102 protein-coding genes (2 of these 102 cut by a window edge) are annotated in these 113,596 nt (G+C 69.1%); 52 read left to right on the top strand and 50 right to left on the bottom strand.

Annotated elements, in window-relative coordinates; translation table 11 throughout:
• From H7F49_RS01530 to H7F49_RS01495, 8 genes are all read right to left on the bottom strand, one after another.
• Positions 1 to 228, bottom strand: the start of a protein-coding gene (locus H7F49_RS01530; protein WP_185681782.1) for an aldehyde dehydrogenase family protein. It extends 1,242 nt beyond the left edge of the window; only the first 228 of its 1,470 coding nucleotides appear in the window; the start codon lies at positions 226 to 228; its stop codon lies off the left edge, out of view.
• 19 nt (positions 229 to 247) lie between these two features.
• Positions 248 to 985 (bottom strand): SDR family oxidoreductase, encoded by a 738-nt coding sequence (locus H7F49_RS01525; protein WP_185681781.1) that lies wholly within the window; start codon positions 983 to 985, stop codon positions 248 to 250.
• Between the two features lie 129 nt (positions 986 to 1,114).
• The gene (locus tag H7F49_RS01520) at positions 1,115 to 1,897 is read right to left on the bottom strand and encodes a hypothetical protein (RefSeq protein ID WP_185681780.1); all 783 of its coding nucleotides are present in this window, start codon (positions 1,895 to 1,897) and stop codon (positions 1,115 to 1,117) included.
• 23 nt (positions 1,898 to 1,920) lie between these two features.
• Positions 1,921 to 2,682, bottom strand: a complete 762-nt coding sequence (locus tag H7F49_RS01515) for an SDR family NAD(P)-dependent oxidoreductase (protein ID WP_185681779.1) — start codon at positions 2,680 to 2,682, stop codon at positions 1,921 to 1,923.
• A gap of 10 nt (positions 2,683 to 2,692) precedes the next feature.
• On the bottom strand, positions 2,693 to 3,091 hold the full coding sequence (locus tag H7F49_RS01510; protein WP_185681778.1) for a nuclear transport factor 2 family protein: 399 nt from the start codon (positions 3,089 to 3,091) through the stop codon (positions 2,693 to 2,695).
• Positions 3,088 to 4,803, bottom strand: coding sequence for a class I adenylate-forming enzyme family protein (locus H7F49_RS01505; RefSeq protein ID WP_185681777.1), 1,716 nt, complete (start codon positions 4,801 to 4,803; stop codon positions 3,088 to 3,090). Before H7F49_RS01505 ends, H7F49_RS01510 begins: the two co-directional genes overlap by 4 nt.
• A 19-nt stretch (positions 4,804 to 4,822) precedes the next feature.
• Positions 4,823 to 5,806, bottom strand: a complete 984-nt coding sequence (gene acuI, locus H7F49_RS01500; RefSeq protein ID WP_185681776.1) for an acrylyl-CoA reductase (NADPH) — start codon at positions 5,804 to 5,806, stop codon at positions 4,823 to 4,825.
• 24 nt (positions 5,807 to 5,830) lie between these two features.
• Entirely contained in the window at positions 5,831 to 6,505 is a 675-nt protein-coding gene (locus H7F49_RS01495; RefSeq protein WP_185681775.1) for a TetR/AcrR family transcriptional regulator, read from the bottom strand.
• Between the two features lie 300 nt (positions 6,506 to 6,805).
• Between H7F49_RS01495 and H7F49_RS01490 the strand changes: the two genes are divergently transcribed.
• The 5 genes from H7F49_RS01490 to H7F49_RS01470 are packed head-to-tail and all read left to right on the top strand — an operon-like array spanning position 6,806 to position 10,774.
• Complete coding sequence (locus tag H7F49_RS01490; protein WP_185681774.1) at positions 6,806 to 7,996, top strand: aromatic ring-hydroxylating oxygenase subunit alpha; 1,191 nt, start codon at positions 6,806 to 6,808, stop codon at positions 7,994 to 7,996.
• Entirely contained in the window at positions 7,993 to 8,331 is a 339-nt protein-coding gene (locus H7F49_RS01485; RefSeq protein ID WP_185681773.1) for a hypothetical protein, read from the top strand. Before H7F49_RS01490 ends, H7F49_RS01485 begins: the two co-directional genes overlap by 4 nt.
• A gap of 19 nt (positions 8,332 to 8,350) precedes the next feature.
• Positions 8,351 to 8,653: a DUF1330 domain-containing protein gene (locus tag H7F49_RS01480; protein WP_185681772.1), complete on the top strand. Its 303-nt coding sequence runs from the start codon at positions 8,351 to 8,353 to the stop codon at positions 8,651 to 8,653.
• Between the two features lie 19 nt (positions 8,654 to 8,672).
• Positions 8,673 to 9,284, top strand: coding sequence for a MarR family winged helix-turn-helix transcriptional regulator (locus H7F49_RS01475; protein ID WP_185681771.1), 612 nt, complete (start codon positions 8,673 to 8,675; stop codon positions 9,282 to 9,284).
• Positions 9,285 to 9,337: 53 nt separating this feature from the next.
• On the top strand, positions 9,338 to 10,774 hold the full coding sequence (locus H7F49_RS01470; RefSeq protein WP_185681770.1) for an aldehyde dehydrogenase family protein: 1,437 nt from the start codon (positions 9,338 to 9,340) through the stop codon (positions 10,772 to 10,774).
• A gap of 5 nt (positions 10,775 to 10,779) precedes the next feature.
• Here H7F49_RS01470 and H7F49_RS19740 read toward each other — a convergent pair whose 3' ends face one another.
• Genes H7F49_RS19740 through H7F49_RS01450 form a run of 5 tightly spaced genes read right to left on the bottom strand, consistent with a single transcriptional unit; the run spans position 10,780 to position 13,663 of the window.
• Positions 10,780 to 11,190, bottom strand: a complete 411-nt coding sequence (locus H7F49_RS19740; protein ID WP_268958920.1) for an SDR family NAD(P)-dependent oxidoreductase — start codon at positions 11,188 to 11,190, stop codon at positions 10,780 to 10,782.
• Positions 11,187 to 11,552: an SDR family NAD(P)-dependent oxidoreductase gene (locus H7F49_RS19735; protein WP_328806437.1), complete on the bottom strand. Its 366-nt coding sequence runs from the start codon at positions 11,550 to 11,552 to the stop codon at positions 11,187 to 11,189. The genes H7F49_RS19740 and H7F49_RS19735 overlap by 4 nt, the downstream gene beginning before the upstream one ends.
• Positions 11,549 to 12,376: a sugar phosphate isomerase/epimerase family protein gene (locus H7F49_RS01460; RefSeq protein WP_185681769.1), complete on the bottom strand. Its 828-nt coding sequence runs from the start codon at positions 12,374 to 12,376 to the stop codon at positions 11,549 to 11,551. The genes H7F49_RS19735 and H7F49_RS01460 overlap by 4 nt, the downstream gene beginning before the upstream one ends.
• Before the next feature lie 25 nt (positions 12,377 to 12,401).
• Positions 12,402 to 13,199 (bottom strand): SDR family NAD(P)-dependent oxidoreductase, encoded by a 798-nt coding sequence (locus H7F49_RS01455; protein WP_185681768.1) that lies wholly within the window; start codon positions 13,197 to 13,199, stop codon positions 12,402 to 12,404.
• Entirely contained in the window at positions 13,196 to 13,663 is a 468-nt protein-coding gene (locus H7F49_RS01450) for a VOC family protein (protein ID WP_185681767.1), read from the bottom strand. Before H7F49_RS01450 ends, H7F49_RS01455 begins: the two co-directional genes overlap by 4 nt.
• 147 nt (positions 13,664 to 13,810) lie before the next feature.
• On the opposite strand from H7F49_RS01450, the gene H7F49_RS01445 reads away from it, so the two are divergent.
• From H7F49_RS01445 to H7F49_RS01435, 3 genes are read left to right on the top strand one after another with little or no spacing between them, the layout of a single operon-like run.
• Positions 13,811 to 14,635, top strand: a complete 825-nt coding sequence (locus tag H7F49_RS01445) for an SDR family NAD(P)-dependent oxidoreductase (RefSeq protein WP_185681766.1) — start codon at positions 13,811 to 13,813, stop codon at positions 14,633 to 14,635.
• Positions 14,636 to 14,646: 11 nt separating this feature from the next.
• On the top strand, positions 14,647 to 15,654 hold the full coding sequence (locus H7F49_RS01440) for a zinc-dependent alcohol dehydrogenase (RefSeq protein ID WP_185681765.1): 1,008 nt from the start codon (positions 14,647 to 14,649) through the stop codon (positions 15,652 to 15,654).
• Between the two features lie 2 nt (positions 15,655 to 15,656).
• The gene (locus tag H7F49_RS01435) at positions 15,657 to 16,916 is read left to right on the top strand and encodes an MBL fold metallo-hydrolase (RefSeq protein ID WP_185681764.1); all 1,260 of its coding nucleotides are present in this window, start codon (positions 15,657 to 15,659) and stop codon (positions 16,914 to 16,916) included.
• On the opposite strand, the gene H7F49_RS01430 is transcribed toward H7F49_RS01435, so the two are convergent.
• Positions 16,917 to 17,549 (bottom strand): TetR/AcrR family transcriptional regulator, encoded by a 633-nt coding sequence (locus tag H7F49_RS01430; RefSeq protein ID WP_185681763.1) that lies wholly within the window; start codon positions 17,547 to 17,549, stop codon positions 16,917 to 16,919.
• A 107-nt stretch (positions 17,550 to 17,656) separates the two neighbouring features.
• Between H7F49_RS01430 and H7F49_RS01425 the strand changes: the two genes are divergently transcribed.
• From H7F49_RS01425 to H7F49_RS01415, 3 genes are all read left to right on the top strand, one after another.
• Positions 17,657 to 17,983 (top strand): 2Fe-2S iron-sulfur cluster-binding protein, encoded by a 327-nt coding sequence (locus H7F49_RS01425; RefSeq protein WP_185681762.1) that lies wholly within the window; start codon positions 17,657 to 17,659, stop codon positions 17,981 to 17,983.
• Positions 17,984 to 17,997: 14 nt separating this feature from the next.
• Complete coding sequence (locus H7F49_RS01420) at positions 17,998 to 19,245, top strand: cytochrome P450 (RefSeq protein ID WP_185681761.1); 1,248 nt, start codon at positions 17,998 to 18,000, stop codon at positions 19,243 to 19,245.
• A 63-nt stretch (positions 19,246 to 19,308) separates the two neighbouring features.
• Entirely contained in the window at positions 19,309 to 20,454 is a 1,146-nt protein-coding gene (locus tag H7F49_RS01415; protein ID WP_185681760.1) for a sulfotransferase family protein, read from the top strand.
• Positions 20,455 to 20,478: 24 nt separating this feature from the next.
• Here H7F49_RS01415 and H7F49_RS01410 read toward each other — a convergent pair whose 3' ends face one another.
• The 4 genes from H7F49_RS01410 to H7F49_RS01395 all read right to left on the bottom strand — a co-directional run bounded on the left by H7F49_RS01410 (position 20,479) and on the right by H7F49_RS01395 (position 25,264).
• The gene (locus H7F49_RS01410; RefSeq protein WP_185681759.1) at positions 20,479 to 21,585 is read right to left on the bottom strand and encodes an alpha/beta hydrolase; all 1,107 of its coding nucleotides are present in this window, start codon (positions 21,583 to 21,585) and stop codon (positions 20,479 to 20,481) included.
• 118 nt (positions 21,586 to 21,703) lie between these two features.
• The gene (locus tag H7F49_RS01405) at positions 21,704 to 22,504 is read right to left on the bottom strand and encodes a sterol desaturase family protein (RefSeq protein WP_185681758.1); all 801 of its coding nucleotides are present in this window, start codon (positions 22,502 to 22,504) and stop codon (positions 21,704 to 21,706) included.
• 58 nt (positions 22,505 to 22,562) lie between these two features.
• Complete coding sequence (locus tag H7F49_RS01400; RefSeq protein WP_185681757.1) at positions 22,563 to 23,687, bottom strand: FAS1-like dehydratase domain-containing protein; 1,125 nt, start codon at positions 23,685 to 23,687, stop codon at positions 22,563 to 22,565.
• Between the two features lie 17 nt (positions 23,688 to 23,704).
• Positions 23,705 to 25,264, bottom strand: a complete 1,560-nt coding sequence (locus H7F49_RS01395) for an acyl-CoA synthetase (RefSeq protein ID WP_185681756.1) — start codon at positions 25,262 to 25,264, stop codon at positions 23,705 to 23,707.
• A gap of 82 nt (positions 25,265 to 25,346) precedes the next feature.
• On the opposite strand from H7F49_RS01395, the gene H7F49_RS01390 reads away from it, so the two are divergent.
• Complete coding sequence (locus H7F49_RS01390; RefSeq protein ID WP_235981516.1) at positions 25,347 to 26,111, top strand: IclR family transcriptional regulator; 765 nt, start codon at positions 25,347 to 25,349, stop codon at positions 26,109 to 26,111.
• A gap of 12 nt (positions 26,112 to 26,123) precedes the next feature.
• Here H7F49_RS01390 and H7F49_RS01385 read toward each other — a convergent pair whose 3' ends face one another.
• Complete coding sequence (locus H7F49_RS01385) at positions 26,124 to 26,894, bottom strand: thioesterase family protein (RefSeq protein WP_185681754.1); 771 nt, start codon at positions 26,892 to 26,894, stop codon at positions 26,124 to 26,126.
• Positions 26,891 to 27,544 (bottom strand): TetR/AcrR family transcriptional regulator, encoded by a 654-nt coding sequence (locus tag H7F49_RS01380; protein ID WP_185681753.1) that lies wholly within the window; start codon positions 27,542 to 27,544, stop codon positions 26,891 to 26,893. The genes H7F49_RS01385 and H7F49_RS01380 overlap by 4 nt, the downstream gene beginning before the upstream one ends.
• Positions 27,545 to 27,646: 102 nt before the next feature.
• Here H7F49_RS01380 and H7F49_RS01375 point away from each other — a divergent pair, with 102 nt between their 5' ends.
• From H7F49_RS01375 to H7F49_RS01365, 3 genes are all read left to right on the top strand, one after another.
• The gene (locus H7F49_RS01375; RefSeq protein WP_185681752.1) at positions 27,647 to 28,774 is read left to right on the top strand and encodes an acyl-CoA dehydrogenase family protein; all 1,128 of its coding nucleotides are present in this window, start codon (positions 27,647 to 27,649) and stop codon (positions 28,772 to 28,774) included.
• A 91-nt stretch (positions 28,775 to 28,865) separates the two neighbouring features.
• Complete coding sequence (locus H7F49_RS01370) at positions 28,866 to 29,630, top strand: SDR family NAD(P)-dependent oxidoreductase (RefSeq protein WP_185681751.1); 765 nt, start codon at positions 28,866 to 28,868, stop codon at positions 29,628 to 29,630.
• 30 nt (positions 29,631 to 29,660) lie between these two features.
• Positions 29,661 to 30,821, top strand: coding sequence for an acetyl-CoA C-acetyltransferase (locus H7F49_RS01365; RefSeq protein ID WP_185681750.1), 1,161 nt, complete (start codon positions 29,661 to 29,663; stop codon positions 30,819 to 30,821).
• Between the two features lie 376 nt (positions 30,822 to 31,197).
• On the opposite strand, the gene H7F49_RS01360 is transcribed toward H7F49_RS01365, so the two are convergent.
• From H7F49_RS01360 to H7F49_RS01350, 3 genes are all read right to left on the bottom strand, one after another.
• Positions 31,198 to 32,169 (bottom strand): acyl-CoA dehydrogenase family protein, encoded by a 972-nt coding sequence (locus tag H7F49_RS01360; protein WP_185681749.1) that lies wholly within the window; start codon positions 32,167 to 32,169, stop codon positions 31,198 to 31,200.
• 22 nt (positions 32,170 to 32,191) lie between these two features.
• On the bottom strand, positions 32,192 to 33,340 hold the full coding sequence (locus tag H7F49_RS01355) for an acyl-CoA dehydrogenase family protein (RefSeq protein WP_185681748.1): 1,149 nt from the start codon (positions 33,338 to 33,340) through the stop codon (positions 32,192 to 32,194).
• A 93-nt stretch (positions 33,341 to 33,433) separates the two neighbouring features.
• Complete coding sequence (locus H7F49_RS01350; protein WP_185681747.1) at positions 33,434 to 34,336, bottom strand: LysR substrate-binding domain-containing protein; 903 nt, start codon at positions 34,334 to 34,336, stop codon at positions 33,434 to 33,436.
• A 97-nt stretch (positions 34,337 to 34,433) separates the two neighbouring features.
• Between H7F49_RS01350 and H7F49_RS01345 the strand changes: the two genes are divergently transcribed.
• Entirely contained in the window at positions 34,434 to 35,687 is a 1,254-nt protein-coding gene (locus H7F49_RS01345) for a CaiB/BaiF CoA transferase family protein (protein WP_185681746.1), read from the top strand.
• A gap of 121 nt (positions 35,688 to 35,808) precedes the next feature.
• The gene (locus H7F49_RS01340; RefSeq protein ID WP_185681745.1) at positions 35,809 to 36,705 is read left to right on the top strand and encodes an NAD(P)-dependent oxidoreductase; all 897 of its coding nucleotides are present in this window, start codon (positions 35,809 to 35,811) and stop codon (positions 36,703 to 36,705) included.
• Positions 36,706 to 36,748: 43 nt separating this feature from the next.
• Here the strand turns inward: H7F49_RS01340 and H7F49_RS01335 are convergent, their stop codons facing one another.
• Together H7F49_RS01335 and H7F49_RS01330 are read right to left on the bottom strand one after the other, a co-directional pair.
• On the bottom strand, positions 36,749 to 37,615 hold the full coding sequence (locus H7F49_RS01335) for an SDR family NAD(P)-dependent oxidoreductase (protein WP_185681744.1): 867 nt from the start codon (positions 37,613 to 37,615) through the stop codon (positions 36,749 to 36,751).
• A gap of 74 nt (positions 37,616 to 37,689) precedes the next feature.
• Complete coding sequence (locus H7F49_RS01330) at positions 37,690 to 38,622, bottom strand: alpha/beta hydrolase (RefSeq protein ID WP_185681743.1); 933 nt, start codon at positions 38,620 to 38,622, stop codon at positions 37,690 to 37,692.
• A gap of 272 nt (positions 38,623 to 38,894) precedes the next feature.
• On the opposite strand from H7F49_RS01330, the gene H7F49_RS01325 reads away from it, so the two are divergent.
• Positions 38,895 to 39,584 carry a TetR/AcrR family transcriptional regulator gene (locus tag H7F49_RS01325; protein WP_185681742.1) on the top strand — a complete coding sequence of 230 codons (690 nt, stop codon included), beginning with the start codon at positions 38,895 to 38,897 and terminating at the stop codon, positions 39,582 to 39,584.
• Between the two features lie 353 nt (positions 39,585 to 39,937).
• Here the strand turns inward: H7F49_RS01325 and H7F49_RS01320 are convergent, their stop codons facing one another.
• Positions 39,938 to 41,050 (bottom strand): acyl-CoA dehydrogenase family protein, encoded by a 1,113-nt coding sequence (locus H7F49_RS01320; RefSeq protein WP_185681741.1) that lies wholly within the window; start codon positions 41,048 to 41,050, stop codon positions 39,938 to 39,940.
• Between the two features lie 311 nt (positions 41,051 to 41,361).
• Between H7F49_RS01320 and H7F49_RS01315 the strand changes: the two genes are divergently transcribed.
• Entirely contained in the window at positions 41,362 to 42,444 is a 1,083-nt protein-coding gene (locus H7F49_RS01315) for a hypothetical protein (RefSeq protein ID WP_185681740.1), read from the top strand.
• 16 nt (positions 42,445 to 42,460) lie between these two features.
• On the opposite strand, the gene H7F49_RS01310 is transcribed toward H7F49_RS01315, so the two are convergent.
• The gene (locus H7F49_RS01310; RefSeq protein WP_185681739.1) at positions 42,461 to 43,885 is read right to left on the bottom strand and encodes an NAD-dependent epimerase/dehydratase family protein; all 1,425 of its coding nucleotides are present in this window, start codon (positions 43,883 to 43,885) and stop codon (positions 42,461 to 42,463) included.
• 245 nt (positions 43,886 to 44,130) lie between these two features.
• On the opposite strand from H7F49_RS01310, the gene H7F49_RS01305 reads away from it, so the two are divergent.
• The 6 genes from H7F49_RS01305 to H7F49_RS01280 all read left to right on the top strand — a co-directional run bounded on the left by H7F49_RS01305 (position 44,131) and on the right by H7F49_RS01280 (position 51,614).
• The gene (locus H7F49_RS01305; protein ID WP_235981514.1) at positions 44,131 to 46,059 is read left to right on the top strand and encodes a flavin-containing monooxygenase; all 1,929 of its coding nucleotides are present in this window, start codon (positions 44,131 to 44,133) and stop codon (positions 46,057 to 46,059) included.
• A 199-nt stretch (positions 46,060 to 46,258) separates the two neighbouring features.
• Positions 46,259 to 47,473 (top strand): acyl-CoA dehydrogenase family protein, encoded by a 1,215-nt coding sequence (locus H7F49_RS01300; protein WP_407940278.1) that lies wholly within the window; start codon positions 46,259 to 46,261, stop codon positions 47,471 to 47,473.
• Between the two features lie 63 nt (positions 47,474 to 47,536).
• Entirely contained in the window at positions 47,537 to 48,499 is a 963-nt protein-coding gene (locus H7F49_RS01295; protein ID WP_185681738.1) for an aldo/keto reductase, read from the top strand.
• A gap of 19 nt (positions 48,500 to 48,518) precedes the next feature.
• Positions 48,519 to 49,181: a hypothetical protein gene (locus H7F49_RS01290; protein WP_185681737.1), complete on the top strand. Its 663-nt coding sequence runs from the start codon at positions 48,519 to 48,521 to the stop codon at positions 49,179 to 49,181.
• A 98-nt stretch (positions 49,182 to 49,279) separates the two neighbouring features.
• Positions 49,280 to 50,305: a LacI family DNA-binding transcriptional regulator gene (locus tag H7F49_RS01285; RefSeq protein ID WP_185681736.1), complete on the top strand. Its 1,026-nt coding sequence runs from the start codon at positions 49,280 to 49,282 to the stop codon at positions 50,303 to 50,305.
• Between the two features lie 4 nt (positions 50,306 to 50,309).
• On the top strand, positions 50,310 to 51,614 hold the full coding sequence (locus H7F49_RS01280) for an MFS transporter (protein ID WP_185681735.1): 1,305 nt from the start codon (positions 50,310 to 50,312) through the stop codon (positions 51,612 to 51,614).
• A 46-nt stretch (positions 51,615 to 51,660) separates the two neighbouring features.
• Here H7F49_RS01280 and H7F49_RS01275 read toward each other — a convergent pair whose 3' ends face one another.
• The 3 genes from H7F49_RS01275 to H7F49_RS01270 form a co-directional block, all read right to left on the bottom strand.
• Positions 51,661 to 53,211 carry a tryptophan halogenase family protein gene (locus H7F49_RS01275; protein WP_185681734.1) on the bottom strand — a complete coding sequence of 517 codons (1,551 nt, stop codon included), beginning with the start codon at positions 53,209 to 53,211 and terminating at the stop codon, positions 51,661 to 51,663.
• 83 nt (positions 53,212 to 53,294) lie between these two features.
• The gene (locus H7F49_RS19315) at positions 53,295 to 53,990 is read right to left on the bottom strand and encodes a TonB-dependent receptor domain-containing protein (protein WP_235981604.1); all 696 of its coding nucleotides are present in this window, start codon (positions 53,988 to 53,990) and stop codon (positions 53,295 to 53,297) included.
• Positions 53,885 to 56,290, bottom strand: coding sequence for a TonB-dependent receptor (locus tag H7F49_RS01270; RefSeq protein WP_214647587.1), 2,406 nt, complete (start codon positions 56,288 to 56,290; stop codon positions 53,885 to 53,887). The genes H7F49_RS19315 and H7F49_RS01270 overlap by 106 nt, the downstream gene beginning before the upstream one ends.
• Positions 56,291 to 56,521: 231 nt before the next feature.
• Here H7F49_RS01270 and H7F49_RS01265 point away from each other — a divergent pair, with 231 nt between their 5' ends.
• Positions 56,522 to 59,092, top strand: coding sequence for a glycoside hydrolase family 3 protein (locus tag H7F49_RS01265; RefSeq protein ID WP_185681733.1), 2,571 nt, complete (start codon positions 56,522 to 56,524; stop codon positions 59,090 to 59,092).
• A gap of 27 nt (positions 59,093 to 59,119) precedes the next feature.
• Here the strand turns inward: H7F49_RS01265 and H7F49_RS01260 are convergent, their stop codons facing one another.
• Positions 59,120 to 61,537 (bottom strand): penicillin acylase family protein, encoded by a 2,418-nt coding sequence (locus H7F49_RS01260; protein WP_185681732.1) that lies wholly within the window; start codon positions 61,535 to 61,537, stop codon positions 59,120 to 59,122.
• Between the two features lie 252 nt (positions 61,538 to 61,789).
• Positions 61,790 to 62,527, bottom strand: a complete 738-nt coding sequence (locus tag H7F49_RS01255) for a nuclear transport factor 2 family protein (RefSeq protein WP_185681731.1) — start codon at positions 62,525 to 62,527, stop codon at positions 61,790 to 61,792.
• Positions 62,528 to 62,639: 112 nt separating this feature from the next.
• On the opposite strand from H7F49_RS01255, the gene H7F49_RS01250 reads away from it, so the two are divergent.
• The 8 genes from H7F49_RS01250 (at position 62,640) to H7F49_RS01215 (ending at position 73,410) form a co-directional block, all read left to right on the top strand.
• On the top strand, positions 62,640 to 63,011 hold the full coding sequence (locus tag H7F49_RS01250; RefSeq protein ID WP_185681730.1) for a winged helix-turn-helix transcriptional regulator: 372 nt from the start codon (positions 62,640 to 62,642) through the stop codon (positions 63,009 to 63,011).
• Positions 63,012 to 63,156: 145 nt separating this feature from the next.
• Positions 63,157 to 65,676, top strand: coding sequence for a TonB-dependent receptor (locus H7F49_RS01245; RefSeq protein ID WP_185681729.1), 2,520 nt, complete (start codon positions 63,157 to 63,159; stop codon positions 65,674 to 65,676).
• Positions 65,677 to 65,759: 83 nt separating this feature from the next.
• Entirely contained in the window at positions 65,760 to 66,998 is a 1,239-nt protein-coding gene (locus H7F49_RS01240) for a glycerate kinase type-2 family protein (protein ID WP_185681728.1), read from the top strand.
• Positions 66,995 to 68,278, top strand: coding sequence for an MGH1-like glycoside hydrolase domain-containing protein (locus H7F49_RS01235; RefSeq protein ID WP_185681727.1), 1,284 nt, complete (start codon positions 66,995 to 66,997; stop codon positions 68,276 to 68,278). The genes H7F49_RS01240 and H7F49_RS01235 overlap by 4 nt, the downstream gene beginning before the upstream one ends.
• Positions 68,239 to 69,555, top strand: coding sequence for an MFS transporter (locus H7F49_RS01230; RefSeq protein ID WP_185681726.1), 1,317 nt, complete (start codon positions 68,239 to 68,241; stop codon positions 69,553 to 69,555). Before H7F49_RS01235 ends, H7F49_RS01230 begins: the two co-directional genes overlap by 40 nt.
• Positions 69,556 to 69,610: 55 nt before the next feature.
• The gene (locus H7F49_RS01225; RefSeq protein WP_328806433.1) at positions 69,611 to 70,552 is read left to right on the top strand and encodes a 2-hydroxyacid dehydrogenase; all 942 of its coding nucleotides are present in this window, start codon (positions 69,611 to 69,613) and stop codon (positions 70,550 to 70,552) included.
• Positions 70,549 to 71,973, top strand: coding sequence for a 2-oxoadipate dioxygenase/decarboxylase HglS (gene hglS, locus H7F49_RS01220; protein ID WP_328806432.1), 1,425 nt, complete (start codon positions 70,549 to 70,551; stop codon positions 71,971 to 71,973). Before H7F49_RS01225 ends, hglS begins: the two co-directional genes overlap by 4 nt.
• Before the next feature lie 72 nt (positions 71,974 to 72,045).
• Complete coding sequence (locus tag H7F49_RS01215; protein WP_185681725.1) at positions 72,046 to 73,410, top strand: M24 family metallopeptidase; 1,365 nt, start codon at positions 72,046 to 72,048, stop codon at positions 73,408 to 73,410.
• Between the two features lie 17 nt (positions 73,411 to 73,427).
• Here H7F49_RS01215 and H7F49_RS01210 read toward each other — a convergent pair whose 3' ends face one another.
• Positions 73,428 to 74,312, bottom strand: a complete 885-nt coding sequence (locus tag H7F49_RS01210; RefSeq protein WP_185681724.1) for an alpha/beta fold hydrolase — start codon at positions 74,310 to 74,312, stop codon at positions 73,428 to 73,430.
• A gap of 64 nt (positions 74,313 to 74,376) precedes the next feature.
• Positions 74,377 to 75,618 carry an FAD-binding domain-containing protein gene (locus H7F49_RS01205; RefSeq protein ID WP_185681723.1) on the bottom strand — a complete coding sequence of 414 codons (1,242 nt, stop codon included), beginning with the start codon at positions 75,616 to 75,618 and terminating at the stop codon, positions 74,377 to 74,379.
• A gap of 123 nt (positions 75,619 to 75,741) precedes the next feature.
• Here H7F49_RS01205 and H7F49_RS01200 point away from each other — a divergent pair, with 123 nt between their 5' ends.
• Positions 75,742 to 77,115 carry a vWA domain-containing protein gene (locus H7F49_RS01200; RefSeq protein WP_185681722.1) on the top strand — a complete coding sequence of 458 codons (1,374 nt, stop codon included), beginning with the start codon at positions 75,742 to 75,744 and terminating at the stop codon, positions 77,113 to 77,115.
• A gap of 21 nt (positions 77,116 to 77,136) precedes the next feature.
• Here H7F49_RS01200 and H7F49_RS01195 read toward each other — a convergent pair whose 3' ends face one another.
• A complete protein-coding gene (locus H7F49_RS01195; protein ID WP_185681721.1) occupies positions 77,137 to 79,239 on the bottom strand; it encodes a malate synthase G in 2,103 nt (700 codons plus the stop codon).
• A gap of 201 nt (positions 79,240 to 79,440) precedes the next feature.
• Here H7F49_RS01195 and H7F49_RS01190 point away from each other — a divergent pair, with 201 nt between their 5' ends.
• Together H7F49_RS01190 and H7F49_RS01185 are read left to right on the top strand one after the other, a co-directional pair.
• Complete coding sequence (locus tag H7F49_RS01190; RefSeq protein ID WP_185681720.1) at positions 79,441 to 80,628, top strand: thiolase family protein; 1,188 nt, start codon at positions 79,441 to 79,443, stop codon at positions 80,626 to 80,628.
• Between the two features lie 85 nt (positions 80,629 to 80,713).
• A complete protein-coding gene (locus H7F49_RS01185) occupies positions 80,714 to 81,616 on the top strand; it encodes a LysR family transcriptional regulator (RefSeq protein ID WP_185681719.1) in 903 nt (300 codons plus the stop codon).
• A 287-nt stretch (positions 81,617 to 81,903) separates the two neighbouring features.
• Here H7F49_RS01185 and H7F49_RS01180 read toward each other — a convergent pair whose 3' ends face one another.
• Positions 81,904 to 82,047 carry a hypothetical protein gene (locus H7F49_RS01180; RefSeq protein ID WP_185681718.1) on the bottom strand — a complete coding sequence of 48 codons (144 nt, stop codon included), beginning with the start codon at positions 82,045 to 82,047 and terminating at the stop codon, positions 81,904 to 81,906.
• 383 nt (positions 82,048 to 82,430) lie between these two features.
• Between H7F49_RS01180 and H7F49_RS01175 the strand changes: the two genes are divergently transcribed.
• From H7F49_RS01175 to H7F49_RS01125, 11 genes are all read left to right on the top strand, one after another.
• Positions 82,431 to 84,155: a DUF1800 domain-containing protein gene (locus H7F49_RS01175; RefSeq protein WP_185681717.1), complete on the top strand. Its 1,725-nt coding sequence runs from the start codon at positions 82,431 to 82,433 to the stop codon at positions 84,153 to 84,155.
• Between the two features lie 15 nt (positions 84,156 to 84,170).
• Positions 84,171 to 85,568, top strand: a complete 1,398-nt coding sequence (locus H7F49_RS01170; RefSeq protein ID WP_185681716.1) for a DUF1501 domain-containing protein — start codon at positions 84,171 to 84,173, stop codon at positions 85,566 to 85,568.
• Entirely contained in the window at positions 85,568 to 86,224 is a 657-nt protein-coding gene (locus H7F49_RS01165) for a lytic transglycosylase domain-containing protein (RefSeq protein ID WP_235981512.1), read from the top strand. Before H7F49_RS01170 ends, H7F49_RS01165 begins: the two co-directional genes overlap by 1 nt.
• A 41-nt stretch (positions 86,225 to 86,265) precedes the next feature.
• Positions 86,266 to 86,613 carry a TrbC/VirB2 family protein gene (locus H7F49_RS01160; RefSeq protein ID WP_235981602.1) on the top strand — a complete coding sequence of 116 codons (348 nt, stop codon included), beginning with the start codon at positions 86,266 to 86,268 and terminating at the stop codon, positions 86,611 to 86,613.
• A 4-nt stretch (positions 86,614 to 86,617) separates the two neighbouring features.
• Positions 86,618 to 86,893 (top strand): type IV secretion system protein VirB3, encoded by a 276-nt coding sequence (locus tag H7F49_RS01155; RefSeq protein WP_185681715.1) that lies wholly within the window; start codon positions 86,618 to 86,620, stop codon positions 86,891 to 86,893.
• On the top strand, positions 86,890 to 89,295 hold the full coding sequence (locus H7F49_RS01150; RefSeq protein WP_185681714.1) for a VirB4 family type IV secretion/conjugal transfer ATPase: 2,406 nt from the start codon (positions 86,890 to 86,892) through the stop codon (positions 89,293 to 89,295). Before H7F49_RS01155 ends, H7F49_RS01150 begins: the two co-directional genes overlap by 4 nt.
• On the top strand, positions 89,292 to 90,497 hold the full coding sequence (locus H7F49_RS01145) for a type IV secretion system protein (RefSeq protein ID WP_185681713.1): 1,206 nt from the start codon (positions 89,292 to 89,294) through the stop codon (positions 90,495 to 90,497). The genes H7F49_RS01150 and H7F49_RS01145 overlap by 4 nt, the downstream gene beginning before the upstream one ends.
• Complete coding sequence (locus H7F49_RS01140) at positions 90,494 to 91,288, top strand: TrbG/VirB9 family P-type conjugative transfer protein (protein ID WP_185681712.1); 795 nt, start codon at positions 90,494 to 90,496, stop codon at positions 91,286 to 91,288. Before H7F49_RS01145 ends, H7F49_RS01140 begins: the two co-directional genes overlap by 4 nt.
• Positions 91,285 to 92,430: a TrbI/VirB10 family protein gene (locus H7F49_RS01135; protein WP_185681711.1), complete on the top strand. Its 1,146-nt coding sequence runs from the start codon at positions 91,285 to 91,287 to the stop codon at positions 92,428 to 92,430. The genes H7F49_RS01140 and H7F49_RS01135 overlap by 4 nt, the downstream gene beginning before the upstream one ends.
• 19 nt (positions 92,431 to 92,449) lie before the next feature.
• The gene (gene virB11, locus H7F49_RS01130) at positions 92,450 to 93,403 is read left to right on the top strand and encodes a P-type DNA transfer ATPase VirB11 (RefSeq protein WP_328806427.1); all 954 of its coding nucleotides are present in this window, start codon (positions 92,450 to 92,452) and stop codon (positions 93,401 to 93,403) included.
• A 224-nt stretch (positions 93,404 to 93,627) separates the two neighbouring features.
• The gene (locus tag H7F49_RS01125; protein WP_185681710.1) at positions 93,628 to 94,740 is read left to right on the top strand and encodes an acyl-CoA dehydrogenase family protein; all 1,113 of its coding nucleotides are present in this window, start codon (positions 93,628 to 93,630) and stop codon (positions 94,738 to 94,740) included.
• A 73-nt stretch (positions 94,741 to 94,813) separates the two neighbouring features.
• On the opposite strand, the gene H7F49_RS01120 is transcribed toward H7F49_RS01125, so the two are convergent.
• The 3 genes from H7F49_RS01120 to H7F49_RS01110 form a co-directional block, all read right to left on the bottom strand.
• Positions 94,814 to 95,329 carry a flavin reductase family protein gene (locus H7F49_RS01120; protein ID WP_328806425.1) on the bottom strand — a complete coding sequence of 172 codons (516 nt, stop codon included), beginning with the start codon at positions 95,327 to 95,329 and terminating at the stop codon, positions 94,814 to 94,816.
• Positions 95,330 to 95,436: 107 nt separating this feature from the next.
• Positions 95,437 to 95,958, bottom strand: a complete 522-nt coding sequence (locus H7F49_RS01115; protein WP_328806424.1) for an Lrp/AsnC family transcriptional regulator — start codon at positions 95,956 to 95,958, stop codon at positions 95,437 to 95,439.
• Positions 95,959 to 95,974: 16 nt separating this feature from the next.
• Positions 95,975 to 98,110, bottom strand: a complete 2,136-nt coding sequence (locus tag H7F49_RS01110) for an NAD(P)/FAD-dependent oxidoreductase (RefSeq protein WP_185681708.1) — start codon at positions 98,108 to 98,110, stop codon at positions 95,975 to 95,977.
• Between the two features lie 177 nt (positions 98,111 to 98,287).
• Between H7F49_RS01110 and H7F49_RS01105 the strand changes: the two genes are divergently transcribed.
• Genes H7F49_RS01105 through H7F49_RS01090 form a run of 4 tightly spaced genes read left to right on the top strand, consistent with a single transcriptional unit; the run spans position 98,288 to position 101,748 of the window.
• Positions 98,288 to 99,061, top strand: a complete 774-nt coding sequence (locus tag H7F49_RS01105) for an SDR family NAD(P)-dependent oxidoreductase (protein WP_185681707.1) — start codon at positions 98,288 to 98,290, stop codon at positions 99,059 to 99,061.
• 54 nt (positions 99,062 to 99,115) lie between these two features.
• A complete protein-coding gene (locus H7F49_RS01100) occupies positions 99,116 to 100,603 on the top strand; it encodes a flavin-containing monooxygenase (RefSeq protein WP_185681706.1) in 1,488 nt (495 codons plus the stop codon).
• 25 nt (positions 100,604 to 100,628) lie between these two features.
• Positions 100,629 to 101,027, top strand: coding sequence for a VOC family protein (locus H7F49_RS01095; RefSeq protein ID WP_185681705.1), 399 nt, complete (start codon positions 100,629 to 100,631; stop codon positions 101,025 to 101,027).
• A gap of 52 nt (positions 101,028 to 101,079) precedes the next feature.
• Positions 101,080 to 101,748: a TetR/AcrR family transcriptional regulator gene (locus H7F49_RS01090; protein WP_185681704.1), complete on the top strand. Its 669-nt coding sequence runs from the start codon at positions 101,080 to 101,082 to the stop codon at positions 101,746 to 101,748.
• Here the strand turns inward: H7F49_RS01090 and H7F49_RS01085 are convergent.
• The 11 genes from H7F49_RS01085 to H7F49_RS01035 all read right to left on the bottom strand — a co-directional run.
• On the bottom strand, positions 101,745 to 103,226 hold the full coding sequence (locus H7F49_RS01085; protein WP_328806423.1) for an acyl-CoA reductase: 1,482 nt from the start codon (positions 103,224 to 103,226) through the stop codon (positions 101,745 to 101,747). The two genes, H7F49_RS01090 and H7F49_RS01085, sit on opposite strands and share 4 nt — an antisense overlap.
• Entirely contained in the window at positions 103,223 to 104,644 is a 1,422-nt protein-coding gene (locus tag H7F49_RS01080) for a hypothetical protein (RefSeq protein WP_185681703.1), read from the bottom strand. Before H7F49_RS01080 ends, H7F49_RS01085 begins: the two co-directional genes overlap by 4 nt.
• Before the next feature lie 110 nt (positions 104,645 to 104,754).
• A complete protein-coding gene (locus H7F49_RS01075; RefSeq protein ID WP_185681702.1) occupies positions 104,755 to 105,549 on the bottom strand; it encodes an SDR family NAD(P)-dependent oxidoreductase in 795 nt (264 codons plus the stop codon).
• Between the two features lie 24 nt (positions 105,550 to 105,573).
• Positions 105,574 to 107,130 carry a FadD3 family acyl-CoA ligase gene (locus tag H7F49_RS01070; protein ID WP_185681701.1) on the bottom strand — a complete coding sequence of 519 codons (1,557 nt, stop codon included), beginning with the start codon at positions 107,128 to 107,130 and terminating at the stop codon, positions 105,574 to 105,576.
• Between the two features lie 22 nt (positions 107,131 to 107,152).
• On the bottom strand, positions 107,153 to 108,355 hold the full coding sequence (locus tag H7F49_RS01065; RefSeq protein WP_185681700.1) for an acetyl-CoA C-acyltransferase: 1,203 nt from the start codon (positions 108,353 to 108,355) through the stop codon (positions 107,153 to 107,155).
• 14 nt (positions 108,356 to 108,369) lie between these two features.
• On the bottom strand, positions 108,370 to 108,747 hold the full coding sequence (locus H7F49_RS01060) for a steroid Delta-isomerase (protein ID WP_185681699.1): 378 nt from the start codon (positions 108,745 to 108,747) through the stop codon (positions 108,370 to 108,372).
• A gap of 5 nt (positions 108,748 to 108,752) precedes the next feature.
• Positions 108,753 to 110,207 (bottom strand): acyl-CoA carboxylase subunit beta, encoded by a 1,455-nt coding sequence (locus tag H7F49_RS01055; RefSeq protein WP_328806422.1) that lies wholly within the window; start codon positions 110,205 to 110,207, stop codon positions 108,753 to 108,755.
• Positions 110,208 to 110,211: 4 nt separating this feature from the next.
• Positions 110,212 to 110,691, bottom strand: coding sequence for a MaoC family dehydratase (locus tag H7F49_RS01050; RefSeq protein ID WP_185681698.1), 480 nt, complete (start codon positions 110,689 to 110,691; stop codon positions 110,212 to 110,214).
• 4 nt (positions 110,692 to 110,695) lie between these two features.
• Entirely contained in the window at positions 110,696 to 111,481 is a 786-nt protein-coding gene (locus tag H7F49_RS01045; RefSeq protein WP_185681697.1) for an SDR family oxidoreductase, read from the bottom strand.
• A 36-nt stretch (positions 111,482 to 111,517) separates the two neighbouring features.
• On the bottom strand, positions 111,518 to 112,708 hold the full coding sequence (locus tag H7F49_RS01040; RefSeq protein WP_185681696.1) for an acyl-CoA dehydrogenase family protein: 1,191 nt from the start codon (positions 112,706 to 112,708) through the stop codon (positions 111,518 to 111,520).
• On the bottom strand, positions 112,705 to 113,596 hold the 3' portion of the coding sequence (locus tag H7F49_RS01035; RefSeq protein WP_185681695.1) for an acyl-CoA dehydrogenase family protein. 182 nt of this gene lie beyond the right edge of the window; only the last 892 of its 1,074 coding nucleotides appear in the window; the start codon falls outside the window, past its right edge; its stop codon occupies positions 112,705 to 112,707. The genes H7F49_RS01040 and H7F49_RS01035 overlap by 4 nt, the downstream gene beginning before the upstream one ends.

The raw sequence follows: 113,596 nt of genomic DNA, 5'->3' as shown, positions 1-113,596 counted from the left end.
GAGGCGGCTCACCAGCGCCACACGCAGCGCGGTGTTGGTCGCCCAGTCGGTCTGGTCGAAGGCGCGGCGGGCCGCGACGATCGCAGCCTCGACATCGGCAGCCGAGGCATCGGCGGCCTGGCCGACCGCCTCGCCCGTCCACGGACTGATCACCGCGAAGGTCTTGCCACCCTCGGCATCACGGCTCTGGCCGTCGATAAAGAGCTTGGCGTCGGGAAGCAGGGGCATGTCGGTTCCTTGTGGTGAATCAGGGTTTGCGGCCGTTGACCGCAACGAGGTTGAGGTGCGTGTCGGCGGGCATGTCGAGGATCGCGCGGAACACGTCGGTCACCGAATTGTAGTGCGACAAGCCGCGCTCACGCAGGTTGATCCCGACCGAGGCGGCGGCCGCGCCGAAGCGCATCGAGGTTTCGACCGGCCAGGGCGCACCGGTCTTGGTCTCGTCGAACATCTGGCCGGCGCGAACCACGGTGACCCGGACCCCGTCGGGCTCGAACTCGCGCGCCCACATCTCGGACATCAGCTCGACCGCGTGCTTGGTCGAGGCATAGAGCCACATCATCGGGGTCTTGAGCACCGAGCTCTCGCTGGTCACGTTGATCACCAGCCCACCGCCGCGCAGCAGCGGCATGGCTTCGCGCGTGCAGAACACCGTGCCAGAGATGTTGATGCCGACCAGGTCCTGGACCAGCTGATCGGTCGCCTCGGCCAGGGTGAAGGGCCAGTAGATCCCGGCATTGTTGATCAGCACGTCGATCTTGGGATGGCGTTCCGCGACCTGGGCGAAGGCGGCGCGAACCGAATCGGGATCGGCCACGTCGCAGGGCAGCGCCAGTGCGGAGTCACCGATCTCCTCGGCGACGGCCTGGACCTTCGCGAAGGTCCGGCCCAGCAGCACGACCTTGTCCCCGTCGCGCGCGAAGCGCCGGGCCAGGGCCCGACCCAGTCCGTCTCCGGCACCGGTGATGACGATAGTCTTGCCCACGCTCCGCTCCACCCCTGTCTGTTGTCGGGTCGGCATGACCCTAACCGAGCTGCGGGGTGGTTGACAGGCGGGCCGGCTGCCAAATCGCGGGCGCGATGAGCCCGGCCCCCGCCGCCGCGCCCCGTTCGGTCAGGCGCCGGTGACGCGGAAATCGGGCGGATAGACCGAAAGGTCCCCGGCATAGGCCATGCCGCCGTCCCAGAAGTCCGGACCGTTGATCTTGCGGAAGAAGTGCACGGTCCGGGCAAAGGAACCGGCCTTCGAGCGCGGCTCCATCTGGTCACCGCTGGGGCTGACTCCCCGGGCCCGGGCGCTGAAATCCTTGATCGAGAACAGCAGGTCATCGGTCTGGTGGCCGCACATCACCACGTCGCTGCCCGGACAGAACCGGCGCGGCTCGATCTGCACCGCCGACAGCCGCCCGCGGCGCATCGCGACGAAGCCCGGCACCCGGCAGACCTCGGGAATGTGCACCTCGTCATACCAGCGATGGTATTCCTCCTCCATGCCCGCCACGAAATTGGCGAGGATCATGAACATGCTGGAGAAGGGCTTGTCGGGAACGTGGTTCGGGCCCGATTTCCAGTCCGAATAGAGCCGGTAGCTATAGATTCGCTCGGTTTCGGTGGCATCGTCGATCAAGCCCCCGTCGCGCGCCTTGGCCAGCAAGGGGCCGAGGGCCGGCAGATCGATTTCGGGATGGGTCAGTTCGAAATCGTAGACGCTCATGTAGCGCCACGGCTGCGCGATGTCGGGCATCACCTGCTCGGGGGTGACCTCGTAGCGATCGGCGCTGCGAAAGCCGCGCAGCCGGGCCAAATCCTCGCGGTGCGCGCCTTCGAACCAGGCTGCATAGTCGGCCTCGCACCCGGCCGGGACGTTGTGCAGGTGGATCGTGGTGTAAAGGCCCATCGTGTTCTCCGATGCTGCGGGGATCAGATCCGGAAACCGCGCAGCTGGTTGCCGCCGTCGCACAGCAGGATCTGGTTGTTGATGAAGCTGCCTTCGGGCGAGGCTAGGAAAACGGCCAGATTGGCGATGTCCTCGGCCGTGCCCTGCCGCTTGACCATCTGCATGGCCTTCAGCCGCTGCCAGTTCTCCTCAGCCACCCCGTCCTTGGCGGCCGGGGTTTCCATCAGGCCCGGGGCAATGCCCACGCAGCGGATCTCGTCCGCGGCGAACTGGCTGGCCATGGCATGGGTGAACACGTTCAGGCAGGCCTTGGTCACCCCATAGGCCGTGGCCGGCTGGTAGCTGGCCATCGAGCTCTTGTTGATGATCAGCCCTTTGGCGGCCGCCAGAGCGGGACGCAGCGCCTCGGCCAGCAGCATCGGCCCGATCGTGTTGACCGCAAGATAATGCTGCCACCGGGCCTGGCCCAGGCCGAAGAACCCCCGGGCGATATCCCCCAGATGGAGTCCGGCGTTGTTGATCAGCACGTCGATCCGCGGGTGCTGGGCCAGGACCAGCGCGGCAAGCGCCGTGATGTCGTCCTCTGAGGCCATGTCACAGACATGCTGCTCGGCGGTGCCGCCCGCCTGCTCGACCTGGGTGCGGGTTTCGGCCATGCCGGCCGGGTTGATGTCGGCGAGGATGACATGGGCCCCGCGCGAGCCGAAAGCGAGGGCATGGGCGCGGCCGAGACCGGCGGCGCCTCCGGTCACGAGCACGGTGCGGCCGGCGAAGATCGGGGTCACCTAGGCGCTCCTATTCGTAGCGGGTGAAGCCGACGTGGCTGATCCGCCAGCCTTCGGCCGTGCGGCGGAAGCGGTCGCTGTAGCGTCCGACAATCAGCATCGTCTCGCCATCGCGGCGACGCGAATGGACCGCGATGGTCCAGTCGCCCGTCGCCTCGTCGCCGTTCACCTCGATGCGCGGCGATCCGAGCATGTGGATCATCCACTGCGAGCCGCCGCCCACTGCGGTCGCCATGAACTCGGCCAGCTTGGCCGGAGTGTCGAACTGGATGAAGCCATAATCGGCCGTCGCATCGGGAACGAAGCAGGGGAGCAGGGCGGCGATGGCGCCTTGCGGATCGTGCGGGGCGGAGTCTCCGGCCGCGCAATAGCGTGCCTTGAGGTTGGCGATCTCCAGGGCATCGTTCATTGCGGCGGCTCTCCCTTTTCCTGCTCCAGCCGTTCGACCGCACGCTGGCGCAGGTCGGCGGTCTTGATCTTGGCGCTTCCGGTCAGCGCCAGGTCCTCCTCGGCGAAGAACAGCACCCGGCGCGGCACCTTGAAGCTGGCCAGCGTCTCGCGCGCGGCGCTCTGGATCGCGGCCTCGCTGAGCCGGGCGCCGTCATGCGGCACGACGCAGGCCACCACCATCTCGCCCAGCGTGTCGTGCGGCACGCCCACGGTCTGGACCGCCTTGATTCCGGGCAGGGTCTTGAGCACGCCGTCGATCTCGACCGGCGAGACATTGGCACCGCCGGTCTTGATGATGTCGTTGAGTCGACCGTGCCAGAAGAGCCGGCCCTCCGCATCGACATGACCGGAATCGCCGGTGCGGAAGAAGCCCTCGGCATCGAGCGTGTCGGCCAGCGGCACACCGATATAGCCGATCATCAGCGTCGGCCCCTTGACCGCGATCTCGCCGCGCTGGCCCACCGGCACGGTGGCGCCGCTCAACGGATCGACGATCTTGATCGTGTTGCCCGGGCACGGCAGGCCATTGCTGCCGGCGATCTCCGCTTCCGGCGTGTTCGCGGGATAGGCGGCCATCAGCGTGAAGGTTTCGGTGTTGCCGAAGGCGGCGTAGGGTTCGCGCCAGGTGCTGCGCACGGTCGGGTGCCGCGCGATCGGGGACTTGCAGTCCATGTAGATCAGTGAGGACAGGTCGGCCGTGGCCCAGTTGGGTGCCGCGATGAGTTGCTCCCATTGGTGCGGCCAGGCCAGGATCATGGTCGCGCGCTCGCGCTCGACCAGGGTCAGGGCCTCTTCCGCGTTGAAGGTGGATTGCAGCACCAGGCACCCGCCCGAGGTCAGGGCCCCGCCCAGCGCCATCGAGAAATTGCCGGACCAGAAAAAGCCGTTGGCCGACCAGACCCGCACATCGCCTTGCCCGACCTTGTACCACCGGGGCCAGCGCCACAGCTGCAGCGTCACTCCGCGATGGGCCGAGAGGATCCCCTTGGGCCGGGCGGTCGACCCGGACGAGAAGAACAGCACCCCGGGATCGGCCGGCATCACCGTGGCGGCCCGGGCCTCGACCACGGCCGGATCGACCGTGGCACCACGCGCGACAAAGCCCGCCCAGGCTTCCACCGCGCCCCCGTCCACGGCATCGCCAACGGCGGCGACATGGGTCAGGTACGGATAGCGGGTCGAACCGATCGCCCCGGGGCGCCCCCCGGAGATCGCCGGATCGAGCTCGCGCAGCACGGCCGCGAAGTCCTTCTTGAGCACCTGCGCCTCAACCAGCAGCACCGACACGGCCGAGGCCTCGAGCAGGTGATCGAGCTCGGCCGGGGTGGAGAAGGTGCTGAAGGTTGTCGCCACGCCGCCGGCCAGCGCCGTCCCGAAGGTCGCCGAAAGGAACTCGGGGCGGTTGGTCATCAGGATGCCGACCCGCGTGCCCTTGCCCACCCCGCAGGCGATCAGCGCGCGGGCCACGGCCATGGCTTCGCGCCACAGGTCGGCATAGGTCCAGCTGGTCCGGTGCCCCGTGCCCACGCCCCCGTCATGGTAAACCAGGGCCTCAGCGTTGCCGCCCTGTTGGCAGACGGTGCGGAACCATCCGGTCAAGGTCAGCTCGCCGAGCCCTTCCTCCTGGTCGAGCGCCGGGCCGTGAATGATCGAGGCAGCCTCGCTGGTCATGGGCGGAGGTCCATCCGGCTCAGCGGTTGACGTCGACGATCACCCGGCCGCGGACCTTGCCCGCAAGCAGGTCGGCGGCCACGGCGGGGGCTTCGGCCAGCCCGATTTCGGCGCCGATCACCTCGAGCAGAGCCGGATCGAGATCGCGCGCGAGCCGTTCCCAGGCCGCCAGGCGCAGCGGCCGCGGGGCCATCACGCTGTCGACCCCGAGCAGGCGCACGCCGCGCAGGATGAAGGGCATGACGGTGGCGGGGAAATCGGCCCCCTGGGCCAGGCCGCAGGCGGCGACGGCGCCGCCATAGCGGGTCTGGGCGCAGGCATTGGCCAGCGTGTGGCTGCCCACCGCATCGACCACCCCGGCCCAGCGCTCCCTGGCGAGCGGCTTGCCCGGGGCCGAAAGCTCGGCCCGGTCGATCACCGCAGCGGCGCCGAGCTGGCGCAGGTAGTCCTCCTCGGACGCCTTCCCGGTCGATCCGACCACAGTGAAGCCCGCCTGCTTGAGCAGGGCCACCGCCACGCTGCCGACCCCGCCGGTGGCACCCGTCACCAGCACCTCGCCCTGGTCCGGGGTAACCCCGGCCTTGACCAGCGCATCGACGCACAGCGCCGCGGTGTAACCCGCCGTGCCGATCGCCATGGCCTGCCGCTCGGTGAAGGCCGCGGGCAGCGGCACCAGCCAGTCTCCCTTGAGCCGGGCGACCTGGGCGAGCCCGCCCCAGTGGGTTTCCCCCACCCCCCAGCCGTTGAGCACGACCTTGTCACCCGGCTTCCAGTCGGCATGGTCCGAGCTGCGCACCGTGCCCGCCAGGTCGATCCCGGGAACCATCGGGAACTTGCGAACCACCGGCGAGCTGCCGGTGATCGCCAGACCATCCTTGAAGTTGAGGGTCGAGAACGCGACGTCGATGGTGACATCGCCTTCGGGCAACTGGCTCTCGTCCAGCGACTGGACCGACACCGTCTGTCCGGTCTCGGGCTTTTCGATCAGGATGGCGTTGAACATCGGATATCCTTTCTGAAAATGGGGTCAGGTGTCGGACCGGTCGTCGGGCCGGGCCGCGCCGACCACGGCGGGCGGCGCCCGGTCCGGGCGCACGGTGCCGTGCAGCGACAGGCGCAGCATCTCGCGGGCGAAACGGTCGGCCTCGGCGGCGGAGGCGGCCTCCCCGCCGGAATGAGCGCGGGCCCATACCGGCCACAGGATATGTCCGGCCAGGCTGATGATCGAGAAGACCTCCACGTCGATTCCCGGCTGGGCCAGGGCGGTCTGCGCGAAGCGGGCGATCGATCCGGAATATTCGCGCCAGAAGACGTCCTTCGAAGGGTCCTCCGCCGCCAGGATCTGGAGCATCCAGACCCGGCACAGCTCCGGGTTGTCCATGGCGAACCGCGCGAGATTGCGCGTCACCGCCAGCATGTCGACCTCCTCGACCACCCGCTGCGCGGCCGTGGCCGGATCACCCAGGACAGCCCGGTGCAGCTTGTCGGAAACGTAGGACACGGTCTCCTCGATCAGCCGCTCGCGGGTGTCGAAATGCTGGTAGGCCGTGCCGCGGTTGACCCCGGCCAGCAGGGCCACTTCGGACAGGCTGATCCCGGCGGGGCCATCCTTGGCGAGCAGCTTGCACGCGGCCTCCAGGATGACCGTGCGGGTCGCCTCGGGATCGCGCGGGCGTCGGGTCCGGGCCACCGCCTCAGTCATGTTTTCTCCCCGCCCTGTGCTGGCCCCATTGCCTGTTGCCATAACAGGGGCCGGGCCGGGCGAGTCAACGCCGTCCCGCGCCACCCCGGGGTTTCATCGCCCACGCGTCGTTGCCCTCTGCGCCAGGGGCGCCAGACCCGCCGCCGGCCATCGCGGCGGCGATCATCGGGAGACCCCAAGCCGGGACGATTGTCACGCCTCTCCAAGTCGATAGCCTGAACTTGGGCAGAGCGAAGCCGGCCCGCCCGACGGGTCCTGTCTCGCCGGTGCGAGAGCAAGGCACGGCCGAACGAGGTGACCATGGCGACCAAACCGACCTTCACGTCTGTCGACCAGGCCGATCTCGACTTCCTCGGCCGCGAGCCCATTCCGGCGAAGTACTATCATGATGCCGACTGGTACGAGCGCGAACGGCAGGCCATCTTCCTGCGCAGCTGGATCGAGATCGGCCATGTCTGCGAGCTGCCCCAGCCGGGCAGCTTCATCCGGCGCGAGCTGGAGTTCGCCGGCGTCAGCCTGCTGATCGTCCGTGGCCGCGATGGCGAGATCCGGGCCTTCCACAATGTCTGCACCCACCGCGGCACCCAGCTCACCGACCAGGCCGAAGGCCGCACCAGCACCTTTTCCTGCCCCTACCACCGCTGGACTTTCGGACTCGACGGCGCGCTGCTGTCGGCCCCCGACTTCGAGCGGTTCTTCACCACCAAGGCCGATTGCGCCTTGCCGCGGGTGGCACTCGACACCTGCGCCGGGCTGATCTTCGTCAACCTGGGGGCAGATCCGGTGCCCCTGCGCGACTGGCTGGGGGAGCTTGCCGACGAGCTCGAGACCTTGCCGGTGGCGCGGGCGACGCGGTTCAGCGAGTACGTCTACGATATCGCGGCGAACTGGAAGCTGACCTACGACAACTTCCAGGAGAACTACCACCTGCGGTTCATCCATCCGCGGACCGGCGAGGCGACCTTCAGCTCGGAAAATCCCTTCGGCTATCCGGTGCGCTACCAGTTCTTCGGACCGCACCGGACCCAGACGATCTGGACCAACCCGGAGCCACGGATCGCGCCGCTGCAAAGGGTCGCCATGGGCAAGGCGATGATCGCCGCGGCCCGGCGCGGACTGGCCGGAGGGCCGAACGGGCGGGAGTACTTCGCGCTGTTTCCGAACTTCTTCATCCTCGGGACCGTGGCGCCGCACTTCAGCCATGTGGTCTATCCGCTGGGACCCCAGCGCTCGCGCGGGGTGATCCGGATCTATTGGGAAGGCGACGACGCCGATGCCAGCGAGCGCTTCGCGCGCGAATATGTCATGGCCATGGCCCGCGACGTTCACGCCGAGGATCGCGCGGTGATCGAAGCGGGGCAGCGCGGGCTGGCGAGCGGGGCACTGAAGCACATCCATTTCCAGACCCAGGAAGCCCTGTGCCGCCACCTGATCGGCGCGGTCCGCGATGCGGTCGCCGCCCATGAAGCGGCGGCGGGGACGGCGGGATGACCATGATCCTGCCTGAAGACTTCGCCGATCTGGAGCCCTTCGTTGCGGACTGGACGCCGGCGACCAGCGCAGAGCGGGCCGCCCGGCGGAGTGCGGCCTCGGCAACGGCGCTCGCGGCGTTCCACGACGCCATGGCGCCCAGACTGGACGCCGCGCTGGTCTGGCTCGACGCCCGTCCGTTGGCCGATCTCGACCCGGCCGGTCGCAATCTGCTGGGCCTCTGCCTGATGCTCGCCCACGTCGCGCTTGCGGTCGAGACGCAGGGCCAGGACGAACCGCGCCATGCCCTCCAGCGCGAAGTGATGCGCATTACCCGCACCCCCGCCGACCCGTGATCCTAGGAAAGCACCGCCCATGAAGGCCTATGTCATCGTCTACCGCGAAAGCCCCGTGCGCGATCCTGCCGCGATGGAGGTGTACAGCCGCACCAACCGCGAGAATGCCGCGACCTTCATGAACGAGCACGGAATCAAGCCGCTCAGCATCTACGGCCGGGTCGAAGCGCTCGAGGGGCCCGCCCCGGACGGCGTCAACCTGCTGGAGTTCCCGAGCATGGCTGCGGCAAAGGCCTGGTACGAGAGCGAGGCCTACCAGTCGGTGCTGGCGCTGCGGCAGGGCGCCGCCGACTGGCGCATCACCATTGTCGAGGGACTGTAGCGACCCCGGCCGCCGCGCCATGGCCCCTATCGCTTCCCGGCCCGTCCCCCAGCTCGACGCGGGCAAGGCCTTCTTCGGCGACATGGGCTTTGCGGTCGATCACCTGGGGCCGCTCTGGCATCTGCTCAAGGCCGCCCAACTGGTCATGAGCGACCTGGACCGGATCGCCAGCGAACAGGGGCTCAGCTATGCCGATTTCCAGTTGCTCGGCGCCCTGATGATGGCCGCGCCCGATCCGGTCCGCGCCGCCACCCTTGCCGCCGCGCTCAACGTGTCAAACCCGGTGCTGTCGTTGCGCTCGGCCAGGCTCGCCGCGATGGGACTGATCGAGCGCGTCCAGCAGGGATCCGACCGGCGCACCCGGCCGATGCGGCTGACCCCCGAAGGGCGGGCCCGGACCGAGATCGTCGCGCGCGAACTGGAGCGTCGCGGGGCTTTCGTGCGCCATCTGGCGCAGCTCGATGCGGCCGACCGTGCCACGCTCGAACGGGTGCTGCGCGACATCCACGAGCGGATGGACCGAGACTATCTGCCCAGCCCCCGGTCGGCCGGGGATCGTCGCTGCGAAACCTTGACGCAAGACCGGCCGACGAAACGGAATCGGGTCGCCAAGCCTCGGACGATTGACTAGCCCCGGGTTCGACCGAGCCGATCGCACGGGCCGCAACCAAGAAGGACCGAACCTTGCCCCACGTCCCGGACACCTACCCGCTTTACCTGAACAACCGAGCGGTGCAGCCGAATGCGGATCTGGCGGTGACCGACAAGTTCACCGGCGAGGTGGCGTTCCGGGTGGCGCTGGCCACTCCGGACATCATCGAGGCGGCGATCGCGGGAGCGGAGCGGGCGGCACCGGCCATGGCGGCCATGGCGAGCTACGAGCGGCAGGCGGTGCTCGATCACTGCGTCAAGCGCTTCCGTGAGCGCTTCGACGAGCTGGCCTGGGCGCTCTGCATCGAGGCGGGCAAGCCGCTGGCCGATGCCGAGGGCGAGGTGACCCGGCTGATCGACACCTTCCGCATCGCCGCCGAGGAGGCGACGCGCAATTACGGCGAGGTCCAGCCGCTCGACATCTCGCCGCGCGCGAAGGGCTATCTGGGGATGTGGAAGCGCGTGCCGATCGGTCCGTGCAGCTTCATCAGCCCGTTCAACTTCCCGCTCAACCTGGCCGCGCACAAGATCGCCCCGGCCATCGCGGTGGGCTGCCCCTTCGTGATGAAGCCCGCCAGCCTGACCCCGCTCGGCGCGATCATCATCGGCGAGGTGCTGGCCGAGACGAACCTGCCCGAGGGCGCCTTCTCGATCCTTCCCGCCAGCCGTGACGGGGCCGACCTGTTCACCACCGACGAACGGCTCAAGCTGCTGTCGTTCACCGGCTCGCCCGAGGTCGGCTGGGCGCTGAAGGCGAAGGCCGGGAAGAAGAAGGTCGTGCTCGAACTGGGCGGCAATGCCGCCGTGGTGATCGACCGCGACGCCGATCTGGATCATGCGCTCGCGCGGGTGGTGTTCGGTGGCTACTACCAGTCGGGCCAGTCGTGCATCCACGTCCAGCGGGTGATCGTCCACGAGGACATCTACGACACCTTCCGCGACCGGCTGGTCGCCAAGGTCAAGGCGCTCAAGTCCGGCGATCCCAAGAGCCGCGAGACCTTCATCGGCCCGATGATCTCGGTCAAGGAGGCACAGCGGCTGAAGGGCTGGATCGATCAGGCCGTGGCCGGGGGCGCCACCCTGCTGGCGGGCGGGGGCTGCGAAGGCGCCATGCTCGAGGCGACGCTGGTCGAGAATTGCGGGCGCGACACCGACCTCTACCGCGAGGAGGCCTTCGGGCCGGCGGTGATCCTCTCGCGCTTCCGCACCTGGCACGAGGCCATCGCCGAGGTCAACGACAGCAAGTTCGGGCTGCAGGCCGGGCTGTTCACGCGCGACATCCACAAGGTGCTGGACGCCTGGGACCGGCTCGAGGTGGGCGGCATCGTGGTCAACGACGTCTCGTCCTACCGGGTCGACAACATGCCCTATGGCGGGGTCAAGGATTCCGGCCTCGGCCGCGAGGGCGTGCGCTTCGCGATGGAGGACATGACCGAAATCCGCAACCTGGTGATCCGCCGCGACGGCTGACGGGTTCAGCGCATCCGGGCGGCCAGCGCCAGCAGTGCCTGATCGCGGGGCATGGCCAGCAGCCGGTCGAACGTCGCCCGGTAATGCTCGCTGCTGATCAGGGTCGGCCCCTCGGCGATCCGGTCGAGCGCCATGGCGGCCACCGCGGCGGGCGGCATGACATGCGGCATGCGCGCGGCATCCAACCCCATTCGGGCGAGCGCCGGGGTGTCGGTCGCGCCCGGACAGAGCGTCAACACGTCGATCCCATCCTGGCGCAGCTCGGCCCACAGCGCCTCGCCCAGGGCCCTGACCAGAGCCTTGCTGGCCGAATAGGCCGCCGACCACGGGCAGCCGATCAGGGCCTCGACCGAACTGGTCAGGATCATCCCGCCGCGGCCCCGCGCGCGCAGGCGCGGGATGAAGGCCCGGGTCAATTGCAGCGGGCATGGCTGTTGACCATCAGCATAGCGGAAAGCTCGACCGGATCGATCGCGGCGTGATCGCCCTTCAGGCTGAACCCGGCATTGCTCACCACCAGCCCGATATCCTCCTGCGCCGTCGCGGCGGCGATGACATCGGCGGCATCCGGCCGGACCAGATCGACGGCCAGCGGCACGGCGCGGACGCCATGGCGCGCGGCCAGATCCACCGCCACGGCGCCGAGCCGGTCGGCATCGCGCGCGACCAGCACCAGATCGAACCCGCGCGCGGCCAGGTCGGCGGCAAAGGCCTGGCCGATCCCGGACGAGGCGCCCGTCACCAGCGCGACCGGCCCATGGCGCTGCCGATCGGTCACGCGGTCGTCCCCCGTGCCGCCGCCAGCAGTTGACGGGTGGCGGCCACGCACCGGGCCAGGCGCTCACGCGCAGGCTGGCCGGCGAGGGCCGCGGCGCGCTGCGGGATCTCCAGCGCATAGACCCGGTCGGGCGGCAGCACCGCAAGCAGGGCGGCAAGGTCCAGTTCCCCCTCGCCCGGGACCATCCGCTCGAACATGGCCTCTTCTTGATAGGAGGCGAAGCGGGGCGCACGCGGGGCATCGCTGATCTGGACATAGTCGATCAGGTCCGGATCGAGTGCGGCCAGATCGTCCGGCCCCGACCCGGACCGGACAAGATGCATCGTGTCGATCAGCAGGCGGAAGTCGGGCCGGCCGACGTGGTCGACGGCCGCCAGCGCCGTGGCGAGATCGGGCACGGTCAACCCCGGAGCCAGCTCGACCGTGGTGACCATGCCGCGCTGGGCGGCCAGTTCGGCCAGCTGCGCGAACTCGTCGAAGCTGCGGGCCCGGTCGGGGTCCATGCTCACCGTGTTGACCCGGGTCACGCCCAGCTCGCGGAAAAGATCCAGGTCGGCGGCAAAGTCCACCGCGCTGCGCCCGGGCCGGATCGTCAGCCCCTCGCCCAGCGCGATCGACACCCCGGTATCGCGCAGCGCGGCGATCAGATTGCGGCGCAGCCCCGCGTCTTCGCGCAGCGAGTAGGGCGGATGGGCCTCCACCCCGAAATCGAAGCTGGCCAGCCCGGTCGAGACGTGCTGGCAGCCCAGTTCCGCCGCCAGTTCGACAAAGTCCACCGGGGGAAGCCCGAACACGCTGATCATCTCGATGCCGATCGCGGTCATGGGTTCCCCTCCGGTCCGGCGCGACTCATGCCAGCAGATCGCGGGTCTGGGGTTCGAGCGAGCGGGTCATGATCTCCACCGCCTTGCGCCGGGGCATGGCCCGCATGGCCTGGAAGCTGGGGAGATGGTCGGGCGGCACCAGCACCGGACCCTCGCCCAGGTTGGCCAGCGCGAAATCGACCACCTCCTCGGGCTCGGCGGCGGGGACCCCGGTGTTGGCGTGCAGTTCGGTCCGTTCCAGCGCCGGAGTGCGGGTGCGGCCGATCATCAGCGCCGCCACGTCGATGCCGTGCGGGCTGAGTTCGGCCCAGAGCCCTTCGGCGAAGGTCTGGGTGTAGCTCTTGACCGCACTGTAGACCGCCAGGTTCTTGCAACCCGCGATCGCACCGAGCGATCCGACCAGAATGATCGCCCCGCGCCCCCGCGCGACCATGCCCCGGGCATAGTGCTGCGCCAGCAGGGTCTGGCCGAACACGTTGAGGCGGATGTTGGCGAGCGCCGCCTCGGGCGCCTGGTCGATCAGCGACACCGGGCCCCCAGCCGAGCCGGCGTTGTAGACCAGCATGCCCACGTCCAGCCCCTCGGTGGCCCGGGCGATGGTGCCAGCGGCCTCCTCGGTCGACAGGTCGAGCGCCAGCGTGCGCACCTCGACCCCGTGGGCCGCGCGCAGCGCCGCCGCCGTCGCCTCGAGCCGCGTGGCGGTGCGGGCGACGAGGACCAGGTTGATCCCGGCCGCCGCGAGCCGGTCCGCGAAGACCGCCCCGACCCCCTCGGAGCCACCGGGGATGACCGCCCAGGGACCGCAGCGTTCGGCGAGGGTCATGCCGGCAGTCCGCCGATCTGCGCCCAGCGCTCGTCGGTCATCCAGACATACTCCAGATAGTGCCCGAAGGCGGCGCGCGCATCGATGTAGAGGAACTTCAGCGCATCGCCGGGAATGGCCCGCTCGATCACCACCGGCAGATCCTGACGCGCCAGCGCATCGCGGAACGTATCCCAGTCATCCACCCGCATGGCGACGTGGTGATGGCGCATCGGCTCCGCGCCCGCCTCGCCATAGAGCCCGGTCTCGTCGAGGATCGGCTGGATCAGCTCGAACTGCATGTTGCCCTGCCAGACGAAGGCGAGCTTCGTGACCTGGCGCCTGGGGCCGGCGGGGGTGTCGGGGGACTGGTCGGCCTCGAACGGGCCGATCACGCGGACATCGCCGCGCCGGCGGAATTCGGCCACCGCGGCGTCGATGTCGCGGCAGATGTAGCCGTTCTGGAAAATCGTTCCGGTGATCATGTCTGTTCTCCCGGATCGGGAGGCTAACAGCCCGCGCCCGGGCCTGTCGCCCGGCGCCAGGCAATCATCGCCGCCACGATCCACATCGGGCTGGCGCGCGCAGGGCGGCATGGGCCACCATCGACGCAAGAACCAAGGAGGATGACGATGGCGCAGGGACTGTTCGACTGTTCGGGCAAGGTGACGCTGGTGACTGGCGGCAACGGCGGCATTGGCCTGGGCTTCGCCCGCGGCGTGGCCAAGATGGGCGGCGATATCGCGATCTGGGCCCGCAATGCCGAAAAGAACGCCGAGGCCAAGGCCGAGCTCGAAGCCGCTGGCGCCGGCCGGGTGATTGCCTACCAGGTCGATGTCGCGTCGGAGGAGGCCATCGTCGCCGGCTATGCCCGGCTGCTCGAGGACTTCGGGCGGGTCGACTGTGTCTTCGCGAACTCGGGCCGGGCCTCGCGCTCGCGCTCGGTGCTGACGCTGGACGCCAACGAATGGCACGATCTGCTGGCGGTCAACCTGCACGGCGCCTTCTTCACCCTGCGCGAAGGGGCCAAGGCCATGGTCGCCCGGGCCGAGGCGGGCGAGCCGGGCGGCAGCCTGGTCTATTGCGGCAGCCTGTCGATGGTCCACGGGATCGCCGGGATCAACAACTACGCCGCCTCCAAGGGCGGCATGGGCGCAGTGGTCCGCGGCATGGCGGCGGAACTGGGCAAGTTCCAGATCCGCGCCAACACCATCGCCCCGGGCTACATCAAGACCGGCATCGGCGCCGATCAGGGCATGACGGAGGAGATGAAGGCGCGCATGGCCCAGGTCGACGCGCACTTCTCGGCCAAGACCCCGATCCACCGTCCCGGCCGGATCGAGGACTTCGAGGGGATCGGCGCCTATCTCTGCTCAGATGCCTCTTCGTTCCATTCGGGCGACACGATCTTCATCGACGGGGCGAGCCACATCCACGCTCCTTACGCGTTCAACTGAAGGACCAGCCGATGGGCCACCTGCTGACGATCCACGACGTCAACGACGTCCGGCTGGACGATTACATCCGCCCCGAACCCGGCCCGGCCGACGTGCTGGTGCGGATGAAGGCCTGCGGCATCTGCGGCAGCGACCTGTCCTACATCAAGCATGGCGGCATCCCCCGGCCGGGAACCCTGACCGCGCTGGGCCATGAGGGCGCGGGCGAGATCATCCATGTCGGCGCCGAGGTGAGCGGGATCAGCCTGGGCCAGCCGGTGATCATCAACCCGATGAACACCCCCAGCTACATCGGCAGCGGCGGCCCCGAGGGTGCCTTCACCGAAGAGCTGCTGGTGCGCGAGGCGCGGCTGGGGGATTCGATCCTGCCGATCCCGGCCGGCGTGTCCTACGAAGTGGCCGCGATGTGCGAGCCGCTCGCCGTGGCGATGCACGGGGTCAATCGCGCCGGGGCCAAGGCCGGGGACAAGCTGGTGGTGTTCGGCTGCGGCCCGATCGGGCTGGGCATGGTGATGTGGGCGGTCGACCGGGGCTGCGACGTGATCGCGCTCGACCTCGCCGAGGAGCGTCTCGAGCGGGCCCGGGCGCTCGGCGCGCGCACGATCAATCCGGCCCGCGAGGATGTCGAGGCGCGGATCAAGGCGCTGCATGGGACCGAGACCTGCTTCGGGCGGGAAAAGGCCGGGACCGACGCCTATATCGACGCTGCGGGAGCCCCGACGATCCTGGCGCAGGTGGTGGGCCTGGCCAAGCGCCACGCCCGCCACGTCATCACGGCGGCCTACCTCAAGCCGGTCGAACTGCCCGCCGGGCCGATGCTGACCACCGAAATGACCATCACCACCGCAGTCGGCTATCCGGACGAGTTTCCGGACGTGATCGCCGCCATGCCGCGCCTGCAGGACAAGATCGCGGCACTGATCAGCCACCGGCTGCCGTTCGATCGGGTGCTCGACGGGCTCGACATCGCCGCGACCCCGCAATCGGCCAAGGTCATGATCACGTTCGGGGAGGATTGAGCATGGCGTCCGACACTCCAGATCAGGGGAAAAGCCCCGCCCTGGCCGGTCTGGTCCGCGCCGGCGATGTCCAGACGGCGGCGATCGCGATCACGCCCTTCGTGTTCCAGGTGAATGACATATCCAACCTCTACCTGGTCACCACCGCCGACGGCGACGTGATGGTCAACACCGGCTTCATGGACAACACCGAACGCAACATCGCGCTGCTGGCCCCGCACCGCACCGGTCCGCTGCGCAAGATCGTGCTGACCCAGAGCCATGCCGATCATTTCGGCGGCGTCGACGCCTTCCGCGAGGCAGGCACCGAGGTGATCGGCGGGCCCGGCTTCGACGAGGCCTGGGGGGACATGAAGCGGCTCCAGCCGTTCTTCGGCCCGCGCAGCGCCAAGCTGTGGGCCAGCACCCTGCGCCGCGGCGGCACGCCGAAGCTGCCGCCCGAGGTCAAGCCGGACCGGCTGGTCGACCGGGTGCTCGACTTCACGGTCGGCGGCCGCCGGTTCGAGCTGATCCACGCCCCCGAAGGCGAGACGGTCGACAACCTGATCGTCTGGCTGCCCGATGACCGGATCGCCTTCACCGGCAATCTCGTCGGGCCGGTCTGGCTGTCGATGCCGTTCTTCTGCACCCTGCGCGGGGACAAGCCGCGCGCGGTGTGGAACACGCTCAAGGCACTGCGCAAGCTGCGCGACCTCGCGCCCGAGATCGTCATCACCGGCCACGGCGACCCCATCCGCGGCGCCGAGCGCATCGCGGCCGACGTCGACCGGATGATCGGGGCGATCGAATGGGTCCGCGACTTCACGCTCGAAGGGATGAACGCGGGCAAGACCGTGCACGAACTGATGCGCGAGGCGCGCCTGCCCGAGGCGCTGACCATCGGCGAGTTCCACGGCAAGGTGAGCTGGGCGGTCAAGACGATCTGGGACGAATATGCCGGGTGGTTCCACTACGAGGACGGCACGACCGAGCTTTACGGCGTCCCGCGGTCGGCGATCCATGCCGATCTGGTCGCCCTGGCCGGGGCCGATGCCCTGGCGCAACGGGCCGAGGCCCATTGCACCGCCGGGCGGCCGCTCGAAGCCATCCACCTGATCGACATCGTGCTGGGGGTCGAGCCCGGGCACCGCCCGGCGCTGGCGGTCAAGCTGGCGGCGCACCAGCAGCTGCTGGCCCAGGCGACCACCGGCAACCTGTCCGAGACGATGTGGCTGCGCTCCGAAATTGCCGATGCCGAGCGGCGCCTGGCCGAAGCCGAGTGATCACCCGGCGATCGCCCGGCGGCTGAACTCCCAGATTTCGGCCGCGAGCTGTTCGCGCCGCTGCCGGTCGGCCTCCTCGGCCAGGAGCTCGGCATGGACGGTGGTGGAGACCAGGTTGTAGACCAGCACCGCGAGCTGCCGCGCGTCGGCGCGGCGCACCTCGCCCAGGGCCATGCCGTTCGCCAGCTCGCGCGCGATCAGCGCGACCAGCGGTTCGATCGCTCGCTGCAACTGGCGCGGCCGGGTCTCGGCGAGGCGCAGGTGCTCGCGCGAGAGCGCGGCGCTGCGGCGGCTCAGCTCCCAGTGGCCGTCCGCGGCATGGCCGGCCCGGCCCAGCACGATCCCGCAGACGATCCGCTGCAACCGCTCCAGCGGGCTCGACAGCCCCTCGGTTTCGGCGGCGAAGCGCCGGGCGGCCTCGCTCAGGCTCTTCTCGAACACCGCCAGGACCAGCTCGTCCTTCCCCGCGAAGCGATCGTAGAAGGCGCGCCGGGCAAGCCCGGTCCGCGCGAGCACGGCGCGGATCGTCAGGCCCTCCAGCCCGACTTCGTCCAGCAGCTCGTCAGCACACCGGACGATCGCGTCGGCCCGCTCGTCCTGGCCTGCCGGCACGGCAACCGCCTGCCCGTTCACACGTCCTCCCTCGTTCGTCGGGGCTTCCCATGCCACGCTAATGCGGTATACCGCCAGTGTCGAGAACAGTGTTCTCAACCCACAAACCGATGCGGAGAAGATTGGCGATGGGCAAGGTAACCTACGTGGCGGTGGACGGCACGCGGCACACGATCGAACTGGCCGATGGCGAGAACGTGATGCGTGGCGCGCTGTACAACGAGATCGACGGGATCATCGGCGAGTGCGGTGGCGGACTGGCCTGCGCCACCTGCCATTGCTACGTCGACGAGACCTGGGCCGATCGCCTGGGGCAGCCCGCCACGCGCGAGGAGAGTGAGCTGCTCGAGGCCGCCTCGGCGCCGCGCCGGCCGACCAGCCGGCTCTCTTGCCAGATCGTGATGGCCCCGGAGTTCGACGGGCTCGTCGTCCACCTTCCCGAAACCCAGTACTGAGCGGAGCACCCCCGATGGCGATCGACGTCCTCAACCCCACCCCGCCCGACTTCAAGCGTGTCGCCGGGATGGACCAGGTTCCCCCGCACGTCCCGGCCGAGCTGGTGCATTCCGCCGGGATCACCTTCGGCCCCGAGTTCCTGGCCGCGCCCCACGCCTACATGGCGGCGATGCACGAGAAGTTCCCGCCGCTCTATTACGACGTCAGCCCCTTCGGGAATGCCTGGCTGGCGATCAAGCACGAGGATGCGCTGAAGGTCCTGCGCAATGCGGAGGTCTTCTCGAACGAGGGCGCCACCCCGTTCCCGCGCGACCCGGATGACTACTTCTACTTCATCCCGCAGGAAATCGACCCGCCGCAGCACCGCAAGTACCGCAACATCGTCGATCCGATGTTCTCGCCGCAAGGCGTGCTGAAGCTCGAGGCGACCATGCGCGAGCTGGCCAACGAGCTGATCGACGAGATCATCACCAAGGGCGAATGCGAGTTCACCACGGCCTTCGGCCGGCCCTTCCCCGTCACGATCTTCCTGCGGCTGATGGGGCTGCCGGTGGAGATGACCGACACCTTCGTCGATTGGGCCGTGTCCCTGCTGCACAGCAACGACCGGGCGATCATGGCCGAGACGATGACCAAGATCTCAGCCTACCTGAAGTCGGCGATCGAGGAGAAGAAGCGCCAGCCCGACGAGGGCGTGGTCAGCCGGATCGTCCATGCCCAGATCGATGGGCGGCCGATGCATGACAAGGAGATCTTCGGCTTCGTCATCTTCCTGTTCATCGGCGGGCTCGACACGGTGTTCGCCACGCTCAACAACATCTGGCTGTGGCTGGCCAACAACCCCGACCGGCGCCGCGAGATGATCGCCGATCCCGGCAACATCAACGCCCAGGTGGAAGAGCTGCTGCGGGTCCATTCGGTGACGTTCTCGGGCCGGACGATCGTCAAGGACCACGAGATGCGCGGCGTGCAGCTGAAGGCCGGCGACAAGATCACCTGCATCCTGCCGGCCTGCAATTTCGATCCCGATGTCTTCCCGAACCCGACCGTGGTCGATTTCCACCGGCCCAAGCAGATCATCCTCGCCTTCACCGTGGGCGTGCACAGCTGCATGGGTGCGCACCTCGCCCGGCTCGAGACCAAGGTGGCAATCCAGGAATGGCTGAAGCGCATTCCCGATTTCGCGATCAAGCCGGGGGCGGAAATCGTCTATCGTCCGGGCGGCGTGGTCGGTCCGCACCATCTGCCGCTGGTGTGGTGACGCCACGGCGATGATTGGGCCGCGCCGGTTGTCTGGCGCGGCCCCGTTCCATAGCCTGCCGTCATGCTCGACACAGAAACTCTGCTCGCCGCCGCCCGCGAACAAACCGGCCTGTCCGACTTCGGGGATCCCAGCTTCCGCGAAGGGCTCGACGCTCTGGTCGATGCGCTCAACCGCGAAGCCAGGCTGAGCGAGGCCGGGGTCGGCCGCGTGGCCGGCAGCATCGTCACCACGCTGGCGCAACGGTTGCAGGTCGAAGATTACCTGAAGGCGAACCCGGCGCTGCTCGACGCGCCGATCGAACGGCCGACCTTCCTGTTCGGACTGCCGCGGACCGGCACGACCCTGGCGATCAACCTGCTGTCGGCCGATCCCGCGCGGCGCGTGTTCATGCGCTGGGAGGCCTTCAACACCGTGCCCCCCGCCGCCCCCGGCGCATTGCGCAGCGATCCGCGCTGTCTGGCTGAACAGGCCCGGCTCGACGGCAGCAAGCAGTACCTTCCGCACATCGCGGCGATGCACTGGGAGAACGCCGACAGTTCGACCGAGTGCCAGTTCGCGATGTCCCCCAGCTTCTGCGCGCAGCTGTTTGAATCGCAGTACCACGTGCCGAGCTACAGCGACTGGCTCCACAACGCCGACTATGTGCCCGCCTTCCGCTATCACAAGCGGCTGATGCAACTGCTGCAGGGCAACAACCCCGGGCACTGGACGTTCAAGAACCCGTGGCACCCGCTGTTCCTCGAGGGGCTGACCACGGTCTACCCGGACGCGCAACTGATCATGACTCACCGCGATCCGGCCGATGTGGTCGCCTCGGCCTGCAGCCTGATCTTCGCGGTGCGCAAGATGTTCAGCGACGAGGTGGACCCCATTGCCTGCGGCACGGCCCAGCTGCGCACTTTCGACGCGATGATCGCGCGGGTGCGTGCCTTTGAGGACAAGCATGGCCGCGATGCGATCCACCACATCGAATACAAGGCGCTGACCGGCGATCCGATCGGGGAAATGCGCAAGGCCTATGCCCGGTTCGGGACCCCGTTCACCGCCGAGGTCGAGGCCGCGATGCAGGGCGTGCTGGACGACAATCCGCAGGGCAAGCACGGCAAGCACGAGTACCGTCTGGAGGACTATGGCCTGACCCGCGAGCAGGTCTACGATCACTTCGGCGACTACATCGAACGCTACGGCATCGCCATCCGGCGCTGACCCGACGGCTCCCGATCCAGCGGATCAGCCCGGGCCCGTGCCCAGGTTCCGCCGGAAATGGGCCACGATCGCGGCATAGGCGTCGCGCGATTCCGGCAGGTCGGGCTGGTACAGGTAGCAGTGGCCCATCGCCTCGCCGACGATCAGGGTCGATGCCACGCCGGCCCGCAGCAAGGCCGAGTTGGTCACGATCGCCGGGCTCAGGTCCATCGCCCGCGTGCCGGTGATCAGCAGCGTCGGCGGGAACTTCGCCATGACCTCGGGATGCAGCGCCGGGGAGACCACCGGATCGCCGAAGTCCGCGCCGTCGAAGTACCCGCGCGTCAGGTCGGTCGCCGGGGAGCCGTCGGCCGGCGGCGCCGGAAAGGTGCCGTCGACATAGCCGGCGATATAGGCCGAATCGCCCGACTGGAAACGCACCCCGCCCGCGCCGAAGATGCCGATCGCGCCCGCCTGGGGAAGACCCCGCATCGGAAGGGCGGCGGCGGCCTGGGCCGTCAGGTTGCCCCCGGCCGAGCAGCCGTAGATGCCGATGTGGCGTGGCCGGTATTGGCCCGCGAGGGCCCGGTAGACCGAGACCACGTCCTCCAGTCCGGCCGGGTGGCGATGCTCGGGCGCCATGCGGTAATCGATCGAGACCACGCGGTAACCGCCCAGCGCGGCGATCGGGATCGATTCCACCAGGGCGCAGGCGTCCCAGCACAGGCTGAAGGCGCCGCCGTGGAGGTTGATCAGCACGCGCCGCGGATCGACCGGCTTGCCCTTGGGCGTGACCACCTTGGCGCGGACCCCGCCGATCACCGTATCCGTTATGTCGACGGGATAGAGCGCCTGCATGCGCGCAATCCGCGGAGCCATGGCCGCGTTGAGCTGGGCGCGCCGAACGGCGATGTCGGGTTCCTGTGACGTGCCCTGGGCCACCGGCATGCGCGCCCGCATCGCCTGCTGCCGGCGCGCCTCGGGGCTCGACAGGACCGATGGCGGCAGGGTGAAGGGCGGGACGCGGGCGGTGCCGTCGGGTGCGAAGGTGGGGGCGTTCGGCGGTGCATCGGCCGCAGGCTGGGCGCCCAGCGGCGCGCCTGCCGCCGCGACTAGAACCAGACCCGCGAGGGCTTTCCACTGTCCCGGCATAACCTCACCCCCTTGTTCTGGTGGGGTCAGCTTATGGACCGGGCCTGGTCTGGCAAAGAGCCGGCACCATCGCCGGGGCGGTTTCGCGCGGGCCGTCAGCGGCCGGGCAGTCGCCCGGTCAGGACGCCACCGCGCCGCGCGGCGGGGTGGTGGAGGAACGATCGCCGATCGCGGCCATCTCGTCCTCGTACTTGGGCCGCATGGTCCCGCAGAGGCGGTCCCAGATTGTGGTGTAGCCGCCGAAATTGACCCGGAAGTACTTGTGGTGCTGATCGTGGAAGGTCGCGGTGATGAACCACTTCGTCGCCCAACTGCGGTTCCACCAGCGCGGCAGGAACTCGTAGCCCGAATGGACATAGAGCCCCATGAGCACGTTGGTTGGCGTGATCAGCGCCATGGTGTGCTCGTGGACTGGCCAGACAAAGGCCATGGCGGTCAGGAACAGCGGGACGAAGCCGCCGTTGACCAGCGATTCCAGCGGATTGACCGAGAAGGTGGTGAGCAGGTTGGGCGAGGTCGAGAAGTGGTGCAGCTTGTGCACCCAACTGTAGACCGGCTCGTTGTGCATCCAGCGGTGCAGCCAGTAGAACCAGGTGTCGAACAGGAAGAAGTACAGGGCGTACTGGATCGCCACCTGCCACCAGCTCACCGGACCCTTGGCGACGCTGATCCACCCGTGGGCCAGCAGCCAGGACATGGCGCCGCCGATCAGCGCGCCGGAGATCGCGACGTTGAGCACCGCGAACAGGCCCTCGTTGCGGAAGGTCTTCCACTTGAAGCCGCGCGGCTGAATCTTGCGCGCCTTGAAGAAGCCGGTCCACACGCCGGCGATCACGCCCGCGCCCAGGAACAGGGCGAACCACAGACGAATCGCCTGTTCGCCATTGAACAGGAAAAGAACCTGATCCCAGGGATTCATATCGCTTGCCGTGTCCATGCTGGGGCCCTCTCCCGCAGGAGAGGGCCGGTGCTGTCGTTCAGCCCTTGCTGGGCAGTTCCGCGATGGCCGTGCCGAAGGCCGAGACCTCGCCGCGATGGGTCAGCGCCTGCTGCTGGATCTCGACATACTTCTTGCCGTTCTCCTCGAACTTGCGCGTCACGCTGCCGTCGATGAAGATCACATCGCCATCGGGGTTGTGGCGGCGGATCTGGCACTTCGACTTGTGCAGGAAGCCGTCGTCGCCGATCCAGTTGGTGATGTGGTGAGTCAGCCAGGAATTGCGCTCCGGACCGTAGTCATAGGCCCCGGGGGCACCGACCTCGAGCGCGAAGGCCTCGTCCCAGTGGACCCGCTCGGGGCAATCGGGGACGTTGAAGCGGTTCTTGATGCCCAGGCCCGGATGGGCCTGCTGCATCTTCCAGGCCAGCTTGTTGGCGCGGATGTACAGCCCGCCCCAGCCCTGGGCATAGCAGATGAAGCCGGTGACGGTCATCGGCCCCTTCATCATCCGCGGCAGCTCGTCACCAACGTTCACGTCCTCCCAGTAGCGCGGCGTGGCGCCCCGGATTTCCTCGTTGGCGTAAAGCTTGCCCCATTCGGCGAGCTGCTCGTCGGTGAACGGCTCGACCCGGCCGCGCGCTTCGGTGTACTTGGTGCCGCGCTCGCGCGCTTCGTCGCGGTCGGTGCGGAACACCCAGCTGTCGGCCTCGCAGACCAGATCGCCGTGCTGGTTGTAGAAGTCGACATGATAGATCTGCTGGAACGAGCGCCCGGCGAACCTGGTCTGGTGCTCGACCAGATCCTTCAGGTAAGCCTCGGTGCGGATCGTGTCGTTGCGCAGCACCGGCTTGTGCCAGGTCCAGTCGGCACCGGCCCACATCGCGTGCACGCCCGACAGGCCGCCGCAATAGCCCGAGATGATCCGGCTGGTGGTGAACAGGAAGCTCGGCAGGGCCACGATCGAGCCGTACTTGGTCTTGGCGGCGTAGTCGGGATCGGTCCACAGCGGATTGTCGTCGCCGATGCCATGAGCATAGTGGCGGATCGCATCGCGCGTGGCTTCATAGTTCCACGGCTCGACCGTGTTCTCGATCTTGATGCCGATGCGGCTGCGCAGGTCGGCCAGGCCTTCCTCGGTGATCTTGGGGAATTTGGCGCTCATTGGGTTCTCTCCTGAAATCAAGCAGCGGCGGCGGCTGCCGCCTCGCGGTCGCGCAGGACCTTGCGGTTGACCTTGCCGGCCGGGTTCTTGGGCAGCTCGTCGACGAATTCGACGATCCGCGGAAATTCGTGCTGGGCCAGCTTCTCGCGGGTGAAGTCCTGCAGCGCGCGGACCAGCGCGTCGCTGCCCGGTTCGCGCGCGATGACGAAGGCCTTGACCACCTGGCCGCGCTGCTCGTCCGGGACCCCGATCACCGCGCATTCGAGCACGGCGGGATGCTTGAGCATGGTGTTCTCGATCTCGACCGCCGACAGGGTCCAGCCGGCCGAGATGATCACGTCGTCGGCCCGGCCGCAGTGATAGAAATAGCCGTTCTCGTCGATCCGGGCGCGGTCCTTCGTGGTCATCCACGCACCACCGCGCCACAGCATCAGCTCGCCCACCTCGCCCGGCGCGCAGGCCGTGCCGTCCGGACGCTGGACCTCGAGCCGCTGGCCCGGGATCGCCTTGCCGAGCGACCCCGGCTTCACCATGAAATCGTCGGCGCCGGGATAGTTGACCAGCACCACGCCGATCTCGGTGGTGCCGTACATCGAGCAGGCCGGCACCTTGAAATGGGCATCGATCCATTCGAGCGTGGCCGGGTCGATCGGCTCGCCGGTGTAGGACAGCTTGTTGAACCGGAAGGTGAAATCACCCCCACGGCCGGAGTTCTTCATCATCCGGTAGTGCGTGGCCGCGGCCGACATGTTGGTGATGCCGAAGCTGTCGAGCGCCTGCAGCAGCCGCACCGGATCGAAGCGGCCGGCGAAGGTGCCGGTGGTCACCCCCAGCGCCAGCGGAGCGAGCGTGCCGTGCCACAGCCCGTGGCCCCAGGCCGGGGATGACGGGCAGAAGAACTCGTCGCCGGGGCGGATCCCGGTGCCGTAGAGCGCGGCGAACATCAGCGTGACGATCGCGCGGTGGCTGTGCCGGACCGCCTCGGGCAGTTCGCGGGTCGTGCCGCTGGTATACTGGAACACCGCGATATCGTTGGCCTGCGACCGTGCGTCGATGCGGTCGGGGAAGCCTGCCAGCGAGGCGAGGAACGCGTCGTCGGCGACGATCACCCGCGGCCCGTTAAGCGAGCGGGCGAGTTGGGCCTTCTCCGCATTGGTGACCAGGATCGACGGGCGGCAATCGTCCACCCGCAGGCGCAGCGCATCGGGGCCGAACAGGGTGAACAGCGGCACCGAGATGGCCCCGGTCTGCATCGCCCCGAACAGGCAGACATAGAAGGGCAGCGACGGCTCGAGCATGAAGGCGATCCGTTCGCCCGGCTGAATACCCTCGGCGATCAGCCAGTGCGCGAAGCGGGCGGCACCGGCGGCAATCTCGTCAAAGCTCAGGATTTCGTCGCGCCCGTCGGCATGGGCGATCCGCACGGCCGGGCGGCCGGAGCCATCGGCATGCCGGTTGATGCATTCATGGGCGATATTGAGATGCTCGCGATCGCCATCGAACAGGGCCCACAGGGCCTCGGGGCGGGCATGGGCCTGGGCGTCGGCATAGCTGGTGAGTTCGGTCAGCTTTGGCATGACCGCTCCCTGCCACACACGGCTTGACGTTGTAAATATAGAATGTTATTCGCTATATTGAATGATAAGGACGACAGCCCCCTTGCCTCAACCCGCCTCCAAGGCCCCGGCCATCACCCGGGCTGCCGCGATTCTCCGCCACCTGGGGCGCAGTCCCGTGCCCCTGGGGGTCAATGCGATCGCGCGGGATCTGGCGCTGGTGCCTTCCACCTGCCTCTACGTCCTGCGGGCGCTGGTCGATGAGGAGCTCGTCGCCTTCGATCCGGCGACCAAGCGCTATGCGCTGGACGCCGGGATCCTCACCCTCGCCCGCGGCTGGCTGCGCAATGACCGGTTTGCCGATCTGGCCCAGCCGCTGATCGATCGCGTCGCGGCGCGCCACGGGGTCACGGTGCTGGCGGTCCAGATCGTCGGGCTCGAACACATCATTGTGATCGCCAGGGCGCTCGGCGCCGGCGGATTCCAGATCAATGCCGAAGTCGGGAGCCGCTTTCCCGCCCTGCTCAGCGCGACCGGACGCTGCATCGCGGCCTTCGGCAATCACTCTCCGGCGGCCATCGAAGCGCGCTTCGGCGGGTTGCGCTGGGATGATCCGCCCAGCTTCACCGAGTGGTCGCGCGAGGTCGAGGAGACCCGGACGCGGGGCTATGCGATCGATGACGGCCGCTACATCGCGGGAGTCACCGTGGTGGCCGCCCCGGTGTTCCGCACCCCCGCCGGGCCGAGCCACGCCCTGGCCGCGGTCGGACTGAGCCGCTCGGTCCGGGTCAACGGGGTCGATGCCCTGGGCCAGGCCCTCGCCGAGGCGGGCCAGGCCCTGTCCGCGCGGCTGTCGAGCCAGGGCTGACCGGAGCGGCGCTCAGCTCCGCGTGTTGGCAACCGCCGTGGTGCTGGCCAGGCCGATTGGCCCGCTCTGGTCGTAGACCCGGCAGGTTCCGATCGCGCGGCCCGCGGCCTCGTCGTGAAGCAGCGCATCGAGCCCGATCCACTCGCCATCGGGCGGGCGGTAGAGGTGCAGCGTCACATCGGTGTTGATGTAGCCGATCCCGACATCCGCCGCATGGACCCATGGGCTGGCCGTGTCGGCGATCGCCGCGACCCGGCTGAAGGGGGTCAGCGGCTCTCCGGCCACAGTTTCGACCGTGGGACGGATCCAGACCCGGCGCGGCCCGACGGCGCCGAGCGTGCCCGCGATCAGGCGCCATTCGGCCAGCCGCATGTGATGCTCGTCCGGCAGGCTGGTGAGGGCATCGGGCGCGGGCACCTGCCACGGTGGCAGACCCGGCCAGACCTGCCCGGGGGCCGGCGGACGCTCGCGCAGCAGTTGGCAGGTCGCCCGGGCATACTCGTCGCCATGCAGGGTGAGGATGGCCTCGATCAGCCGCAGCCGCCCGCCGTCGCGCACCACCCGGGTCTCGATATGCAGCGGCTCGCGCGGGGGCAGCCGGTGCATGTCGACCGTCAGGCGGGCGGGCCAGAGATCGGCGGCCCCATGGCGACGTTCGATCTCGTGCCCAAGCGCGGCCACGATCGCGCGACCGTCGATCGAATCGCTGCGCCAATAGCCGCGGGTGCGCTGCGCGGGAACGAGGACATCCCCCTTGCGCGAGAACAGGAAGGTGTCGGTCATGATCGCTCCGACGGGCTGTGCGCGGGACCGGGAACCGGCCGCGGATCGAGCCCGCGCAGCAGGACGTCGACCAGCGTCGCGGCGACCGCGTCGGGTGGCATGGCACCGGACGGGTCATGCCAGCGCGCCGGCCAGTTGAGCGCGCCGGCCAGCGCGAAGGCTGTCATCCGGACATCGGTTGCGGCGATGGTTCCATCGGCGATCGCATCGCTCAGAAGCTGTCGCAGCGCGCTGTCGATCTGCCGCTTGAGTGCGCGGAACCGGGGCCGGCTCTCCGCCGAGAGCGCCTCCTCGCCGGTGCGGATCACGCAGCGGCCGAAATCGTCCATGTTGATTTCGGCATAGCGCCGCAGGAACCGGGCCAGCCGGGCGCGTCCCGATCCCTCTTCGGTGCGCGCCTCGGCCGCGGCATCGAGCAGCTGATTGAGCCCGATCGTGACGCATTCGAGCAGGACCTGATCCTTGCTCGCCAGATAGTGGTATATCGTCCGCTTCGAAATGCCGAGGCTGGTCGCGACATCGTCCAGCGAGGTGGCGTGAAAGCCGCGCTCGTTGAACATCCGCACTGCGGCGCGCAGCACGGCATCGCGCTTGGCGGCGCGGTCTGCGGCACGCTGGGCCGGAGAGCGGAACGGTGAGTCTGGCAGCATCGTCGATCCCGGGGCTCGCCCGAACGGGCCAGCCTCCGTTTCTTGACGTGAAACCGTGAAGAGCGCAATACACTCGCGAGTGCACATTTAACTGGTGAGGTCATGATTCTCTCCGGAACGCAGCGGGCCGTCCGCGACGCCGTCCGCGACTATGCCCAGGCCGAGATCAGGCCCCACAGCATGGCCTTCGAGGCAGCCGGCGCCTTTCCCCCCGGCCTGTTCGAGCAGCTCGCCGGACTGGGGCTGATGGGCATGACCGCGCCCGCGGCGGTCGGCGGGGCCGAGACCGACTATGTGTCCTACGCCCTGGCGCTGATCGAGCTGGCCGCTGCGGACGGTGCGCTGTCGACCGTCGTCAGCATCCAGAACAGCCTGATCGTCGGCGGGCTGCTCAAGGACGGGTCCGCCGCGCAGCAGGCCCGGTTTCTGCCTGACCTGGTGGCGGGGCGGATGATCGGGGCCTTTGCGCTGACCGAGCCCGACGCCGGATCGGACGCCTCGGCGATCCGGACCCGGGCCCATCGGGTCGAGGGCGGCTACCGGCTGACCGGGGCCAAGCAGTTCATCACCTCCGGGCGGATCGCCGGGATCACCATCGTCTTTGCCGCGACCGATCCGGCCGCCGGCAAACGCGGCATCTCGGCCTTCATCGTTCCCACCGACAGTCCCGGCTATACGGTCGACAAGGTCGAGCACAAGCTGGGGCAGGCCGCGTCGGACACCTGCGCGATCCGTCTCGACGATGTCTTCGTGCCCGACGACCTGATGCTCGGTCAGGCCGGCGGCGGTTATGGGATCGCGCTGGGCAACCTGGAGGCGGGACGCATCGGCATCGCCGCGCAATGCATCGGCATGGCCGACGCCGCGCTGGGCATCGCGATCGACTATGCGCGCGACCGCAAGAGCTTCGGCAAGCCGATCCTCGAGCATCAGGCGGTGGGCTTCCGCTTGGCCGACCAAGCCGCAAAGCTGGAAGCGGCGCGGCAGCTCGTGCTGCACGCCGCGGCGCTCAAGGATGACGGACAGCCGTGCCTCAAGGAAGCCTCGATGGCCAAGCTGGTCGCTTCGGAAACGGCTGAGAGCGTGGTCTCGGCCGCGCTGCAGACGCTGGGCGGCTACGGCTATCTGGAGGAATACGGCGTGGCCAAGATCTACCGCGACGTCCGGGTCTGCCAGATCTACGAAGGCACCTCGGACATCCAGCGCATGGTGATCGCGCGCGCGCTCTAGGTGCGTCGATCAGGTCGCCCGGCCGCATCGGGCACTACCCCCCAACCGCCCGCACGGGCCAACACAGTCCATCAGAAAGGCAGTCAGCAGCATGGAGATCAACGGTCTTGCCGCCATCGTCACCGGGGGCGCTTCGGGTCTGGGCGGGGCCACCGCCGCGCGACTGGCGCGGGCGGGCGCCCGGGTCACCCTGTTCGACCTCAACGCCCAGGCCGGGGAAGCCCACGCCAAGGCCATCGGGGGGCGCTTCCAGTCGGTCGACGTGACCAATGAAGCGGCGGTGGAACAGGCCATCGCCGAGGCGGAAGCCGCCCATGGCAAGGCCCGCATCCTGGTCAACTGCGCCGGTATTGCCCCGCCCGCCAAGGTGGTCGGGCGCGATGGCACGGCCACTCCGCTCGGCGATTTCGCCAAGGTCGTCCAGATCAACCTGATCGGCACCTACAACGTGCTGTCGAAGTTCGCCGCGCGCATTCACGATGCCGATCCGGTCGGCCCCGAGGAACGCGGCGTGATCGTCAACACCGCCAGCGTGGCCGCCTTCGAGGGCCAGATCGGCCAGGCCGCCTATGCCGCCTCGAAGGGGGGCGTGGCGAGTCTGACCCTGCCGGCGGCGCGCGAGCTGGCCCGCTATGGCATTCGCGTGGTGACCATCGCCCCGGGCCTGTTCCTTACCCCGATGATGGAAGGTCTGCCGCAGGAAGCCCAGGCCTCGCTCGCCACCCAGGTCCCCTTCCCCACGCGGCTCGGGCGGCCGGACGAATATGCCCTGATGGTCGAACAGATCATCGCCAATCCGATGCTCAACGGCGAAGTGATCCGGCTCGACGGGGCGATCCGGATGGCCCCGCGGTAAGCGCAGCGCGAGCGTAAGAGGAGAGCCGAGATGACCCAGGCTTACATTGTCGAGGCGGTGCGGACCGCCGGCGGGCGGCGCAAGGGTGCCCTGGCCGACTGGCATCCGGCCGATCTGGGCGCCGAGGTGCTCAACGCGCTGGTCGATCGCAGCGGGATCGATCCGGCGACGATCGACGACGTGATCCTGGGCTGCGTCACCCAGGCGGGCGAACAGGCCTTCGCCTTCGCCCGCAACGTGGTGCTCGCATCGCGGCTGCCCGACAGCGTGCCCGCGGTGACCATCGACCGGCAGTGCGGATCGTCGCAGCAGGCGATCCACTTCGCCGCGCAGGCGGTGATGTCCGGTGTGCAGGACATCGTCATCGCCGCGGGGGTGGAGAGCATGACCCGGGTGCCGATGTTCTCGAACATGACGCTGCATGAACGGGACGGGATCGGCACCGGGCCGTTCAGTTCGCGCATCCAGGAACGCTATGGCGTCGCCAGCTTCAGCCAGTTCACCGGGGCCGAGATGGTCGCGGCCAAGTACGGCCTGGATCGCGAAGCACTCGACCACTTTGCACTGGAAAGCCATCGCCGCGCCGCGGCCGCGACCGAGGCGGGCCATTTCGCCGCCGAGATCGTGCCGGTCATGACCGCCAACGGGGCCCACACGCGCGACGAGGGCATCCGCTTCGATGCCACGCTGGAATCGATCGCCTCAGTCAAGCTGCTGCAGGAAGGCGGGGTGATCTCCCCGGCCAATGCCAGCCAGATCTGCGACGGCGCCTCGGGCGTGCTGATCGTCAGCGAGCGGGCGCTCAGGGACCTTGGCCTCACCCCGCTGGCCCGCATCGTCAACCTGACCGTGACCGCCGGCGATCCGGTGATCATGCTGGAGGAACCGGTCTTCGCCACGCCGCAGGCGCTGCGCCGGGCGGGTCTGGCGCTGCACGAGATCGACCTGTTCGAGGTCAACGAGGCCTTCGCCTCGGTCCCGCTGGCCTGGCTCAAGGCGCTCGACGCCGACCCCGACCGGCTCAACGTCCATGGCGGCGCGATCGCGCTGGGCCATCCCCTCGGGGCCAGCGGCACCAAGCTGATGGCGACACTGGTCCATGCCCTGCGCACACACGGCAAGCGCTATGGCCTGCAGACGATGTGCGAGGGCGGCGGCATCGCCAATGTGACGATCATCGAGGCGCTGTGACCCCCGGCTGGCTCGCCCCGGGCCAAAGGCTGGCACCGGTTTCCGATTGAACGGCCGGTGAGGGTCGCCGGCGATCGGGCGCTATCGGGCGTGACCTCTGCCAGAGCAGGGCCTGGGCTCAACCGCTCGGCGGGGCGTCTGGTCCGGGGCGGGTAAGGCCGCTGACGCCCGGGTCAGGACGGGAGGGCCCACGCTGGTTCCGCACCCCCCCCGATGAGGCGGAGCGCGGTGTGGGGATATTCCGATCGTGTTGCTCGTGACCCTATTCGTCGAGCCGACCAAGATCCGCTCCTCACCAGCCCCTTGCATCAATCCCGGCCCTGACTGTGCCCACGCCGCAGGAGCCGATCCGACCGCTGGCCCGGCACCCGCGGGTTCAGGCGAACACCCGTGCCCGCACCCAGTCAACCGAGGGCGCCGGGTCCGCCAACCGCGCCCCGCCCAGCACGGCGGTCCAGTATCCCTCCGAGCCATCGGCCAGGCGCCATTCGTGGAGACGGCGCGTCAGCAACTGCAGTGCGAATTCCTCGGAGATGCCGATCGCACCGTGCACCGCGTGAGCCGTGTTGGCGATCCGCGGCGCCAAGGCCGAGGCGGTGGCCTTGGCCACGGCAGCCTGGAGCGGCGAGACCGTCAGCCCCGCCGCACAGCCCAGTTGCGCGGCGATGCGCGCGGCGATCATGTCTTCGGCCATCACCGCGAGTTGCTGTTGCAACGCCTGCTGCTTGCCGATCGGCTTGCCGAACTGCACCCGGTCGTTGGCATAGGCGGTGGTCTGCTCGGTCAACCGTGCCGCGGCGCCCGCGATCAGGGTGGCGCGCAGCACCGCCGCGATCGGGCGCAGCCCATGGTCGGGCCGGGCGACGGACAGGCCTTGCGGCGCGCCATCCCAGGTTATCCGCGCCGCCAGGTCGCGATGAACCCCGGTCACGGCTGGCGTCAGATCGTCCCGGGCGGCGAGCACGAGGGTGGTTCCCGTGTCCAGCAGGACATGCTCCGCCACCAGGCCCAGCGGCACGGTCTGTCCGGCCTGCGCCGAACCGGCGATGGCGATCGGCCCGCGCGGTGCCGCGATTCCCGCAGCCGCGATCAGCGCGCGGGCGACCATGGTCTCGGCAATCGGCAGCGGCACCGCCCGGGCTCCGGCGGCGGCGATCAGCGGTTCGACATCAGCCAGGGCCAGCCCAGACCCTCCGTGGGCCTCGTCCACCAGCGCATCGAGGAAGCCAGACTCGTCCAGATCGCGCCACATGGCAGCCGGCGAGGCGCCGGTTTCGATCGCCTTGATCGCCTCGGGCGTCGCCAGGCGTTCCAACAGACCGTCAAAAGGTGAGAGCAGCTCGTTCATCGCCTTGTCCTCCCTGCCCCAGTCACCGCAGACCCATGCCGCGGGCGATGATCCCGCGCAGGATCTCGCGGGTGCCGCCCCGCAACGAGAAGCTCGGGGCGATGTGCGTGACGTACATCAGCGCGCGGTAGAGGTCCGCGGACACCAGCTCGTCGGGATGGGCCGCCAGATCGTCGGCAATCGCCAACGGCAGGTCCTGCTCGAAGGTGGTGCCCCGGTCCTTGACGATGCTCGCCTCGACCACCGGGCTTTCGCCCAGGGCAAGGCGGGCCGTGCAGGCGATCGACATGGCGCGCAGCGTCGCCAGCTCGGCGGTCAGACGCCCGACCAAGGCATCGGCATCGCGCCGGCCCAGCGCCTGCAGGTGCGCCACCCAGGCGTCCAGCAGCACCACGCTGGAGTAGATCCGTTCCGGCCCCGAGCGCTCGAAGGCCAGCTCGGCGACCACCTGGCTCCAGCCTTCGCCCTCGCTGCCGATCAGCGCGTCCTCGCCCAGCTCGACATTGTCGAAGAACACCTCGGCGAAGTGGGCATCGCCGGTCAGGTCGACGATCGGGCGCACGGTCACTCCTGGCGCCTTCAGGTCGATGATCAGCTGCGACAGTCCGGCATTGCGGTCGGCCGCGGTGCCCGACGTGCGCACCAGGGCGATCATGCAGTCGGAATGCATGGCATTGGTGGTCCAGATCTTCTGCCCGTTGACCCGCCATCTCCCTCCGGCCGTGCGCTCGGCCCGGGTGCGGACACTGGCCAGGTCGGACCCCGAACCCGGCTCGCTCATCCCGATGCAGAACACCAGCTCGCCTCGACAGATGCGGGGGATGTAGGCTTGGCGTTGCGCCTCGGTTCCGAAGTTGAGGATCAGCGGCGCGCTCTGCCGGTCAGCGATCCAGTGGGCCGCCACCGGCGCACCGGCGCTCAGCAGCTCTTCCACCACGATGAACCGCTCGAACGGACCGAGGCCCCCGCCGCCGTACGCGGTCGGCAAGGTCAGGCCGAGCAGGCCCGCCGCACCGAGCGCGCGGCTGAAGGCCGAATCGAAGCCCTGCCACGACCGCGCCCGCCGTTCGAGCGGCAGGGTCGCAACATGACGCGCGATGATCTCGCGGACCGCCTGGCGCAAGCCGCCATGATCCTCGGGCAAGGTCGCGAATGCGAAGGTATCGAACACGGCAGAATCCTGATGTCGGCCTTGGACAAAATGGGGGCGGGTTGGGGTTCGCCCTAAGCAGGGATGCGCTGCCCTGGCCTGGCGTTCAAATATTTAATCGCTGTTTTGTGATATTGTTGAGGTATCGTCGCTGGCCAGGGACATGGCGATGAAGTTGCGCGCCAGCGGTCCCGCGTCCGGCCTGCAGGCAATGCCCATGTCGATCGGGATCGGCTCTTCCAGGGGAACCATCCGGACGCCGTCCGGCGCGGATCGCGAGGTGCGCCCGGGGACCAGCGCGACGCCCAGTCCGGCCTGGACCAGGCCGAGGATGGTCTGCACCTGAACCGCCTCCTGCGCGACCCGCGGCGTGAAACCGGCCCGCTGGCAGGCCAGACGGACCGTCGCGTTGAGCACGCTGACCGGGGTGTGGAGGATGAACGGCGTCTCCGCCAGAGCACCCAGGGGAATCCGGCCACCCCGCGCCACGGGCTCGAAGTGGGGCGGGAGGGCGGCAACCAGCTCGTCACGCTCGATCACCGCGATCTCGACCGGGCTCGCCTCCATCAGCGGCAGACGGACCAGGCCGACATCGACCGACCGGCTGGCGATGGCCCGGACGATCTCGACGCTGTTCATCTCCTGCAGCACCAGTTCCACCAGCGGCAGCGCCTGCCGGAACGGGGAAATGATCCGCGGCAGCAGCGAACCGACCGCCGAACCGATGAAACCGATCACCAGGCGGCCCCGCAGCCCGGCCGCGCCCTGGCGGACCGCCTCGCGCACCTGATCGGCCTGGGCCAGCGCCGCCCGCGCCGCCGGCAAGGCGGCGAGCCCGGCGGCGGTGAGCCGCACGCCGCGCGAATCCCGCTCGAACAGGGGCGCCCCAAGCTCGTCCTCGAGACGGCGGATGGCGACAGTGAGTGGGGGCTGCGACATCCCCAGGCGCTCGGCGGCGCGATGGAAGTTGAGCGTATCGGCGAGAACCGAGAAATAGCGAAGCTGACGGAGATCCATGATACCGATCGTCTATCACAAAACGGACAACTAATATTAGCGGCGCCAGGGGGCAAAGCATAGAACCGGCTTGCAACCGCTGTGAAAGGCTCCTGCAATGACCGAACCTGCCGCTCCCCCGAGCCCGACCGGTCCGCTCGTCGGGCTTCGCGTGCTTGACCTGTCGCGGGTGCTGGCCGGACCCTGGTGCACCCAGGTGCTGGGCGATCTAGGGGCCGAGGTGATCAAGGTGGAGCAGCCCGGACAGGGCGACGACACCCGCCGCTGGGGACCGCCCTTCCTGGACGACGGGTCGCGCGATTCCGCCTATTATCTCTGTGCGAACCGCAACAAGCGGTCGGTCGCGATCAACCTCTCCGCTCCAGAGGGAGCCGCGCTGATCCGGCGGATGGTCTTGAATGCGGACGTGGTGGTCGAGAACTTCCGGGTCGGTGGCCTCGCCCGGTACGGGCTGGACTACCCGTCGCTGCGGGCTCTCAAGCCCGATCTGGTCTATTGCTCGATCACCGGGTTCGGTCAGGACGGCCCCTACAAGGACGTTGGCGGCTATGACTTCCTGATCCAGGGCCTGAGCGGTCTGATGAGCGTCACCGGCCTGCCCGATGGCGTCCCCGGAGGCGGGCCGATGAAGGTGGGCCTGCCGGTCAGCGACCTCTTCACCGGGCTCTATGCCACGATCTCCATCCTGGCCGCGCTGCGCCATCGTGACCAGACCGGCGAAGGCCAGCACATCGATCTGGCCCTGCTCGACACGCAGGTTTCGCTGCTGACCAACCAGGCCTCCAACTGGTTGAACGGGGGCATGGCGCCGCGCCGGCTGGGCAATGCCCATCCCAACACCGTCCCCTACCAGGACTTCCGCTGCGCCGATGGCGAGGTGCTGGTCGCGCTGGGCAACGATCGCCAGTTCCGCACCTTCACCCGCCTGATCGAGCGGCCCGAGCTGGCCGACGATCCGCGCTTCTCGACCAGTGCCGATCGCAGCGTCAACCGAGCGGAGCTGATCCCCGAGATGAACGCGGCGATTGCCCGGTGGAAGGCCGAGGACCTGATCGGTGCGATGGAACAGGCCGGCCTGCCCGGCGGCAAGGTCAACGAGATTCCCGAAGCGCTCGATCATCCCCAGATCCGGGCGCGCGGTCTGGTCCAGGAGATCGCCCGGCGCGACGGGACTCCCGTCAAGTTCCTCGGCTTTCCGGCCAGGCTGTCGGCCACGCCGGCCGATTATCGCCATGCCCCGCCGCGATCGGGTGAAGACACCGCGGCGGTCTTGGAAGATGAGTTGGGACTCACTAAGCATGAGCTCGAGCGGCTGCTCACGGCGGGAATCATCGCGGAGACATTGTCATGACGCGAACAGGGTCATGACGCGCACGGGGTTCGCGGGCCTGAACCCCATCGACGGAGACTGACAGCCAGGGCCTGACCGTCGGACATCGACCCCGGCGCCAGCCGAAAGCGAGGATCATGCCATGACCACCAAGATCGGCTTCATCGGACTGGGCGCGATGGGCCTGCCCCTCGCCCGGAACCTGCAGCGCAAGGGCTTCCCGGTCTGCGCGTATGACATCGCGCCCGACCGTGCCGACGCCATCGTGGCGCTGGGTGGCAGCCGCGCCGGATCAATCGCTGAAGCGGCCGAGCGCGCCGATGTCGTCATCACCTGCCTGCCCGCCACTCCGCATGTCGAGGCGGTCGTCCTCGGACCCGATGGCGCGCTGGCGCACATGGCGGCGGGCGCGCTGCTGCTGGAGATGTCGACGATCGACGCCAGGGGCACCGACAAGGTCGCCGCCGCCTGCGCGGCCCGGGATGTCGCCTTCGTCGACAGCCCGATCGGCCGCCTGGTGCTGCATGCCGAACGGGGCGAATCGCTGTTCATGGTCGGCGCGACAGACGCGGACTTCGCCCGGGTCGAACCCCTGCTGCAGGCCATGGGCAAGGACATCCACCGCTGCGGCGGGCGCGGCATGGGCAGCCGCATGAAGCTGGTCAACAACTTCCTCCTCCTGACCGTGGCGCAGGTCAGCGCCGAGGCGGTGGCGCTCGGCACCAAACTAGGGCTCGACATCGGCACGATCCTGCAGGTGACCGGCGCGACCACGGCGCAGAACGGCCAGCTCCACACCCTGATGGTCAACAAGGTGCTGAAAGACGACACCGCGCCCGGCTTCACGATCGATTTGGCGCACAAGGACATGACCCTTGCGATGACCGCGGCGGGCGAGCTCAGGATGGGGCTGCCGGTGGGGTCGGCCGCCTATGCCGTCTATGGCGCGGCGCGGGCGACCGACCTCGCGGGCCGGGACTATTCGGCGCTGCTGGACTTCGCCTGCGCCAATGCCGGGATCGAGCCGCCACGCACCTGACCCCCTGGCAGAGCGGGCCGCGCCACCGGCACCGGACCATGTCTCACTCGGCGATGATGTGGCGGACCGACTCGGGCAGGACCGGAGCCTGCTGCGCCTGGAAAAACGCGATGCGCCCGTCCAGCACCTCCCGGCTCATGTCGGGCTGGCTGTGCACCCAGAACCGGTTTTCCGCCATCTGCTCGAGGAACAGCCGGCAGCCTTCGTCGAGGTCCATGCCGTAGTCCCGCATCATCTCGAACATCCGCTGGCGATGCGCCCTTGCGCTTTCGGGTTCATGGCCCGCGACGTCATCACCGGCACCGGCGTTGAAGATGTTGGTCTTCAGCATGCCCGGGATGATCGCCGAGACGTGGATCTGCGGCGCCTTCAGTTGCGCTTCCAGGTAGAGGCATTCCGAGAAGGCCTGCACCGCATGCTTGGTGACGATATAGGCGGTCTGCGCGGGCATCATGCCGAAGGCGCCGACCGACGAGAGGTTGCCGATCCAGGCCTCTTTCCCGCTGGCGATCAGGCGCGGCATGAAGGCCCGGACGCCGTGGATCACGCCGTGCAGGTTGATGTTCAGGGTGGCTTCCCAACGCGCGGTGGGCACCTCCCAGGTGTAGCCCACGGTCTCGATCCCGGCGTTGTTGATCAGCAGGCGGACCTCGCCATGGGCCGCGAACACGTGGTCGGCCAGCCGATCGAGTTCCTCGGGATGTGAGACATCGACCCGCACCGCCTCGGCCTGGCCTCCGGCCGCCACGATCTGGTCGACCGTGGCCTGGGCGGCGGCCTGGTTCACGTCGGCGACCACCACGGTCATGCCGAGCGCACCGGCCCGCCGCGCGAGCCCGGCCCCGATGCCCGAGCCCGCCCCCGTGATGACGGCAACCCCGCCCCCGAACACTTCCGCGTCTTGCGCCATCCTCGCTTATCCTCCGGTAACCTGCGATGGAGCCCCGCCACGACCCGGGCCGCGGCGGGAGCATCGACAGGGTGTCAGTGCAAATGGGTTTTCAGGAACGCGGCGGCATCCTGCAAGACCGCGCGGGCCCCCGGCAGGAACCCGACCCACGAGGCAAAGCCATGGACCATGCCGGGGTAGCGCTGCAGGCGGGTTTCCACACCGGCCGCGATCAGCTTGCGGGCGAAGTCCTCCGCATCATCCCGCGAGGGGTCGCACTCGGCCGTGCCGACGAAATGGGGTGGCAGTCCGGCATGGCTCGCCGCGCGCAGGGGCGAGGCTCGCGGATCGTCCTGTTGCGAGGGGTGCTCCAGGTACTGTTCCCAGAACCAGGCCACATCGTCCGCGCGCAGGATCGGTCCATCGGCGAACGCGATCGCGGAGGGTGTCGCCGTGCCGGGGTAGTTGCACGAGCCATAGATGTTGACCACGGCGCGAACCGCCGGCCCGCCCTCGTCGCGCGCGACCAGGGCTGCCGCGCAGGCCATGTTCGCACCGGCGCTGTCACCCGCCAGGGCCAGGCGGCTGGCATCGCCTCCGATGGCGGCCGCGTTCCCGGCCACCCACCGCAGCGCCGCTACGCTATCATCCACTCCGGCCGGGAACTTGTGTTCCGGGGCGAGCCGGTAATCGACCGAGACCAGCACGGCCGCGCTCCAGGCACACAGCGCCCGGGCGATCATGTCCTGGGTGTCGAGATCGCCCACCACATAGCCTCCGCCGTGCATGTAGACGACGACGGGAAACGGCCCCTGCCCCTCGGGCGTGTAGATCCGGATCGGCAGATCGCCGCCGGGCCCGGGGATCACCGCATCGCGCACTGCGGCCACGACCGCATCGGCCGCAGGGGGAATACCGATCGAACTGTCCCGCACCGACTGGCGCAGCATGGCGAGAGGAACGTGGCGGACACCCGGCCATTCCGGCATGGCATCCAGCATTGCGGCAATCTGCGGATCGATCGGCACGTCCTGCTCCTCATGCCCGGTCGCGGTGCCGGGCCGGCCAGCCCCGGGCCCCGAACCGGAACGCCACCGGCCCCGCGCCCGATCCCGCCGGCCTTGTCACCCGATGAACCGCGCATCTTGTTGAGTGTTCACTCACTTATGCATGGGCCCCGGAGCCGAGTCAATCGGCTGCACCGGACCGCCTGGTAAGTGAAACCCTCTCCCGCAGGGACCGCCGGGATCGCGCAAAACCGTCGGTTGACTGCGCGGACGGTGAACTTAAGTGAGTGCCCATGGCCAAGAAGCGCATGCCTGGCAGCGAACGCCGCTCGCAGATCATCGCCGCCGCGCGCCGCGTGTTCTCGCAGCAGGGCTACGATGGGGCGAAGACGCTGCAGATCGCCCGCGAGGCCAACGTGTCCGAAGCGCTGGTCTATCGCCATTTCCCGTCGAAGCTGGCGCTTTACCGTGCGGTGCTGCGGCAGGTGTTCGTTGAACAGGACCGCAACTGGGAGGACGTCGGGATCAAGTCGGCGGGCGCCGGGGGCATCGTCCGGGCGCTGCATGCCTTCTTTCGCAGTTGCGTGCCGGGGACGGAGCGCACCGGATCGCCCGATCCGAACCGGATGATGCTGGCCAGCCTGGCCGGCGACGGCAGCTATGCCGCCCTGATTTATCGCCGATCGCTGCGCCGCAACCAGCAGAGCGTGCTGGCGGCACACGAACAGGGCCGGGCCGCCGGGGAGATCGCTGGCGAGCCGCTGGACGTGAACACCCTGTCGATGTTTGCCGAGCATGTCGGGACGATGATGACCGCGATCTGCGCACTGCCCGCCGGAGCCCGCCCCTATGGCGTGACGGACGGGGAACTCGCCCGGCAGGCGACCTGGTTCTGCTGCCGCGGAATGGGCATCAGCGAAGCGGTGATCGCGCGGCATCTCGAGGCGGATTCGACGCCCGCCAGCGGCCAGACGGCGGCCTGAAGGCGGGCCGCCGAACTCAGGGGTCTCGCCGTTCTGATCCCGGGGCGTTTGGACGCTGCCTTTGACGGCTTGCACCCGGTTTAGGCCGTAAAGAAGCATGCCGATCCAGCGCCAGTGCCCGCTCAAGCTGAGGCACGGGCCATGCTGTGGTGGCGCATCTGTCGGCCCATCCCTCCATTATCGTCGCCCCGGACCTGATCCGGGGCCAGGCTGTCCTTCGTGCCCCTGCGCGATCTGCAAGCTGGATCCCGGGTCAAGCCCGGGATGACGATGGCTATGGGAAGACGGCCAGCATCACTGAGGGCTCCAGCCTACCGTCCATTCCCCACCCAGATCGGCCGCCAATCCGCCGCCTAGATGAACAGGTCGGCGTTCTCGGCGCCCATCAGCATGTTGGCATAGTTGCGGGCGAAGCCGGCCGGGTTGTTCGCCACATGGGCCCGCGCCATCCGCACATCGTGCCAGATATCCTGCAGCGCGTTGCCGGTGTAGACCGAGCGACCGCCGCCGATATCCATGATCAGGTCCATCGCCTCGATGCAGCGATCGCCGACCAGGCTGGCCTGGTAGCGGTAGCGCGCCCGGTCGAGCAGGCTGGGCTTCCACGCCTTGGCCTCCATCTCGTCGAAGGCCCGCAGCATCACCGCCTCGGCCTCGTCGGCCAGGTTGGCGGCCCGCGCGATCCGGTCCAGCACGTCAGGATCGCCAAGCGCCTTGGTCTGGTCGGTCGTGCCCAGTCCCACCCGGTCCCGCATCAGTTCGATCGCATGGCGCACCGCGCCGATCGCGGCGGTGTTGACCACGCGGATGAAGACCTGGGCCCAGGGCATGTCGTAGACGCCCGGTTCCTGGAAATGGACGCCGTTGAACCCGTCCATCTGCCGGTGGGTGCGGTGATCGGGCACGAACACCGGCGTGTCGATCACGATGTCGTTCGAACCGGTGGCCTGCAGGCCCATCGTGTACCAGGTGTCCTCGATCCGGTAATCGGCGGCGGGCACCAGGAAGGTCCGGTATCCCTCTTCGGGCACGACCCCGCCGAGCAGGACCCAGTTGCAATGCAGGCAGCCGCTCGACCAGCCCCAGCGACCCGACAGCATGACTCCGCCGTCGACCTTCTCGGCCCGGGCGCCGAACGGGTTGTACGAGCTGGAGATGAGGGCGTCGGGCCCCTCGGCGAAGATCTCGGCCTGGGTGCGATGGTCCATCATGGCGATCTGGAAATTGTGCACGCCGACGATCCCGAGCGCCCAGGCGGTGCTCATGTCACGCTGGCCGATGGCGATCTGATCGCGGAAGAAGTCCTGCGGGCGCCCCTCGGTGCCGCCATAGCGCCGGGGCGTGAAGTGGCGGAAGAAGCCGTCGGCCTTCAGCGCCTCGACCACTTCGGACGCGATCCGACGATCCTTGCGCCCTTGCGCGGCCTTGGCGCCAATCAGCTCGAGCGTGGAAGCGGACACCGGCATCGACAATCTCCAACCTTACATTGCGTACCACGTGAAGGACGGACCTTCGCGTCCGCCGCCTATATGCGCTCAAAACAAGTGTTGCGCGTATAAAATTACCACTCTTTCCCCGACTGCACCAAGGAACAGGGGCAGCGCCGGGGGCGTGGCGGGGATCCGGCGCGGCCACCGGCCGCCGGGATCGGCTCCGGGAACGCCACTGCCGGGCGCGCAAATCCCGTTTCGCCAAACCGACTTGCGCAAGAAGTTATCGATCTATAACTAACCCGTCATAACCCGGTTGGCACCGATCCGATCGACAGGAGACCGCGATGCTCGACGAGGCCCGCAGGCAGTACCTTTCCGACATCCTCAAGCCGGTGGCCCCGCCGCGCGAGATCGCCAATCCGTTCACCGAGGAGCAGAAGCGGCTGATGCTCGACGTGGTCCATGACCAGGGACCGTGGAAGCTGATCATCGCCCAGCATTTCCCCACGCCCGAATCGCTGCTGGCGACCTTCGCCGGAGGTTTCCCCGAAGGCTTCACGCCCACCCTGGACATGTTCATGACCCCGACCTTCCGGGGCTACTTCGGCAACTATTCCACGCCGCTCTACCCCGAGCTGCACGAGGTGTTCTACAACGAGGCCTTCCTCAATCACGCCAAGTCGTACTGGGGCGCGGCCTATGCCAAGCCGCAGATGATGCTGTTCAACGTCAACGGTCCCTGCGCCAACACCGACCCGGGCCACCTGGATTCGCCCAGCTTCCGGGGAATCCGGTACGAAAACTCCCCGACCTGGCTGTGTTCGATCATGGGCCGGTCGGGCCTGTTCCAGGACTATCTGATCAAGATGGCCCAGGTCATCACCTGGTTCAGCCACGATCCGGAGAGTGGCTTCACCTACTGGCCGGAAGGCCCGCTGAACAAGCCCGCGCGGGTGCAGTCGCCGATCTACAACCGCGCGGTGGTGGTCCAGAACGAGATGCTGGTCCACCGCGGCGAGGCCAACGGCCCCCGCGAGCGTCGCCGCCCGGCGGGACTGGCATTCGACAGCGTCTTCGCGGGCGATCCGGACGATCGCGACGGGTGGGTGGTTCGGACCGGCGATACCGAGATCGAACGCTACCACACCGACGAGCTACGCTTCCTGGTCCACTGGTCGGCCGAGGTCTTCAGCGACTATGACGAGCTGAAGACAAATATGGACGGCAGCGACAACCTGACCCACGAGCAGGCGATCGACACCTTGATCAAGGACGTTCGCTCGCGCGGGATCGCGATCGAAACCCCGAGCGATCCGCTGGGCGATCCGGTGTTCATCCGCGCGCTCAACGCGGCCTACGACTTTGGCGGACCGGCCGAGTATCCGGACGAAGCGCCGGTCGACCCGCCGTTCGGCATGGCCGCCTGACGGACGGCGGCAGGGCTCAATCCGTGTCCGGCCAGACCTGGGCGAAAAACGGGTTGCGCGCCCGATTGGCGTCGTAGCTGTCGGGGTTGGTCATGCAGGTCGGGCACCAGTGCCCGCCCTTCAGGTAGAGCCGCGGCGTCATGCTGAAGTCGTGACCCAGGGCACAGGCGAAGCGCGCCGGCGCATCGGGCTCGAAGGCGTCGCCGGCGAAACGGCCACCGCGGAAGGCCGCTGCCGCCTTGAGATCGGCCGTGCTGCATTCCTCGATCGGCTTGTCCGCATCGTGGCCGTGGTCCAGACAGCACACCTCACGAGACGGCTCGCGATAGACAAAGTCGCCCCACTCGGCCGGAAGCGCATCCCAGGCCGCGCGTGAACCGAAGTAGGCGTCGATGCGGGCCCGGTCGTCGTGTGCGATCCAGTGCAAGGTGCCGCCCGGCCCCCGCGCCAGCTTCTCCATCCGCCGCCGCCCGGCGCCGGGAAACATCCGCGCCAGCAGCCGGACGATCCCCGGCACCCCCGCGGCCAACTGGCGGGTGAAGTCGTCCATCGTCTCGCTGCGGAACGGCACCAGGTGCTCCAGCCGATCGGAATCGGCGTACCACTGGCCATGGAAGTTGCGCGTCCCGGTCCAGTTGGGGCGGGTGCTGGCCTGCATGTCGGTGCCCAAGGCCGCGGCCAGATGGCGCGAGAACTGGTGGTTGACCAGCCGCATCCGCTCACCGCCGCCGATGTTGTAGAAGCCGCGCCAGAAGGCCTCCGGGACCGCGTCTTCGCAGGTGTTGACGGCCAGCCGCGCCGAGTCCCCCACCGTGATCCATTCGAACACCCCGTTGTGGGGATTATGGAAGACGATCGGATCGTGGATCTTCCACATGTCGGGGTGGAGAATGCCGGTCTGGCGCAGCGAAACCCACCGCGTCAGCCCGGATTGCGCGACGATGGCCTCGGCCTCGGTCTTGCTGACGGCATAGTGATCGAACCGGCTGATCTTGATCGGATCACCGGTGCGGCCCCAGTGCACCGGGGGATTGCGGTGGCCGGTCTGGGCGACCGTACCGATGTAGACCAGCGCCGTATGGTCTGCCTGCCCCGACCGCCGGATCGCATCGACGATGTTGCGGGCGCCGCCCACGTTGACCTGCATCGTCAGCTCGGGAAACCGGTCGGCCAGGGGCGAGACCATGCCCCCGATGTGCAGCACCTGGTCCGCCCCGGTGACGCCGGCGAGAACGTCCTCGTAGCGCGTCAGGTCTCCCCAGACCCATTCCAGCGCGGCCCGGCCGGTGAAGCGCCGGACCACAGGATGGTTCCTGTCTTCCGGCCTGACCAGGGCGCGGACCCGGAAACGGTCCGACCGCGCCAGCAGCTCGGCCAGCGTGACCCGGCCCATATTGCCGGTGGCCCCGGTGAGGAAGACGATCTTCTGCCAACCCGACATGCCAACTGCGCCTTCGCCAAATGTGCCGTCGCGACCGGTGTCGCGGCGCCTGGAGTGGGATAGGCCAGCTTCCCGGCGAACGGAAACGCTTCCTCGCCGGGGAATCACCACCAGACCGCGGGCGTGGCACCGATCGGACGCTTGGATGGCCTGCCGGCGCCGCTTCAGCCGCAGCTTGCAATCCGCATTCCCTGTTGTAAGTACATACTCACAATAAGACTCGGCTGACGGGAGAAATCGGCCTCATGTCCACCATCCTCATGTCCGAGCGCGCCAGCCGCGCCTTGCTCGGGGACTCGCCCGAACTGACGGAAGCGCTGGCGACGGCCAATCTGCCCACCCTGCTGGCGGCCTATGTCCACCTGTCGCAGGATGCCGATTTCCTCGAGCGCTTCGCGCCCCACATTCGGCCGGCCTTCTCGGTCCCGCCGACCGACATTCCCCCGGCCCTGGCCGACGAGCTGCGGGCGCGGCTGCGGCGCCTGCTGACCACTGGCGCAGGCCTGGCGTCCACCCCGCTGCCCGACACCCTGGCCCAGCGGATCATGAGCGTGACAGTCGGCGAGCCGGTCGAGGATGAATTCATCGCGCTGGTCTACGACCAATGCGGCTTCAAGCCGTGGATCGACCGCTCGGCGATCCCCGGACGCAGCCACCCGCCCGCGGGCTTCAGGGTCCTGGTGATCGGGGCCGGCCTGACCGGCATGGCCGCCGCGACCAAGCTGCGCGAAGCCGGCTACGATCACATCGTCATCGAGAAGAACGCCGATATCGGCGGCACCTGGTACGAAAACCGCTACCCCGGGGTCGGCGTCGACACATCGAGCCATTTCTACAGCTTCAGCTGGGAGATCTGGCCCGACTGGCACCATTACCACCCGCAGGGCGGCGACATGCAGCAGTACCTGCTCGAGGTGGCGGACAAGTACGATCTGCGCCGCAACATGCGGTTCAACACCAAGGTTGAATCCCTGGTCTACGATGAAGGCACGGGGACCTGGACGGTCACCGTGCTGACCGCGGATGGCCAGCGCGAGGAGATCGTGGCCAATGCCGTGATCAACGGCCACGGACCGGTCAACCGCTTCAAGTTCCCGGACATTCCGGGGCTCGAGGGATTCACCGGACCGGTCGTCCACACGGCAGCCTGGCCGACCGATCTGGACATCACCGGCAAGCGGGTCGCGGTGATCGGCACGGGTGCCAGTTCGGCCCAGCTGGTCGGGGCCATCGCGCCGCAGGTTGCGCAACTGACGGTCTACCAGCGGACCAAACACTGGGTGCTGTTCAACCCCGAGATCGCCCACGAGGTGGCCGACGGGATGAAGTGGGCCCTCGCCCACATCCCCACCTTCAAGCAGTGGTTCCGCTTCCGGGTGTTCTGGGCCGAGGCCGACGGCCTCTTCGCAAACGTGCTCAAGGATCCGGCATGGGAGGGCAATGACCTGGCCGTATCCCAAGGCAACGAGCTGACCCGCCAGTACGCGCTGGGATACATGCGCCAGAAGTTCGCCGACCGGCCGGACCTGATCGCCAAGCTGACGCCCGACTTCCCGATCTTTTCCAAGCGGATCATCCTGGACAACGGCTGGTTCGACGCCCTCCGCCGCGACAACGTCCAGTTGGAGACGAGCGGGATCGCACGGATCCTGCCGCACGGGATCGAGGCCAGGGACGGCACGGTGTTCGAATGTGACGTCATCGTCTGCGCCACCGGCTTCAATGTCGCGAAAATGCTGGGCGATCTGACGATCAGGGGGATCGGCGGCCGCGACCTTGGCGAGGAATGGGGTGAAGAGGATCCGCGCAGCTATCTGGGCATGTGCGTGCCGGGCTATCCCAACTACTTCCACACCGTGGGGCCCAACAGCGCACCCAATCACGCCGCCGGGCAGAACCTGATCTCGGAGTGCCAGGTCAACTGGATCATCGAGGCGCTCGACCGGACCGTCGCCGCCGACGCCAAGGCCTTCGAGGTCACCCGGGACGCCTTCGACGCCTGGAACCGCAAGGTCGACGCGCGCATGCCCGAGATGATCTGGAGCCACCCCCGGGCCAACAGCTACTACAACAACTCGAAAGGCCGGGTCTTTCTCTCGTGGCCCTGGCGGCTGGTCGATTATTTCAACGAGACGCGGGCGCCGGCCGACGGAACCTACATCCTCCATCGCTGAACCGGTGCCGGTCCAACCCGCCTGACCCGATGCGTTGCAGCGCCAGCGCATGGCATTGACTTCCCGAAGCCGCGAACATCATCACATATTCGCGTCATAAGCGGTTTTTGATTGGCAATTGCGTACCTTTTGGCGCTATAGTTTACGCGTGATAGAAATGTCCGGGAAAGCCCGATTCTGCCCGGGGGAGGACACCAGCATGGTGATGTCTGCTTCTTTGTCCGTTGAGCGCGCCTTCGTCCCGAGCCCGCAAGACCTGGTCGCCCGCGCCCGCGCCATGATCCCGACGTTGCGGCAACGCGCCGCACGCTGCGTGGCCGGGCGCGACGTGCCTGCCGAGACCATCGCCGAGCTGCACGATGCCGGGTTCTTCCGCATCCTCCAGCCGCGCCGCTGGGGCGGCTACGAGATGCACCCCAATGTCTTCTACGACGTGCAGAAGGCCCTGGCCGAAGGATGCATGTCGACCGGCTGGATGTTTGGCGTGGTCGGCTGCCATCCCTACGAGATCGCCCTGTTCCACGAGGAGGCCCAGGCCGAGGTCTGGGGCGAGGACACCGCCACGCTGGTCTCGTCGAGCTATCAGCCGGTCGGGCGGGTCACCCGGGTCGAGGGCGGCTTCCGCCTGTCGGGTCGCTGGGGCTTCTCGACCGGATCGGTTCATTGCCAGTGGGTCGTGCTGGGGGCCATGGTCCCGCCCGCAGGCCCCGGCGAGCCGCCGGACATGCGGGCCTTCCTGCTGCCGCGGGAGGATTACGCGATCGATACCGACAGTTGGCACGTGTTCGGCCTGCAGGGCACCGGCAGCCACGATATCATCGTCGACGACGTCTTCGTCCCCGAACACCGCACTCACCGCGCGGTGGACGGCTTCCTCTGCGCCAATCCCGGGCAGGAGACCAATCCCGGGCCGCTGTACACCCTGCCCTGGGCCCAGGTGTTCATGCGCTCGGTTTCGACCGCAGCCTTCGGCGGCGCCCGCGCAGCCATTGCCGCCGCGCTCGAGATTGCCGAAAGCCGGGTGTCCACCAACACCGGCAAGGCATCAAAGAACGATCCCTTCCTCCACGCCGCCATCGCCCGGGCCCATGCCGAGGTGACCGAGATGGAGCAGACCCTGCGCCTCACCTTCGAGGACCTGATGGGCCACGCCGACCGGGGTGAGCCGATCCCGATGATCAAGCGCACCCACTATGCCTACAATTCGTCCAGCGTGGTGCGGCGGCTGGCCGATCTGGTCGACGACATGGTCAAGCTGCTCGGCGGCCGGGCGATCTACATGACCAGCCCGATCATCCAGCCCTGGCTCGATCTCAATGCCGGTCGGGCCCATGTCGCCAACGATCCCGCCAACCGCACGCAAGACCTGATCGGCGGCCTGACCGGACAGGACCCGACCTTCACCTTCCTCTGAGCGCCAAGGGCGCCTGCCCGGCCAATGCGCCCTGGTCCTCGCAGTTAAGGAGCCTTGATCGCCATGCTGGGCAAAACCACTCTCGCCAACACCAACCTTGCGGTCAGCCGGCTCTGCTATGGCACCAACATGCTGGGCTGGATGCTCGACCAGGGGCAGACGAACGCGATCCTGGATGGCTTCGTCGCGCTGGGCGGCAACTTCATCGACACGGCCCGCTCCTATGGCGACTGGATCCCCGACGCGCCGGTCGGAGCGAGCGAGCGGGCGATCGGCGCCTGGCTCAAGACCCGCAAGCGGTCCGAGGTGGTCGTGGCGACCAAGGGCGGGTTCTTCGACCTGCGGGCCGGCGACTATCGCAACCGGTGCACGCCCGACGACGTGACGCAGGACCTGCACCAGAGCCTCGACCACCTCGGGATCGACACGATCGATCTGTACTTCCTGCACGCGGACAACCCGGAGATGCCGGTCGAACCGCTGATCGACATGCTGATCGGTCACCGCGAGGCGGGGCGCATCCGCCACTTTGCGGCGTCGAACTGGGCGGCCGAACGGATCGCTGCCGCGAACGCCTATGCCGCATCGCTCGGCCAGCCGGGCTTCGTCGCGTCGGAGACGTTCTGGGGTCTCGCCGCCCCCGAACCTGCCGCCGCCGCCGCCCAGGGCTATGTCCATTACTATGAGGGCGAGTACGAGGCGCTGCATGCAGCAGGCCTGCCGATCATCGCCTATGCGGCGCAGAGCGGCGGCTACTTCACCAAGCTGGCGACAGGCGAGGTCCCCGAGGCGCTGGCAGCCCGCTATGCCAACCCGGTGAATGCGCGGCGGTTTGCGGCAGCGCAGGCGATCGCGGACGAGCACGGCGTTGGGATCAACAATGTCGTGCTCGCATACCTGTTGTGCCAGCCGCATCAGACCATTCCGATCTTCGGGGGATCGAGCGTCGAGCAGATCGAGGCCAGCGTCAGGGCGGCGACGCTGGTCCTGTCGCCCGGGGAACTGGCCCGGCTGCGTGACGCCTGACACGACGGGGACGACGAACATGACCAGCCACGCCGCACAGCTCAGCATGGGCCACCTGGCGCTCCATTACGCGACGGCGGAGGACGGACCGGTGGCGGCCCGCCTGCTCACCGAGGTGGGGCTGCGCGAAACCCAGGTCCTGCCCCTGCCCAACGGCAATTTCTATCGCTTCGTGGTGGACGACGCGCATTTTTCCCGGGGGGACGGGATCGTCTACCTGTCCGCCCTGCCCGAGCCGCAGGCCCGGCTGATTGCCGCGATCCACGCTGCGCTACGCGTCGGGACCGACCACGAGGAAGAAGCCGTGACCGGCTATCGCGCCATGATGGCGGCCGATTTCGAGGCGAGTTTCCACTTCGCCCTGCTGATCGACTCGCTCGAGGCGCTGGAGGCGATCGTGCTTCGCTTGCGCGACCTCAATCAGAACGACCCGGAACTGCAGGGCCGGATCAGGATCGGCCTGAACCGGGCCCGGCGCGGCGAGGCCGAGGTGGATGCCCGGCTGGATGCCTCGCCCGTGTTCGGAGACTGCACCCGCTATGCCTATGGCAGCAACGGGGTGCAGGTCTTCGTCGAAACCGATCTCATCCGCGCCGGCCAACTGGGCGAGTCCATGCACCTGGAACTGGACTATGTCTTCCCCGGCAAGGACAGCCACATCCTCTCGGTGGTCGAACTTTAGGGCGGGTGCTGCGTCGGCAACCGGCCGCGAGGAACGGTGCGGATGCGGCGGTCGGATCGGAAATTGACAACGAAGGACAATTGCTAGACTGCTGGTCAATGGCCCGGGGCAAGAAACGCGTCACGATCGTCGACATCGCCAAGCTCTGCGGGGTCTCGGCCAAGACCGTGTCGCGCGTGCTCAACGGCGAGCCCCATGTCACCGACAAGATCCGCGACCAGGTCCTGGCGACGGCCAAGGAGCTGAAGTACCAGCCCAATGTGGTCGCCCAGGGGCTGGTCAGCCGCCGCTCCTACCTGATCGGTCTGATCTACGAGAAACCCAGCCCCAGCTATGTCGTCGATCTGCAGAAGGGCGCGCTCGAACGGCTTCATGGCGAACGCTACCGCCTGATCGTGCTGCCGGTGGAATCGGTGGCGAGCGACAGCGAGGCGGTGGTCAAGCTGCTGCAGGCCACCGCGGTCGACGGCGTGCTGCTGGCGCCGCCGGCCTCGGACGACAGCCTGATTCTGACCGAGCTGGACGAGCTGCACATTCCCTTCGCGCGGATCTCGCCGACGCGGCTGCCCGAATTCGGGCCCTCAGTCGCGATCGATGACATCGCGGCGGCCAGCGAGATCGCCGAACACCTGATCGGCCTGGGGCATCGCCGGATCGGGATCATCAAGGGCGACGCGACCCATGCGGCGACCGAGGCCCGCCTGCTCGGCTATGCCCAGGCCATGGCGCGGCACGGCATTCCGCTCAATCTCGATTTCGTCGAAAGCGGGCTGTTCAGCTTCGAATCCGGCCACGATGCGGCGCTGCGACTGCTGAAGCGTCCGGTTCGCCCGACCGCGATCCTCGCCCAGAACGACGACATGGCCGCCGGCGCGATCGCCGCCGCCCGCAGCCTGGGGATCGAGGTGCCGCGCGACCTGTCGGTGGCCGGTTTCGATGACAGCGACATTGCCCGGGTCGTCTGGCCCGCGCTCACCACCGTGCGCCAGCCGGTCGAGGCCATGGCGCATCAGGCGATGGACATGCTGCTGGCGACGCTGGCCGGCGACGCGCCGGGACCGTCCGCGGTGCATGGCCATATCCTGCAACTGCGGCAGAGCACCGCCGCGCCCGCCTCGACCTGATCCCGTGGCGCTGCTGACTTCACGCGGCGAGCGGATCAGCTATGCCGCGGGCGACACCGGCTTCAACCTGGTCTGGCAATCGATCGAGCTGTACCTGTTCTTCTACTACGTCGAGGTGCTGCGGCTGCCCCTGCCGGTCGCCTCGAGCATCTTCCTGATCGGCGCGGTGGTCGACTGGCTGGCCGATCCGACGATCGGCATCGTCGCGGACCGCTTGTCTTCCCGCCTGCCGATGCGGGCCTGGGTGCTGATCGGGGGGCCGGCGGTGGGTCTGGCCCTGGCGCTGGCCTTCACCGATCCGGGTCTGCACGATCCGGGGCTGACCCTCTATGTCATCACCGGGCACGTCGTGCTGCGGCTGTGCTACAGCCTTGGCAACATCCCCTATGCCGCGCTGACCACCCGGATGAGCGACATCCGGGCCGAACACGTGGTCCTGACCGGATTGCGCATGCAGGGCGCGGCGCTGGGGGGGATCATCGCGGCGCTGGTCTATGCGCTGGTCCCGACCGGGGGCGACGATGGGGCGCGGCGCTTCCTGACCGGGGCGATCGTGCTCGGCCTGCTCGCGCAGCCCTGCTTCCTGGTGACGGCACTGGGCGTGCGCGAACGGCTGCGCCCGCCGCTCGACACGGTCGGCGCATCGCCGCTGGCGCAGCTCCGCGAATTCGGCGTGCTGTTCCGGCAATCCCCGGCGCTGCGGCGGCTCACCGTGACGATCATCGCCTCGGGTCTGTCGATCACGATGGTAACCAAGGGCATCCTGTTCCTGTTCAAGCAGATCGGCCATGCCGACCTCGGCTATCGCGCGGCGATCGTCCCGGCGGTGATGCTGCTGGTCAGCGTGCCCGGCTGGACCCGGCTGGGCGGACGGCTGGGCCGGGTCCCGACGCTGCGGGTGGCGATCGTGCTGCAATTGGCGGCCCTGGCCCTGGCCTGGGCCTGCGCAGGTTCGCTGCCGCTGGTCATCGTCACGCTGAGCCTAGCGATCCTGGCCGGCTGCGGCATGTCGCTGATGTTCTGGGCGCTGGTGCCCGAAATCATCGCCGAACTGGAGCAGCGCCGCCACGCCGGCTGCGCCGCGCGGGTCTTTGCGCTGGCCACCACCGCGCGCAAGCTGGGCCAGGCCCTGGCCCCGCCGGCGATGGCCGCCAGCCTGATGCTGGCCAGCGACCATTCGATCCTGCCCGGCCTAGTCGCTGGGGCGTGCTGCGCCGCCGCGGCCGGATTTCTCTATTGTCCGGTCGAACGCGCGGCCGGTTCCGCACTGGCTGACCACGATCCGCCGGCAGGCCGCGCCAAAGACTGAGCGAGCGTACGGGCGTTCGACTGGGCGGGCGTCCGGGCCGGCGGCGTCAGCGCTGGCCCCAGGCTCCCCCGGAGGCGAAGTTCGGGCGGTGACGCTCGGCCGGATCGAGGACCCGCGCCAGGATGGCATCATGGCTGGGAGCCGCGGCGGCATAGGCGCGCACCACGTCGCGGACCTGCCCCATGATCCCCGCCAGATCGTCGGCCGGCGCCTTGAGCACCAGCGGATCGAACGTGCGCGGCTCCAGCCCCATTCCGGCTGCGACGAAGAACCAACTGATATCCGCGAACAGCTCGCGCCGGCGCGAGACGATGCGACCGGCGGAGGTGAACAGCGCCATCTTGCGGACCAGGCTGTCAGGCAGATCCAGCCCGCGCATGTGGTCCCAGAACGGCTCGCCGTGGCGCGCGTTGGGATAGTAATGGAGCAGCAGGAAATCGCGGATGTGGGCGTATTCGTCAGCCACCTCGCGATTGTAGGCCTCCGCCAGTTCGGGGGCGAAATGGCGATCGGGCCAGTAATCGAGCAGGCGGTTGAGCCCGGTGTGGATCAGGTGGATGCTGGTCGATTCCAGCGGCTCGAGGAAGCCGCCCGACAGGCCGATGGCCACGCAGTTGCCCACCCAGGTCCGCTCGCGGTGCCCGGCGGTGAAGCGCAGCACGCGCGGCTCGGCGAGAGCCGGTGCGTCGAGGCTGCGCAGCAGCACCTCGGCCGCCCGGTCATCATCTGTGAAGCGGCTGGCGTAGACATAGCCGTTGCCGACCCGGTTCTGCAGCGCGATGCGCCACTGCCAGCCCGCTTCCTGCGCGCGCGACACCGTGTAGGGGGTGCGATCCGGCACGTGCGCGCTGGGCACGGCCACGGCCCGGTCGCAGGGCAGCCAGTGGCTCCAGTCGACAAAGCCGGTGCCGAGCCCTTCCTTGATCAGCAGGCCGCGAAAGCCCGAGCAATCGAGGTAGAGGTCCGCCTCGATCCGCTCGCCGTCCTCACAGACCACGGCGGCGATATGGCCCTCGCGCCCGAGGTCGACCCCGCGGATGCGCCGGTCAAGCCGGACCACGCCGGCGGCCTCGGCGTGACGGCGCAGATAGGCGGCGACCAGCCCAGCATCGAAGTGCAGGGCAAAGCCCACGGCTCCGCCCGGATAGCTCCCGTCGCGGGGAGGAAAGGCGAACTTGTGGTCCCGGGCGAGGGCGATCGGCGGACAGAAGTCCGCCATGTCGAGGTGCTCGCCAGCAGCCTTGCGCGCCCACCAGAAGTGCGAGAACGGCCGCTGGTCGATGGTCAGGCCGAGATTGCCGAACGGGTGCCAATAACGGTGGCCGACATGATGCCAGTCCCGGAACTCGATCGCCAGCTTGAAGGTGGCCTGGCAGTGGCGGATGAAATCCAGCTCGTCGATGCCGGCGAGCTGGAGAAACTCGAAGATCGGCGGGATAGTCGCTTCCCCGACGCCCACGGTCGGAATGTCCGACGATTCGATCAGGGTGATCCGGCAGTCCGGGCCCAGCACGCGCGAAAGCAGCGCCGCGGCGGACCACCCAGCGGTGCCGCCGCCGACAATCGCGATCGAACGGATCGGTTCGGCTCCTGTCATTGCCCTATCCTTGCCCTGCGGCCCTGCCCGCGCCTCCCGCGAAGGGGTCCGGGGGCGACGCGACGCGCCGCCCCCGGCGGGGGTCAGAAGCTGACCTTGGCGCCGATATAGATCCGGCGCGAGCCGGTTTCATAGCGGAACGGCAGCTCGGGGAACTGCAGATAGGCGGACTGGTCGGCCTTGGTCAGGTTGATCGCCTGGACAAAGACGCCGAACTGCTTGTTGATGTCGTACGAGATCTGCCCGTCGAGCTGGCCATAGGACTTGCCGTAGATCCCGAGCGTGCGGGTGACCGCCCCATCGCCGAAGCCGAAATTGCCGAGATAGGCCTTCGACCGCCACGAGTAGGACAGGCGCGCGGTCAGGCCGCCGGTCTGATAGTAGACCTGACCGTTGACCGAGTGCTTGGACACCCCCGGCAGCGGCAGGTTGCTGTTGAAATCGTTCTTGGCGTCGGTCCTGGTGTCCGAGAACGTGTAGTTGGCGTTGAAGCCCAGGCCGAAGTCGAAGGCGTACTGGGCCGCCAGCTCGAAGCCGCGCACCCGGCCGCCGCTGCCGTTGACCGGCTGTGACACCGGCCCCAGGCGCCCGCCGGCCTGATCGTTGACGAAGACCGGAACGGTATCGGTCCGCACGAAGGAGTCGACCTCCTTCCAGAACCCGCCGACCGAGATCAGGCCCTGCCGTCCGAAGTGGTATTCATACGTGATGTCGAACTGATAGGCGCGGTAGGGATCGAGCGCGGCATTGCCACGGCTGCCGCTGGTGAAGGTGAACAGGTCGGTCCGGGGTTGCGGGTGAAGTCGGTGGCGAAGCCGCGACCCAGATCGAACAGGTTCTGGCGGGCGACCACCCGGGCGGCGGAGAAGCGCACCTTCTGCCCATCGGCCACATTGGCGAAGCCGCTGATGCTGGGCAGGAAATCGGTGTAGCTGCGGACGGTGGTGGTCGTGCTGAAGTCGCGCAGCACGCCGTTCCAGCTGTCGGTGCCGAAGTAGGTCGGGTTGGCGGTGCCCTGGTTCTGGTCGACGGTCAGCCTGGTGTTGACGATGCGCAGGCCAACGTTGACGTGATAGGGATCGTCGGTCCCGCCCAGATCGGCCATGACGTAGCCGGTCTTGGTCTCTTCGCGCACCCGGAAGGTCTGCAGCGGATCCTGGAAGAAGCTGAACGGCGTGCTGGGATAAAGCGCCTGGATCCACTGCAGCGGATTAGCCATCTGATCGCGGTTCTGCACCAGGATCTTGCCGCCCGGGAAGATCGAGTTCAGCACGGCCTCGACCCGGCCCGACGCGCTGGTGAACGATTGGTAGGGCGTGATCAGCGCCGGCGAATCCCCGAAGCGCGAGGTGCAGCCGTTGGGCCGCAGCGACGCATTGATCGCGGGCAGTTCGCAGGACTTGAAGCCGATGGCCCCGTCCTGGAAGTAGCCATAGGGCGTCCAGTTGTACTGATAGGTCGGATCGCGCTGGGCCGCGGCGATCTTGGTCGAATCCACCTCGCACTGCTGCACGCCGCCCGCGCCGGTCACGCATTTCTTGCTGTAGTCGGCGAGGTAGCGGCCCGAGGTGAACGAGACGTTGCGCTGGCCATAACGGAACCCGGCGCTCAGCGTGATCGCCCCCTTGTCCCCGCCCTTGGCATCATAGGCCAGGTCCGCACGGATCGAGTTGCCATCGACCTTGGAGCGATCCCCGAAGGCCCAGTGCGACTTGAAGAAGCCGTTCGCGGGGTTGCTGAACAGGTCCTGCGGGCTGCCCGCGCCGATCCCGAAGGTGGGGAACGGGGCGTTCTGGTAGGTGAAGTTGAAAGTCGGCGGCGCGGCCGGATTGCCCGGACCGCCCACCCCCGGCACGCCGTTGCTGCCGCCGGTCAGGCCGCGGACGCCATACTGGGTATAGCGCACGTCATTGTTGCCGACTTCGCGGGTCAGGTCTGCGTTCGACCAGGTGGCGAAGGCGTTGACCCGGAAATTGCTGCCGTTGTTCCACTTCAATCCGAACTGCGCGTTGTCGGAGGTGATGTTGGAGACATCGACGATCGAGATCGCCTCGGCCGACTGGGCCCGCATCGTTCCGCTGTTGAGCACGCCATTGGGCGAGATCGAGAAGGCCCCGGTCAGGCCCAGCGCTTCGCCTTGCGAGAAGGGGTACTTGAGCGAAGCCTCGCGCGTGTCGACCTTCAGTGACGAATGGAAATAGTTCGCCGAGACCTCGAGCTCGTCGGTCGGCTTGAACACCACGCCCAGGGTGGCGCCCCAGCGGCGGCGGTACTGGTCGCGATCGGTGACATAACGGTATTCGGGCGCGTAGTAGTTGGGCACGGTGGCCTTGTCGACGCGGTTCGCGAAGACCCAGTTGCCGCGGTTTTCGCCGCCCAGCACATCGTGGTGATCATTGGTCTCGTCGAAGCTGAGCGAGGCGATAATGCCCAGCCGGTCGTTCAGATTGTAGCCGGCAACCACCGATCCGGTAGGCTTCCAGCCTTCGATGTCGCTGCCTTTGTTCATGCGGGCGTTGCCGGCCACGGTCAGACCGTTCTTGAAGTCCAGCGGGTTGCGGGTCTTCAGGTCGACGATGCCGCCCAGGCCGCCCTCCAGCAGGGTGGCGTTGGGCGACTTGTAGACATCGACGCCGCCGATCAGGTCCGACGGGACACCTTCGAGCGAGGAATCGCGTGTGAAGTTGCCCTCGCCCACCTTGAAGATCTCGAGCCCGGTGACGAAGGTTTCGCCGTTGAGCACGGTGACGTTCTGATCGAGACCGCGAATGCGGACCTTGGTGCCCTGGCCATTCTCGCGGTCGATCTGGATGCCCGGCAGGCGTTGCAGCGACTCGGTGATGTTCTGGTCGGGGAACTTGCCGATGTCCTCGGCCGTGATCGATTCGATGATCAGCGTGGAGCGCCTCTTGGCGGCCAGCGCGGTCGCCAGCGACTGGCGGAAACCGGTGACAACGATGTCAGCTTCAGGCGAATCGGCCGGTGCGGCGTCCTGCGCGAGGGCGGCGGGTGCGGCAATGAGCGCCACGACCGAGCTGGCGGTCAGCAGCGACGCACGCAAGATACTCTGATGCTTCATAATCTCTCCCCTGAGCCGCCCGGCTTCGCCGTGGCGTCTGTTGTGCTCTGCGCGCCCCTTGGCTCAGCCTCAGGTGCCGCATCGCGGCCTGTCCCGGTGCCTCAGGACGAAAAGCATCTTGCTTAAACCTGTCAACGTTGTCAAATTGAATTTCAGCACCGGGGCAGCGGGACGGGTCCACCGGTCCCGCCGGAGGGCCCGACCAACAGATCGTGCGACGAGGGGACAAGGATGACGCGCAAGGCTGCCAACGCGGGGCTGATGGCCCTGCTGCTTTCGACCGCCCTGGGGGGCTGGATCGATCAGCCGGCCCACGCGACCACCTCCCCCGCAGCGGCGGCGGACGCACCAACCGGCGCCGAATCGGGCCAGGGCCATTCTGCGAGCCATTCTGCCGAGGTCCATCCCGAGCTGTGGCCGGCCGTGGCCTGGCCGCGCGTGATCGACGAGGCAGGGGAAGCTCGGGTTCAGGCCCTGCTCGGCCGGATGGGCCTGGCGTGCAAGGTGGGCCAGATCCTGCAGGGCGATATCGGCACGGTCACGCCGCAGGATATCCGGACCTATCACCTCGGCTCGGTGCTGAATGGCGGGAACTCGGGGCCGGGCGGCGATGACCTGGCCGGTCCGGCCCAATGGCTGGCCCTGGCCGATGCCTATTACGAGGCCTCCATCACCCCCTCGGCGGACTGCCCGCCAATCCCCGTGATGTGGGGCACCGATGCCGTGCACGGTCACAGCAACATCGTCGGCGCCACCCTGTTTCCGCACAATGTCGGGCTCGGCGCGGCGCGTGACCCCGATCTGATCGAGCGGATCGGTGCGGCCACGGCCGCCGAGATCCGGGTCACCGGGCAGGAATGGACCTTCGCACCGACCGTCACCGTACCGCAGGACTATCGCTGGGGGCGCGCTTACGAAGGCTATTCGTCCGATCCGGCGCTGGTCGCATCCTATGTCGGCCGGATGGTGCGCGGGCTGCAGGGACCGCCATCCACCGCACCGATCCTTGCGGGGCCGCACGTGATCGCCAGCACCAAGCACTTCCTGGCCGACGGCGGCACGCATGACGGGATCGACCAGGGCGACGCGCGGATCGGCGAGACCGAGCTGCGCCTGATCCATGGCGCACCATACCTGCCGGCGATCGAGAACGGGGTGGCCACGGTGATGACCAGCTTCTCGAGCTGGCAAGGCGTGAAGATCGCCGGCCACCGCGGACTGGTCACCGATCTGCTCAAGGGTCGGATGAACTTCGGCGGGCTGGTGGTGACCGACTGGAACGCGCACGGCCAGGTCGCCGGCTGCAGCAACGCCAGTTGCCCGGCGACGGTCAACGCCGGGCTGGACATGCTGATGGCCCCGGATAGCTGGAAGCTGCTCTACGCCTCGCTGCTGGGACAGGTGCGCGACGGGACGATCCCTATGGCCCGGCTCGATGACGCCGTCGCCCGGGTGCTGCGGGTCAAGCAGCGGCTAGGCCTGTTCGACGCCGGCAAGCCGTCGACCCGCCTCCTCGCCGGGCGCTACGAGCTGCTCGGCAGCGCCGAGCACCGCGCGATCGCCCGCGAGGCCGTCCGCAAGTCGCTGGTCCTGCTGAAGAACGACGGGGTCCTGCCACTCAGGCCCGCGGCGCGCATCCTCGTCGCCGGGGACGGGGCCGACGATATCGCGCGGCAGGCGGGCGGCTGGACCCTGAGCTGGCAGGGCACGGGCCTGACCAATGCGCAGTTCCCGGGCGCCACCTCGCTGTGGGGGGGTATCGCGGCGGCGGCCCGCAGCGGTGGCGGCTCGGCCGAGTTGGCCCCGGATGGCCAGTTCAGGACCCGGCCCGACGCCGCCGTGGTCGTCTTCGGCGAGACCCCCTATGCCGAGTTCCAGGGCGATCTCACCTCGCTCCAGCTCAAGCCCGAGCTGCGCGGACCACTCGCCACCATGCACCGCCTGCGCGCCCAGGGGATCCCGGTGGTGGCCGTGATGCTGACCGGCCGGCCGCTTTTCGTGAATCCCGAACTCAATGCCGCCAATGCCTTCATCACGGCCTGGCTGCCAGGATCCGAAGGAGGCGGGGTGGCCGACCTGCTGTTCGCCCGAAACGGCGAGGATTTCCGCGGGCGGCTGCCGATGGTCTGGCCAGCCGAGGCCCGCCCCGGCGCCAAGCCGCTGTTCCCCTTCGGCTATGGCCTGACCCTGGCTGACGGGCCGCAGGGCTGGACGGTCCTGCCCGAGGATTCCGGGGTGGCCGAGGAAGGCAGCGCCGGGGTTTACCTGGCCAAGGGCCAACCGACCGCGGCCTGGTCGCTCGAGGTCGATCGCGCGGGCGGCGGCGAATCGCTGCGCGTCACCAAGGTCCCGGCCCTGGCCCTTGGCGGCAGGGTGCAGATCGCGGCGGTCGATCATCTGGTCCAGGAGGGCGCCCGCCAGTTCCGGCTGCGCGCCAACCCGTCGGGCACGACCATCCGCCTGACCACCACCAGCCCGATCGACATCGGCCGCCAGAGCAACGGCGAGCTGATGCTGCTGGCGACGCTGCGCATCGACAGCCCGCCGAGCGGGCCGGTCTCGCTGACCCAAAGCTGCGGCGACCGCTGCGCCGCGACGATCCCCTTGCCCGAGCTCAAGTCCCTGCCTGCCGGCACCTGGACCGTGCTGGGCGTGCCGCTCAAGTGCTTTGCGCGGGCCGGGGCGGACATGGGCCGGATCACCAGCCCCTGGGCCCTGACCACCCGCGGCAGCCTGACGTTCAGCCTGGCGCAGGTGTCCCTCGGCACCCTGGCAGACCGCGTCGCCGCATGCCCGCGCTGACCCGCTGGCCGACCCCTTGGGGCAGGCTCAACGCGGACGCAGTTCGATTACCCGTTCGGCGTTGGCCTCGACCGCGGCCGGGCTGAACAGGAAGGGGACATTCTCCCTGGCGGCCCAGCGCGGGAACAGGTCGCGGTAATGCGGGCTGTAGGGATCGCCCGACTGCCCGGGCATGTTGGTCACGCGCGAGTTGTCCCAGGCGCCGACGTCCAGCACCATGCGGACCGCGGCACCGGCGTTCACCTCGAACCCTCCGGCGCGGAAGCCTCCGGCCATCGGCGTGCTGGCCGATCCGCCCACCTGCAAGGGCCCGACGCTCCACTGCGCCCGCTCGGCCGGACTGGCGAGGGCCGCCACGGGCGAGACGAAGCGGGCCTGGTGCAGGTCGCCCCAGCGCCAGCGGGCCGGATCGGGGCCCAGCCGCTTGGCGACATCGGCCCAGGCCGCCGCCAGTGAGGTGGCGATCACCTGCTGGCGGACCGCGCGCGGATCGGCCCCGAGGCGCGGATCGAGCCGGGCCAGCCAGTCGACCATGCCCGCGGCAAGGCCCGTGCGGATCAGGTCGCGCAGCTCCGGCCCCGCCACCGCATCGGCAACCGCCCCGCGGAAGTGCCGGTCCAGCCAGACCTCGAACAGGGCCGCAGGCGCGCTGTCGACGTCCTCGCGTCCGTCCCAACCCTGCAGCAGCGCCGCCGCGCGCGCTGCGTCGCCGGTGAAGGGGCCCGTCGCGGCGATCAGCGCCACGCTCCGGCGGGCGAGCGGACTGGTCACGTCGGTCTGGATCGCCGCCATGTCGGCCAGGCTGTGGCGGGGGCGGCTGGCGAGCAGTTCCTCGATGCGATCGATGCGCGAGCGGTCGGCCCATTCGAAGCCGATCGGCTGGCGGGCGGAATCGTAGCCGGGGTCCAGGTTCATGTGATTGGCCGTGGCGACGAAGCCGCGCGGCGGGTTGCGTTGCATCGGCAAGTCATCGGCCGCGATCAGGCCCTGCCATTCATAGCGACCGTCGCCGGGCACCGGCAGCAGCCCGTCCCAGCCCTTGCGCCGGGGCACATACGCCGAGGCGCGCCAGCCGATCTCGCCCGCAGCGCTGGCGAAAACCAGGTTGAGCGGCGGCGCCCCCCAGGACTTGTGGGCCTGTTCGAACCCGGACCAGTCCCGGGCATCGAGGAACCACGCAGCGTGGAAGTAGCCGGCCGCTCCAGGCTGGGTCCAGACCGTGCGCAGGGCAAAGGCGAGACCCTTGTCGGGGTCCTCGCGGATGACCGGGCCGTGGCGGGTGAACTTCAGCTCGACCGGACGATCGCCCTCGCCCTTCACCGCGAGCGGCTCGGTCTCGACCGTGAACGGCTCCCACCGGCCCTGGTACCAATAGCGGCCCGGATGGTCCTTGCTGGTTCGGTAGACGTAGAGGTCTTCCTGATCGGCGTAGAAGATCGTGATGCCCCAGGCGACCTGGTCGTTGTGGCCGAAGGTCACCCCGGGAAGCGCCGGCTCGCCGGCCCCGGCGAAGTGCAGCCCGGGAGCGCTGACGTCGACCAGATAGCGCAGCGAGGGCATGGTGTGCCCGCGGTGCGGATCGTTGGCGAGGATCGGCCGCCCGGTCGCGGAATGCGTGGAATCGACCACCCAATTGTTCGATCCCTCGGACTGGTCGTTGCGATCGGCCATGGCCAGCCGGACATCGACCGGAGCCGCGGCCAGCTTCACCCCGTCGAACGCGACCTCCCCGGTCGCCAGCAGGTAGGTCTTGAGCACATCGTCCGGCACGGCGCAGGGATCGAGCCCCCTGGGCACGACAGGTTCGTGCGCAGGCTCGAGCTTGCGGCGCAGCGTCTCGAGCGGCAGTCCGCCCCGGCACACCGCCCGGGCGCGCTGGACCTCGGCCGAGACATTGCTCACCAGCGTATGGCTGCGGATGCGGACCACGTCATCGACAGTGAAGCGCTCGGGCCGCGATCCGGTCAGGACGAATTCGCGCGGCAGGGGCGCCCGGCCGCTGTCCACTTCGGCGATCCAGGCGTTGACCCCGGCGACGAAGGCCTCGGTCATGGCCCGGGCCCCGGCCGGATAAGTGGCCCATTCCGCCGCCATGTCGCCGCGGTAGAGAAACAGGCGGGCGGCGCGGTCCCGGTCGGCGAAGGACGGGCCGAAGCTCGCCGCCAGGCGGCCGAGACCCCGCTTGCGCCACAGGTCCATCTGCCACAGCCGCTCGCGCGCGGCATTGTAGCCCTGGAGGAAGAACGCATCGCGACGGCTGGCCGCCTGGATATGGGCTATGCCCCAGTGATCGACAACGATCCGCCCAGGTGCCTCGAGCCCGGCCGGGCGGCGCTGTTCCTGCACCGGCTCGGCCTGCACCGGAGGAATGGCCAGGGCCGCCGCGGGCAGCGCAAGAGTATAACCCAGCGCGCGGCCGGCCTTGGCGAACGTTCCGATCAACATGCCATTCCCCCCAGATCGCCGAGGCAAGCTGGTCCGGAACTGACGCCTTGCCAATACGTCAAGCGCCCCATGCTGGGCAGCCAGCACCCGGACCGATCGCCGCCAGGACAGGATTGACCGACTGCGCCGCCATGTCCACTCCCGGGTTTCGGGTCGGGATCTGCTCAAGGCAGGAGGTCCGATCGGATGATCCGGCCCTCACCGACGGGCGGGAGGACCCGGTTCCGGCCCGGCCGGAACTGGCCAGCGCACTCAAGCGCGCTGTGGCGCCGAGCCGAACCGCAATCTGTCCGCCGGGATCGGCTGCATGATGTCCCAGTGTTCGACGATCTTGCCATGGTCGACCCGGAACAGATCGAAATAGGCCATCGGCGTGTCGCCCAGGCGCCCGGTCGACCGGGTGAAGACGAAGTGCCCTTGGGCCACCACCTGGTGGAGGGTGGTGTAGACCATCGCCAGTCCCTGTGCGGCGAGGGCGTCCAGTGCGGCCCCCAGACCGGACAAACCGTCGGCGATCTGGGAATTGTGCTGGGCATAGTCATCGCCAGCGATGAACCGGGGCAGCTCGTCGTAGCGGGCACCGATCAGGATCGACTCGACGAAATCCCTGACGAGAGCGCGGCTCGTGTCTGTCAGACCGGGGTCGCCGACAGCGACCGGTCCATCGACCTGGGTCCGGCCGGAGGGATTGGGCGGAGCCATCGCCGCGGCCGCATCGTGATGCGCGACGATCCGGCCATCTACCACCCGCATGACATCGAACACCACCAAGGGTCCCGAGGCCAGTCCGGTCTGAGTGGCATGAACCACCGCCCAGTCACCGTCCTCGATCACCCGATGGATGGTCAGCGAGAGGCCCTCGGCAACCGCCAGCATTTCGGCAAGATCGCGCAGCCGATCCAGGTCCACACCATGCCCGCCGAGGAAGCCGTCGATCGCGGCCGGGTTGCGGTTGGTCAGCAGTGCGGTGGCGGCAGCACTCGGGCTCATCATGATGGCGCAGTCCTTCTGGTTGTTAGTTCCCAATGGAAACCTGATACCCAACGGACTATAAGGGCAAAAGAAGGCACCTTGCCGTGCCCTGGTCACCACGAGGTAACCGATGGCCGACGAATCCCTGCCGCCCTGGAACCCCTATGATCCCGACTGTCCGACCCGGATGATGCTCGACCGGATCGGCGACAAATGGACCGTGCTGGTTCTGGGCCTGCTGAGCGCCGGGCCGCTGCGCTTCAATGCCCTGCGTCGGCAGGTCCCGGGAATCTCGCAGAAAATGCTGTCGCAGACCCTCAAGGATATGGAGCGCGACGGCCTGGTCGACCGTTCGGCCTTCGCCACCGTACCGGTCACGGTCGAGTACACGATCACGCCGCTGGGGCAGTCCCTCGCCGCGACCGTCGCGCAACTGGTCACATGGGCCACCCGCCATGCCGATCAGGTGCTCGCGGCCCGAGCCCGCTACCAGTCCCGCTGAACCGGGCCGAACCGCCCGACCTGTCCTGATGGACATTAGAACGCTTATTAATACTCATCCCGGGTTATAAATGGTGTGAAGGGGTGGTACCAGCCTCGCAACGAACGCCCCGAGCCAGGGGCGCAGTGCAGAGGAGGGATTCCCCATGAAGCGCATTTCCCTGATCATGCTGGCCGGCGTTTCGGCCCTGGCCATCGCGCCCGCCGCGGTCCAGGCCCAGGCCGCCGCCCCGCAGGGCGCCACGGCTGCCGGCGAGGACGCCAGCACCGACACTGCGGGAATCGACCAGGCCGAAATCATCGTCACCGGCACCAGCCGCTCGCGCGTGGCGCTGGATACCCCGCTCGCCGTGAGCCAGGTCAGCACCCAGGCGCTTGCCCGCGCCGGCGTGTCCAGCCAGGCCGACATCCTCAACACCATCCCGACCATCAAGGCCGACGGCGGCGGCGGCGAAGTGGCGTCGAACATCTTCGTCAAGGGCCTGCCCTCGGGCGGCCAGTACCAGTTCACCCCGCTGATGTACGATGGCATCGCCGTGCTTTCGTCGTTCGGGCTCAACTCCTCGGCCTACGACGTCTATGCCCGCAACGATCTGGGCATCAGCCGGCTCGAATTCGTGCGCGGCGGTGTGTCGAACCTGTTCGGCCCCGGCTCGGTCGCCGGCCTGATCAACTACATCAGCAAGACCGGTGGTGACCGCCTGGAGGGCACGGTGCAGCTCGAAGTTGCCCAGCGCGACCGCTATCGCGGTGACGTGGCGCTGAGCGGCCCGCTCGGCAACAACGTCTACTTCTCGCTCGCCGCCTTCTACCGCACCGACAAGGGCCCGATCCGCACCAACCTGGACACCAAGGGCGGCCAGGTGCGCGGCAACCTAGAGTACCGCTTCAGCGACGGCAGTGGCAACGTGAAGGTGCTGGGTCAGTACATCGACGACCAGGTCCAGTTCTACCTACCGATCCCGCTCAGCGGGCCGACCCGGCAGCGCCTGGCCGGCAACGACGGCGCGGTCGTCAATTCGGTGCAGAACCAGTTCAACACCGCGGGCCTCGGCTTCCGCACCCCCACCGGTACCTTCAATTCGGACATCAACGAGGGTGTCCGGACCAAGGGCGGCATGATCGGGCTGACCTTCGACAAGGACTTCGGGGACAGCGGCTGGGCGCTGAACGGCAAGTTCAAGTTCAGCGACTACAAGCACAAGTTCGGGCTGTGGGCCGACGGTGACGGCGTGATCAACGTCCCCGAGACCCTGCAGAGCTTCCTGACCAACCGCAGTCTCGGCGCGCCGGCCAACGCCCAGTTCACCTTCTTCGGCGGGGGCGCCGTGCCGTCGAACTTCCTGCTCTTCGCCAACCGCTTCACCGATCGCGTCCGCCCGGCGCGGGACTTCACCGCCGAGCTCAACCTGACGAAGAAGCTGCAGACCGGCGCGGTCGATCATGCGCTGACCTTCGGCGGCTTCTATGGCCGGGCCAGCGCCGGGGACTACAACGTCACCACCACGTACCTGGCTGAATTCAACAACCGGCCGCGGCTGGTCAACCTGGTCGTCACCAACCCGGCCACCGGCGGGCAGACCATCGTCAGCAACAACGGCCTGCTCAACGCGGGTGCCGGTTACGTCAACAACTGGCACAAGGCCGAGCGCTATGCCGGTTACTTCGCTGACCAGATGAAGATCGGCAGCCGCTTCAACCTGGACATCGGCGGCCGCATCGAGACGATCAACGGCGATATCAGCCGCGAGCGGACGTCGACCACGATCACCGACAGCACCACGGCGAACCTCTCGTCGGCGCTGCGCGACGTGATCTGGGGCAACGGCGGCTTCCTGACCGGCAAGGTCTCGACCACCGAATGGGCGCTCGCCGTGGGTGCGCTCTACAAGCTGACCGACCGGGTCAGCCTCTATGCCAACGGCTCGCGCGGGTTCTTCTTCCCCGAACTGCGGTCGGTGGCGTTCAAGACCCTGCCGACCGGCACTGCGGCCAATGCCAGCCTCTCGCCGGGGACGCAGAGCTACACCGCCGAGATCATCAAGCAGGCCGAAGCGGGCATCAAGGTCAGCCAGCCGCAGTTCTCGATGACCGCGGCCCTGATCTACACCCGGCTCGACAATCGCCGGCAGGTCCTTTTCGTCAACGACGGCGCTGGCGGCTTCATCGAGCGGGTCAACCTGGTCGGCACCGAGAGCTACGGCGTGGAGGCCACGCTGGACCTCAAGCTGATGAAGAACCTGCGCTTCAACGGCGATCTGACCATCCAGAGCGCCAAGTACATCGCCTTCGACACGACCCCCGCCTTCATCGGCAACAATGTCGAGCGCCAGCCCGAAGTGCTCTACAACGCCGGGCTGTACTATGACGATGGCACGCTGGATGCGTCCTTCTTCACCAACTACACCGGTGACAATTTCACCGCCTCGAACAACACGATCCGGCTCAAGGGCTGGAACGTGGCCAACTTCGACGCGGGCTACCGGATGCCCCTCGGCGCCAGCTCGGTGCGGGTCAGCGTGAACGTGTTCAACGTGTTCAACAGCGCGGCCGTGACCGAGGGTTCGCCCCGTCAGGACAACAACCAGGCCGCGAACGGAGCCTTCTTCGTCGGCCGCCCGGTCCTGCCGCGGCGCGTGATGGGCCGGATCGCCTACTCGTTCTAAGGCTCTCCCCCACCCGGTGCGACGGCAGTGCCGTCGCACCGGGCTTCGTGATAGCCCGGGCGCTCCACCCCGGAAGGATCACCATGTCGCTGCGACCCCTCCTGACCTCGCTGTTCCTGGCCGGCGTCGATGCGGCAAGCGCGCCGACGGCCCTGGGCGGCCGGCTGCCGTCCACCCCGGCTCGCGGCCGCACCATCGTCCTGGGCTGCGGCAAGGCCGCAGCCGCGATGGCCGAGGTCGCCGCCGCGGAGCTGCCCGGCGAGGTCATCGGCTGCGTGGTCACCCGCTATGGCCATGGCGCGCGCGGCGATACGGGCGGAATCGAGGTGATCGAGGCGAGCCATCCGGTGCCGGATTCGGCCAGCCTGACGGCCGGGGAGACGATCCGCCGCCTCGCCGGTACGGCCGCGCCGGGCGACCGGGTGGTGTTCCTGATCTCGGGCGGGGGATCGGCCCTGCTGTGCCAGCCGATCCCGGGGCTGTTCCTGCCGATGAAGGCCCGGATCACCGACCATCTGGTCAAGTCGGGAGCGCCGATCGGAGAGATCAATCTGGTCCGGCGCCATCTCTCGCAAGTGAAGGGTGGCCGGCTGGCCGCCGCGGCGGCCGAGGCAGCGGGCGACATGCATACCTTCCTGATCTCGGACGTGGCCGGGGATGATCCCGCGGCCATCGCATCGGGTCCTTCGATTGCGGCACCGTTCGAGCCGCAACGGGCGCTGGACATCCTCGAACACTATGGCTGGGAGGTTAGCCCGGGTCTGGCCCAGGCGGTGCTGAACTGGAATGGGGTCGATGCCCCGATCCATCCGGTCGAGATCGTGGCGAACGGCCGGACCGCGCTCGACGCGGTGGAGCGGGCCGCCCGCGCCCAGGGCTGGAACGTGATCCGGCCAGGCGACGAATTGACCGGCGATGCGACCGAAACCGGTCGCGACCACGCGGCCCTGGCCCTGGACCTGGCCAGCCGGCCGGGCCGCCACCTGATCCTCACCGGCGGCGAGCTGACCGTCCGGGTGAAGGCCACGGACGGGCGCGGCGGGCCGAACCTCGAATACCTGACCCGGCTGATGGCCGGCCTGCCCGACGGCGCGCCGATCGCCGCCCTGGCAGGCGACAGCGACGGGATCGACGGCAGCGAGGACAATGCCGGCGGCTACTTCGATTCGGACGTTCGCGCCCCGGCCCAGGCCTGCTTCGACGCGCTGGCCGGTAACCGCAGCTATGACCTGTTCGACAGTTTCGGCGGTCTGATCAAGACCGGGCCAACGCGCACCAACGTGAACGACATCCGCATGATCGCGGTGGGAGACAGCACATGACCCTGACGGCCCAGCCGGCGGAACCGACACTGGACGATCTGGCGCGCGATATCCTGCGCCGCAACGACCGGGGCGGCTACACGGTGCCGACCGGCGGGCTCTACCCGTTCCAGTGGAACTGGGATTCGGCCTTCGTCGCGCTGGGCTTCGCCGAGTTCGACCGGAACCGCGCCTGGCAGGAGATCGAAAGCCTGGTCTCCGCCCAGTGGGAAGACGGGATGATCCCGCACATCGTGTTCCACCAGCACGACGCCGGCTATTTCCCCGGTCCCGAGGTGTGGAACACCGGCCGGACTCCGCCAACATCCGGGATCACTCAGCCCCCGGTGCTGGCCAGCGTGGTCCGCCAGTTGTGGGAGCAGGAAGGCGCCGATCCGTCCCATCCGCGGATGCGCGCGCTCTACGCCGCCTGCCTGAAGAGCCATCGCTGGTTTCACACCTATCGCGATCCGCTGGGCAACGGGCTGGTCATGGTCACGCACAACTGGGAAACCGGGCGCGACAACTCCAGCGAGTGGGACCATGCGCTCGACCGGATCGACACATCGGGCGTGGGATCCTACCAGCGGCGCGACACCGGCCACGTCGATGCCGCGATGCGGCCGACCCAGCGCGAATACGATCGCTACGTGGCGATCCTGCAGTTCGGCCGGTCCAGCGGATGGGATCACCGCGTGATCGCGGATCAGGGTCCGTTCCGGATGATCGATGTCGGCATGTCGATGATGCTGCTGCGCGCCAACCGCGACCTGCTGGCCCTGGCCGAGGCGATCGGGGACGAGGCCGCGGCCGACGAATTGCGCGGGCGCGTCGCCCTGTCGGAACAGGGCATGGACTGGCTGTGGAACGAAGAGGTCGGGGCCTTCTGCTCGCGCGACGTGATTACCGGGGAGAGTTCGGGCCTGGTCACCAATGCCAGCTTCCTGGCCTTCTATGCCGGGGTCGGCACCCCCGCGCAGCGGCAGCGCCTGCTCGACGCGCTCGAGCGGATGGGCCGCTCGGCGCAGTACCTCCTGCCCAGTCTGGAGGCGGGGAGCCGCGATTACGATCACCGGCGCTACTGGCGCGGCCCGATCTGGCTGGTGGTCAGCTACATGGTCGCCCGGGGTCTGGCCGAGCAGGGCCAGGCCGACTGGGCCGAGCGGATCCGGGCGGATTCGACCCGCCTGATCATCCGCTCCGGGTTCTATGAAAGCTTCAGCCCGGAGACCGGCGAAGGTTCGGGCGGCGGCGATTTCTCATGGACCGCCGCGATGTGGCTGGCCTGGTGCGGACAGTGAACCGGCCGGGTGCCGCCGGACCGGTCGGTCGCTGGGTCGCCGGACGGTTCGACCGGCCCGCCCCGGCCAACTACCCCTGGATCCTGGTCGGCCTGCTGTGGTGCGTCTCGTTCCTCAATTCGGCGGACCGGGCCATCCTCAACTCGGTCAAGCCGCTGCTGCGCGATGCCTTCGCGATCAGCGACATCCAGCTCGGCCTGGTCGATACCGTGTTCTTCTGGACCTATGCGGTCTGCGCGTTCCTGTTCGGACGGATCGGGGACTCGGTCCGGCGCCGCAACATGATCGTGTTCGGGCTGGTGTTCTGGAGCACGGCCACGGGGCTGATGCCGATCGCCACGGGCTTCGCCATGCTCCTGGCCATGCGCACGCTGGTCGCGGTCGGCGAGTCCACCTATTACCCCACGGCCACGGCGCTGATCAGCGCCTGGCAGAGCCCGGCCCGGCGCAGCCGCGCCCTGGCCATCCACCAGACCGCCGTGTTCGCCGGCGGCGGGATCGGCGGCTGGGCGGCCGGGCGCCTGGCCGACCTGCACGGCTGGTGGATGCCGTTCCTGGTCTTTTCGGGCCTGGGCTTCGTGGTCCTGGTCGTGCTGCTCGGCAAACTGCGCGATGATGCCCCGTCCCGGACGCCGCAGGCGCAGGCCCACCCGTCCGAACCGGCCGAGCCGCTGCGCATGGTCCTGCGCAACCCGGCCGCCCTGCTGCTCTGCGCGGTGTTCTTCCTGGCCACGGCGGCCTATTCGGCCGTGCTCAACTGGAGCAACACCTACGCTCACGACGTGCTCAAGCTCGATCTGGCCGACAGCGCACTGGTCGGACCGGTGATGATCACCACGGCCGGGTTCTGCTCGGTGCTCGTCGGCGGGTGGCTGGCCGACGTCCTCGCCGCGCGCAATCCGCTGGGCCGGATCACCGTCCTGACCCTTGGCCTGACGGTCGCCGCCACCTTCCTGCTCCCCTTCCCCTGGGCACGGTCGGCGACGATGGTCGGCGCCATGCTGTTCGCCACCAGCTTCGGCAAGGGCCTGTTCGACGGCTGCATCTATGCCGCGATGCACGATGTCATGCCCGACGCCGCCCGCGCGACGGCCGCAGGACTGATGACCATGATGGGCTTCATCGGCGCCGGGATCGCGACGGTCGCCCTGCCCGCGATCGCCACGCTCACCGGGCTGGCCGCGGGTTTCGGGATGATGGCCGGGCTTTACCTGCTGGCCGTGCTGCTGCTGCTGGCGGGTCGTCCAGTCGTACGGCGGGTGCTGCAGCAAGGCTGACGGATCGCCTGCGGCGACTGGTGACCGCGCCCGGCGGCTTGGCTATCACCCACCGGTGAGCCGCGAATCCATCCTGCTACCCGCCCCGATGCACGGCTCGGTCGCCGCCGCGCTGGAACCCCGCTTCACCCTGCACCGCTTGTGGCAGGAGGACGATCCGGACGCCTTCCTGCGCGCCCATGGCCCCTCGATCCGCGCCCTGGCGGTGAGCACCCTTGCCGGGCCGGTCGGCGCCGACCTGTTCGACCGGCTGCCCGCGCTGGAGATCGTCGCCAACTTCGGCGTCGGCTATGACAATGTCGATATCGCCGCGGCCCGGGCGCGCGGGATCGTGGTGACCAACACCCCCGGCGTGCTGGACGAGGAGGTGGCCGATCTGGCCGTGGCGCTGCTGCTCGCCACGATCCGGCAGTTGCCGCAGGCCGAGCGGTTCCTGCGCGCGGGACTGTGGCGCGACGGCGGCTTCCCGCTTTCGCCCACCTTGCGCGGGCGGCGGGTCGGTCTGTTGGGGCTGGGCGGGATCGGCAAGGCGATCGCGCGGCGGCTGGAGGGATTCGGGGTGGACCTGGCCTATCACGGCCGCACCCGGCAGGCGGCAGTGGCCTATCCCTGGTATCCCACGCCCCTCGCCCTGGCGGAGGCCTGCGACACGCTGATCGCGATCCTGCCGGGCGGTCCCGCGACGCGGCACATCATCGATGCGGCGGTCCTCGCCGCGCTGGGCCCGCAAGGGGTGCTGATCAATGTCGCGCGGGGCAGCGTGGTCGATCAGGATGCGCTGATCGACGCCTTGCGCCAGGGCACGATCCTGGCCGCCGGGCTCGACGTCTATGCGGCCGAGCCCGAGGTCCCGGCCGAGCTGCTCGCCCTGCCCAATGCCGTGTTGCTGCCCCACGTCGGATCGGCTTCGGAGCACACCCGCAGCGCCATGGGCCACCTGGTGGCCGACAACCTGATCGCCTGGTTCGAACGGGGACATCCGCTGACGCCGGTGTGACGACCCGCGCGACCCCGGTCGACATTGCCAAGTCACGCAACTATGTTGCGCTCTTGAGCAAGCCCGGGTGTCCAGCACCGGGCCAGATCGAGGAGCCTGCCGCCATGGTCCGTCCGGACACGTGCTTCGTTTCCCCCGACGTGATCCGCCGGCGCTTCGCCGCGGCCATGTCGGCGATGTACCGCGACGAGGTGCCGCTCTACACCACGCTGCGCGACATCGTCGCCGAGGTGAACGAGGCGATCACCGGCGAACCGGACGCCGCGGTCGAACGCCATGGCGCGATCCGCGTCGGCACCCCGGCAGAGATGCGGGCCATCGCCCGGCTGTTCGCGGTCATGGGCATGCACCCCGTCGGCTACTACGATCTGACCCCGGTGGGCGTGCCCGTCCATTCGACCGCCTTCCGCCCGGTCACCGCCGAGGGGCTGGCCATCAACCCGTTCCGTGTGTTCACCTCGCTGCTGCGGCTGGAACTGATCGAGGACGCCGCATTGCGCGCAGCGGCGGAGACGATCCTGGCCGGGCGGACCATCGTGTCGGCGGAAACGCTGGCCCTGGTCGATCGCGCCGAGGCGCAGGGCGGGCTGGATGAGGCCCAGGCCGAGGCCTTCGTGGCCGGCGCGCTCGAGGTCTTCCGCTGGCACGGAACCGCCCGGGTCGACGGCGAGACCTATGCCCGGCTGCTCGGCTCGCACCGGCTGGTGGCCGACGTGGTCGCGTTCGGCGGCCCGCACATCAATCACCTGACCCCGCACACGCACGACATCGACCGCGTCCAGGCCGAGATGGCCGCGCGCGGCCTGCCCCACAAGGCCAGCATCGAAGGGCCGCCGCGGCGTCGGACGGCGATCCTGCTGCGCCAGACCAGCTTCAGCGCCCTGGCCGAACCCTTCGTTCCGGCCGGTGCCGATCCCGCCAGCGAGCCCCTGCGCCACACCGCCCGCTTCGGCGAGGTCGAGCAGCGCGGCGCGGCGCTGACCCCCAGGGGACGGGCCCTTTACGACCAGTGCCTGGCCACCCTGCGCAATGAGGGGACCTCCCCGGACGAGGCCTTCGCCGCTTTCCCCGACGATTTCGTGACCCTGCGCCGGAACGGCCTGGCCTATGCCCGCTATGTCGCCACCGGCACGAGCGGCGGGGCGACGGACCTGGAGGAGGCGCTGGACCGCGGCTTGATCGTGGCCGAGCCGATCCTCTACGAGGATTTCCTTCCCGTCAGCGCTGCCGGCATCTTCCGTTCGAACCTGGCCGATGACGATTACAGCGCCAGCACCCAGGCCTCATCGCAGGCCGAGTTGGAAGCGGCGATCGGCCGGGCGATCCTGGATCCCTTTGCCCTGTACCAGGCGATCGAGGACGCCTCGCGCGAGGCGGCGCTGGCCCATCTGCGCGGGTCGGTGGCGCTGCACGAGACCTGACGGACGCTGCGCTTGATCCCCGCGGCGGGAACCGCCAGTGTCGGCGCGACGTGACACGCCGTGAGGGAGAGAATGGCGAACCGATTCCTATCCGCCGCCATGCTGGCCTGGGCCACTCTCGCCGCACCGGCCGGCGCCCAGGACACCCCGATCGCATTCAGCCAATCCGAGCAGGGCGCCTCCGCCCTCCCTCCGATCCTGTCCGCGCGCGAACGGGCCGAGACCGAGAACCGCATCCTTGCCACCCGGCTTGACGAGATCGTTCCGGCCATCATGCGGGCCGAGGGGGTCGACCTGTGGCTGCTGGTCGCGCGCGAATACTTCGAGGAGCCGGTGGTTGCCTCGATGCTCGATGCGCACAACATGCATGCGCGGCGCCGGACCATCCTGATCTTCCACGATCCGGGCGACGGCAAGCCGGTCGAGCGGCTGACCGTGAGCCGGTATGGCCTGGGCGGTCTGTTCGCCCCGGCCTGGGACCCGGACAAGCAGCCCGACCAGTGGCAAGCCGCCGCCGATCTGATCGCCGCGCGCAATCCGGCGCGGATCGCGGTCAACATCTCGGACCTGTCGCAGTTTGCCGACGGGATGACGGTCAGCCAGTATGCGGCCTTCACCGCGGCCCTGCCCCCGGCGCTGCGCCCCCGGATCGTCAGCGGCGAGGGGCTGGCGGTGCGCTGGCTGGAGACCCGCACACCGGCCGAGATGGCGCTCTACCCCACGATCATGCGGGCCGCCCATGCAGTGATCGCGCAGGCCTTCTCGCGCGCGGTCATCACCCCGGGGGTGACCACGGCCGAGCAGGTCCAGTGGTGGTATCGCGACCGTCTGCTCCAACTGGGCCTGGAGCCATGGTTCCATCCCTCGGTGGCGATCCAGCGGCAGGGGGTGAAGGGCATGCTGGAGGGATCGGAGGTGATCCGTCCCGGGGACCTGCTGTGGACCGACTTCGGCATCACCTATCTGCGGCTCAACACCGATACCCAGCATCTGGCCTATGTCCTGAAGCCAGGCGAGACCAGCGCCCCGGCCGGTCTGCGGCAGGGGCTGGCCAACAGCAACCGCGTGCAGGACATCCTGACCCGTCAGTTCGCCATCGGGCGGAGCGGCAACGAGGCGCTCGCCAGGGCCCGCGCCGAGGCCAAGGCGGCCGGGCTCGATCCGTCAATCTATGCGCACCCGATCGGGCTACACGGCCACGGCGCCGGTCCGTCGATCGGGTTCTGGGACAACCAGAACGCCGATCCGCGCGGCACCGGGCCGATCCGGCCCAATACCGCCTGGTCGATCGAGCTGACGTCCTATGCCGCCGTGCCCGAATGGGGCGGCCAGCGGGTGGACTTCCGGACCGAGGAGAACGCGCTCTTCGACGGGCGCAGCCTGCGCTACATCGACGGACGCCAGACCGAACTCACCCTGATCCCGTCCGACCCCTGACGCGACCCGACCCGGGTCTAGGAACGCGGCGGGGCGGGCAGGAACTGCTTGACCTCGGCCAGGAAGCGCGCCGGGGCATCGAGCATGATGAAGTGGGCCGCATCCGGAATGCGGGTCAGCACGGCGCCCGGGACATTGGCATACTGGATGCGGTAGCCGGCATCGAACTGGTCGTCGGGCACGCCCGCGGCCATGGCCGGCTTGACGTAAAGCACGGTCACCGGAACGGTCACCGCCTTGAGCTCAGCGCGCAGATCGGTCGCCTGGATATCGGCATAGGTGCGCGCCGTCAGGGCCGGATCGCTGGTGCGCGAATCCTCCATGACCGCCGGGCGCTCTGCCTCGTTGTTGACCATGCCGGCGACCATCTGGGTCATCATGGCCTTCATCCCATCGGGATTGCCGGCCATGCGCGCCTGCATGCCCTCGACGATGGCGCGCGCTTCTGCCCCGGTCTTGGCGCCGAAGAAGGCGCCGGTGAAGGGCACCATATCGACCACCATCAAGCGGCCGAGCGCATCGGGGTGGCGGCTTGCCAGCATCATCCCGATCGTGCCGCCCATCGAGTGGCCGATCAGCGCCGGCTTGACCAGCTTCTCCTCCCGCACATAGCGCGCCAGCTCCTCCGCGACGGCCGCGGAGACATCGCCCTGGACATTGGCGCCCGGAGCGGTGCCCGAAAACCCGCGCACCTGGACGAGGTGGTAGCGGTAGCCGGGCAGGCCCGAGACCAGCGCGTTGTAGATTCGCGGGTTGGAGGTCAGCCCCGGTACCAGGATCACGTCGGGGCCCGATCCCTGGACGGTGACGATGATCCGGTCCGACGTGAACGCCTGGGCCGGAGCGACCGCCAGGGTCCCCAACACGATGGCCGCCACGGCGGCGCCAACAGGATGAAACATGGTCTCTCCTTCCAAGTCCGAGGCGCCAAGCGTGCCACAAGCCTTTGGCGACCACCAGTCGGTATCAGGTCAATCCCAGCTCGCGCAGGACAGCCGGAATGCGTTCCTTGAACGGAAAGAAGCCCTTGGTCGCATGGGGCCAGAACCATTCGTCCCACTCCCGCCGGACCCGGTGCAGCGCGACCCCGGCGGCGGCGAGGGTCGGTTCGATAGCGGCCAGGGCATCGGCCACCGGGCCAACCGGAGCATAGGGGGTGACGATGTGCCGAACCCCCGCCGCCTCTGCCACCGCGACCAGGCCGGACGCATCCAGCCCGGTCCGCAACGAAGGTGTGGCGGCGAAGTGCGCGCCGAGACGGGCCGCTGTGTCGGTCATGGCTGCATTGACGAACCCACGCGCGCGATCCCCCCATAGCAGGGCCGGATCGTCCACCACCAGCACGCCTGCGACCGGATGGCCCGGCGTCCAGAGCGCTTCGGGGTGAAGATCATCGGCGGTGACCAGCAGCAAGGCCGGGTCAGGCGGCGGGGCGGGCGCCGCCGGCGGAACAGGCCCGGCCGCCCCGATCGGCGGCTCGACCAGGGCCACGGCCTCACTCGCCAGGCCGCGGGGAGCGAAACGGCCCCCGGTGTGGCGGGCGATGTTGTCGGCCGTCGCCAGATAGGTCTTGCCCGCGGTCTGCAGGCCGGCGACCCACCGCCATGACAGGATGTTGCTCGCCGCGTCGGCGTCGATCAGGTGGCGCAGGAAGAAGTCCGCGCCCAGCGCCCAGGGCAGGCGCAGGGTGAAGATCCAGATCGATGCGAACCACATCCGCGCATGATTGTGGAGGTAGCCGGTCCCGACCAGCTCACGCGCCCAGTCGTCGAAACCCTCGATGCCGGTGCGCCCGGCCTCGGCATCGGCCAGCAGGAGGGGATCGGGCGGATTGTCCCGCTGCCGGTCGCGCTCCTCGATGAACCGCGACCAGACCGCGGGGCGCCGCTCGAGCCATCCTTTCCAGTACGTGCGCCACAGCACCTCCTGCACGAACTTGTCGCAGTCGGGCAGACGATGCCGGGCCAGCACCGCCGCGATCACCTCCTGCTCGTCAATCAGGCGATAGCGCAGCCAGGGGGACAGGCGCGAGACCGCGCCCGGCTGGTCCGGACCAGGATCGGTGTTGCGACCGGCGGCATAGGCGGCCCCGGAACGCGGCACGAAGTGCGCTAGGCGCGCCAGTCCGGCGGCCCGGCCCGGGGGGAACGCCGGGTCGCCGAAGAGCGGCTCAGGGGGCGACGGAGCGGGACCGGCAGGGGCAGGCATGAGGCCCGCGCTAGCGCCGGGAAAGGGTGCTGTCAGCCTGCCCTCACGGCCGCTGCTGCCCCCTCTTGTAATGTCTATCATTTAAGTAGACATATAGCGGCACAACAATGTGAGAGGTGTGCCATGCGTCTCCCTGCCAAGCTTTCCCGCAACACCCTGGGCAGCCGGATCGGGCTGGCCCTGCCCCTTGTCCTGCTCGCGGCGGGGTGCAAGGGCGCGGAGGAGGCGCCGGCGCCTTCGACCGTCAGTCGGGCCGAGGCCCCGGTCCGGGTCACGACCTCGAAGACCGAGCTGTCGATCCCGGGTCTGGTCGATCACCGGACCGAAACCACGGTGGTCGAACCGGCCTATCGCCCGGCCGTGATCGAGGACCGCGGACCGACGGCAACTCCCAGCCCCGCGCCGCAGTCCGGTCTCCTGACCGCCGGGGATGTCGATGATCTGCTCAACCCCGCACAGTATGCCCGCTATGCCAGCCATTACCTGCAAACCAGCGGGCAGAAGCTCGATTTCGTGGACACCCGCTCCCGCGTGGTGCTGCGCGTGTTCGACCGCCGCGGACAGCCCGTGCCGTTCGCGCGGATCAGCGTGCGGCGCAACGGGACGCCGCTGCAGGTCACCACCGTGGCTGACGGCACGGCCTCGGTCTATCCGCGCATGGACGGGGTCCCGGAATCGACTGTGCTCGATGTCCGCTCGGCGGCGGGATCGGTCATGGTTCCGGTCCGGCTCCACGGCCAGCGCCTGATCCCGGTCTTGCTCGGCGGGATCGCGACGCCCCCTGCGGCGATGGACCTGGCGATCGTGGTCGACACCACCGGCAGCATGGGGGACGAGATGGCCTTCCTGCGGGCGGAACTCGATGCGATCATCGCGCGGCTCCAGCGCAATGCCGGCAATGTCAGCCTGCGCATCGGCGTGGTCCTGTTCCGCGACGACGGGGACGATTACGTCGTGCGGACGGCGCCGCTGACCGAACGCATGGATGACGTGCGCCACTTCATCGCCGATCAGGACGCCGGCGGCGGCGGCGACGCGCCCGAAGCGCTCGACCAGGCCGTGGCGGCCTCGACCCGTCTGCAATGGCGCTCAAACGCGGCCAAGGCGGTGCTGCTGGTCACGGATGCGCCGCCGCACGGCGACCGGATCGGCCGCACTCTGGCGCTGACCCAGGGGCTGCGGGCCCAGGGAGTCCAGGTGATCCCGGTCGGCGCCAGCGGAGTGGATGACGATGCCCAGTACGTGCTGCGATCGATGGCGGCGCTGACCCAGGGCCGCTACATTTTCCTCACCGATGACAGCGGTGTGGGCGATGGCCATGCCGAGCCCGATGTCGCCTGCTACCAGGTCACCCGCCTCGACCAGCTCATCGCCCGGGTCCTGGCCAGCGTTGCCACCGGCCGGCGGGTGGAGGCTCGCCCGGACGACGTGATCCGCAACGTCGGCGCCTATAACCGCGGCCAGTGCCTCGCGCCCGGACAGTTCCGTCAGGAGTGATGTCGCCAAGCCGGGCGCCGGTCAGCCCTCCCCCTTCACCTTGCGGCGGAAGGCGTGGAGCAGCGGCTCGGTGTAGCCGTTGGGCTGCTCCAGCCCTTCGAACACGAGCGCGCGGGCGGCCTGGAAGGCCAGGCTGCCGTCCGGATCCACGGCCATCGGCCGGTACAGCGGGTCGGCGGCGTTCTGGGCGTCGACCTTGGCCGCCATGCGCAGCAGCGCGGCATCGACCTGCTCGGGCGTGACCACTCCGTGGAGCAGCCAGTTGGCGATGTGCTGGCTGGAAATGCGCAGCGTCGCCCGGTCCTCCATCAGCCCGACATCGTTGATATCGGGCACCTTGGAGCAGCCGACTCCCTGGTCGATCCAGCGCACGACATAGCCGAGGATGCCCTGGGCGTTGTTGTCAATCTCCTCGGCGATCTCGCCGGCGGACCAGTTCTGGCCGGCGGCGACCGGGATGGTCAGCAGCGCGTCGAGCGAAGCGACCGGTTCGGCCCGGCGCTCCGCCTGGCGGGCGAAGACGTCGACCCGGTGGTAATGGGTGGCATGCAGCGTCGCCGCGGTCGGCGAGGGCACCCAGGCGGTGTTGGCGCCGGTCCGCGGGTGGCCGACCTTCTGCACCAGCATGTCGCCCATCCGGTCCGGCATGGCCCACATGCCCTTGCCGATCTGGGCCCGGCCCGACAGCCCGCAGGCGAGTCCGATCTGCACATTGCGGTCCTCGTAGGCCTGGATCCAGGCGCTGGCCTTCATGTCGCCCTTGCGCAGCATCGGCCCGGCCCGCATCGAGGTGTGCATCTCGTCCCCGGTGCGGTCGAGGAAGCCGGTGTTGATGAACATGATGCGGTCCTTCACCGCATGGATGCAGGCGGCCAGGTTGGCGCTGGTCCGGCGCTCCTCGTCCATCACCCCGATCTTCAGCGTGTGCCGCGCCAGCCCGAGCAGGTCCTCGACCGCGTCGAACAGGTCATTGGCGAAGGCGCATTCATCCGGCCCGTGCATCTTGGGCTTGACGATATAGACCGATCCCGTCCGGCTGTTGCGGATCGGCCCGGCACCCTTGAGATCGTGCAGCGCGATCAGGCTGGTGACGATCCCGTCAAGGATACCCTCCGGTGCCTCGCCGCCATCCGGGAGCAGCACGGCCGGATTGGTCATCAGGTGGCCGACGTTGCGGACCAGCAGGAGCGAGCGGCCGGGAAGCGTGAACGGTGTCCCGTCAGGCGCGACATAGGCGCGGTCGGGGTTGAGCCGCCGCGTGATGGTTTCCCCGCCCTTCGCGAAGGTGTCGGCCAGGTCGCCCTGCATCAGCCCCAGCCAATTGGCATAGGCGGCCACCTTGTCCTCGGCGTCGACCGCGGCGACCGAGTCCTCGAAATCGCAGATCGTGGTCAGGGCCGCCTCCACGATCACGTCGGCGATCCCGGCGGGATCGTCGCGGCCGATCGGGTGACTGCGGTCGATCACCACCTCGATGTGCAGGCCACGGTGCGCGAACAGCCAGTTGTCGTCGGCACGGCCAACGAGTTGGGCGGGATCGGCCAGCACCGGCCGTCCACCGGCCCAGTCGGCCCAGCGTCCGGCAGCCAGCGGCACGGCGTCGTCGAGGAAGGCCTTGGCCCAGGCGATCACCTCGGCACCGCGCGCCGCGTCATAGCCAGGCCCGGCCGGCGCGCCGGGAATCGCGTCGGTGCCATAAAGCGCATCGTAGAGGCTGCCCCACCGCGCATTGGCGGCATTGAGCAGGAACCGGGCGTTGAGCACCGGGACGACCAACTGGGGCCCGGCCACTTCGGCCAGTTCGCGGTCGACATGGCGGGGGGCGACGGTGAACGGGGCAGGCTCGGGCACCAAATAGCCGATGTCCTGCAGAAAGGCCCGGTAGGCGGGCAGGTCCTGCGGCTGGCCGGCTTGCGCCTGATGCCAGCCATCGATGTCCGACTGGAGCGCGTCGCGGCGCGCAAGCAGGTCGCGGTTGCGCGGCGTGAACCGGGCGAAGATCGCGGCAGCGCCTTCCCAGAACGCCTCGGGTGCCATCCCGGTGCCGGGCAGGGCCCGCGTCTCGATGAAGCTCGCCAGCTCAGTGGCGACCTGCAGGCCGGCGCGATTCACGTATTCCGTCATGGTCATATCCCTTCCCGGCCCTGCTAGCGGAGGCCCCGCCCTTTCGGTAGAAGGAAAGAGTTCAACACAGCTTTTACTTCAGGGAAACGATGGAGCCACCCGGGGCAAAGCGCCTTGACGCCCGGGCGGTCGGACGCCACCTAGCGCGGCGAAAGCGGAGCCGCGTCGCGGCCCAGCCAGCGCAACCGGAAGGTCCTGACCATGTCCCAGCACGATCCCGTCATCATCGCCTCGTTCGCCCGCACCCCGATGGGCGGCTTCCAGGGCGCGCTGTCGGGGGTCTCCGCCACCGAACTGGGCGCGACCGCGGTCAAGGCGGCGGTCGCCCGCGCCGGGGTGGAGCCGGAAGCGATCGATCGCCTCTACATGGGTTGTGTCCTGTCGGCCGGGTTGGGGCAGGCCCCGGCGCGGCAGGCTGCGCTCAAGGCCGGACTGCCGCTGTCGGTCGAGGCGACCACGGTCAGCAAGGTCTGCGGTTCGGGCATGCAGGCCACGATCATGGCGCACGAGGCGCTGAGCGCGGGCACCGCCGACGTGATCGTTGCCGGGGGGATGGAGAGCATGTCGAACGCGCCCTTCCTGATGACCAAGCACCGCGCCGGTGCGCGCATCGGGCATGACGTGATCTACGACCACATGATGCTCGACGGGCTGGAGGATGCCTATACCCCCGGCAAGGCGATGGGCGCATTCGCCGAGGATACGGTCGAACAATACCAGTTCAGCCGGGCCGACCAGGACGCCTATGCGCTGGAAAGCCTCAACCGCGCCCGGCAGGCGATCGCCAGCGGCGCCTTCGCCGCCGAAGTCGTGCCGATCACGGTCAAGAGCCGCGCGGGTGAGACCGAGGTGACGGTCGACGAACAGCCCGGCAACGCCCGGCCCGACAAGATCCCGACGCTGAAGCCGGCCTTCCGCAAGGACGGGACGATCACCGCGGCCAATGCCTCGTCGATCTCGGATGGCGCCGCGGCGCTGGTCCTCACCCGCGAAAGCGTTGCGGCGGCGCGGGGCCTCTCGCGCGAGGCGGTGCTGATCGCCACGGCCGGACACGCCCACGAACCGGCGCTGTTCACCACCGCCCCGGTCCCGGCGATCCGCAAGGTGCTGGACAAGGCGGGCTGGACCATCGACGATGTCGACCTGTTCGAAATCAACGAGGCCTTCGCCGCGGTGACCATGATCGCGATGCGCGATCTCGGCATCCCGCATGAGAAGGTCAACGTCCACGGCGGCGCGACCGCGCTGGGCCATCCGATCGGCGCCAGCGGCGCGCGGATCATCGCCACGCTGGTTGCCGCGCTGAAGCACCACGGCAAGAAGCGCGGCGTCGCCTCGCTGTGCATCGGCGGCGGCGAGGCCACGGCCGTGGCGATCGAGCTGGTCTGATCCGGGGGGCGCCGACCCCTATCGCGCCGCGCCGGACTGGCCTAGAACGGATACAATCCGTTCTAGCTCGTCCGGTGCGTCAACAATGTTCGATCCCGATTACGACCTGTTCCTCGCCATCGTCGAGGCCGGATCGATCTCTGCCGCGGCCCGCGCGCGCGGCCTGACCACGGCGGCGCTGTCGAAACGGCTGGCGCGCCTCGAGCTGCGACTCTCCACGCGCCTGATCCACCGCACCACCCGCCGGCTGGTGCTGACCCCGGCCGGGCGCGATCTCCATGACACCCTGCTGCCGCTGCGCACGGCGCTGCTCGAAGCGGAGGAGCGGGTGGGCGGAGGTGGAGGCCCGCCGCGTGGTCCGCTGCGGATCACCGCCCCCACCTCGTTCGGACGGATGCACGTGATCCCCTGCCTGCCCGCGTTCATCGCGGCCTGGCCCGAGGTCAGCCTGACGGTCGACCTGTCGGACGAATTCGTCGACCTGCTCGACGGTCGCTGCGATCTGGCGATCCGGATCGGCGCCCAGGGCGGGCCGCTGCTGGGCAAGGGCCTCGTGGCGCATCGCCTGGGCACCAGCCGCCGGGTGCTCTGTGCCGCGCCAGCCTATCTCGACCGGTTCGGTGCGCCCGGGGACCTGGCCGACCTGGCCGGGCATCGCCTGCTCGCCACCACCAGCCAGTTGCCATGGCAGCTCGACGGGCCCGAAGGCACGGTCACACTGGCCGGGCAAAGCCATGTCCGGACCAATTCGAGCGAGGTCGTGCGCGAACTGGCGCTGGGCGGCTGCGGGATCGCGCTACGCTCGCTGTGGGACGTGGGCGAGGCCCTGGCTGCCGGGACCCTGCGGCGCATCCTGACCGAATACGAAGGGTCGCAGGATGTCGGCATCTTCGCCGTGCATGCCCCGCTGCCGGCCGTGCCGTCACGGCTGCGGGCGATGGTCGATCATCTCGCCGCCCATCTCGCCACCGTGGCCGCGCTGGACTAAGCCAAGAGCCTGTCCTGTTGAGGTGGATGCGCCGTGACGGAGCCGATTTTGGTTCAGCGCGAGGAGAGAGGAGGGAGCTATGCTGATGCATAGTGACCGACGATGGACGCTGCGCTGGACCAAAATCGGCCCGCCCCGGAGGGGTTGGGCGGAGCGGGCCGGTGGCAGCGTTGCGGCGCTTGCAGGGGGCAACCAGCCCCTGCGGCGCGCCGCGCCTCCCCACCGACCCGCTCCGCCCAATCCCGGCGCATCCACCTCAACAGGACAGGCTCTAGCGGCAGCCCGGGTCAGAACCGGCTGGCCGGCACCGTATCGACCTGACGGTCGAACCGGGGCTGGTCCGAACGCCAGTGCAGGATCAGGATGGCCAGGGCAGCGAACAGCATCATGCCCCAGACCAGGGCGATGGCTTGCAGTGCGGGACGACTCATGATCGTTCTCCTCACCCCCCTTGGCCCCAGCCTGCGCCCGCCCGCTGAACGGGCCGTTAGGATCGGCCGTTTACCACGGGATACCGGGCCTTTCCGGCCATTCCCCTAGTCTGCCGCCAAGCGTGGGCCAAATGGCCTTAACCATGCCATCCACGCGCCCCGGTAGCCGCTGGCGGGCTTCCGCGCCGTCGATGCAAGAATCTGGTTTTGTTGAACAATACCCAAGACTGTCGAAAACCCGCAGTGATCGCCATGCCCCTTCGCACAAAAGGCGTATGGTTGATTGGCGCCGCAACCTTGGCCTCTCATCAAACCTTAAGCATTCTCGCCCAAGTTCTCCCCGCTTTTTGCGCCCCCAAGGTGAGGCCCCGAAGGAGGATTGGATGTCAGACGCTGTCGGGACCCCGCCCGAGACCCGGACGCCGGCTGCCGCAGAGCCGGCAGCCCCGTCAGCACCCGACCGGAACGGGATCGATCCGCGGCTGGGCCTTGCCGGTGTAAGCCTCGGCGCCGTACTGCTGGAAGCCTGCGGCGATGGCGGTTCCGGCAGCAGCCCGGGCGGCGGCACGATCACCCCGGCGGCGATCACCACGACCCAGGCCTCGCGGTTTCTTTCGCAAGCCAGTGTCGGCTATGGCCGTACCGACGTCATCAACCTCGCCGGGTCGAGCTACAACGCCTGGCTCGACACCCAACTGGCCATGGCCCGGCCCCAGAAGTTCTGGGACTTCCTGATCGCCGGTGGCTACGACGCCGCGGCCAACATCAACTCCACCGCCGGTTTCGATGCCATGATGTGGTCGCAACTGATCAACAGTGGCGACATTCTGCGCCAGCGTGTCGGGCTGGCCCTGCTGTCGATCTGGGTGGTCGGGATCGACGGTCTGACCAGCTCGTGGCGGTCCTTCGTGATGGCGGCCTATCTTGACGGGCTGTGGGACAATGCCTTCGGCAATTACCGCGACATCATGGAGTTCGTCTCGACCAGCCCGGCGATGGCGCAGTTCCTGACCTTCCTGGGCAACAGCAAGGCCAATCCGGCCACCGGCTCGATCCCCGACGAGAACTATGCCCGCGAACTGATGCAGTTGTTCACGATCGGGCTCTACCAGCTCAACATGGACGGGTCGCAGGTGCTGTCGGGTGGCGCTCCGGTGGCGACCTACACCCAGGCCGACGTGTCGCAGGCCGCACGGGTGTGGACCGGCTACACGCTCGCCAACACCGACAACACCACTCCGGCGCGGATGCGCCTGCCGCTGATCATCAACAATTCGACCCGCGAAACCGGGGCATCCAGCCTGCTCAACGGCGCGATCACCATTCCCGCCGGCACCGACGGCGCCACGGCGCGCAAGATCCTGCTCGACGGGCTGTTCAATCACGCCAGCATGCCGCCGTTCATCAGCAAGCAGTTGATCCAGCGGCTGGTCACCTCGAACCCCTCGCCCGCCTACATCAACCGCGTCGCCAATGTCTTCGTCAACAACGGCAACGGCGTGCGGGGCGACATGAAGGCGGTGATCCGCGCGATCCTGACCGACGCCGAGGCGCGCGACGACAATCAGGTGACGTCCACCAGCTTCGGCAAGCTGCGTGAGCCGATCCTGCGGCTGACCCAGTGGGCCCGCGCCTTCAATGTCACCTCGCCGACCAACCAATGGCCGTTCGGCAACACCAGCTCCACCGCCAACCGGCTCGGCCAGAGCCCCGGGCGGTCCCCTTCGGTGTTCAACTGGTTCCGCCCCGGCTACACCCCGCCCGGCACCGCCATCTCCGCGGCGGGCCAGGTCGCACCCGAGTTCCAGATCGCCAACGAGCCGACCATCATCGCCTACGTCAACTACATGCAGTCGCTGATCGCCAGCGGCGCGGGCGAGGCCAAGCCGGACTACTCCAGCCTGACCACGATCGCGACCGACAGCCAGGCGCTGCTGGCCGAACTCAACCTGGTGCTGGCAGCCAACCAGATCAGCTCGGCGACGATCGCGCAGATGAAGACCGCGCTGGACACGATCGCGGTGACCACCACGGCGGGGATCAACAACCGCATCTACGCCGCCATCCTGCTGGTCATGGCCAGCCCCGAATACCTTGTGCTGCGCTGAGAGGGAGAACCGACGATGACCATGGACCAGTCGCGCCGCGCCTTCCTCAAGCGGGCCTCGATGCTTTCGATGGCCGGGGGAGCCGCGCCTTTCGTGATGAACCTGGCGGCCATGGGCGAGGCCGCCGCCGCCACCGCCAGCGACTACAAGGCGCTGGTCTGCGTGTTCCTGTTCGGCGGCAACGATTATGCCAACACGCTGGTACCCTATGATTCCACCCAGTACGGGGTCTATCGCACCCAGCGCGCCGGCCTCGCCCTGGCGCAGAGCGTGCTGGACCCCACCGTGCTGCGGCCATCGATCCCGCTGGCTTCGGGTGCGCAGTATGCGCTGACTCCGGGGCTGGCCAAGCTGCTGCCGATCTTCGATGCCGGCAAGATGGCGGTGATGCTCAACGTCGGCACGCTGGTCCAGCCGACCACCAAGGCGCAGTACAACGCGCGCAGCGTGCCGCTGCCGCCCAAGCTGCTCAGCCACAACGACCAGCAGAACTACTGGCAGGCCTCCGGGCCCGAAGGGGCCACCTCGGGCTGGGGCGGACGGATCGGTGACCTGCTGCAATCGGGCAATGGCACCTCGACGCTGACCTGCATCAACGTGTCGGGCAACGCCGTCTTCCTGACCGGCAAGGCCGCGGTGCAATACTCGATCACCAACTCGGGGCCGATCGGGCTGACCGCGCGGACCAGCCTGAACGGCTCGGCCGCGGCCTCGACCCTGCTGCAGTCGCTGATCGGGGGATCGGTGGCGGGCAACCACCAGTTCGGCACGGCACTCGGCACGATCGGCTCGCGCGCGCTCGGGCTCTACACCCAGGTGACCGGGGCCCTTGCCCAGGCGCCGACCATCGCCACCCCTTTCCCCGCCGCCGCCGATCCGTCGAGCAGCCTTGGCGCGCAATTGCAGACCGTGGCCCGCCTGATCGCGGTCAGCCAGCAGCTTGGCGCCAAGCGCCAGGTGTTCTTCGTCTCGACCGGCCGTTACGATACGCACGACGGGCTCGGCACGCTCCATCCCACGCTGATGACCAACCTCGGCGATGCGCTGCGCGCGTTCTACGACACCACGGTCGAACTGGGCGTCGCCAACCAGGTGACCACCTTCACCGCCTCGGATTTCGGCCGGGCGCTCACGGCCAACAACGATGGCAGCGATCACGGCTGGGGCTCGATGCACTTCGTGCTGGGCGGCGCGGTCAAGGGCGGGCGCTATTACGGGATCAACCCCACGCTGGCCAACGGTGGTCCGGACGACATCGGCCAGGGCCGCCTGATCCCGACCATGTCGGTCGACCAGTATGCCGCCACCCTGGCGAGCTGGTTCGGCGTCGCTGCCTCGGACCTTGCCACGGTGGTCCCGAACATCGGCAACTTCGCCGGATCGGCGCTGGGCACCAACGTCGGGTTCGTCTGATGCGCCCAAGGTCCATCCTGCTGTCCGTGCTGATGCTTGGCCCGATCGCCAGTCCGGCGGCCGGCAAGGTCTATCAGATCGAGGCCGACGGCACGGTGCTGGTCCGCCAGGCCGGGGCGGCCGTCGGGTGGGAACGGGCCGATGGACGCGGCCGGAAACCCGCTGCGGCCGCCTCGGCCCGGCCCACCCGAACCGCCTTCGCCGCGTTCGAAGCGCGGGTCGAGCCCGGCTCGGTCGCCCCGGCCCCCGCCACCGCCCCGAAGGGCACGCTGGACGGCAATGTCCTGCTGCACCAGGCCGCCTCGCAGGCCGGGCTGCACCCGGCCGTGCTCGAGGCGCTGGTCTGGCAGGAGAGCCGCTGGAAACCCGGCGCGGTCTCGCGCAAGGGCGCGATCGGGCTGACCCAGCTTATGCCGGACACGGCCCGCGCCCTGGGCGTCGATCCGCGCGATCCGGTCGCCAACCTCAACGGCGGTGCGCGCCATCTGCGCAGCCTGCTCGACCGGTTCGACGGCGATCTGGTCAAGGCCCTGGCGGCCTACAATGCCGGCGCGCGCCGGGTCGAGGCATGGAACGGTGTGCCGCCGATCGCCGAGACGCAGAATTATGTGGCCAGCATCCTCGGCCGGCTTCAGCGCACCCCGCTGAGCCGCTAGGATCGGACCATGGACTTGGGGACGACAGAACGATGAGCGCGATGCGGATGATGGGGAATGGCGGCGCCGAGTGGCTGGCGCGGCAGCACCGGCTCTGCCTGGCGGCTGCGCTGGGCGTGCTGTCGGGTGCCGAGCCTGCCTTTGCCCAGGGCACGGACCCGGCCGGGTCGGGCCCGATCGTCGCCGCGCTGGGCTGGATCCAGGGCACGCTGATGGGCAACGTGGCCACGGCCGTGGCGGTCATCGCGGTGGCCATGGTCGGCTTCATGATGCTGACCGGGCGGATGAACTGGCGCTTCGGCGCCACCGTGATCCTGGGCTGCTTCATCCTGTTCGGCGCCGCCTCGATCGTCTCGGGTATCCGCGCCGCGGCCAGCGTGGCGAACTGAGCCGATGCACCGTATCCCCGTCTTCCGCGCGCTGACCCGCCCGCAGATGTTCGGCGGGGTGACCTACAGCTTTTTCATCGTCAACGCGGCCGTGACGACCGAAGCCTTCCTCATCACCCGATCGTTCCTGGCCCTGCCGGTGGCGCTGGTGGTCCACGCGATCGGCTATCTCGCCTGCCTGCGCGAGCCGCGGATCTTCGATCTCTGGCTCACCCGGGTGAGCCGCTGCCCGCGCGTGCCCAACTGGCGCCGCTGGGGCTGCAACAGCTATTCGCCATGAGCGCGGCCGCCGCGTTTCGCGGGCCCGCCGCCTGGTGGCGACGCGAGGCCCGGGCGGGCGACCGCCTGCCCTATGCGGCGCTGGTCGATCCGCGCACGCTGCGTCTGCGCGACGGTTCGCTGTTGCAGGCCCTGCAGATCACCGGCCTGCCGTTCGAGACCGCGGAAGCGGACCAGCTCGACCATCTGCTGGCGGTGCGCGACGTGATGCTGCGCGCCGCGCTCGATTCCAGCTTCGTGCTGTACCACCATGTCGTCCGCCGGCGGGTCGAGGTCGAGGCGGGCGGCACCTTCGCCAATCCCTTCGCCGGAGCGCTCGATCGCGCCTGGCAGGACCGGCTGCGGCAGCGCCGGCTGTTCGTCAACGACCAGTACCTGACGCTGGTCCGCCGCCCGCCCCGCGGCAAGACCGGCTGGCCGGAGCGCATCGGGCGCTGGTTCGGGCGCGGCCTGCAGCGGGGATCCGGACGCGCCGATCCGGTGACCGACCTTGCCCCGCAGCGTGAACTCGATGCCGCGATGCAGGCCCTGGCCAGCGGTCTCGCGGCCTATGGGGCACGCCCGCTCGGCGCCTATGCCACTCCCCATGGCGAGGCGAACGAGCTGCTCGAATTGCTGTCCCTGCTTTACAACGGTGAGCTGAAGCCGGTGCTGACCCCGGCCGAGGGCACCGACATCGGCCACCACCTGCCCTATGCCCGGGTCAGCTTCGGGCTCGACGCGGTGGAGACCCGGAGCGGCGGCTGGCGCGACTTCGCCGGGCTGCTCGGCGTCAAGGAATACCCGCCGACCACACGCGCCGGCATCCTCGACGGGGTGCTGCGGCTGGAAAGCGAATGCGTCCTGACCGAAAGCTTCGCGCCCGTGGACCGACAGATCGCACGCGAACGGATCGACCTGTCGGTCCGCCGCCTGCGCGCCGCCGATGACGACACCGCGACCGAGCGGCGCGAGATGCTGCTGGCCAAGGACGCGCTGGTCAGCGGCCAGACCGGGTTCGGCGATCATCACCTCAGCCTGCTGGTCCGCGCCCCCAGCCTCCCCGCGCTCGACCTCGCCGTGGCCGAGGCGGCGACGGTGCTGGGCGAGACCGGGGCCGTCGTGGTGCGCGAGGACGTCAACCTCGAGCCCGGCTTCTGGGCGCAGTTCCCCGGCAACGAGGACTTTGCGGTGCGCCGCGCGTTGATTTCCACCGGCAATGCCGCCGGGTTCCTCTCGCTCCATGGCTTCCCGTTGGGCCAGAGCGGGGGCAACCACTGGGGCGAGGCGATCGCCCTGTTCGAAACCACTGCCGGGACGCCCTACTTCTTCAATTTCCACGAGGGCGACCTCGGCCACTTCACCGCGATCGGCCCATCCGGCTCGGGCAAGACCGTGGCGATGAACTTCCTGATGGCCCAGGCCCAGAAGGTCCGACCGCGCACCGTGCTGTTCGACAAGGACCGCGGCTCGGAGATCTTCGTGCGGGCGCTCGGCGGGCATTATGCCCGGATCGAGCCGGGCCAGCCGACCGGCTTCAACCCGCTGCGGCTTCAGGACACGGCCGCCAACCGGGCCTTCCTGGCCGAATGGCTCGCGGCCTTGGTCGCACCCCGGGACAGCGAGGAGCAGGCGCTGATCGCCGCGGCGGTCGACATCGCCTTCCAGAACGATCCGGCCTTGCGCCGGCTGCGCCATTTCCACGAGCTGCTCGCCGGGCGGCGGCGGCCCGAGGAAGGCGATCTGGCCTCGCGCCTGCGGCCCTGGATTCACGAGGGGCCCCACGCCTGGCTGTTCGACAACGAGGTGGACGCGCTCGATCTCGATCAGGCGGTGCTCGGCTTCGACATGACCGCGCTGCTCGACAGTCCGGTGCTGCGCACCCCGACGATGATGTATCTGTTCCATCGCATCGACCAGCGGCTGGACGGCGAACCGGCGATGATCGTGATCGACGAAGGGTGGAAGGCGCTGGACGACGCGGTCTTCGCCGCCCGCATCCGCGACTGGCTCAAGACCCTGCGCAAGCGCAATGCGGTGGTCGGCTTCGCCACCCAGTCCGCCCGCGACGCGCTCGACAGCCGGATCGCCAGCGCCATCGTCGAACAGACCGCGACCCAGATCTTCCTGCCCAATGCCAAGGCCCGCGCCGAGGACTATTGCGACGGCTTCGGCCTGAGCGCGCACGAGCTTGAGCTGATCCGCGCCCTCCCCGCCGCCGGGCGCTGCTTCCTGGTGCGCCATGCCCAGCATTCGGTGGTGGTCCGGCTGGACCTGTCGGGTGAGCCCGCGCTGCTGACCGTCCTGTCGGGCCGCGAGGCCAGCGTGCGGCGGCTCGACCATCTGCGCGAGACCCTGGGCGATCACCCGGGCCAGTGGTACGAACCCCTGACCGGAGCCCCCTGGATGGGAGCCGGAGCATGACCCCCGCTTGCCCGCCCCTGCCGGCCGACGGCTTTGGCTCGGTGCTCACCGCGCTGCGCTCGGTCGATTGCCAGTCGGGCCAGGCCGTGGCCGTGGCTTTCGACCGGCTGTTCGGGCAGCACGGCGCGCTGGGCCAGGCGCTGACCATCCTGCTGACGATCTATGTCGCCCTGTTCGCGCTGAACCTGCTGGCCGGGCGCGGGCGGCTGACCATGGACATGCTGACCCCGCGCATGCTCCAGCTCGGGCTCGCCCTGACCTTCGCCACCTCATGGGTGGCTTACCAGAGCGTCGCGTGGAACCTCCTGGTCGAGGCGCCCGATCAGGTCGCCAGCCTGCTGCTCGGCACCAAGGGCAGCGCCACCCAGCTCTTCGCGCTGCGGCTCGACGGGCTGTTCGACGTGCTCGCCCGCTCGGCCCAAATGGCCCAGGGCGCCAATGCCATGGCCCCCGCGCCGGGCAGCCCGGTGCCGCAGTTCGCCGGCACCCCGGCGCGCCCGGCCGACCTCTTGTGGCTGGCCAGCCTGTTGCTGCTGCTCGGCACCGTCGGCGTGCTGGTCGTGGCCCGGATCGCGCTCGCCGCGGTCATGGCACTGGGGCCGCTGTTCATCGTCCTGGCCCTGTTCCGCGGCACGCGGGGACTGTTCGAGGGCTGGCTGAAGGCGGCGCTGATGCTGGCGATCACCCCGATCCTCGCGGTGCTGCTCGGCGGCGCGACGATGGTGATGATCAATCCGATGATCGGGGCGCTCGTCCAGGCCGGGGGCCAGGTCCCGATCGGCCTCGCCGCGTCGATCTTCCTCGCCGCCTTCGTCTATGTCGCGCTGATGGTCCTGGCGACGCGGGCAGCCCGGCTGATCGCGGGATCGTGGCACCTTGGCGGACGGGACCCGGCGGGCGCCGTCGCCGTGCCACTTGCCTCCCCGCTCGCCGCGCCAGGTGCCGGGCCCGCCCCCCTGGCCGGCGATCCGGCCCTCGGCGACGAACGGCTGCGGGGCACGATCGTGGCGGCCGGTGCGCGGGACCAGGACCTGGCGATCCGGCTCGACGGCTCCGCCGTGCGGGCCTGGTCCCCCCGGTCGGGTCAGGGTGGCTCCGGCGCAGGCCCGGAGAGCGAAGCCGGCCCCCTCCCCTCGCGCCTCGATCCGCGCATCCGTCCGGCGACCCAGATCAGTCGCGCCCGTGCAAAGGCTCCCGCATGACCGTGCGTTTCCCTTCCCTCCTGATCGCTGCGGCCCTGGCCACGGGCGCGGCCGTGGCTCCGGCGGCGGCCGACCCGCGGATCGAACGGGTGCGCTACGATGCCGACCGCGTGGTCACGCTGCGCGGCCAGAGCAATGTCCAGACGATGATCGAGTTCGCCCCGGACGAGCGGATCGAGAACATCGCCGTGGGCGATTCGGCGGCCTGGCAGGTCACCCCGAACAAGCGCGGCAACCTCCTGTTCCTCAAGCCGCAGGGCGCTCGGGCACGGACCAACATGACCGTGGTCACCGATCAACGCCGCTACCTGTTCGAACTGGTCAGCGCGGGCGCCGGGGTGCGGCCAGTCTACGTGCTGCGCTTCACTTATCCCGAGCCCTTGCTGCTGCTTCCCGCCGCTGCGCCGGGCGCGGGCGAAGCTGTATCCGGCCCTGCGACCGGCGCGGCCACGGCCTCTCCGGCGGGCGCGGCCGCCGTTCCGCCTCGTCCCGCCGAGCCCCCCCGCAACACCGCCTGGCGCGTCACCGGAGACCGGACCCTCGCGCCCGAGGCGGTGTCTGACGATGGCCAGGCCACCTATCTGCAGTGGAGTGCGGCCCGCGACCTGCCGGCGATCCTGGCGGTCGGCGCCGACGGTCAGGAAGGCCCGGTCAACTTCACCGTCCGCGAGGGCACGATCGTGATCGACGGCGTGGCGCCGCGCTATGTGCTGCGCATCGGCAAGGCCAGTGCCGTTCTGGCCCGGCTGGCTCCGCTCACGCCCGGCGATACCGTGGAGCGCACAAGATGACCCGGCTCCCTTCCCACAAGGCCGCGCATCCGGATGCGACGGACCCGCGCCTCGCGCTCGATGGCGATGACCTGGCCGAAGCCTCGACCAACGCCTATCCGGTGGTGGCAGGCCAGTTCGCGCGCCGCGATCGTGCCGGGCTGCTGTTCGGTGCCGGGATCGCGATGCTGCTGGGCGCCGTGACCCTGTTCGGCCTGACCGTCTCGCGCTCGGCCGCGACCGCGCCGCGCGGCACGGCCAGCGACGCAGCGGCCGTGGCCAGTGCCGTCCCGGCGGGAACCGCGGCGACAATGGGCGCGGTTCCTCCGTTGGCGCAGCCGGTGCTCGCACCGACCCCACCGGCCGCCGGTCTGACCGTACCGCCGGTCCCCCCGGTGATGATGCCCCCGGCCGTGCCCAATGCCGAGGCGCCCCGCGCGCCCGCCCTGGTCTTCGATGCCCCGGGGGTGGGCGAAGGGGCGGGCGGGGCGCCCGTCGCCGCTGCTCCATCGGTCGAAACGCCGCGTCCCGCCCCGCGGGCCATGCCGGAGGGTCTGACCCCGGACGAACAGTTCGTCCGCCGTCTGGCCGGCGAGGGAACCAGCGCCAGCGCCACACCCATGGCGGCGCCCGGCGAGACGGTGGCCCAGGGCACGCTTATCGCGGCCGTGCTCGAAACCGGGATCAACTCGGATCTGCCGGGCTATGTCCGCGCGGTGATCAGCCGCGAGGTGCGCAGCTTCGATGGTCGCAAGGTGCTGATCCCGCGCGGATCGCACGTCATCGGCGAGTACAAGAGCGGCCTGGCGGTCGGCCAGACCCGCGCCTTCGTCCTCTGGACCCGGCTGCTCCGGCCCGACGGCGTGTCGGTGGCCCTCGGTTCCCCGGCCACCGACACGGCTGGCAGCAACGGCCTGCCGGGCAAGGTCAACAGCCACTTCGGCAAGCGCTTTGGCGCGGCGATCCTGATGTCGCTGATCAGTGCCGGCGGCCAGGCGATCGGCGGCGGCGGAGCGGTGATCATCGCGGCGCCCTCGCAGGCCGCCTCGACCGCCGCCCAGCGCGACATCATGATCCCGCCGACCGTCAGGGTCGCCGCCGGGACCCCGATCCGCATCTTTGTCGCGCGCGATCTCGACTTCTCGGGCTTCGACGGAAAGTGAGCCGGCAGAGGCCGATGCCGTGACCGAGGGCGTCTATCTCGCCGCGCTGCTCGCGCCGTTCCAGCCCTGGCTGGAGCGCGACGACGTGACCGAGATCATGGTCAATCGCCCGGGCGAGGCTTGGATCGAGACCTCGGGGGCCGCCGGCCTGCAGCGCGAGCCGGCCCCCGCGATCGATGATCGGCTGATCGAGCAACTGGCCTACCAGATCGCGCGAGAGACCCACCAGGGGATCAATCGCGAGCGCCCGGTGCTGGCCGCGACCCTGCCCGACGGCGCCCGCATCCAGATCATCGCGCCGCCGGCCACGCCCCGCCACTGGTGCCTGGCGGTGCGCCGCCATCGCCTGCGCGACGTGCCCCTGAGCGACTTCGCCGCGGGTCCGGTCACTCCGCCCGCCCGGCCGGTGTTCCGCCGGGCTGAGGCGCTGCGCGATCCGGTCGGCTTCCTGGCCGAGGCGGTCGCGGCCCGCGCCACCATCCTCGTCAGCGGCGGCACCTCGAGCGGAAAGACCACCTTCCTCAACGCCCTGCTGGGACTGGTCCCCGCGGACGAGCGGGTGATCGTGGTCGAGGATACGCCGGAAGTCCGGCTGCGCCATGCCAATGCCGTCCAACTGGTGGCGGTGAAGGGCGAGATGGGCGAGGCGCGGCTCAGCACCAACGATCTGCTCCAGGCCTCGCTGCGAATGCGGCCCGACCGGATCGTGCTGGGCGAGCTGCGTGGCGAGGAGGCGGTCAGCTTCCTGCGCGCGATCAACACCGGCCACCCCGGCAGTGTTTCGACCATTCATGCCAACTCCCCGGCGGCGGCGCTGGAGCAGCTCGCGCTGATGGTCATGCAGGCCGGGCTTGGCCTGTCGCATGACGAGACGATCACCTATGCGCGCAGCGTGATCGATGTGGTGGTCCAGCTCGACCGCAGCGGCGGGCGCCGCCAGGTCAGCGACCTCCTGATCTGCGCCGGGGACTGACGCCGCTTCCTCGCGCTGTCAGCCCGAAGGGCACCACTCCGATTGCCATTCCAGCCCGACAGGGTCGCGGTGCCGGGTGCGCCCACATGGGCCCGCACCTGACGAATTCGCGCGACCATTCGGTTTGCAATTGCGCGTATCGGCCATTTCATCTAGATAGAGGCAACGAATGCGCATCGATTCACTCAGCGATGTGCGCAATAGATAAGTCGAGAGGATAGACCATGGCCATTTCCGCTGCCACGCTGGACCTCGTTGCCACCCGCGCCGACCAAGGCCGCCGGGACCGGAGAATTGCGCAGGACGTGGTCGACGCGCTGACCGCCGAGGGATTCTTCCGCCACTTCACCCCTGCGAGCTATGGGGGGCGCGAGGGCAAGCCGCAGGATTTCTTCACCGACCAGATCGCCTTGGCCGAACGCGACATGAGCACGGCCTGGGCCATGGGCATCATCGCGGTGCATAGCTACCAGATCGCCCTGATGGACCGCCGCGCCCAGGACGAGGTCTTTGCCGATGGTCCGGATGCGATGGTCTCCTCGTCCTACAACCCCGTGGGTGCCAAGGTCGAAGTGGTGGACGGCGGGGTCATGCTGTCGGGCCGCTGGGGCTGGTCGAGCGGCAGCCTGCACTGCAACTGGGTGCTGCTCGGCGGGATCGTCCCGGGCGAGGGGCACCGCACCTTCCTGGTGCCGGCGAGCGACTACCGGATCGAGGACACCTGGCACACCATGGGCCTGCAGGGGACCGGATCGAACGACGTGGTGATCGACACGCCGGTGTTCGTTCCCGACTACCGGTCGCACAAGCAGCTCGACGGCTTCAACGGTATCCACGAGCAGAGCAATCCGGTCTACGACCTGCCCTGGGCCCAGACCTTCATCCGCGTGGTCAACACCAGCGCGATCGGCGCCGTGCGCCATGCCATCAACCTGTTCCGCGCGCGGATCAACCTGGGCTCGACCGACACGACCAAGAGCAGCACCGATCCCGACGTGCTGGACCGCATCGCCCGCGCCGCCGAACTGGCCGAGAGCAGCGCGCGCACGATGATCGCCAATTTCCGCGAGATGGAAGCGGCCGGGTGGAAGCCCGCCCTGATCGACCGGGTGCGCTATCGCTACGACGCCGCGCTGGTTGCCGATCGCTGCATCGAGGCGATGGAACTGCTGATGGACGTGGCCGGCGGGCGTTCGGTCTTTGCCGGAAACGATCTGCAGAACCTGTGGCTCGATGTCCGGATGGCGCGTGCCCACGTCGCCAACAACCCGGTCGGCTTCGCCCGCAACTATGCCAAGGTGCTGATGGGCGGCGAGAACACCGACTACTTCCTGTGAATCGAAACGGCTCCCGGGGCAGCGCCCGGGTTCGGCGATCGAACCCGGGCGCTTGTCCCATGCGCCATCGCCCTCAGGCGGTGACCAGCGGCTGCAACCGGCCGAGCGCGCCGTTGCCCCAACCGAGCACGTCGTCACCCTCGGCGGCATAGAGTGCGTCGACGCGGCCGATGATCAGATCGTGGGTGCCATGCGCCACCCGCTCGCTGATGGTGCAGAACAGGTTCGCCGCCGCCCCGACGATGTACCACAGGCCGCTGGGATCATGCCGCTGCCAGTCCGCCTGGGTGAAGCGGCTCGCGCGCTCGGCGGGATCGGCGAAGGGGCGCATGTGCGCATCGAGCCCCGAATGAAGCAGGTTGATGCAGAACTGTCCGCTCTCCACCAGCGGTGCATGGGCCGAGGCCGACCGGTTGACGCAGATCGCCATGGCCGGGGGTTCGAGGCAGACCGGCATCAGGGCCGACATGGCCAGTCCGATCGGCTCGCCGCCATCGGTGGTGCTGGTCACGATCCCGACCGGCGCCGGCATGTGGCGAAGCACGCGTTTGAGACGCTGGTCGATCGGCAGGGTGGAGATATCGCTCACGTCATCCTCATCAAAATTGGTCGTTCAACCACGTCAGCGCGCAATCATACATGATTTGCGCTGAACGGCACATATTTTCCTACGCAAATCGTGCAGGAACGCCGCCTTCAGGCGTGCCTGGACGGTTCCACCGGCCCGGTTTCCTCTGACACGAGGATCGGGGCCACGTCGAATGCGTACTTGGCGATGTCCACCACCACGGCGGGCACCACCATCCTGATCCCGGCTATGGGCGACAGGCGGTCCAGCAGGAAGCTGTCCAGATCGCCATAACCGCGCAGGGCCACCAGCAGATCGATATCGTGCCGTCCCGTCACGAGATGGACCGCCAGGACCTCGGCCAGGACGGCCAGATCGGCAGCCACGGCCGATGCCGGGCGCCCCGCTACGGTGATCGTCAGGCGCAGCAGGACCGAGACGCTATGAGCGGCAAAATCGGACACCGCGACCACGCGCAGCTGACCGGCCTCCTCCATCCGGCGGATGCGGGCGGAGACCGTGGCCGCGCTCAGACCGAGCCGGTCGGCGAGCTGCAGGTTGGACGCCCGTCCATCCCGGCGCAGCTCCGCGATGATGTGCCGATCGATGGCATCGGGCGCGCGACCCGGCCGGCTGGTATCGCCCGACACGACCGCGCGTCGCGGATCAGGCGGCGCTGGCCACGGCCCGGACCGCTTCGCCCGCGCCCCGGATCGCCCCTTCGATGTAGCCCACGCCCAGCGCATCGCCGACGCTGTGCACGGTGAAGCCCTCGCTCTCGAGCGCCTGCGCCAGGCTGAGATCGCCTTCGGCGCCCCGGGCAACGATGACGTGATCGGCCGGAACGGTGCGCGCTTCGCCCTTGACATCGGTGAACGAGACGCTGTCCTTGCCGATCGTCACCCCGGTCGCCCCGCCATGGAGCCCCACGCCGTGCTCGGCCAGTTCGGCCAGCAAGCGCATCCGCCGGACCAGGGTCAGGCCCTTGCCGAGCCGGGGCGCCTCCTCGATCACCTGGACCTTGCGGCCGCGCTCGGTCAGGAACTCGGCCAGCTCGAGCCCGACCAGCTCGCCGCCGATGATCGCGATCGATTCGCCCAGCGGCATCCAGGTGTGGGTCGCCTTGCGCACCAGCGCGAGATTGGCCGTGGCGCCGGTCGCCGCCCCGACCTTGGTGGCAAGGCGGGTGAACAGGCCGGTCTTGCGCTTCAGCTCGTCCGAGCTTTCGCCCAGCATCATCCGTCGCATATCGTCGCCCGAAAACACGTGGTCCTGATCGTTGCCCGGGATCGGCGGCATCCCGCGGTTCGCCCCGGTCGCGACGATCACATGCCGGGCGCCGATCTCGCGCAGCAATGCCGGCGTGGCAACCGTGCCCAAGCGCACCTCGACCCCGGCATCCCGCACCTCGCGCCGCAACCATTCGAGGATGCGCTCGTTCGGCTCGTAGGCCAGGCTGGCGAACCGCAGGGTCCCGCCGAGACGGTCGGACTTTTCGATCAGGGTGACCTTGTAGCCCAGCCCGGCCAGCTTGCGGGCGGCCTCCATGCCGCCCGGGCCACCCCCGATGACCGCGACCGGAGCGGCGCCGGCCGGCGCCGGTCCGGGTTCGCCGCGGAATTCGAAGCTGAGCGAGGAGTTGACCGCGCAGCGCGCCGGCTCGCCCATGTAGATCGCGCTGACGCAGGTGTAGCAATAGATGCAGGGCCGCACCTTGTCCGGCTCGCCCGCGGCGAGCTTGGCGGGCAGGTGCGGATCGGCCAGCAGCTTGCGCCCCATCGCGATGAAATCGGCCTCGCCCCGGCCGATGGTCTCGTCGGCGGTGGCCACCTCGATCCGGCCCGATCCGATCACCGGGATCGACACGACCTTGCGCAGCTCGGCCGTGGCCGGAAGGTTGGTGTTCTCGACGTGGGGGATGTTCGATTCCGAATGGAGCTTGCCCTGCCCGGTGTCGTGATAGGCGGTGACGGTGATCGCATCGACCCCGGCCGCCTCAACCAGGCGCGCCGCCTCCTTCGCCATCTCCATGGTGATACCGCCCGGCTTGCCCACTTCGCGCGAGTCGAGCTTGATCCACAGCGGAAAGTCTCGACCCACCTCCGCGCGGATCGCGGCGATCACCTCCAGCGTCAGGCGCAGGCGGTTCTCGACGCTGCCGCCGTACTGGTCCGTGCGGGTGTTGGTGTAAGGCGAGGTGAATGACGACAGCAGGTAGCCATGGCCGCCGTGGATCTCGATGCCGTCGAACCCGGCCTCCTTGGCGCGGCGGGCACCGGCCGCGAACTGGCTGACCGCCAGATCGATATCGGCCTGTTCCAGCACCTTGATCTCGGGCGCCTTCATCCCGGCGAGCCGGGCAAGCTCCTCGGTCAGGAAATAGTCGGTGAAATTGCCCTTGGGCGCCGGCGGGATCGCCGGACCCCACAACGGATGGCCCCAGCGCGCGTGCGAATAGCCCGCGACGAAACCACCATGGTGCAACTGGGTGGCGATCTTGCCGCCCGCGGCGTGGACCCGGTCGGTCAGTTGGCGCAACCCGGGAATGAAGCGGTCGTCCGAAATCGCGGTCTGGCCCACCGCCACCGCGCCAACCGGCCAGGCCACCCCGGCCACGCCGCAGATGATCAGGCCCGCGCCGCCGCGCGCCTGTTCCTCGTGGTAGGCGATCAACTGTTCCCCCACGGTGCCATCGTCCTCGGACAGGCTGACACCCATCGCCGTCACCGCGATGCGGTTCTTCAGCTCCAGCGTGCCGATGCGGCCCGGGGCCAGCAGATGGGGATAGAGGTTCGAGGCCATGGCCGTCTTGGTCCTTCAGTGGAGCGCGGGAGGAACCCGGCGCGCTGATCTGGCATCAGATGCAGTCGGCCGGCGAATGGAGCGCATTTATCCTCTTCCCTAGCCGTTTTGGCTTGCCATTGCGTAATCAATGCGGGATCATTCTACGATAATCAAGAGGAATGGCGGGGGCGACGGATGCGCGACAGGTTGGCCGGACGGGCCATCATCGTGGTGGGAGCCGGAACCGGGATCGGCGCCGCCACGGCCGAACGGCTCTGCGCGGAAGGCGCGCGGGTCTGCCTGGCCGACATCAACCTGGCTGCCGCCGAGGCCCTGGCCACCCGACTCGCGAGCGAAGGGCACGAGGCCTTCGCGGTCGAGGTCGACATCGTCGACGAGGCCTCGGTGCAAGGCGCCTTCGCCGCCGCGGTGGAGCGGCTTGGCGGCCTCGACGGGGCCCATGTCAACGCGGCCGACCTGCGCACGATCTTTCGCGACAGCGACGCCCTAGCGGTCGATCTCGACGTGTTCGACCGCACCCTGGCGGTCAACCTGCGCGGTCACCTGCTGTGCACCCGGGCCGCGCTGCCGCACCTGCTGGCCAGCGCCCGCGGCGGCGCGATCGTCTACACCAGTTCCGACGCGGCCGATGCGGGCGAGCCGGAGCGGCCGAGCTATGCGGTGTCGAAGGGCGGGATCAATGCGCTGATGCGCCATGTCGCCAGCAAGTGGGGCAAGCACGGCCTGACCGCCAATGCCATTGCCCCGGGCTTCGTGATGACCCCGGAAATGATCGCCGGGGGCCAGGTGCCGGAGGACTGGATCGCGCACTGCATCCGCGCCACCCGCAGCACCCGGCTGGGCCAGGCCAGCGACATCGCCGCGATGGCGGCGCACCTGCTTTCGGAGGACGGCCGCTGGATCACCGGCCAGGTGTTCCACGTCAACGGCGGTGCGGGATTGTATTGAGCGGAGCGGGCCAGCTGCCGGCCTTGATCGACCACGGGAGAAGGAACCCAAGCGATGACGGACCCCACCCCTTCCGGACTGCGCTTCGCGGTCGTCGGCGCCGGCATGGCCGGCATCCTGGCCGCGATCAAGCTGCAGGAGCGCGGTGAGCGCTACACCGTGTTCGAGAAGGCCGGACGGATCGGCGGCACTTGGCGGGAGAACCGCTATCCCGGGCTGACCTGCGACGTGCCGGCCCATGCCTACACCTTCTCCTTCGCGCCCTACCCCGAGTGGAGCGCGCTCTATGCGACCGGGCCCGAGATCCAGCGCTACTTCGAAGGGCTGGTCGACCGGTACGGCATCGGGCCCGCGATCCGCTTCAACGCCGAGGTGACCGGGCTCGACTGGGACGAGACCGGTCACACCTGGACCCTGACCCTGGCCGGAGGCGAGCGTCAGGTGTTCGACGTGGTGATCGTCGCCTCGGGGGTGCTGCACCATCCGCGCCTGCCCGAGATCGAGGGCCTCGACAGCTTCGCCGGACCGGCCTTCCACACCGCGCGCTGGAACGACGACGCGCCGATCGCCGGGGCGCGGGTCGGGTTGATCGGGTCGGGCTCGACCGGGATCCAGATCGTCACCGCGATCAACAAGCAGGTCGATCGGCTGGTCCATTTCCAGCGCTCGCCGCAGTGGATCATGCCGGTGCCCTACCACACCTATTCCGACGAGGACCGCGCCGCCTTCCGCGCCGATCCCGCGTTGATCGACGCGATCCGGTTCTCGGACGAGTACATGGGCAATGTGCGCCGCTTCACCCGGGCGATCATGGACATCGACGGCCCCGACATGAAGCAGGTGGAGGACATCTGCCGCGAACACTTCGAAACCTCGCTGCCCGAGGGCGAGCTGAAGGAAAAGCTGCGGCCCAATTATCGCGCGGCGTGCAAGCGGCTGATCTATTCGTGGTGCTATTACCAGGAGGTCCAGCATCCGGCGGTCCATGTCGAGACCGGACGGATCGCGCGGGTCGAACCGCAGGGGGTGCGCATGGCCGACGGCACCCTGCATGAGCTGGACACATTGATCCTGGCCACCGGCTTCCAGGCCGATCGCTTCATCCGCCCGGCCGGCGTGACCGGCCAGGGCGGACTGACGCTCGACCAGTTCTGGGCCCGCCGCCCGACCGCGCATTATGCGGTGACGCTGCCGGGGTTCCCCAATTTCTTCATGCTCAACGGCCCGACCGGTCCGGTCGGCAACTTCTCGCTGATCGACATCGCCGAGCGCCAGTGGGACTACATCGACCAACTGGTCGACCTCATCCGACGGGGGGGCGCCCGCTCGGTCGCTCCGTCGGTGGCCGCCCACGCCGATTACGAGGAACGCCGCATCGCCGCCGCCCGGCGGACGATCTTCGGATCCGGCTGCACCAGCTGGTACCTCGACGATGAGGGCGTGCCGGCAAGCTGGCCCTGGTCCTACGACGACTTCGCCGATGCGATGAGCCGGCCGCGGCTGGAGGAATACGATCTGTTCGGAGGCCAGGTGCCGGCCTGACCCGCACCCCTTCAAGGAGAAGGCAATGACCGCACTCGGTCTGTTCACCAAGCTGATCTGTCGCGACGAGGAGGCGATGGCCGCCTATTACGGCGCGGTCTATGGCCTTGACGTGGTCCAGCGCGTTGCCGGCGACAGCGATGGCGAACCCTACCGCGAGGTGATCCTCGCGCCCGGAGGCGACTGGACCAAGGGGTCGCTGGTGATGTTCAACTTCACCGCGCGCGAGGCCCCGCGCGACCAGCAGGTGATCCTGGGTTTCACCGTGGCCGATCTCGACGATCTGGTCACGCGGATCGAGGCCAACGGCGGCCGGCTGGTCGGCCCGATCCGGAACGAGCCGGAGCACGGCGTAAGGGTGGTCTTCTCGGTCGATCCCGAGGGCGCCCTGTGTGAGAACGTGCAGATGCTGGGCGGGCACTGAGTGGCGTCCCGCTCGCTTTGCATTCCGGCGGGCGGCGCGGCATGGTTGCCCCATGACCATGCCGAACGCTCCGCTGTCTCCCCTCCGGCGTCCCCCCCGGCATCCCCCCCGGCATCCCCATCGCCCCGCCAAGGGTGAGCGGACCACGGCGCGCATTCTCGACGAGGCCGAGGCGCTGTTCGCCCAGCACGGCTTTGCCGGGACGTCTTTGCGCGATATCGCCACGGCCGTGGGCATCCAGCAGCCGGGCCTGTACCGCCACTTCGCCGGCAAGGAGGAGCTTTACCGGGCCGTGTTCGAACGCGCGCTGCGTCCGCTGTTCGATCTGATGGACGGCGTTCTCGCCCAGCCCGACCTGACCGCCGTGCCCGCCGACCTGACCGACCGCATGATCGACCTGCTGGCGCTGCACCCCAACATCGCGCGCTTGCTGGTCCGCGCCGCCACCAGTCCCGCGACCGAAACCGATGCCATCGCCGTGCAGTGGCTTGGGCAACTGGTCGACTATGGCCGCCGGCTGACCCGCAAGGCCGGCTATGACATGGCTGATGGCCTGCTGGGCCTGCAGGTCATCGCCGTGTTCAATGTGCTGTTCGGCTATTTCGCCGCGGCGCCGCTGCTGCAGTCGCTGCTCGGCGCGGGATGCGCGGAGCCCGAGCTGCTGACCGAACAGAGCCGCTTGGTCGGCGGTCTGATCGCCGCTTTCGGACGGCCCGGCTAGCGCGGTTCCTGACCCGCCCGGAACGGCGCGAAGGTTTCCGCGCCCAGATCCTCGTCGGTGATCCACTTGACCATGCGGCGGAGCGGCTCGATCCCGTCCTGGGGACCGGGCGTCTGGTCCAGCCCGGCACCGCCCAATGACACCAGCCGCTGGGCTCCCTGCCAGGCCAGCCGGTCGCGGACCGATGCCTTCAGCCTATCGGGATAGATGCCGATCGTCTGGGTATAGGCGTTGACCGACAGGATCGCCTCCTCGACCCGGTCGATCGGGACGATGTTGCCGACCCGGCAGGCCAACTGGCGGGCGAAGTCCACCGGGGCGCCGTCCTGCGACACGATCAGCGCGCCCTCGTTCCCCTGGCCACCGAACACGCGGTAGGCATCGGGGACAAAGGCCAGCGCGGCGATCTCCTCGCGCAGGTCGCGGTCGAAGGCCTTGTGCGGAGTGGACACGCTGTCGGGCAGGCGCTGGAGCGCAGCGTAAGTCGCGGCGCCAAGCCGGTTCGCCCGTTCGAGACCGGCCGGATCGGTGCCCGACAGCACATAGATCACCCGGGCGTTGACGCAGCCCTCCTGGTTCATCGTCCCGATGTCGAGCGCCAGCCGGAGCGCCACCTCGTGCAGGGTCGCCTCGTCGGCGAAGGCCTCGGGCCCGATCAGCGAGGACGAGTGCTTGGGGTCCAGCGTGATCAGGTCCAGCCCCGGCTGCAGGTACTGCGTCAGGTGCCGGATACCGGCGAAACCGCCCCAGGCGACGATCTTCTCGATCCGGCGGGGATCATACAGCGCGTCCTCGATCCGCGCATCGCCGCCCTTCCAGTAAGCCACGCTGGTGTGTCGCGTGATCGGGTGCCCGGGATCGAGCTCGATCATGGTCCGGACGATAGCCGCGGCGGTCAGCGGATCGTTGGACGGGGTCTTGATGATCGCATCCGACCGGGTGATCGCATTGCGCAGCACGGTCGCGACGCCGACCACCGGCACATTGCCCGCAATGATATGGACCGCGCGCGAGCCGACCGCGCGGATCCGCAGGGTGCCGTGGCGGTTGCGTCCGCGCGGCTGCTCGACCCAGCCGTTGAGGTAGTCCAGCCCGACCATTCGCTCGGCCACGTCGCGCACCGCGTCGGGCTGGAGCATGCCGGGAATGCCGCGATAGTACTCCACCAGCAGGCTGCGCGACAGGCCCGAGGTGTGGCAGGCCAGCGCGAAGGCCTCGGCCAGGTGGGGATTGGTCGCGGGATCGAGCCGTTCCCCCAGCGCGGCCAGGAACCGCTCGATCTCGGCGAACGGCAGGCCGGCGATGTCCGCCATCCGCGACGGCGTGGACAGGACCAGCTTGCCGAGGTGCCCGGCCACGTCCGGCGCGGTGAAGGACACCCCGCCGCGCCGCCCGCCGAAGGCCATGTCCCCGCCCTCGACGATCTCGCCGCGCAGCAGCAGCGGCACCCGGTAGCTGGCCTCCGCCGCCGCGCTCACCGGGCCTGCTCCAGCAGGAAGTCCACCGCCCGGTCATGGGCCTCGGGCGCGCCGGCGCAGTTGATCTTGTCGTCACCCCCGCGCGCCTCGCTGAAGCGGCGGATCTCGGGGTGGAGCCGCGGACCGGTGCGGCCACAAGCGCAGGGCACATCGTCGCAACCGCTCAGGGTCACCTCGTCGCCGGTCACGAACCCGCCCCAATAGCTTTCCGGCACCAGGTCCATCAGCGCCAGCCGACCGGTGTGGGTGCCCTGGCGCGGGAGGCAGGCCCCGGTCTCGGGATCGAGCACGAAGGGCACGACCAGCGGCGGGAAGTGGAAATGGCCCGCCTCGCAGCGGGGCGCATTGGCCATCAGTTCGCTCATCCCGAAGAATTCGAAGTGGCGCTCGAACCCGAGGAACTCGAAAATCCGGTCCTTGTAGTCGGGCGGCAGGACGCGGCCCTTCGATCCGCCGCCGGTGGTCAGGACGCTGCCCGGCCCGAACAGTCCGCGCAGCCCGCGCTGCAGGCCCTCCTCGGCCCATTCGAACAGGATCGGCCAGACCGCGAAGAGGAACACGTCCTGCCCGGCGAAGCGGCGCGAGGCCTCGGCGAAGAAGCGGTCCATGTCCTCGGCACGGCTCGCCTCCCGGGCCGCGAACTCGGCGCGGCGGGCCAGCAGGGCGGGCGAGATCTGCAACTGCCCCATCTCGCCGCGCGCCTCGGCCGCCTTGATCCGCCCGGCGAGCGAGGCGACATCTGCGCTGAACCAGGCGTCGGGATAAAGGAACAAGGCCTGGTCGAGCCCGCCGGCATAGTCCTGCGCCATCCGGGCCATGCCCCGCGCGATCGAGCTCGCACCCAGGCGATAGGATGGCGAGATCACCGGCCGCCGTTCGACCAGCAGGTCCGGGCCCGAACCGTGGCCGTGGAAATCCCGGATCGCCCGGGCATTGAGCGCCACCGCCAGCGGCGTATGGGCCTTGGTGCGCGGCAGGAACGACAGCTTGCCGCTGGTTCCGAAGGTGTGGATCACGGCCAGCTCGGTCTGCGCGTCGAGCCGGCGCACCCAGTCATCGATCGTGTCGATCCCGGCGCTGTCGAAGCCGGACAGATCCAGCGTGGTCAATCCGTCCAGCCACCGCGTCAACCGGTCGAACCGACCCTGTTCGAGGAAGGACAGCGGATAGGACTTGTAGACCGTGTGCGGGAACAGCAGCGGCACGACATCCTCGAGCCAGGTGATGTCGGCCAGGCCCTGCTCATCGGCCAGGCGGCCCAGCGCCCCGATCGGCCCGCGCAGCGCGGCGAAGCGATCGCGCAGGGAGGCAAGCTGGAGCGGCTCGCGCTCGGCGCGGGCCATCCGGTAGCCTCGCCCGAAATCGCCCTCGAGCAGGGCAGCCAGGCCAGGGTGGAGCTGGGCGGCGGCAATGGACATTGGGCAGGCTCCCGCAAAGTGGTGTCGGGAAGCAGCCTGGCCGAGCGTGATGCAGCGCGCATCCGCCAAATGGATGATGCCGCACGACCAATCCGATGGGCCGCCCCCCGTCAGGGGCCGACCGGCAGGGTCACCGGCGCAAAGGTGGAGAGCAGGCCGCCATCGACCACCTGGGCCTGGCCGTTGACGAAGCCGGCAGCGGGGCTGGCCAGCCACAAGGCCACCTCGGCAATGTGCTGGGCCTGGCCGAAACCGCGCAGCGGCACGCGCGGCAGATCGCCCACCGGCACCATGGCCACGTCGGGCGCGCCGACCAGCGGGGTTTCCACCCCGCCCGGGCAGATCGCGTTGATCCGCGCCCCGCGCGCGGCGAAGGCATCGACGCAGGACTTCACCAGGCCGACCGCACCGTGCTTGGCCGCGCAGTAGGCGGGATTGCCGGGATGGCCGATCACCCCCGCCGCGGACGCGGTGACCACCACGGCGCCGCCCTGGGCGATCACCGGCTCGACCGCCTTGATCCCGTTGAACACGCCCTTCAGGTTGATCGCGACCAGCCGGTCGAACAGGTCCTCGTCGACCGTGGCGAGGCCGTCGGCCTGGCCATAGTAGCCGGCGTTGAGGAAGGCCACGTCGAGCCGCCCGGCGGCATCGATCACCGTCTGGACCATGGCCCGGTTGCTGGCGGAGTCAGCCACATCGACCGGGACGGCCGCGGCCATTCCCCCGATCTCGGCCACCACCGCCTCGGCCCCGGCCAGGTTGAGATCGGCGCAGAACACCCGCGCGCCCTCCTCGGCAAAGCGGATCGCCGCGGCGCGACCGATGCCCGAGGCCGCCCCGGTGACCAGCACGACCTTGCCCGAAAACCCTGCGCCCGTCCCCGATCCCGCCTTGCCGTTCATCCCGTTTCTCCCGTCTTGTCTGGTTCAGTCCCGCAGTGCCGTCTTGAGCACCTTGCCCGAGGCGTTGCGCGGCAGATCGTCCACCATGACGAAGCTGCGCGGCACCTTGTAGTTCGCCATGTTCTCACGCGACCAGGCGATCAGCTCGGCCTCGCTCGCGTTCGTCCCCGGGCGGAGCACGACAAAGGCCCGGCCGACCTCGCCGAGCCGTTCGTCGGGCACGCCGACCACCGCGACCATGCCAATCGCCGGATGGCCCGCCAGCAGCTTTTCGACCTCGGCCGGATAGACGTTGAAGCCGCCCGAGATGTAGAGGTCCTTCTTGCGATCGGTGATCCGGACATAGCCGGCCTCGTCCATCGTCCCGATGTCGCCGGTGTGGAGCCAGCCGTCGGCGTCGATCGCCTCGGCCGTGGCCTCGGGATCGTCGAGGTAGCCCAGCATCACGCCCTGGCCGCGCACCAGGATTTCCCCGGTCTCGCCCCGCGGCAGCTCGCGGCCATCATCGTCCGCGATGCGCACCTCGTTGCCGGGGAACGCGCCGCCGCAGGTCCGGGCGATCGTCTCGACGCTGTCGCCCGGCACGCAGGTGGTGATGTTGACGCATTCGGTCATGCCATAGGCGGTGATCAGATCGACCATGCCCAGGTCGCGGCGAATCCGCTCGACCAGGCTCGGCGGCACGGTGGCCGCGCCCGTGGTGCCCCCGCGCAGCGAGGAACAGTCCCAGGCCCGCTTGTCGAGCTCGGCCAGCAGCATCTGGAACACGGTGGGCGGGCCGGGCATGAAGGTCACGCGGTCGCGCTCGATCATGGCGATCGCCTGGGACACGTCGAACTGCGGGATCGGCAGCGCGGTCGCCCCGGCCAGGATGCAGGCCACCCAGCCTACCTTCATGCCGAAGGAGTGGAAGAAGGGGTTGGCGATCAGGTAGCGGTCGCCCTCGGTGAGGCCGGTGTTGGCCACCCAGACCGCGGCCTGGGGCAGCACCCGGCCATAGGTCATCAGCACGCCCTTGGGGCTGCCGGTGGTACCGCTGGTGAACAGGATGTCCGACACCGTATCGGCATCGATCCCGGCCAGCGCCGCAGCGACCGCCGGATCCTCGGCCCCCTTCCCGTCCGCCACGAAGGCGGACAGGCCTATGTCGTGCAGGCCCGAGTCGAGCAGGATCGTGGCGCCCAGATCGGGCAGGTCCTCGTCGGCGATCAGGGCGCGGTAATCGATCCCCAGGAAGTCCTCGACCGTGAACAGCAGGCGCGCGCGGGTGCGGCGCAGGATGTCGCCCGCCTCGCGGCCCTTGAGCCGGGTGTTGAGCGTCACCACCGCCGCTCCGCAAGTCATCGTGGCGATCGCCGCGACGATCCACTCGCGCGAGTTGGGGGCCCAGATCGCCACCCGGTCCCCCGCCCCGATGCCCCGGGCGAGCAGCGCCGAGGCGGCCGCGCGGCTGCGCTGCCACAGCTCGGCAAAGCTCCAGGTCTCGCCCCGCTCGAGCACGGCGGGACAATCCGCCCAGCGCGCCGCTGCTGCCTCGGCGGCATGCGGGATGGTGAGTGGCAGGGGGTCGAGCGTGGCCATCGGCTGTGTCTCCGCAGGCCCGTCAGGCGACTTCGAACAGGCCGGCCGCGCCCATGCCGCCGGCCACGCACATCGAGACCACGACATACTTCACCCCGCGGCGCTTCCCCTCGATCAGGGCATGGCCGACCAGGCGTGACCCGGTCATCCCGAAGGGATGGCCGATGGCGATGCCACCGCCGTTGACGTTGAGCCGCTCAGGATCGATCCCCAGCTTCTCCTGGCAATAGACCGCCTGGCTGGCGAAGGCCTCGTTGATCTCGAACAGGCCGATGTCGTCGAGCTTGAGCCCGGCGCGGGCCAGCAGCTTGGGGATCGCGAAGACCGGGCCGATGCCCATCTCGTCCGCGCCGCACCCGGCCACCTGGAACCCGCGATAAAGCCCCAGCACCGGCAGGCCTTCCTTCTGCGCGGTCGCCAGGTCCATCACGACCTGGGCCGAGGCCCCGTCAGACAACTGGCTGGCATTGCCGGCGGTGACGTGCTTGCCCTCGGCAATGACCTGCCCGTTCCTGAACACCGGCTTGAGTCCGGCGAGCGCCTCGTAAGTGGTGCCGGCCCGGACGCCCTCGTCGCGGTCGAGCGTGACCTCTTCCTTGCCGGTCTCGTTGCCCTCCTTGTCGAACAGGGCCTTGGTCACCGTGATCGGCACGATCTCGTCGGCAAAGCGCCCGGCCTCCTGGGCCGCGGCGGCGCGCTGCTGCGACAGGGCGGCGAAGCGATCCTGCGCCTCTCGGCTGACGCCATAGCGCTCGGCGACAATCTCGGCGGTCTCGATCATCACCATGTAGGCATAGGGATCGTGCTGCTTGACGAATTCGGAGCGGTTGCGGAACGCCGGAACGTGCTTGTTGATCGTGAGCGAGACCGATTCCATGCCGCCGGCGACGGCCACGTCGATCTCGTTGCAGATGATCCCCCGCGCGGCCAGCGCGATGGCGTTCAGCCCGGACGAGCACTTGCGATCGAGCGTAAAGCCGCCGGTGGTGTCGGGCAGGCACGAGGTGTGGACCGTGAGCCGGCCGAGGTTGTAGCTCTGGGTGCCCCAGTGGTTGCCCACCCCCAGGTACACGTCATCGACCCGCGTCGGATCGATCCCGGCGCGCGCGATCGCGGCATTGACCACGTGGGCCGAGAGGACCGGGGCCTCGGTATCGTTGAACGCCCCGCGATAGGCTTTGCCCACGCCCGTGCGGGCGGTCGAAACGATGGCTGCTTCACGCATTGTCAGGGTCCTTCTCAGGCAAAGCCGTGCATGTTGGTCGGGCCGAAATAGGCCCGCATCTCGACGACCTGATCATCGTCGTTGAAGCGGAAGGTATCGATCACGTCGACCCGCTGGTCCTTGCCCTCCCAGTGCAGCACGACCTGGAAGGCAAAGGCGGCATAGGGCCTGGCGATCCGCACCGGGCCATCCAGCTTGAGCTTGGCGCCGGTCTGCATCGAGGCCGCGTAGAAGGCCCGGATCGCCTCGCGCCCCACGTGCGGTGGGGTGCCGATCGGGTCCTCCACCGTGGCATCCTCGGCGAACAGCGCGGCGACGGCATCGGCATCGCCATGATCGAAGGCGGCAACATAGGCGTGGACGGCGGCTTCCATGCGATCGGGGTTGGGCATCTCTCTCATCCTTTCGGCAGGCGATTGGCGGCCAGCATCAGGCCGTCGAGCAGGGCGTTGCGCAGGTCGCGCGGGTCGATCACGTCGTCGAAGACCATCCGGTCGGCCAGGTTGAGCGCCCCGCCCGCCTGGTCGGCGGCGATGCGGGCGCGCTCGGCCTCGTCCAGCCCGGCGGCGCGGCCGCCGCTGTCGGCGGGCATGGCGCCCAGGGTGACGGCAGGGAAGGCCAGGTTGAGGCTCTGCCCGTCGAACGGGTTCATCGCCATCACCGAGGACCCGAAGCCGAACGCCTTGCGCACCGTCACGTGCAGCTTGGGCACGGTCAGGCGATGCTGCGCGGCGAACATGTCGGCGGCATGGCGCAGGGCCCCGGCGCGCTCTGCCGCGGTGCCGGGCAGGACCCCGGGATTGTCGGCCAGGAAGATCACCGGCAGGCCGAAGGCCTCGGCGCGGGTGAGGAACCGCGTCGCCTTCTGGGCCGCCGCGGCGTCGATCGCCCCGGCGCCCACCGCCGGGTTGTTGGCTAGGATCGCCACGGCCAGTCCGCCCAGCCGGGCCAGTGCGGTGACCACCGCCCCGCCATGGTCGGGCTGCACTTCCAGCAGGGTGCCCGCATCGGCCAGCAGGGCCAGGACCTGCCGCATGTCGAACGGCACGCGCGGATCGGGCGGGATCAGATCGAGCAGCGCCTCGATCCGGCGCGGGCCCTGATCATCCCCGGCAACCCGGTTGACCGGAACATAGCCCAGCCAGCGCCGCGCCAGGGCAATCGCCGCGGCATCGTCCTCGGCCAGGTTGTGGGCGACGCCGGACTGGACCACATGGACCGCGGGACCGCCCAGTTCCTCCTTGGTCGCGGTCTCGCCCAGGGCCGCCTTGACCAGCGGCGGACCGGCCACGAACATCGCTGCGGCGCGGGTCATCACCACGAAATCGCTCAGCGGCGCGGTCAGGGCGCCGTGCCCGGCCGAAGCGCCCAGCACCAGACAGACCATCGGGACCAGCCCGGACAGCTCGACCAGGGCCTGAAGATCGTTGGGGGCGGGCGTGCCGTGCCGGTTGTCGAGCCGGTGGCCCGCCCCTTCGAGCATGAAAACCAGCGGCACCCGCTCCTGCCGGGCGAGCTGGGCCAGCCGGTGGCGCTTGGCCGATCCGGCATCGCCGATCGATCCGCCAAGCACGGTGAAATCCTCGATCCCGGCCAGGGTCGGGCGACCGCCCACCTGCCCGAAGGCAGCGATCAGCCCATCGGCCGGGGCCGGAGCCGGGCCATCCTCGCTGCGGTTGCCGGCCAGGGCCCCGATCTCGACGAAGCGGCCCTCGTCGAACAGCGCCGCGGCCCGTGCCCGCGCGTCGAGCTTGCCCGCCGCATGATGGCGCGCCAGCCGCTCGTCCCCGCCCATCCGCCGGGAAAAGGCCCGCTTGGCTTCGAGCGCCGCCAGGATTTCGGGCCAGCCCACCGCCTCAGCCTTCGGGGAAGTAGCGGCTGATCGTGTCGACCACGCAGGCCGGCTTATCGGTCGGTTGACCCTCGCCGCCCTCGATCTCCACGGTGACGCGCACCACGGCCTGGATCGCGCCCTTGATCTCCTCGACCGTGACGATCTCGCCCGTGCCGCGGATGCGGCTGCCGACCCGGACCGGGGCCAGGAAGCGCAGACGATCGGCGCCGACGTTCACCGCGTGGGCGAAGCCGCGCACCTCGATCAACTGGGGGAGGAACAGGTTGACCAGGCTCATCGTCAGATAGCCGTGGGCGATCGTCCCGCCGAAGGGTCCGGCCTTGGCCCGCTCGACGTCGACATGGATCCACTGGTGATCGCCGGTCACCTCGGCAAAGCCGTCGACGCGGTCCTGCTCGATCGCCAGCCAGTCGCTCGGCCCCAGGCGGGTGCCTTCCTGGCCCAGCAGGTCGGCCGGGCGGGCGAAGATCAGCGCGGCCACCGGGTCAGGCCCGCTGGCTCGACACGGCGACGATCTCGCCGGTCATGTAGCTGGACAGGTCGCTGGCGAGGAACATCATCACGTTGGCCACCTCCCAGACCTCGGCCGGACGACCGTAGGCCTCGGTCTTGACCAGTTCGGCCAGGCGCTCCTCGGTGGTCACCTTGGCCAGGAAGGGATGCATCGCCAGGCTGGGCGCGACCGCGTTGATGCGCACGCCGTGGTCGGCCGCCTCCAGCGCGGAACAGCGGGTGAAGGCCATGACCCCGGCCTTGGCGGCGGCATAGTGCGCCTGCCCCTTCTGCGCGCGCCAGCCCAGGACCGAGGCGTTGTTGACCATCACCCCCGACTTGGCGGCGTACATCGCGGGAAGGAAGGCGCGGGTCATGCGGAACAGGCTGGTCAGGGTCACGTCGAGCACCCGGTTCCACTGGTCGTCGGTCATGTCGACCACCTCGACCTCGCCGCCCAGGCCGGCATTGTTGATCAGCACGTCGACCCGGCCGAGCTGGGCCAGGGCGGCATCGCGCAGGGCCTGCACGGCCTCCTCGCTGGTCACGTCGCAGACCACGGTGAGCGGGCGTTCGCAGCCCACCTCGGCGGCAATCCGGTCGGCCGCCTCGCCCAGGCGGCGCTCATGGAAATCGCTGATCATGACGCGCGCACCCTCTTCGGCCGCGCGCTTGGCCACGGCGAAGCCGATGCCGGTGCCCGCTGCGGCGGTCACCACCACGGTCTTGCCCTTCAGCATGCCCAGCGGCGTCGGATAGGCGGGAACGGGAACACTCATGGACGTACCTCGTGATGGTCGGCGCGGCGGCGCCGGTTATGGGGTGCCGCGCGGCTCGCGCGGGAGGCCGAGTCCGCGCTCGGCAATCAGGTTGCGCTGGATCTGGTTGGTGCCGCCGTAGATCGTGTCGGACCGGCTGAAGAGATACATGTTCGGCAGCAGCGGCCACCGGTATTCCTCGCCCGGGGCGATCTCGCCGGCCTGGCCCAGCACGTCCATCGCCAGCTCGCCCAGGTTGCGCCGCCAGGTCGCCCACTGGATCTTGTACGTCAGGGCCGCCCCGTCGATCGCCGCGAGGTCCGTGCCCGACAGCATGCGCAGCGCGCCATAGCGCATCAGGCGCAGGCCGGTCTCGGCCCGGGCGATGCGCTGGCGCACCACCGGATCGGCGGCCAGGCCATTGGCCCGGGCCGCGGCGATCACCGCGTCCAGCTCGTTGCGGAACTGCATCTGCTGGCCCAGGGTCGAAACCCCGCGCTCGAAGGCGAGCAGGGCCATGGCCACCTGCCAGCCCTCGCCCTGCGCGCCCAGCATGGCATCGGCCGGGCAGCGCGCGTCGGTCAGGAAGGTCTCGTTGAACTCGGCCTCGCCGTTCATCTGGCCGATCGGACGGACCTCGATCCCCGGCTGGTCCATGTCCATCAGCAGGAAGGACAGGCCCTTGGGCCCGCGCGAGCCCTCCTCGCTGCGGGCGACCACGAAAATCATGTCGCTGTAATGGGCCAGGCTGGTCCACACCTTCTGGCCGTTGACCACCCATTCCTCGGCGCCCGGCTCACCTTCCAGCCGGGCCCGGGTCTTGACGTTGGCCAGGTCCGATCCGGCGCCCGGTTCCGAATAGCCCTGGCACCAGATCGCCGTGCCGGCCGCGATCCCCGGCAGGTAGCGGGCCTTCTGTTCCGCGCTGCCGAAGGCCAGGATCGTCGGCCCGGCCAGCTCGACGCCGATGTGGTTGATCCGGTTCGGAGCCCCGGCGCGGGCATACTCCTCGGCGAAGATCACCTGCTGCGCCAGCGTGGCATCGCGGCCGCCCCATTCCTCCGGCCAGCCGATGCACGACCAGCGGTGCGCCGCGAGCTGCTGTTCCCATTCCTTCCGCCGCGGGATCGCGTCGCACAGGTTGGGAATGCCGCGGATGTCGGCGAAGGGCCCGGCCATCTGTTCGTGCAACCAGGCGGCGCATTCGGCGCGGAAGGCCTCGTCCGCCGCGGAAAAGCCCAGCTTCATGCCGCGGCTCCCTGATCGATCACCAGGGCGGCGATCCGTTCGCGGTGCCATTGCGGCGAACCGTAGAGCGACAGGATCGAGCGCGCGCGCTTGAAGAACAGGTGCGCGTCATGCTCCCAGGTGAAGCCGATCCCGCCGTGCAACTGGATCATGTTGCCCGCGCACATGTGAAAGGTCTCGGCGCAGAAGGCCTTGGCGGCATGAAGCGCCAGCAGTGCCTCGGGCGAGCCCTCGTCGACCGCGCAGGCCGCCCAGTAGACCGCCGAGCGGGCCTGCTCGATCTCGACCATCATGTCCGCCAGGCGATGCTTGTAGGCCTGGAAACTGCCGATCGGGCGGCCGAACTGCACGCGCTCGCGCGAATAGGCGACCGTCCGGTCCAGCGCCGCCTGGGCGCCGCCCAGCGCCTCGGCGGCCAGCCCGATCCATCCGGCGGCATGGGCCGCCGCCAGCGCCGCGGCGCCATCGGCCAGGCGCTCCGCCACCACGCCGTCCAGCCGGGCGGTGGCGAGCGGGCGGGTCTGGTCCATGGTCACATGGCCGGTGACCGTAACCCCCGGGGCGGCCAGATCGACCAGCCAGGCCTCGCCGGCGGCCGGCACCAGCAGCAGGTTGGCCGCGGCGCCATGGGGCAGATAGGGCACCATCCCCGACAGCTTGCCAGCGGCCAGGGTCAGCTCTCCCCCCCAGGCGGCGGTGCCGATCACCTCGCCCGCGGCGAGACGCGGCAGCCATGCCTCCTGTTGGGCAGCACTCCCCCCGGCGGCGATGGCGCGACCCAGCATCGCCGTGCCGAGCAGCGGCAGCGCCGCCACCCGGGCTCCGGCGGCTTCGGCGACCTGGGCAAACTCGACCATGCCCAGCCCGGCCCCGCCATGGGCCTCGGGC

This window comes from Novosphingobium aerophilum (assembly GCF_014230305.1).
Lineage (GTDB): Bacteria > Pseudomonadota > Alphaproteobacteria > Sphingomonadales > Sphingomonadaceae > Novosphingobium > Novosphingobium aerophilum.
Note: the sequence above shows the minus strand (reverse complement) of the source record. Positions and strands in the feature narration are given on the sequence as shown.

What these genes read in the sequence shown, in the direction of transcription:
- H7F49_RS01155 (WP_185681715.1), top strand. Translation starts at nt 86,618, where the DNA reads ATGCACCGTATCCCCGTCTTCCGCGCGCTGACCCGCCCGCAGATGTTC.
- H7F49_RS01190 (WP_185681720.1), top strand. Translation starts at nt 79,441, where the DNA reads ATGTCCCAGCACGATCCCGTCATCATCGCCTCGTTCGCCCGCACCCCG.
- H7F49_RS01370 (WP_185681751.1), top strand. Translation starts at nt 28,866, where the DNA reads ATGGAGATCAACGGTCTTGCCGCCATCGTCACCGGGGGCGCTTCGGGT.
- H7F49_RS01385 (WP_185681754.1), bottom strand. Translation starts at nt 26,894, where the DNA reads ATGACCGACACCTTCCTGTTCTCGCGCAAGGGGGATGTCCTCGTTCCC.
- H7F49_RS01480 (WP_185681772.1), top strand. Translation starts at nt 8,351, where the DNA reads ATGAAGGCCTATGTCATCGTCTACCGCGAAAGCCCCGTGCGCGATCCT.
- H7F49_RS01230 (WP_185681726.1), top strand. Translation starts at nt 68,239, where the DNA reads ATGGACCGCCGCGATGTGGCTGGCCTGGTGCGGACAGTGAACCGGCCG.
- H7F49_RS01510 (WP_185681778.1), bottom strand. Translation starts at nt 3,091, where the DNA reads ATGAACGATGCCCTGGAGATCGCCAACCTCAAGGCACGCTATTGCGCG.
- H7F49_RS01205 (WP_185681723.1), bottom strand. Translation starts at nt 75,618, where the DNA reads ATGCCTGCCCCTGCCGGTCCCGCTCCGTCGCCCCCTGAGCCGCTCTTC.
- H7F49_RS01475 (WP_185681771.1), top strand. Translation starts at nt 8,673, where the DNA reads ATGGCCCCTATCGCTTCCCGGCCCGTCCCCCAGCTCGACGCGGGCAAG.
- H7F49_RS01340 (WP_185681745.1), top strand. Translation starts at nt 35,809, where the DNA reads ATGACCACCAAGATCGGCTTCATCGGACTGGGCGCGATGGGCCTGCCC.
- H7F49_RS01140 (WP_185681712.1), top strand. Translation starts at nt 90,494, where the DNA reads ATGACCGTGCGTTTCCCTTCCCTCCTGATCGCTGCGGCCCTGGCCACG.
- H7F49_RS01275 (WP_185681734.1), bottom strand. Translation starts at nt 53,211, where the DNA reads ATGACAGGAGCCGAACCGATCCGTTCGATCGCGATTGTCGGCGGCGGC.
- H7F49_RS01080 (WP_185681703.1), bottom strand. Translation starts at nt 104,644, where the DNA reads ATGTCCATTGCCGCCGCCCAGCTCCACCCTGGCCTGGCTGCCCTGCTC.
- H7F49_RS01160 (WP_235981602.1), top strand. Translation starts at nt 86,266, where the DNA reads ATGCGGATGATGGGGAATGGCGGCGCCGAGTGGCTGGCGCGGCAGCAC.
- H7F49_RS01410 (WP_185681759.1), bottom strand. Translation starts at nt 21,585, where the DNA reads ATGCCGGGACAGTGGAAAGCCCTCGCGGGTCTGGTTCTAGTCGCGGCG.
- H7F49_RS01075 (WP_185681702.1), bottom strand. Translation starts at nt 105,549, where the DNA reads ATGAACGGCAAGGCGGGATCGGGGACGGGCGCAGGGTTTTCGGGCAAG.
- H7F49_RS01445 (WP_185681766.1), top strand. Translation starts at nt 13,811, where the DNA reads ATGGCGCAGGGACTGTTCGACTGTTCGGGCAAGGTGACGCTGGTGACT.
- H7F49_RS01345 (WP_185681746.1), top strand. Translation starts at nt 34,434, where the DNA reads ATGACCGAACCTGCCGCTCCCCCGAGCCCGACCGGTCCGCTCGTCGGG.
- H7F49_RS01250 (WP_185681730.1), top strand. Translation starts at nt 62,640, where the DNA reads ATGGCCGACGAATCCCTGCCGCCCTGGAACCCCTATGATCCCGACTGT.
- H7F49_RS01505 (WP_185681777.1), bottom strand. Translation starts at nt 4,803, where the DNA reads ATGACCAGCGAGGCTGCCTCGATCATTCACGGCCCGGCGCTCGACCAG.
- H7F49_RS01495 (WP_185681775.1), bottom strand. Translation starts at nt 6,505, where the DNA reads ATGACTGAGGCGGTGGCCCGGACCCGACGCCCGCGCGATCCCGAGGCG.
- H7F49_RS01185 (WP_185681719.1), top strand. Translation starts at nt 80,714, where the DNA reads ATGTTCGATCCCGATTACGACCTGTTCCTCGCCATCGTCGAGGCCGGA.
- H7F49_RS01045 (WP_185681697.1), bottom strand. Translation starts at nt 111,481, where the DNA reads ATGAGTGTTCCCGTTCCCGCCTATCCGACGCCGCTGGGCATGCTGAAG.
- H7F49_RS01125 (WP_185681710.1), top strand. Translation starts at nt 93,628, where the DNA reads ATGGCCATTTCCGCTGCCACGCTGGACCTCGTTGCCACCCGCGCCGAC.
- H7F49_RS01240 (WP_185681728.1), top strand. Translation starts at nt 65,760, where the DNA reads ATGTCGCTGCGACCCCTCCTGACCTCGCTGTTCCTGGCCGGCGTCGAT.
- H7F49_RS01305 (WP_235981514.1), top strand. Translation starts at nt 44,131, where the DNA reads ATGTCCACCATCCTCATGTCCGAGCGCGCCAGCCGCGCCTTGCTCGGG.
- H7F49_RS01065 (WP_185681700.1), bottom strand. Translation starts at nt 108,355, where the DNA reads ATGCGTGAAGCAGCCATCGTTTCGACCGCCCGCACGGGCGTGGGCAAA.
- H7F49_RS01100 (WP_185681706.1), top strand. Translation starts at nt 99,116, where the DNA reads ATGACGGACCCCACCCCTTCCGGACTGCGCTTCGCGGTCGTCGGCGCC.
- H7F49_RS01070 (WP_185681701.1), bottom strand. Translation starts at nt 107,130, where the DNA reads ATGGCCACGCTCGACCCCCTGCCACTCACCATCCCGCATGCCGCCGAG.
- H7F49_RS01110 (WP_185681708.1), bottom strand. Translation starts at nt 98,110, where the DNA reads ATGGCCTCGAACCTCTATCCCCATCTGCTGGCCCCGGGCCGCATCGGC.
- H7F49_RS01425 (WP_185681762.1), top strand. Translation starts at nt 17,657, where the DNA reads ATGGGCAAGGTAACCTACGTGGCGGTGGACGGCACGCGGCACACGATC.
- H7F49_RS01490 (WP_185681774.1), top strand. Translation starts at nt 6,806, where the DNA reads ATGGCGACCAAACCGACCTTCACGTCTGTCGACCAGGCCGATCTCGAC.
- H7F49_RS01235 (WP_185681727.1), top strand. Translation starts at nt 66,995, where the DNA reads ATGACCCTGACGGCCCAGCCGGCGGAACCGACACTGGACGATCTGGCG.
- H7F49_RS01260 (WP_185681732.1), bottom strand. Translation starts at nt 61,537, where the DNA reads ATGTTGATCGGAACGTTCGCCAAGGCCGGCCGCGCGCTGGGTTATACT.
- H7F49_RS01300 (WP_407940278.1), top strand. Translation starts at nt 46,259, where the DNA reads ATGGTGATGTCTGCTTCTTTGTCCGTTGAGCGCGCCTTCGTCCCGAGC.
- H7F49_RS01170 (WP_185681716.1), top strand. Translation starts at nt 84,171, where the DNA reads ATGACCATGGACCAGTCGCGCCGCGCCTTCCTCAAGCGGGCCTCGATG.
- H7F49_RS01485 (WP_185681773.1), top strand. Translation starts at nt 7,993, where the DNA reads ATGACCATGATCCTGCCTGAAGACTTCGCCGATCTGGAGCCCTTCGTT.
- H7F49_RS01310 (WP_185681739.1), bottom strand. Translation starts at nt 43,885, where the DNA reads ATGTCGGGTTGGCAGAAGATCGTCTTCCTCACCGGGGCCACCGGCAAT.
- H7F49_RS01175 (WP_185681717.1), top strand. Translation starts at nt 82,431, where the DNA reads ATGTCAGACGCTGTCGGGACCCCGCCCGAGACCCGGACGCCGGCTGCC.
- H7F49_RS01095 (WP_185681705.1), top strand. Translation starts at nt 100,629, where the DNA reads ATGACCGCACTCGGTCTGTTCACCAAGCTGATCTGTCGCGACGAGGAG.
- H7F49_RS01405 (WP_185681758.1), bottom strand. Translation starts at nt 22,504, where the DNA reads ATGAATCCCTGGGATCAGGTTCTTTTCCTGTTCAATGGCGAACAGGCG.
- H7F49_RS01460 (WP_185681769.1), bottom strand. Translation starts at nt 12,376, where the DNA reads ATGACCGCGATCGGCATCGAGATGATCAGCGTGTTCGGGCTTCCCCCG.
- H7F49_RS01455 (WP_185681768.1), bottom strand. Translation starts at nt 13,199, where the DNA reads ATGACCCTCGCCGAACGCTGCGGTCCCTGGGCGGTCATCCCCGGTGGC.
- H7F49_RS01200 (WP_185681722.1), top strand. Translation starts at nt 75,742, where the DNA reads ATGCGTCTCCCTGCCAAGCTTTCCCGCAACACCCTGGGCAGCCGGATC.
- H7F49_RS01090 (WP_185681704.1), top strand. Translation starts at nt 101,080, where the DNA reads ATGACCATGCCGAACGCTCCGCTGTCTCCCCTCCGGCGTCCCCCCCGG.
- H7F49_RS01255 (WP_185681731.1), bottom strand. Translation starts at nt 62,527, where the DNA reads ATGAGCCCGAGTGCTGCCGCCACCGCACTGCTGACCAACCGCAACCCG.
- H7F49_RS01420 (WP_185681761.1), top strand. Translation starts at nt 17,998, where the DNA reads ATGGCGATCGACGTCCTCAACCCCACCCCGCCCGACTTCAAGCGTGTC.
- H7F49_RS01180 (WP_185681718.1), bottom strand. Translation starts at nt 82,047, where the DNA reads ATGAGTCGTCCCGCACTGCAAGCCATCGCCCTGGTCTGGGGCATGATG.
- H7F49_RS01295 (WP_185681738.1), top strand. Translation starts at nt 47,537, where the DNA reads ATGCTGGGCAAAACCACTCTCGCCAACACCAACCTTGCGGTCAGCCGG.
- H7F49_RS01320 (WP_185681741.1), bottom strand. Translation starts at nt 41,050, where the DNA reads ATGCCGGTGTCCGCTTCCACGCTCGAGCTGATTGGCGCCAAGGCCGCG.
- H7F49_RS01360 (WP_185681749.1), bottom strand. Translation starts at nt 32,169, where the DNA reads ATGAACGAGCTGCTCTCACCTTTTGACGGTCTGTTGGAACGCCTGGCG.
- H7F49_RS01365 (WP_185681750.1), top strand. Translation starts at nt 29,661, where the DNA reads ATGACCCAGGCTTACATTGTCGAGGCGGTGCGGACCGCCGGCGGGCGG.
- H7F49_RS01315 (WP_185681740.1), top strand. Translation starts at nt 41,362, where the DNA reads ATGCTCGACGAGGCCCGCAGGCAGTACCTTTCCGACATCCTCAAGCCG.
- H7F49_RS01165 (WP_235981512.1), top strand. Translation starts at nt 85,568, where the DNA reads ATGCGCCCAAGGTCCATCCTGCTGTCCGTGCTGATGCTTGGCCCGATC.
- H7F49_RS01290 (WP_185681737.1), top strand. Translation starts at nt 48,519, where the DNA reads ATGACCAGCCACGCCGCACAGCTCAGCATGGGCCACCTGGCGCTCCAT.
- H7F49_RS01325 (WP_185681742.1), top strand. Translation starts at nt 38,895, where the DNA reads ATGGCCAAGAAGCGCATGCCTGGCAGCGAACGCCGCTCGCAGATCATC.
- H7F49_RS01380 (WP_185681753.1), bottom strand. Translation starts at nt 27,544, where the DNA reads ATGCTGCCAGACTCACCGTTCCGCTCTCCGGCCCAGCGTGCCGCAGAC.
- H7F49_RS01060 (WP_185681699.1), bottom strand. Translation starts at nt 108,747, where the DNA reads ATGCCCAACCCCGATCGCATGGAAGCCGCCGTCCACGCCTATGTTGCC.
- acuI (WP_185681776.1), bottom strand. Translation starts at nt 5,806, where the DNA reads ATGTTCAACGCCATCCTGATCGAAAAGCCCGAGACCGGACAGACGGTG.
- H7F49_RS01105 (WP_185681707.1), top strand. Translation starts at nt 98,288, where the DNA reads ATGCGCGACAGGTTGGCCGGACGGGCCATCATCGTGGTGGGAGCCGGA.
- H7F49_RS01285 (WP_185681736.1), top strand. Translation starts at nt 49,280, where the DNA reads ATGGCCCGGGGCAAGAAACGCGTCACGATCGTCGACATCGCCAAGCTC.
- H7F49_RS01440 (WP_185681765.1), top strand. Translation starts at nt 14,647, where the DNA reads ATGGGCCACCTGCTGACGATCCACGACGTCAACGACGTCCGGCTGGAC.
- H7F49_RS01435 (WP_185681764.1), top strand. Translation starts at nt 15,657, where the DNA reads ATGGCGTCCGACACTCCAGATCAGGGGAAAAGCCCCGCCCTGGCCGGT.
- H7F49_RS01520 (WP_185681780.1), bottom strand. Translation starts at nt 1,897, where the DNA reads ATGGGCCTTTACACCACGATCCACCTGCACAACGTCCCGGCCGGGTGC.
- H7F49_RS01210 (WP_185681724.1), bottom strand. Translation starts at nt 74,312, where the DNA reads ATGTTTCATCCTGTTGGCGCCGCCGTGGCGGCCATCGTGTTGGGGACC.
- H7F49_RS01195 (WP_185681721.1), bottom strand. Translation starts at nt 79,239, where the DNA reads ATGACGGAATACGTGAATCGCGCCGGCCTGCAGGTCGCCACTGAGCTG.
- H7F49_RS01150 (WP_185681714.1), top strand. Translation starts at nt 86,890, where the DNA reads ATGAGCGCGGCCGCCGCGTTTCGCGGGCCCGCCGCCTGGTGGCGACGC.
- H7F49_RS01265 (WP_185681733.1), top strand. Translation starts at nt 56,522, where the DNA reads ATGACGCGCAAGGCTGCCAACGCGGGGCTGATGGCCCTGCTGCTTTCG.
- H7F49_RS01335 (WP_185681744.1), bottom strand. Translation starts at nt 37,615, where the DNA reads ATGGCGCAAGACGCGGAAGTGTTCGGGGGCGGGGTTGCCGTCATCACG.
- H7F49_RS01145 (WP_185681713.1), top strand. Translation starts at nt 89,292, where the DNA reads ATGACCCCCGCTTGCCCGCCCCTGCCGGCCGACGGCTTTGGCTCGGTG.
- H7F49_RS01135 (WP_185681711.1), top strand. Translation starts at nt 91,285, where the DNA reads ATGACCCGGCTCCCTTCCCACAAGGCCGCGCATCCGGATGCGACGGAC.
- H7F49_RS01215 (WP_185681725.1), top strand. Translation starts at nt 72,046, where the DNA reads ATGGCGAACCGATTCCTATCCGCCGCCATGCTGGCCTGGGCCACTCTC.
- H7F49_RS01270 (WP_214647587.1), bottom strand. Translation starts at nt 56,290, where the DNA reads ATGAAGCATCAGAGTATCTTGCGTGCGTCGCTGCTGACCGCCAGCTCG.
- H7F49_RS01450 (WP_185681767.1), bottom strand. Translation starts at nt 13,663, where the DNA reads ATGATCACCGGAACGATTTTCCAGAACGGCTACATCTGCCGCGACATC.
- H7F49_RS01415 (WP_185681760.1), top strand. Translation starts at nt 19,309, where the DNA reads ATGCTCGACACAGAAACTCTGCTCGCCGCCGCCCGCGAACAAACCGGC.
- H7F49_RS01395 (WP_185681756.1), bottom strand. Translation starts at nt 25,264, where the DNA reads ATGCCAAAGCTGACCGAACTCACCAGCTATGCCGACGCCCAGGCCCAT.
- H7F49_RS01400 (WP_185681757.1), bottom strand. Translation starts at nt 23,687, where the DNA reads ATGAGCGCCAAATTCCCCAAGATCACCGAGGAAGGCCTGGCCGACCTG.
- H7F49_RS01040 (WP_185681696.1), bottom strand. Translation starts at nt 112,708, where the DNA reads ATGAAGCTGGGCTTTTCCGCGGCGGACGAGGCCTTCCGCGCCGAATGC.
- H7F49_RS01375 (WP_185681752.1), top strand. Translation starts at nt 27,647, where the DNA reads ATGATTCTCTCCGGAACGCAGCGGGCCGTCCGCGACGCCGTCCGCGAC.
- H7F49_RS01245 (WP_185681729.1), top strand. Translation starts at nt 63,157, where the DNA reads ATGAAGCGCATTTCCCTGATCATGCTGGCCGGCGTTTCGGCCCTGGCC.
- H7F49_RS01350 (WP_185681747.1), bottom strand. Translation starts at nt 34,336, where the DNA reads ATGGATCTCCGTCAGCTTCGCTATTTCTCGGTTCTCGCCGATACGCTC.